Genomic DNA, 112,723 nt, shown 5'->3' with positions numbered 1-112,723 from the left:
GGCCGTCAGGTGAAATCGCCCCCTGGACGTGGGCGTAAACCCGGTGCGGACCGGGTGATCAACGGGAGCCTGGCGCGATCAGTACCGGTCGTCTTCCCCCGGGTAGCGCGGGGCGTAGTCGTCCTCGGCGAGATCGGGCAGTTCCTGCAAGCTGTGGTCGGTGTCGAATTCGCGGATGTGGCCGAACTCGGTGCGTAGTAGGCCCTCGGCGCTGTCCAGATATTTGTCGACCCGACCGATCACGTCGGCGACATCGATTCCCTCCGGCGCGATCAGCCGGTCATCGGCGATCAGCTGCCATAGCTCGATGCGTAGGGACTGAATACGCTGGGACACATCCGTTTGCGACTTTCGGCTGATAGCGCGCGTTTCGGGCATGGGGACGAACGGTACGGGCGGGGGCGGGATTCGACCGGGATCGACACGTCGGGTGACCTGAATTCGCAGGTTTCGGGACTTCGCTTGTCAGGACTCCACTTTTCAGGACTTCGCTGGCTCAAGAGATCGACATGGCGTAGAGGGTGGCGATGGCCAAAGCGGTCGACACCACCGCGCCGACCGCCAACGCCACGGCAGTCACGGCGGGACCACCGAAGTCCCAGTTGCCTTTTCGATGCGAGTGCAGGACCTGACTGCGGCGCACGGCGACCATCGTGACGACCGCCAAACCGGCGACCGCGACGAAGGCGAGCACGGTCACCGGGCGGAAGTCGCTGGAAAAGGCCGCATGCACGAAGAGCACCAGATTCGCCATGGACGCAATGGCCGTACGACGCCAGGCCAGCGAGGTGCGCTCGGCAGCCAGACCCGCCTCCGGGCTCGTCATGACTGCAGCAGGCCGATGCCCGCCAGCACCGCGATGACCGCGATACCGAACGCCAGGATCGGGACCATGACGGTGCGCGGCATCGGCGCGCCGCGCTCCATGGCCGCCTGCACATGCCGCCAGCGGCCATACGCGCCCACCGCGATGACGGCGGCCAACACGAGGCAGGCCATGGCGATGGCGGTGCGGACGCCGTGATGACGGAACGGGCGGACCAGTTCGTGCACGGCGACGCCACCGGCCAGCAGGCCGAGCGCGGTACGCATCCAGGCCAGGAAGGTGCGTTCATTGGCGAGGGTGAAGCGGTAATCGAGTTCGGGCTCTTCGGTTTTCGGATCGGCGGGTGAATCGGCGGAGCCCATGAACGGTGTCCTCCTGCGCTGGTCCGGAGCATGCGGTATTCACATGCACCTCAACTATCCACACTCGCCGAAGACGGTAACCCGCGACACGATGCGAGGGCGCAAGCTGGGGCGATGCGCCTGATCATGTCGATAGCGTTCGGCTGGTTGCTCCTCGTGTTCGCCACGCTCTGTGCACCCACGGGTGCGGCCGCACCCAGCCGGGATTTCGACTGGCCGCTACAGCCTCGGCCCGTGGTGGTGCGAGGCTTCGACAAACCCGAACACGATTGGCTGCCCGGCCATCGGGGCGTGGATCTCGCCGGTAGTCCCGGGCAATCGGTCCTGGCCGCCGGGGACGGAATCATCGCGTTCGCCGGAACGGTGGCGGGCAAGCCGGTGGTATCCATCGACCATCCGGGCGGCCTGCGCACCACCTACGAACCGGTCAAGGACCCGATCCCCCTGGGCCGCAAGATAACCCGCGGAACCTCCATCGGCACCCTGGAGTCCGGCCACCCCGGCTGCCCCTCCCCCGCCTGCCTGCACTGGGGCGCGCGCCGCGACCACGACTACCTCGACCCCCTCGGCCTGCTACACCGGACACCCCTCCGCCTGAAACCGGTGCCACCCTCATGAGCTGCGATGACCTTCACAGTCCCACCCCCTATCCCCCAACCCCCACCAAGGTGAGGATGTGAATATGCCGAACGAGCCCGCCACCCCCTTCACCTACGCCGACCCCGGTGCCACCAAGGGCGAATTCCCCCCGGGCTACGACCATTTCCGCCTGCGACATCGCATCGGCTCGGGCCGCAAACTGTTCGAAGACGCGGGCGCACAAATCCTGGCCTACCGAATGCAGAAGGCCACCGGCATCTTCCGCCAAGCCACCACCCCCACAGCCGAACCCGGCACCGAAATAACGGTCTTCCTAGGCCTGGGCCCACTCGGCTTCACCGCCCCCTGCCGAGTCGTCTACACCGTCGACGAACCCAACCGCCGAGGCTTCGCCTACGGCACCCTCCCCGGCCACCCCGAATCCGGCGAAGAACTCTTCGCCGTCGAATATGACCCCACCGACGAATCCGTCTACGGCATAGTCGCCGCCTTCTCCAACCCCGGCACCTGGTACACCCGCCTAGGCGGCCCGATCGTCCGCCTGATCCAACGCTGGTTCGCCGCCCGCTACATCAACACCCTCCGCCCCAACTGACCCCCGCCCCGACGGGCCGGACAACCCGAACAGCGTTCGCACCCTTTCTGTTCGGTACACACCCCTTGCCGATCACCCGGAGCGGGTGCGTACCGAACAGAGCAGGTGTGAACCCGATCAGTTGCCGTTGAGGTGAACGGCCAGAGCGGCGGCCTCGGCGCGCAGGGACTCGGCGCGATCGGCTCCGCCATTGAGGGTGGCGTATTCGGTTGCGGCCCTGAGGCGCTCATCGATCTCGGTGCGGACGACGGCCTCGATATCGGATTCGGTCAGCTCGCGGCGGCTCAGTTCGGCCGCGCCCAGACCGACAGGGCTGGCTTCGATCGCACCGGCGCGCACGTCCGAGGCGTCAACGGCTTCGGCATTGTCGATGGCCCCCAGGGCGGATCGGAGGGCGGCGGTGGCGCTGCGATCGCGGGCCTTCATGGCCACGGGCAATGCGGCGCGCAAGCGGTCGCGCAGGGGTCGGACTCCGGTCGGGTGTTCGGTCGTCATGATCATCGACGGTACGGCCGAAGTACGGGCGCGTCGAACATATTCCGGGGCAGTCGCGCGCATGCCGGGTAATTGGCGTCGGAGGGGCCGGTGACTGTGGTGGCCCCGCCCGCGTCGACATGGCGCCAGACAGGAGTTCCTCCAGCCGCGTACCGAATTCGGTGCAGAAAAACGCGACCTCGCCAGGCTCGGCGATGCTGCTCAGGCCCCGTCTGAATCGTCCGGACGGGGCCTGGCATCGGCCTTCGAAGGCGGCGTGGCAGTTGCCCGCTGCCTGTGGGCGAACCTATGCCGCGGTTAGACGGCTGCGGGAGTTGCCCTCTCGGTTTCGGCGAGTTCGGACTTCCAGCGGCGGAAGCCTTCCTCGGTGCGGCCTCGACGCCAGTAGCCGGAGATTGAGGAGGCCCATTCGGCGGAGATGCCGCGTTCCTTGCGGATGTATGGGCGCAGGTCGTGCATGACGGCCTGGGCCTCACCGTGGATGAAGACCTGCACCTGGCCGTCGAGCCATGGCTGGGCGCGTACGGCTGCCGCGAGCTTCTCGCCCGGTTGGGCGTCGCCGCGGTAGACCCAGGTGAGTTCGATGCCCTCCGGGTAGGGAAAGGCGAGTTTGTCTGCGGGGCCGTCGATTTCGATGACTACGTGACCGACCGCGTCGGAGGGGAGGGCCGCGCAGGCCGCCGCGATGGCGGGGAGTGCGGATTCGTCGCCCGCGAGCAGGTGCCAGTCCGCGTCGGCGCGCGGGGCGTATGCGCCGCCGGGGCCTTGGACATCGATGGTGTCGCCGGGCTCCGCGTTCACGGCCCACGGACCGGCTACGCCCTCGTCGCCGTGATAGACGAAGTCGATCACGATCTCGCGGGCGGCGGGGTCGACCGCGCGCACGGTGTAGGTGCGCATGACCTCGCCGTCGGCGCCCGGGAAGGCCAGTTTTACGTAGGCATCGGTGAAATCGTTCGGCTGGAAGGCGTCGAAGCCGGGGCCACCGAGGTGGACGCGGACCAGGTGATCCGTCAGCCGGATTGTGTGCTGAACCACTAGCGTCGTGCGTGAGCGGGCCAAGAAATTCACCTCCATATTAGGGTTACCTAAGTGAAGGTAGCAGAATCCCGATAGCTCGTCGATAATTTTCCGATAATGCGTCAGACTCTCCCCACGAGTTGCGCCAACGCCGCAGCGAGGCGAGATAGTCCCGCACCCGGCGGGCCTCCCGGCTCGGTCATGTAGGTATCGCGGCGGATCTCCACCATCAGGGCGCTCACACGCGGGTCGCTGCCATAGAAATCCAGCGGCACATAGGTTCCCGCGAACGGGCTGTCGAGGCCGATACCACCGAAATCCGCGAGGGCCGCCGTGGCGAGGGCGGTCAGCTCGGCGGGCGTGTGGAAAGCATCCGTACCCAGGCAGATCGGCGGGCGCGGGCCGTCGCCGTGCAATTCATAGGGCAGGCGATCGGTCGGATAAGAGTGGACGTCGATGATGACCGCCCGGCCGGTGGCCTCGAGACGGTTCGCGACAAGCTCGGTCATGGCCCGGGCGTACGGGTGGAAGTAGCGGTCGATGAGTGCGGCCGAGTCGAAATCCGCGGGCCGCAGCGGGGTGCGGTGCGTCGTCCGCGTGTAGACCGCGCCCATGCCGACAGCCAGCATCTCCTCCCGGTCATCCGGGAATCGTTCCGGGTCGATGACCAAGCGGGAGAGGCGATTGACGAATTGCCATGGCGCGACCGGGGATAACTGGGCGGCAGCGGCGGCAAGGTGGGCGGTGTGCGCGTCGGTGATGTGGTCGAGTTCGCGTTCGAGCCCGTCGTCATCGAGCAGGATTCCGGCCCGCACCGCAGCGGGAATGGTTCGCGCGGAATGCGGTACGTGCAGGATCACGGGCGAGTCGACGGCTCCGGGAATCAGGTCGACGGATTCGGGAGGTTGCATCAGGCGCGCGGATGGGCTTGATCGTGGACCTTCTTGAGCCGGTCTATGGAGACATGTGTGTACAGCTGAGTGGTCGCCAAGCTGGCGTGACCGAGAATCTCTTGCACCACACGCAGATCCGCACCGCCCTCGAGCAGGTGTGTGGCCGCGGTATGCCGGAATCCGTGCGGCCCCATATCGGGTGCGCCGGGAATAGCGGAAACCACCTCGTGCACAACAGTTCTGGCCTGACGCGGGTCGAGCCGCCGCCCCCGCCGACCCAAGAGCAACGCCCGCCCCGACTCCGCGATGGCGAAGGCGGACCGCCCCTGCCGCAACCATTTGTCCAGCGCCTCATCCGCAGGCCCGCCGAACGGCACCGACCGCTCCTTGTTCCCCTTACCCAGCACCCGCACCAACCGCCGCTCCCGATCCACATCCTCGATGTCGAGCCCGCACAACTCACTCACGCGAATCCCGGTGGCATACAACATCTCCACGATCAGCCGATCCCGCAATGCCATCGGATCATTCTGCGCCGCACCGGATTCCGCCGCCTCCATGGCCGCCTGCGCCTGCCCCGCCCCCAATACCGAAGGCAACACCCGATGCGCTCGCGCCGACCCCAGCCGCGGCCCCGGATCCACCGTCAACCGCCCGGTATAGGTCAGCCAAGCAGTAAATGTCCGCCCCGAAGAGGCCCTCCGCGCCATGGTGGTCCGAGCCGCCCCGCCCGCCGCCTGCTGCGCCAGCCAAGACCGCAACAACGCCAAATCCACCTCCCCCACACCGGAATCCGCAGCCCGCCCCACCAAATGCTCCAACAACGACCGAGCATCCCCCACATAAGCCCGAACCGTATGCTCCGACCGATTCCGCCCAAGCCGCAAATGCCGCCCATACTCCGTCAGCAGCGCCTCGAGATCCTCAGGCAGTTCACGCATCACCCCACTCTCACCACAGAACCCGCCCAAGGCAAGCGCCCGCGCCGACCCCCACCCTCGAATCAACCGCCCACGCCGCGCTACTCAATTGGATTGGATGTGTCGCCTGCCGCGACGACCGGGTATGGAGGTGGGAATGTGGGGACCCGGTCGTCTGCGGTAGTCGCGGCCCATAGGCCGACGATTTGTCGGGGGGATCCTTAGGCACCACCTCCCTTCGGTTGCGCTGTTCGGTACCAGCCGTTTTCGTCGCATGCGACCAAACCGGCGAGTTCGAGGGCGCACAGGGTGGCGCGGGTGGCTGGAAGCGGTAAGCCGGAGCCGTCGGCGATGGAGCGGGGCAGTCGGGAGCCGACCGTTGGGAGAGCGGCGTAGATACGGGCCTCATCGCCGCTGAGGTTGTCCTCCGGATTCGGTGGCACCACGCCGGGCAGCGACAAACGCAATGGACCGGCCTCATCCAGCACTTCGTCCGCGCTGGTCACGAGAAAGGCCTCGCCTTCACGGATCATGCGGTGGCAGCCCACCGAGGCCGCGGAGGTCACCGGTCCCGGCACGGCCAAGGCCGGACGGCCAAGGCGGCGAGACCATTTCACGGTGTTTCGCGCCCCGCTCCGTGCCCCGGCCTCGACGACGACGACGCCATCGGCGAGGGCGGCTATGAGGCGATTCCGCGCCAAGAAGTAGTGCTTGCGGGCGGACGTACCAGGCGGGTATTCGGTGACCACCGCGCCCGTATCGGCGATCTCGGCCAGCAACCGGTCATGCTGCACCGGATAGGGCCGATCCGGCCCGCAAGCCAGCACCGCGACAGTGGTTCCGCCGACGGCCAGCGCCGCCCGATGTGCCATCCCATCGATCCCGAATGCCGCCCCCGACACGACGGTCCACCCCCGCACCGCCAGCTCCCCCGCGATCTCCCCCGTCACGTGATTCCCGTACCCGGTGCTACACCGAGCCCCCACCACCGCCACCGCCTTCTCCGTGCACTCCCGCAATGACCGAGGCCCCCGCACCCACAACACCAAAGGCACCGCCGCAGCCTCATCCTGCGACGGATCGAGCTGCCGCAACCCGAGCATCCGCCAGGCAGGCCACTCATCATCATCCGGAGTCACAACCCGCCCACCGAGCCGGTCGATATGCGCCAAATCCTGTTCCGCCCGGTCGATTCCGCGCCGCAACTCCGTAGGCCCCCGCAACGCCTCCGGCAACACACACTCCCGCACCGCCCGAGCCGCCTCCACCACCCCCACCGACTCGATCAACGACGACAGCGCCGCACAAGGCCCCTCCACCACCCGGGACAAATAAACCCAAGCCAACCGCCGCTCATCCCCACCGCCCGCACTACCCGAGGCGACGCCGTTGCCGTACACACCCATGGGCGTGCCAAGGTCGTCGGTCATACCGCACCTCGCTGACGGAAGCTCAAGGCCTGCAACACATCTTGGGGTGTCGGGACGTCGCCGCCACGCAAATCACAGACAGTCCAGGCGACTCTTATGGCTCGGTCTGCGCCTCGGGCGGACATGCGGCCGTGGCGGAGGGCGTTTTCTACGGGGGCCAGGGCCTCTCGGGAGAGGCGGAATTGTTGGCGGAGGACGTGGCCGGGGACTTCGGCGTTGGTGGACATCCCGAGTGTGGCCCAGCGGGTTTGGGCTGCGGAGCGGGCGGCGGTTACGCGGGCTCGGACTGATTCGCTGCCTTCCACCTCCTCGCTGTTGAAGGCTCCGGCGGCTTGGGCGTGCATTTGGACTGCGAGGTCTATGCGGTCCATGAGGGGGCCGGAGAGTTTGCCGAGGTAGCGGCGGCGGGCCAAGGGGGCGCAGATGCAGTCGATGTCTCGGGCGGGGGCGCAGGGGCATGGGTTGGCGGCCAGGACGAGTTGGAAGCGAGCCGGGTAGCGGGCCACGCCGTCGCGGCGGGCTATGCGAACTTCGCCCTCCTCCAAGGGAGTTCGCAAGGCCTCCAGGACTTTGGCGGAGATTTCGGCGCACTCGTCGAGGAACAGGACGCCTCTGTGGGCGCAGCTGACCGCGCCGGGGCGGGCCGAGCCGGAGCCGCCGCCGATCATGGAGGCGACCGAGGCGGAGTGGTGGGGCGCGACGAAGGGTGGGGCGGTGATGAGGGGGTGGTCGTCCGAGAGGGTGCCCGCTACCGAGTGGATTGCGGTGACCTCCAGGGAGTCTCGTTGGCGCAGGGGTGGGAGGAGGCTGGGGAGGCGTTGGGCCAGCATGGTTTTGCCGATTCCGGGTGGGCCGGTGAGGAGCAGGTGATGGCCTCCGGCAGCAGCTACCTCGAGAGCCCAGCGGGCCTCGTCCTGGCCCACCACCTCGCTCAGGTCTCCGGCGCAAGGGCCGGGGACGGCTTCCATCGGTTCGGGCAGGGCGAGCTCGCCGCCGCCGCGCAGCCAATCCACCAGCTCTATCAGCGTCGACGCGCCGAGAACCCGGACGCCGTCCACCAGACCGGCCTCGGCCAGGGCGGCGTGCGGAACCACCACGGTGGCATGCCCGGCATTGCGGGCCGCGATCACGGCCGGGAGGATGCCCCGGACCCGGCGTATCCGCCCATCGAGGGCGAGCTCGCCGAGCAGGACCGTGTGCTCGAGCCGCTGCGAGGGGATGAGGCCCGCCGCGTCGAGTACGGCGGCCGCCAAGGCCAGGTCGTACACGCTGCCGATCTTGGGCAGGGTGGCCGGGGACAAGGCCAGGATCACGCGCCCATCGGGCCATTTCTCGCCCGAATTGGTGACCGCCGCGCGCACCCGGTCCCGGGATTCCTGCAAGGTGGTGTCCGGCCGCCCGACCAGGTGCACCGACGGCAGCCCCTGGCCGATATCGGCCTCGATCTCGACGAGCTGGCCATCCACCCCGGTGACGGCCACGGAGTACGCCCTCCCCAGCGGCATCTCAGAACACCGCCTTCAGATGCTGGATCTCCGGATCCTTGCCCGGGCGCAGCAGCACCGACATCACGTCGAAACGGATGTGGAGCCACGGCCCGGCCTGTTCGTGCAGCCACAGCACCGCCAGGCGTCTTATTCGCTGCTGTTTGAGAAAGGTCACCGCTTCAGCAGGCGGACCGAAGGTCAGGGCGCGCCGGGTCTTCACCTCCACGAACGCGGTGACCTCACCCTCGCGCGCGATCAGATCCAGCTCGCCATAGCGGCACCGCCAGTTGCGGGCGACTATCTCCAGTCCGGCCTCACACAGAAACCGTGCGGCCAGCTCCTCCCCGTGCGCACCGAGCGCGAGATTGTGTCCCATGAAAGCCAGCATGGCCGGGCCCTTGACGGACCCGGCCATGCCGACCTGGGAAAACAGAAAGCCTGTGGATAACGGGGAGCCTGTGGATTACTCCGGAAGCCGCAGGTCGGGCTTCTCCAACTCCTCGATATTCACGTCCTTGAAGGTGATGACGCGAACGTGCTTCACGAAGCGTGCGGGCCGGTACATGTCCCACACCCATGCATCGGACATGCGCACCTCGAAGTACACCTCGCCATCGGCGTTCTGCGGTCGCAGTTCGACGGTATTGGCCAGGTAGAAGCGGCGCTCGGTCTCCACCACATACGAGAACTGGCCGACGATGTCCTTGTACTCGCGGTACAGGGATAGTTCCATCTCGGTTTCGTACTTCTCGAGGTCCTCGGCGCTCATCGGGTGGAACGTCCTCCTTATCGCCACACTCTGTGTAGAGACATCATCCCGCATACGCGGTGTCGGTAGCCACTCGGCCGGTCTCCCGCACGTTTCGCCAGGACCGCCGGTGTTCGGGTGTGACGCCCAATCGGTGCAGCGCCTCGGTGTGCTCGGGGGTGTTGTACCCCTTGTGCCCGGCGAATCCATAGCCGGGGAATTGCTGATCAAGTTCTACCATCATGCGATCCCGGGTCACCTTGGCCAGCACGCTGGCCGCGGCGATACAGGCCGCGGTGGCGTCGCCACCGATCACCGGCAGCGACGGCACCGGAATGCCCGGCACCCGGAAACCATCGGTGAGCACGTACCCCGGCACCGGATCCAGCCCGGCCACCGCGCGGCGCATGCCCTCGATATTGGCGACGTGAATGCCGATGGCGTCGATCTCCCAGGCCGGGATCACCACCACGCTGTAGGCGAGTGCCAGCCGTTTGATGATCGGGAACAATTCCTCGCGCACCGGCTCGGTGAGCTTCTTGGAATCGTCCAGTCCGGCCAGCGCCGCATGCGGTTTCGGCGCCAGCAGGCAGGCCGCCACCACCAGCGGACCCGCCGACGGGCCGCGCCCCGCCTCGTCCACCCCCGCAACGGGACCCAGCCCGCTGCGGATCAGCGCCGATTCCAGGGTGCGTAGCCCGCCCGCGCGGCGCATGACCACGCGCGGCGGCCACTCGCCGCGTTCGATCGGCTGGATCTTCTTGCCGCCCTGTTGCTTCCGGCTCGCGCCGGGCTGGGTGCGGGCGGCACCGCTCGCCATCTTCACCACCGGTCGATTATCCCGCAGCTCTCAGTTGGTCTGTGGGTCCTCTGACTTCACCGAACCGATTCGGCTCAGTGGCCAGATCTTGAAAACGGCCTTACCGCGCACGTCCTTGACCGGAACGGTGCCCTGCAACTCGTCCTTCATGTGATAGCGCGAGTCGGCGGATTCGGCGCGATTGTCGCCCATCACCCACAGATTGCCGTCCGGCACCTTCACCGGGCCGAACGCGCGGCCGCTCGGACCGAACGGAATATCCGGGTGGGCCGGATCGAACGGATTGTTGTTCTTCACGTACGGCTCGTCGAGTGGCTTGCCGTCCACCAGGATCCGGCCCTGCGCATCGCAGCATTGCACGGTCTGCCCGCCGGTCGCGATCACTCGCTTGACCAGGTCGTTCTCATCCGGCGGCACCAGGCCGAAGAAGGACAGGAAGTTCTGCAGGCCGCGGGCCACGGTGTTCTGCGAGCGAATCGACTTGTAGTGGCGATTCCAGTCGTCGGTCGGGCCGACGAAGACCACCACATCGCCCGGCTGCGGATCACCGAAGTAGTAGCTCAGCTTCTCCACGTAGATGCGGTCGCCGGTGCAACCCGCGCACCCGTGCAGGGTGGGCTCCATGGATTGGGAGGGAATGACATAGGGCCTACCGATGAAGGTCACGACCAGTGCGGTGATGACCGCGGCGATACCGATCAGCATCGGCAGTTCCTGCCAGAACGGCCGTTGCTTCTTCTTCTTTTTCGGCGTGGCCTGTGTGCCCGCCGCCTGCTCGTTCGCGCCCGCTGCGCGATCGTCGTCGTCCGCGCCGGACACCGTCACCGACTCGCTCTCGTCTGCCACCGGAACAGAGTAGCCCGGCACCGCGAAGAACCATGCGGTGCCGGGCTACTCGGCGTTCAGCGTGCTGCGGACTTCCTAGGAAAGGAAGTACGGAATCAGCGCTTTTCCTTGATCTTGGCGGCCTTGCCGCGCAGATCGCGCAGGTAGTACAGCTTGGCGCGACGCACGTCACCGCGGGTGACGACCTCGATCTTGTCGAGGTTGGGGCTGTGCACCGGGAAGGTGCGCTCCACGCCGACACCGAAGGACACCTTGCGGACCGTGAAGGTCTCGCGGATGCCACCGTTCTGGCGACGGATGACGACGCCCTTGAAGACCTGGACGCGCTCCTTGTTGCCTTCGATAACCTTCACGTGCACGTTGACCGTGTCACCCGGGCGGAAGTCCGGGATGTCGTTGCGCAGCGACTTTTCGTCGACGAAGTCGAGGGTGTTCATTTCCGTCCTTATTGGATTCGCAAGAACAGAGGAACCTGGCGGCAGCGCTGAGGCGCTCGACCGGTTCGTGCTCCGGATATTGGGCGGTGCCTCGGCAGAGCTTCGCGACGCAGCCGCGACTCGCACAAGGCAACCTGAGCATTGTGCCAGATGACGGGCACTCCCCAGTAATCCGGGGTAGCCCAACTCTCGGGACTCTCAGGGGCTTCGCCCCCGAACCTCAGGCACCCAGTCTATGACCGGGCGTTCGTGTGGGTTATTCGCCCAGCCTGTCACTTCGCCCATGAGTCAGCAGCCGCTCGGCTACCGAGCCGGGTGGGGGTAGCGGCGCGGGCGGGGCGGGCAGCACGGTACGGGCCAATTCCTCTTCCGCGGCCCTGCGGATGTGCGCCACATCGGGTTTTCCGGCCACCAGATCTTGTACGAAGATCTTGGCGCGGATCATCGGCCGCCGATACCGCCGCTCGCGTACGACGGCACGCCGCATGCGATTGCGCGAGCCGTAGCGCCAGCGCGCCCAGGGCGCTCCCGGCCTGCTCAAGCGCAGCGCGCCGATCACCAGCAGCGGCGGGAAGAACATGCCGAACAGGCCGGTCCAGATCTTGCCCTTGGCGATCACAATGGCCGCCAGCAGCAGATTGACCACCGCGAATACGGCGATGACGGTCCGCTCCGCGTCATTGGGATCGCTGCGGAAGTCATTGATGTCGAGCAGCCACAGCGGATGGAATCCGAGCAGCAGCAGTCCAGTGACGGCGACCGCCACGAACACCGCGTCGACAGAGGTCCGCCCCTGCTCCTCCCAATACACATCCCGCAGGTAATAGATCAGCGCGAATTCATCCAGCACCAGCGCAGCGCCCACCCCGAATGCCGCCGCCAGCAGGCAGATGACCCCGATGCTCGCGTCATACAGCGTGACCAGTCCCGCGCCGGAGCTGAGTACCAGCACCACCCCGAACACCATGTGGTGAATGTGCACGTCTCCCGCCCGCACATTCCCCGGCCACCACCGCACCTTCTTCCGGATGAGCCGCACGCTGATTCGAATCAATAGGAACCCGACGATGAACCCGAGCAGCAGACAGGCCAGGGGCAGCCGCCCATTGGCAATCACGTCTTCGTCCATCCACCGTCGAAAGCCCGCCATACCGCCTGTCTCCAAGATCGGCCCGCAGTCCCCTGCCCCAGCCACGCTACCGGCATCGGCCGAACACGCCCCCGATCCCGCCCCGGCCGAGCGCACCACTGACGCAAACGGTTCGCACCTCTCCTGTTCGGCTCGCATCCCGATTCGGGTCTTCCCCAGGGGTGCAAGCCGAACGGAGGAGGTGCGAACCGTTGCGGCTGTCGCTGCGGGTGAGTCCGCTGGTGTCGCGGTGCTCGCCCGGCAGCGTTCGAGCTACTTGCCGAATCCGGCGCGACGGAGGGCGTCGGCCATGGAGCCGGTCGCGGCGGGCTGGTTGCGGCGGTCCTGTTGACGGCCACCACCCTGATTGCCTCCGCCCTGGCCTTGTCCACCCTGGCGCGGGCGGCCCGCGGTGTCGGAGCGGCCGCGTTGCTGGCCACCCTGGCCACCACGCGGCTGGCCGCCCTGGTTGCCTTGGCCGCCACGCGGGCGGCCTTCGCCGCGTTCGGGTTTGGCGGCGCCCGGCTCGTCGTCCAGACGCAGGGACAGACCGATGCGCTGGCGTTGGACGTCGACCTCGAGCACCTTGACCTTGACCACGTCGCCGGTGTTCACGACTTCGCGGGGGTCCTTGATGAAGTTGTGGGACATGGCGGAGACGTGGACCAGGCCGTCCTGGTGCACGCCGATATCGATGAAGGCTCCGAAGGCGGCGACATTGGTGACCACGCCCTCGAGGACCATGCCGGGCTTCAGGTCGCCGACTTTTTCGATGCCCGCGGCGAATTCGGCGGTCTTGAATTCGGGGCGGGGGTCGCGGCCGGGCTTCTCGAGTTCGGTGATGATGTCGGTGACGGTGGGGACACCGAAGCGCTCATCGGTGAAGTCGGCGGGGCGCAGGGCGCGCAGGGCCGTGGTGTTGCCGATGAGTTCGGCCATGCCGCGGCCGCTGGCATCGAGGATGCGGCGGACGACCGGGTAGGCCTCGGGGTGCACGGAGGAGCTGTCGAGCGGGTCGGTGCCGCCGCGGATGCGCAGGAAGCCCGCGCACTGTTCGAAGGCCTTGGGGCCCAGGCGCGGGACGTCCTTGAGGCCGGTGCGGCTGTGGAACGGGCCGTTCGCATCGCGGTGGGCCACAATGCTTTCCGCGACCGAACCGGTGATGCCGGAGACGCGGGACAGCAGCGGCACCGACGCGGTGTTGACGTCCACGCCGACCGCGTTCACGGCGTCTTCGACGACCGCGCCGAGGGAGCGGGCCAGCAGGGTTTCCGAAACGTCGTGCTGGTACTGGCCGACGCCGATGGACTTCGGGTCGATCTTGACCAGCTCGGCGAGGGGGTCCTGCAACCGTCGCGCGATGGAGACCGCGCCACGCAGCGATACGTCCATATCGGGCAGTTCCTGGGTGGCGTACGCCGAGGCGGAGTACACCGACGCGCCCGCTTCGGAGACCACGATCTTGGTGGGCTTGTTCTCCGGAATGCGCGAGATGAGTTCGGCGGCAAGGGCATCGGTCTCGCGCGAGGCGGTGCCATTGCCGATGGCGATCAGCTCGACATTGAACCGGGCGACCAGTGCGCCCAGCACGGCGAGGGACTTCTCGGTCTGGCCCTGCGGCTTATGCGGGTAGATGACCTCGGTGGCCACGGCCTTACCGGTGGAGTCGACGACCGCCACCTTCACGCCGGTCCGGTAGCCCGGGTCCAGGCCCATGGTGGTGCGGGTCCCGGCGGGCGCGGCCAGCAGCAGATCCTTCAGATTGGCGGCGAACACGTCGACGGCGTCGCGTTCGGCGGACTGCCGCAACCGCATCCGGGTGTCGATGCCCATGCTCACCTGCAACTTGGTCCGCCACGCCCAGCGCACGGTGTCCAGCAGCCAGGTGTCGGCGGCGCGACCCTGTGCGGCGATACCGAACTTCAGGGCGATGCGGCCTTCGTAGATGCTGCGCTCACCGGGTTCGAGCTCTTCGGTTTCCGGCTCGAGGTGCAGGGTCAGCACCTCTTCCTTCTCACCGCGCAGCAGCGCCAGGATGCGGTGCGAGGGCAGCTTGGAGAACGGCTCGTTGAATTCGAAGTAGTCGGCGAACTTCGCGCCCGCCTCTTCCTTGCCCGCGCGCACGGTCGAGGTGATCTGCCCGCGATTCCACATGAGCTCACGCAGTTCACCGACCAGGTCGGCATCCTCGGCGAAGGTCTCCACGAGAATCGAGCGTGCGCCGTCGAGCTGTTCGGCGGTGTACTGGGCGGGATCGGTGGTCGGATCGTTCAGCAGCGCGTCGGCCACCGGCTGATGTCCGGCCTCACGCGCGATCTGCGCCTTGGTGCGCCGCTTCGGCTTGTACGGCAGGTAGATGTCTTCCAGGCGGGCCTTGGTGTCGGCGAGCATGAGCTGCGCGTGCAGCTGCTGATCCAATTTGCCTTGGCTGCGAATGGATTCGATGATCGATCCGCGACGTTCGTCCAGTTCGCGCAGGTAGTGCAGCCGCTCGTCGAGCGTGCGTAGCTGCGCGTCGTCGAGCCCGCCGGTGACCTCCTTGCGGTAGCGGGCGACGAACGGCACTGTCGATCCACCATCCAGTAGCTCGACGGCGGCGCGCACTTGTTCGTCGCGCACCCCCAGCTCATCGGCGATGCGCCGATTCACACTGGCGATGCTGACGGTGCTCTCGGCACCAGCGGATTCTGCGTTGACGGTTTCGGAGGCTGTCGTCACGCCCGCAGACCTTACCGGCGCGGGGTGACGGTTCGACGACGGACTCGGCATCCCAGCGAAATAGCCGTCAGGGCTGGAGGATCAGATTCCGGACGCTCGAGACTTTTCTCGCTCATCGGGCGGCAGCAGGTCGGGACGGCGCGCACGGGTGCGTTCCAGGGACTGCTCGTGCCGCCACGCGTCGATCTTGGCGTGATTGCCGGACAGCAGGATGTCCGGAACATCCAGGCCGCGCCAGGAGACCGGGCGGGTGTAGGACGGCCCCTCGAGGAGGCCGTCGGAGAACGAATCCTGTTCGTGGGACTGCTGATTGCCCAGCACGCCGGGGATCAAGCGGACAAAGGCCTCGGTCATGACCAGCACCGCCGCCTCACCGCCGATCAAGACGTAGTCGCCGATCGAAACTTCCTCCACGCGAACACGTGTGGAGGCATCGTCGAACACACGCTGGTCGATACCTTCATAGCGACCGCACGCGAACACGACATGCTTTTCGGCGGACCAGCGTTCGGCGGTGGCCTGGGTGAAGGGGACGCCCGCGGGCGTGGGGACGACGAGCAGGGCGTCGTCGGGACACACCTCGTCCAGCGCGTCGCCCCACACGGTCGGTTTCATGACCATGCCGGGCCCGCCGCCATAGGGTGTGTCGTCCACCGACTTGTGCACGTCGTGCGTCCAGCGGCGCAGATCGTGCACGTCGACCTCGAGTAGCCCCTTGTCGATTGCCTTGCCCAGCAAGGCCGTTCGCAGTGGCTCGAGGTATTCGGGGAAGATCGTGATCACGTCGATGCGCATCGCGTATTTACTCCGGATCCAGCAGACCTTCGGGCGGATCGATGACGATCAGGCCGTCGGCGATGGACACCGTGGGGACCATGGCATTCACGAAGGGCACCAGGATCTCCCGGCCCGCGGGCGGGAACGCTTCGCCGCCCTTGATCGAAAGCAGTTCTCCCGCAGCGGAATGCAGGACTTCGCGAACGATTCCGACCACGGTGCCGTCACCGAGCTTCACGGTGAGGCCTTCGAGTTCGTGATCGTAGTACTCGTCCGAATCCTGCGACGGCGGCAGATCCTTGGTATCGACGACGAAAAGCATGCCGCGCAACCCATCCGCGATGGTGCGATCGGTGAGGCCTTCCAGACGTACGAGAAGCCGGCCCGAGTGCTCCCGGGCCGACTCCACTACGTACTGCTGGGTCTGCTTCGCGCGCGGCAGCCGACCCGTGAGGGTGCTGCCGGGCGCGAACCGCAGATCCGGCTCGTCGGTACGGACATCTACGACGAGTTCGCCACGCACACCGTGCGATTTGGCGACCCGACCGACGACGAGTTCCATCTATTGATCCGTGTCGACCACGTCGACGCGAATGCCCTTACCACCGATCCCGGCGACGAGAGTGCGCAGCGCGGTCGCCGTGCGACCACCGCGACCGATCACCTTGCCCAGATCGTCCGGGTGCACATGCACCTCGACCGTGCGGCCGCGCCGGCTGGTGATCAGCTCGACGGACACGTCCTCGGGATTGGCGACGATGCCACGAACCAAATGTTCGACGGCATCGGCGACGACGGCGGACATTACTCGGCGGCTTCGGTGGCGGCCTCGGCCTCGACGGCCTCTTCCTTCTTGGCGGCCTTCTTCTTCGGGGTGGTGGCCTCGGCGACCGGCTCATTGGTGGCGGCGGCGAGCGCGGCGTTGAACAGGTCCAGCTTGGACGGCTTGGGAGCCTTCACCTTGAGGGTGCCCTCGGCGCCCGGCAGGCCCTTGAACTTCTGCCAGTCACCGGTGATCTCCAGCAGGCGCTGCACCGGCTCGGTCGGCTGCGCGCCGACGGACAGCCAGTACTGGGCGCGCTCGGAATCGATCTGGATGAGCGACGGCTCTTCCTTCGGCTGGTAGATGCCGATGGACTCGATGGCGCGACCGTCACGACGGGTGCGGGCGTCGGCGATGACGACGCGGTACTGCGCATTGCGGATCTTGCCGATACGGGTCAGCTTGATACGAACAGCCATTAGCTGTGCCTTTCGATGGTAGCCACCCCGCAAGGGGCAGCCAGAGTGGTCACGGCCGCAATTCAGCAGCCCACAACTGTCATGGGCCCGGTTTTGCGTTGAGTGTGTGACCGCCGCGCGGTACGTAACCGGAGACGGGCTGCACTGTCCGATGAGGACGATCGTCCATTCTGCCAGACCCGCTCCGGCGGGAGAAATCGCCCCATCGTGGCGCGGGCATCACACAGCCCACCGAATCGCGGAAGGACCCGATGGGCTGCGGATTGTGCGAACGTGCCTGAAGGCTAGAGGCCGCTGCCGGAGGTCAGCAGCTTCACAATCAGACCGACCAGGACGCTCAGGGCCAGCGTTTCGATCGAACCCACGGTCATCTCCTCATCGAGTGCGAATTACAAACATGTGAAGCATGGCCGATTCACTTCACTCACGGGCAGGAATCGCCAGACCGGACCGGGTCATTCCGAGGCCGGGATCGGGGCGGTGGCAGTAATGACGCGAGGGGCGCGCCTTGAAGGTATCGGCGATGACCAGGCGGCCACCGGGACACAGCACCCTTATGGCCGACTGTCGTTGGGGGACAATCAGATCAATGTGGATGTATCGACGGTCAGGGGAACGGGACCTGGCACCTCGACCGTCTCCCCCGCCGCGACGAACACCTCTTGCCGGTAGCCCTGTACACCGAACCGGTAACCCCAGAGCTGTGCCGGTTTCCCCTTGGGCAGCTCCACAATCCACAGATACGGCACACGCGCGGCGGCATAGCCGGCAACCTTCGTATCGCGTTCTTTCTGGGTGTTGCCCGGCGACCACACTTCGACCGCGAGAATCAGTTCATCCGGTTCGTAGCTGGTCCGATCGATACCCGCCGCGACAATGGCGACATCGGGGATCACTCCGGTGCGGAAGGCGGTACTGATTCTCACCGCGACGCCCGGCAGAACGTGCAAATCGCTTCGACCAGCAGCTTTTACTGCCTCACGGAGCGCGACAAACAACTCGCCGGCTGCATACTGATGCGACCCGGTGGGCGCTGGTGTCATGTAGAGGTACCCCAGAATGAGCTCGAGACGAGATCCATCGGACGGCTGCTCTTCGGCTAGCCAGTCTTCCACGGTGGTGGGCCCCAAGGGGTGGATCGTCGAAACCTCGGCGGTCATCGTCATCCCGGTCCGATCTGGTCTGTGGCTTCCTTGATTTCGTACGGGTGTGGCTACACCATATCCCGCGGCGCGCTACGCGTGGGATGGTCGGTTCGACTCTGACCAGGAAGAATCGCCGGTCGGCGTGGGATATGAAACGCTTTCGAGCCCGTGCGTGATGTGATGGTTCTTACTCAGCGGTGGGAGGTGACCGGATCGCGGCGGTCGTAGACGCGGCCGCGCAGGACTACCCAGGCGGGGGTGGTGATGGCGGATAGGTCGGCACGCGGGTCTTGCTGGTAGACAACGAAATCCGCGGGAGCACCGTGGGCGATGCCGGGGTGGCCGAGCCATTCGCGGGCGTTCCAGGAGGATGCGCCGAGGGCGTCGTGGGCGGAGAATCCAGCTCCGGCCAGGGCGGCGATCTCGTCGGCGATCAGGCCGTGGCGGATGGAGCCGCCCGCGTCGGTGCCCGTGTAGATGGGGACACCGGCTTCGTGGGCGCGGGCGACGGTGTCGCGGGAGCGGCGGTGCAGGTCGCGCATGTGGGCGGCGTAGGCGGGGAATTTGCCTGCGCTGTCGGCGATTTCGGGGAAGGTGTCGATATTGATGAGGGTGGGGACCAGGGCGGTGCCTTGGCGGACCATCATCTCGATGGTTTCGTCGGTGAGGCCGGTGCCGTGTTCGATGCAGTCGATACCGGCATTGATCAGGCCGGGCAGGGCGTCCTCGCCGAAGACGTGAGTGGTGACGCGTGCGCCTTCGCGGTGGGCGGCGTCGATGGCTTCCTTGAGGATGGCGTCGCTCCAGAGTGGGGCCAGATCGCCCACCGAACGGTCGATCCAATCGCCGACGATCTTGACCCAGCCGTCGCCCAGCCGGGCCTGCTCGGCGACGATCTCCGGCAGATCGCGCTCATCGTCCAGCTCGATGCCCAATTCGCGGATATAGCGGCGCGGGCGGGCGATGTGGCGACCGGCTCGAATGATCTTGGGCAGGTCCTCGCGCTCATCGATGAAGCGGGTGTCGATGGGCGAGCCCGCATCGCGCAGCAGCAGCGCCCCGGCATCACGTTCGACCTCGGCCTGCGCGACCGCGCCATCCGAATCCTCGTGTCCGCCACCGTATTTGATGCCGACATGGCAGTGCGCGTCGACCAGGCCGGGCACGATCCACCCCGACGCGTGCACGGTGTCGGCGTCCGCGATCGGCTCGAACGAGATCACCCCGTCATGCACCCAGAGATCGCGCAAGTCCTCACCGGGCAGCACCACCCCGCGAAAATGCAGACGCATCTCGGCCTCCTCGCACGTCATAGGACGACACCAACCGGGCTCCACTACAAACTACTGCGCCCGATCCCGCAAGATCACTCCCGCTATCGGTTTCGCCGCCGCTACCGCCCGAGCACCGTGACGTCGGTCCGCTCCAGGCACACCGCGCGAATCGCGGCAACCCCCGCCGAGATCAGCGCATGCTCGATGCTGCCCTGCCGCACCACGATCAGATGTCGCCGGATCGGCACCTGGTCACCGTGCAGCGGAACCCGCAGCACGTCCAGATCGGGTGGCACATACGCCAGCCGCGAAATCAGGCTGACCCCGAACCCGTGCGCCACCAGGGCGGCCACCCCGAGGAAATCGACTGCGCGCCCGGTGATCCGGGGTGTGAACCCGGCGGCGGCGCAGGCCGCGGTCACCACCTTGTGGTGCGTGATCCGCTCCGGCCCGCTGATCCACGCCTCCGCGGCGGTCTCGGCCAGTTCGACACCCACTCGCCCCGCCAGCCGGTGACCGGCCGGAACCAGCAGATCCTGCGGCTCATCCAACAGCGGCCGCTGATCGAAGCGCGGATCATCGGCGGGCGGGCTGCCCGGCGCGGGCAGCACCACCGCGATATCACTGTCCCCCGCGAGCAGCAGATCGAAACAGTGACTGCTCTCGTCCTGGGTCAGCTCAACAGTCACCAGCGGATTCGCGTCGCGCAGCCGGGCAGCGGCCGAAACCACCAGGGACACAAGCGCGGTCGGCATGGCACTGACCCGCAGCAGCCCGGCCATACCCTCCCGATGCGCGGCCAGCTCAGCCCGCGCCCGCTCGGCCTCCGCGGCCATGACATCGGCATGCCGCAACAGCGCATACGCCGCCGCCGTCAACCGAACCCGCCGCCCGACCTGATCCAGCAGCCGCACATCCAATTCCCGCGCCAGCCCACGCAACTGCTGCGACACCGTCGAAGGCGTCAAGTGCAGCGCAGCCGCGGTAGCCGTCACGGTCCCCTGCTCACGCAAAACCCGCAAGGTCTGCAACCGAGGATCAATCATGTGGAAATTCCGAACGATTCACTACGAAAGTATTCGATGGACCGAGCGTACGCCGCCCCGGAAAACTTAGGCGCATGACCGGATCACCCCCTCAATGCCCCCAATGCGGCTGGCCCACAACCCAACCCTTCCAAACCCTCTCGACCCACCGCACCTCCGAAGGCACCGTCACCTACACCCGCTGCGTGTGCGGCGCGGTCCGCATGTGGCTCACGCCCACAGCCCAACACCTGCCGCTTCGCTGAAACCCCGGGCCACGAACGGGATTCGGGGCTGGTGGCGGAGAGTCACCGGACGCTGACCGAAGCACCGGGCCAGGAAACGCGAAGAGCGGACGCGAGATCGCGTCCGCTCTCGGCGAATCGGCTTACTTCTTGGGGAAGTTCAGCTTGGAGAGGTCGAAACCTTCCAAGCCCGGGGGGAGTTCGTTGAGGCCGGGGGGGAGGTTGCCGAGGTCCGGCATTCCGGCGGGCATGCCGCCGGGGAGGCCGGGCATGCCGGGGAAGCCGCCGCGCACCTTGGGCGGGGTGGGGCCGCGGCCGCCCTTTTTGCCCTTCTTGCCTTTGCCTTTGCCCTTGTTGGCGCGGGCGCCGGGGAGGCCGAATTGGCGGCTCATGGCGCCCATCATCTTCTTGGCCTCGAAGAAGCGGTCGACGAGTTGGTTGACGTCGGTGACCGTGACGCCGGAGCCATTGGCGATGCGGAGGCGGCGGGAAGCGTTGATGATCTTCGGGTTGTCGCGCTCGGCGGGGGTCATGCCGCGGATGATGGCCTGGACTCGGTCGAGTTGTTTGTCGTCGACCTGGGCGAGGACGTCTTTCATCTGGCCCGCGCCGGGCAGCATGCCGAGCAGGTTGCCGATCGGGCCCATCTTGCGGATGGCCAGCATCTGCTCGAGGAAGTCCTCGAGGGTGAGCTCGCCGGAGCCGATCTTGCGGGCGGCTTCCTCGGCCTGCTTGGCGTCGTAGACCGATTCGGCCTGTTCGATCAGGGTGAGTAGGTCGCCCATGCCGAGGATGCGGCTGGCCATGCGGTCGGGGTGGAAGACGTCGAAGTCTTCGAGCTTCTCACCGGTGGAGGCGAAAAGGATGGGCTGGCCGGTGATTTCACGCACCGACAGGGCCGCGCCACCGCGGGCGTCGCCGTCCAGCTTGGTGAGCACGACACCGGTGAAGCCGACACCGTCGCGGAAGGCCTCGGCGGTGGCGACCGCGTCCTGGCCGATCATGGCGTCGAGCACGAACAGGATCTCGTCCGGCTTGACGGCATCGCGAATGCCGGAGGCCTGCGCCATCAGTTCGGCGTCGATACCGAGGCGGCCCGCGGTATCGACGATGACGATGTCGTACTGCTTCTGCTTGGCCTCGTCGATACCGGCCTGCGCGACCTGCACCGGATCGGCCGCGGTGATGCCGAGCGGATTGTCGCCGCCGCCGATGGAGGTGCCCGGATGCGGTGCGAAGACCGGCACACCGGCGCGCTCGCCGACGACCTGGAGCTGGGTGACCGCGCCGGGGCGCTGCAGGTCACACGCCACCAGCAGCGGCTGATGTCCTTGCCCCTTCAGCCATTTGGCGAGCTTGCCCGCGAGGGTGGTCTTACCCGCACCCTGCAGACCGGCCAGCATGATGACGGTGGGCGGGTTCTTGGCGTACTGCAGGCGCCGGGTCTCGCCGCCGAGGATGCCGATGAGCTCCTCATTGACGATCTTGACGATTTGCTGGGCCGGGTTCAGCGCCGCGGAGACCTCGGCGCTCTTGGCGCGCTCCTTGATGCGGGCGATGAAGCCGCGCACCACGGGCAGCGCCACATCGGCCTCGAGCAGGGCGAGCCGGATTTCACGCGCGGTCGCGTCGATATCGCCGGGTGACAGGCGCCCCTTCCCGCGAAGGTCCTTGAGGGCACCGGCCAGCCGGTCGGAAAGGGATTCGAACACCGATCGCGCTCCTGGTTTCTCGACGGACGTCACTCGGGATACCAGGGTAGTGGGATCTGCGCCGAGCTGTTAAACGGGTAGTGGGCACAGCCAGGGAGTTCCGGGGTGCCGCACGCTTACCCGCCAGGTTACTCGAGCGAGCGGGGGCGCGGTCCGGAGCGTCGCAGCTCGTGATTCTCGGTGGCCACCATGCCGACCGCTTCGCGCGCGGTGAGCCCCAGGGCCAGCGCCAGTCCGTCGAGAAATGCCCATTCGGATTCGGAGGGGGTGTGATCGGTGACGGTGGAGGCGATGGTCATGGCGGTCACCGCCTGCTGACCGGAGAGGGTGCGCCCTGGCAACCAGGACACGACCCAGCGGTCTCCGCCGACGCAGCGGGCAATGTGCGGGGTCATATCGCTCGTCATCATCGACGCGGAAACGACTTCGATTGCCACCGACCTGCTCCCCTCATGCTCGCGTGCACGAAACTGGCGCTGTGCACGAAACTGGCGCTGTCTTGACGCTGTACGCAATGCACGCTGTGGCCCGAGGCGAATATTAAGGTGTGGCGCCGATCACTCGACCGGTATTTCAGCAAATTACTCGCAACGATCTAGTTAACTGGCAAACCCAAGGTTTGCCAGTTAATCCCGCATCCTGGCGATCAGTCAGAAAACACAGGTCTATCCGTTTTCCATGTCCGATTCGGGCGATTTCTTCGGTTGTTGCGGCGGGACCACGGCCAGCACCGCCGCCGAGATCTCGGCGCGCCGCTGCGGCGTGTCGGCAGCGCCCAGATCCAGGCAGAACGAGTCGATGACCGCCGAGCCCATGGTCACCACCTTCGCCCAGCACACATTCACCCCCGCCTCGGCCAAGGCCGCCGCCAAACGGCTCAGCAAACCGATCCGGTCCTCGGCCCGCAATTCCAGCAGCACCCGCCCCGGCTCGGCCGTCTCGAACCAGAGCACCCGCGGCGCGGCCTGCGCGTACGGGTTCGGCTGGGTGCCGCCCGCCTCGCGCTCCTTGCGCGCCAGCACCGACACCAGGTCCAGATCGCCGTTTATGGCCCTGATCAGTTCCTGGCGCAGCAGGCCCGGGTCCGGCGGATCACCGAAGCGCGGCGCGACCACGAAGGTGTCGATGGCCGATTTGCCCACGCCCGCAAGGTTTGCCGAGAGCACCCGTAGCGAATGCAGCGCGAGCACGCCGGCGGCGTCCGAGAGCAGACCGGGATTGTCGGGGGCGACCACGGTGACAATGTGGTGGTAGCGGCCCTCCCCCGGCTTCAATTCCACGTGCACACCACCGGATTCGGCGCGCTCGCGCAGTTCGTCCGGGATCGGCTCGGGTTCGGGCAGTTCCTCCCCCGCCATGGACATCCGGCAGCGGCGCACCAATTCGCCGATGAGCGAGGACTTCCAGTCGTTCCACACGCCCGGCCCGGTGGCCAGCGAATCCGCCTCCGCCAGCGCGTGCAGCAATTCCAGCAGGTGCGCGTCGCCGTCGAGGGCCTCGACCACCGTCTTCACCGTGGCCGGATCGTCGAGGTCGCGGCGGGTCGCGGTGTCCGGCAGGAGCAGATGGTGCCGCACCATGGCCGACAAGGTCTTCACATCCGACGGCCACAGCCCGAGCCGCCGCCCGATGGAGGTGGCCAGTTCCGCACCGACCAGGCTGTGATCCTCGGCGCGCCCCTTGCCGATATCGTGCAGCAGCGCGCCGAGCAGCAGCAGGTCCGGACGGGATACCCGGGTGGACAGCGCACCGGCCTGCGCGACCGCCTCCATGAGGTGCCGGTCCACGGTCCAGGTGTGCATGGCATCGCGCGGCGGCAGATCGCGCACCACGCCCCATTCCGGAAAGAGCCTGCCCCACAGCCCGGTTCGGTCCAGGGCTTCGACGGCGTCGATGGTGCCGCGGCCCGCGCCCAGCAGGACCAGCAGGTCATTGAGCGCTTCCTTGGGCCACGGCTCGCGTAGCTCGGGCGCGTCCTCGCCGAGCCGGTTGAGCGTGGTGGCCGACATGGGCAGCCCGGTCTGCGCCGAGGCCGCCGCGACCCGCAGGATCAGGCCGGGATCGCGTTGCGGGCGCGCGTCACGCGCCAGCACCACCTCACCGGAATGCTCGACCACCCCCTCATCGAGTGGTCGGCGCACCGGTACCCGGCGCAGGCGCGCGAGTCCGCGGCGCGGCAGGGCATTCGCCGCGGTGCGCAACCCGACATCGGCGGAGTAGCTGACCGTTCGCGCCGCATCGCTGAGCGTGCGGGCGAGGTCGAAGCGGTCGCCGATGCGCAGGGCCGCGCCGATTTCATCGGCATCCTGGGCGCGCAATTGGTCCCGCGCGCGCCCGGCGACCCGATGCAGTTCGGTGCGCACATCCAGCAGGCGGCGGTGCGCCTGCTTCAGCCCTCCGCCGGGCACATCCGGACCGAGCCCCGGCATGGCGTCGGTCAGTTGTGCGATGGCGAGGGCGTCCAGCAGTTGGATATCGCGCAGTCCGCCGTGCCCGTTCTTGAGGTCGGGTTCGGCGCGGTGCGCGATCTCTCCGCTGCGCCGCCAACGGCTTTCGGCCTGCGCGATGAGTGCGTCGAAGCGCGAGCGGATTCCGGTGCGCCAGTCCCGCCGCACGCCGCTGATCAGCAGATTGCTCAGGCCCTCGTCGCCGACGATGTGCCGGGCCTCCAGCATGCCCAGCGCGGCGGTGAGGTCGTCCGAGGCCACCCGCAAGGCCTGCGGCACCGTCCGCACGCTGTGGTCGAGCTTGATGTGGGCGTCCCACAGGGGATACCAGAGCTGATCGGCCACCTCGGCCACCCGCTCCGGATCGATATCGTCGTAGAGCAGGACCAGATCCAGGTCCGAATACGGCAGCATCTCCCGCCGCCCCAGTCCACCGACCGCGACGATGGCGAGTCCGCTGTCTGCGGTGATGCCGACCTCATGTCCCTTGGTGGTCAGCCACAGTTCGTAGAGATCCACCAGCGCCATGCGCAGCGCTTCGGGCTCGAGCCGGGAGCCGCGGCCATTGCCACTGTGGTCGGCGAGCAGTTGGTCGCGGGCCCGGACCAGGTCCGATGCACCTCCGCCGACCTTCTCGTCGCGTGCCTGCTGGAAACCCACAAACCCACCGCCCATCTCATTCAGTTCTGTACCGATCACTTCCACGAGCACGGTCGGTTCCGCACCCGGCACGGCTGCGGCCCCGGTCTCCATCGGTCCGACACCGACGGAGGCCGGGGCCGCCATTTACTTAGTGCTGCTTACAGTGCTTCCGACCCGCGCTCACCGGTGCGAACCCGGATGATGCTCTCCACCGGAGTGATCCAGACCTTGCCGTCACCGATCTTGCCGGTGCGGGCGGCCTCGACGATGACCTCGACGACCTTGTCGACGGAGGCGTCGTCCACCACTACCTCGACCCGGACCTTCGGGACGAAGTCGACCGAGTACTCGGCACCGCGGTAAACCTCGGTGTGGCCCTTCTGGCGTCCGTAACCCTGCACCTCGCTGACGGTCATGCCGAGCACGCCCGCCTGCTCCAGGCCGGTCTTCACATCCTCCAGCGTGAACGGTTTGACGATTGCGGTGATCAGTTTCATGCGTCATGCCTCCTTGACGGCGGTGGTACGTGCCGTGCCACCCACAGCAGCGAAATCGTATGCCGATTCAGCGTGCTCGGACTCGTCCAAGCCCACGAACTCGGCTTCTTCGTCCGCACGGAGGCCGATGGTGAACTTGATCGCGAGCGCGATGATCAGCGTGGCAATGCCCGAGAAGGCCAGCACCGCACCCGCTCCGACCGCCTGCTTGATCAGCTGATCGAAGCCGCCACCGTAGAAGAGGCCCTTGACGGCAGCCGGGGCTTCCGGAGCCGCGACCAGACCGACCATCAGGGTGCCGGCGATACCGCCGACCAGGTGCACGCCGACCACATCGAGCGAATCGTCGAAACCGAAGCGGTACTTCAGGCCCACGGCCAGGGCGCACAGCACACCCGCGACCGCACCGATGGCCAGCGCGCCGATGACATTCACCGACGAGCAGGACGGGGTGATCGCGACCAGGCCGGCCACGATGCCCGAGGCGGCGCCCAGCGAGGTGGGCTTGCCGTCGCGGATCTTCTCCACCAGCAGCCAGCCGAGCATCGCGGTGCCGGTGGCGACGGTGGTGGCGACGAAGGTGGTACCGGCAATACCGTTGGAGCCCACGGCCGAACCGGCGTTGAAGCCGTACCAGCCGAACCACAGCAGACCGGCGCCGAGCATGACGAACGGCAGGTTGTGCGGACGCATCGGGGTCTTCGGCCAGCCCTTGCGCTTGCCGAGGACGATGGCCAGCACCAGACCGGCGATACCGGCATTGATGTGGACCGCGGTACCACCCGCGAAGTCGATGGCCTTGAGCTTGTTGGCGATCCAGCCGCCGTGCTCACCGGTGACGCCGTCGAAGGCGAAGACCCAGTGCGCGATCGGGAAGTAGACCACGGTGACCCAGACCGCCGAGAACAGCATCCAGGCGCCGAACTTCAGGCGGTCGGCGACCGCACCCGAGATGAGCGCGACCGTGATGATCGCGAACATGAGCTGGAAGGCGACGAAGACCGTCGCCGGGATGGTGCCGGCCAACGGGACGGCGACCTTCACCGAGGCGTCGGTGGCGCTGGCCAGGTACTGGCCGCCGAACAGGGTCTTGAGGCCGAAGTACTGGGCGGGGTCACCGAATAGGTTTCCCTTGTCTTCGCCGAAGGCCATGGAGAAGCCGTACAGCGACCACAGGACGGTGACGATGCCCATGGAGCTGACGCTCATCATGATCATGTTCAGCACGTTCTTCGAGCGGACCATGCCGCCGTAGAAGAACGCGAGTCCTGGTGTCATCAAAAGCACGAGTGCTGAGCTAGCCAGCATCCATGCGGTGTCGCCGGTGTCCGGGGCACCTATTACAGGAAACGCCACCTTGCAGTCCTCCTCATCTCGGGCCCGGCCAATAAAGCGGCGAACGAGCCTGCAATGAGGTTCCTCAGTCGGTGTTTCATCCGTGAGCCTGCGGCGTTTCACCTAGGTGAACGGATGAGATTGCACTGTTGCAGTCACGTTTCCGGGCACTCACCGTTGTTACGACCGTGTTGAGAGGGTGATGTTGTTCTCCTGGATTCAACCAGTTCAGGGGCTATTACCCGAGTAGGGCGTCCACGAACGCGCCGGGCTCGAAGGGAGCGAGGTCATCCTGCCCCTCGCCCAAACCGACCAGTTTCACTGGGACGCCCAGCTCATGCTGTACCTGGAAGACGATGCCGCCCTTGGCGGTACCGTCCAGCTTCGTCAGGGCAACACCGGTGATATCGACGACATCGGCGAAGACGCGGGCCTGCATCAGACCGTTCTGGCCGACCGTCGCGTCGAGCACCAGAAGCACCTCGTCGACTTCGGCCTTCTTCTCCACCACGCGCTTGACCTTGCCCAGCTCGTCCATGAGGCCGGTCTTGGTGTGCAGGCGGCCCGCGGTATCGATGAGGACGACATCCACGCCGCGCTCGATGCCCGCGCTGACCGCGTCGAAGGCGACGGCGGCCGGATCGGCGGCCTCCTTGCCGCGCACGGTCTCCGCGCCGACCCGCTCACCCCAGGTCTGGAGCTGATCGGCGGCGGCGGCGCGGAAGGTGTCGGCCGCGCCGAGCAGGACGCGGCGGCCGTCGGCCACCAGAACGCGGGCCAATTTGCCGGTGGTGGTGGTCTTTCCGGTGCCGTTCACGCCGACGACCAGCAGGACCGACGGGTGATTGTCGTGCGGCAGGGCGCGAATCGAACGGTTCAGCTCGGGGCGCAGGGCCTCGATCAGCACCTCGCGGAGCACGGCGCGGGCATCGTCGGCGGTGCGGACGGTGCGGGACGCCATTTCCTCGCGCAGGCGGGTGACGATCTGGGCGGTGATGGCGGTGCCCAGGTCGGCCATGACCAGGGTGTCCTCGATCTCCTCCCAGGAGTCCTCGTCCAGGTCACCGCCGCCGAGCAGGCCCAACAGGGATTTGCCCATGGCGTTCTGGGAGCGGGAGAGGCGGCCGCGCAGCTTGGTGAGGCGACCCGCCGTGGGCTCGATATCGGGGAGGACGGCGAGGTCTTCGGGAGCCGCGGGGGTGGCGGAAACATCGGCGGGCGCGGCGGTTTCGACCGGTGCGGTGGGGGCGGTCGGGGCAACGGCCTCGGTGGCGGGCGCATCAGGCGTCACGACCTCGGCGGGTGCCGAAGTCTCGACGGGGGCGGCAGTCTCGCTCGGCTCGGTGGTTCCAGCGGCTTCGACGGTCTGAGCAGGCGTGACGGCCTCGACCGGAGCTTCGGTCTCGACCGCGGTCTCGGCGGGAGCGGTCTCGGCGGGAGCGGTCTCGGCGGGAGCGGTCTCGGCGGGAGCCGCCTGGTCCTCGGGCGCGAGCTCCGGGCCCTGCACCGGCTCGGGCAGCCGAACGTCGTGGATGCCGCGCTTGCCGGAATCGCGCGGGACGGCCGCGTCGTCGCCTACGTGCGGCTGGCCCTCGTCGTCGGTGCGCTCGATGCGGACCGGTTCGGGTTCCGGCTTGGGCTTGGGCAGTGTCGCGGTGCCGCCGCCCTCGCTGAAGCTGAATCCTCCTGACGCCGCGTATCCGCCCGACTTGTCGGCCAGCTCCTTCGTGTCCGGAGCAGCCGGGGTCAGGGTGATGCGGCGGCGCTTGTACAGGACGAATCCGGATACGAACGCGACCAGCAGCACCGCGGCGATAGCGGCAATGAGGATCCAAGCTTGTGCAGTCACGACCCCATCCTTTCAGAGGGCTCGCGATTGCCCGATTCACACACCTACCGACGAGTTCCGGCGCAGTGTCATGTAGCACACATCAATGCGAACAGGCTATGGACACGCCGGTGCGCGTGCCCAGAACCTCGGTTACAACCGACCAGTCTGCTCAACAACGCACCACAGTGCGGAAGGAGCGGCGAATGAGACACCGAGACAATAGGATCGGCGACGTGACCGATCGAAATGTGCTTGGGGGAACGCTGGAAGAGTGTGGCGCCGATCCTCTCACCGGCTTTTACCGGGATGGCTGCTGTAGCACCGGCCCGGAAGATCTTGGTAGCCACACCGTGTGCACCGTGGTGACCGCGGAATTCCTGGAGCACCAGAAGTCGATCGGCAATGACCTCGTCACGCCGCGGCCGGAGAACAACTTCCCCGGCCTGCAACCGGGTGACCGCTGGTGCGTGGTGGCCGTCCGCTGGCTGCACGCCCACGAGGACGGCGTGGCGGCTCCGGTCGTGCTCGCCGCCACCCATGAGAACGCCCTCGAAGTGGTCCCGATGGACACTTTGCGCAAATACGCCGTCGACGTCCCGGACGACGTCAGCGATCTGCTCTGACCTGCCGATCGAGTCGCGGTGGGGCGATTTCGATGCGGGGGGCGGTTCATACGCCCGGCATGAGCCGGACGGCGGTGTCGCGCAGCCGGATTCCCAGCCTGCTGCCGGGCACGATCAAGGCCGCGGCGGGGCGGAACATACGCTGTTTCGGGGTGGTCAGTGTGCGGTGCCGCTGTTCGTAGCGGCGTAGTGCGGTGTCCGGATCGTCGGGATTACTGGACAATTCGGCGGCCAGCGTGTGTGCGCCCGCGATGGCGAGGCTCGAACCGTCGCCGAACAGCGAGAGGCTGGAACCGGCGTCACCCAGTAGCGCGACGCGGCCCTTGGACCAACGCGGCAGGCGCACCCGGCTCACGGCATCGAAGTAGATGTCCTCGGCGGCGCGGACTTGGTCGAGCACCTCGCCGAAGCTGCCGGTGCGGCCCTCGAATGCCTCGAGTACCAAGCGCTTGTGCTGGTCGAGGGCGCGGTAGTCGTAGCCGGGGACGGCGGGGCTGCGGAACATCAAGGCGGCGAGCGGCTTTCCACCCGCGGGATGCACGGAAATGGATCGACCAGGAGTGTTGTACATGACCACTTCGTCCGGATCGCCGTAAGCGCGTTGCACGGGCAGGGTGGCGACATACATTCCGATGTGCCGCACGAATTCCCGCTCTTCGCCGAAGACCAGTCGGCGGACATTGGAGTGCAGGCCGTCCGCGCCGATCACGTAGTCGAAGGTCTGGGGCGCACTGTTCCGGAAGGTCACCGCCACATTCGACGCGCCGGGGGTGATGCCGGAAATGCTTTCGCCCCAGCGGATATCGGCGTGGTCCCGGGCCGCACCGAGCAGGATCCGTGCGAGTTCGGTACGTGAGAGCTCGAATTCGGCTCCGGGAGCATCGCCGGATGAGTCACTGGTGGCCACGGAGGCCTTTCGCCGCCCGGCCGCGTCAACGAAGGTGAGCCGTCCGACACCCGTTGCCGCCTTGCGTAATTCGGGCAGGATGCCCATTTCCTCCACCACTCCAAGCGCTGGTCCGCGTACGTCGATGGGATTTCCGCTGGACCGCTGCCCGGTGGCGCGTTCCACGACGGTCACCTCGAATCCATTGCGGCCCAGCCAGTAGGCCAGGGTCGAACCGCCGATGCCTGCGCCGGAGATCAGGACGGATCTGCTCATGGAAATCACCTCGAATCGATAAGCGGATGAATTTCGTCCGCTTACCAGAAGCTACACTAAGCGGAAGATATTCGTCCACTTCTTTCGAAGACCGACTTGGAGGTGAGTTCCGTGGCCGACCGGTTGCGCGCCGATGCCCGCAGTAATCGAGACCAGATCCTCAGCGCCGCACTGGCCGTATTCCGCGAACGCGGCACCGAGGTCCCCATGAAGGAGATCGCCGACCGCGCCGGTGTCGGCGTCGGCACACTCTATCGCCGCTTCCCCGACCGGGACGCGCTCATCACCGCGACCGCCCGCGCTCATCTGGAACGCCTCGCCGATATGGCCGCCACCTCCTCCCGTGAGGAGAGTTCGGCATGGCTCGCGCTGACCCGATTCCTGCGCGAATGCGCCGAAATGCGCCTCGGCGCAATGTTTTCCGCCATCGAACCGGCGGCCCACCTGGCCGTCCAGTCCGACCCTCGCCTCACCGAGACTCGCACCTCAGTCACCGACCTCATCACCCAGATGACGAGGCAGGCCCAAGACGACGGCGACCTCCGCACCGACCTCACCCCCGAGGACATCGGCCACCTGATGACCCTCCAGATCTACACCCGGGCAGCCGAATCCCACTCCTCCGCGATCAACCGAGTCCTGGCAATAGTCCTGGACGGCCTGCGCCCCCAAGCCAATTCACGCCGCCTCTGACCGAGGTACGCACAGCGCTATGCCGCCCGGCGGGGAGCCGGGCGGCATCGGGATCGCGGGGATCAGCGGGAGGCGCGAAGGGTGTAGCCCTGGAGGGCGGCCATGGCTGCGGTGAAGGCGGCGATGAAGACGACGCCCGCCGCACCCAAGGTGGTGGGGCTGATCCATCCGGCGGCCAGAGTGATGAGGCTGTCGACCGTCCAGACCGCGTTCAGGGCGACGATCAGTGCGGCTGGGCGGCGCGGGATTTCGCGGCGGGTGGCGACCACCAGGACTCCGGCGGCGTACGCCATGAAGAAGAGGCCGACGCCGAGGAGGAGTTCGGTGGAAAGGCCGAGTGCGGTATCGAGAACCCCGGAAAGAGCGGCCAGCATGATTCCGGAGGCCATCGTCATAACGCCGTCGGCCTCGTAAGCCAGGCGCAGCGGAGTCATGCCGAGGATGGTGCGGGTACCGGTAGCGGTGGTGGCAGTCATGGGAATCATTCCTTCGGTTGGGCTTTCGGTGACACCACAAACCGTCGCCGGACACGCACTGCCGAAACCATCCCAAGTCCTGCCGTTTACTGCCATCCGCAGGTCAGAGCAGGTTTATCGATTCACCTCGAAACGCTGCCGAGCCCCGAACGCAGTTGTGCCGCAATGATTCGCGCTGCCGCGTTCTGCCAGTTGTGCAGCGTCCGTTCGGGAACCTGGTCCGCGAACCACGACAGCGCCTTGCGCGATACCGGATCCAGATCGGTCCGCTTGGTGCGCACGCTGTACGGCCGGATCCCCGCGACGTAGTAGAAGTACACCGAGTTGTAGTGCCGCCACTCCTCGCTGGTCCCGAATTCCTCCCCCGTGCGCGGCTTCAGCCCCGAAATGCTCTCCCCCAGCAGCGCCTTGAGCTCGGTAGCCCGATCCAACGGCCCCGCCGACTCCCGCCCCGCCAACCGCACATCAATGGCGGGCAGATCGATCAGGGGACTCGACACCAACTTCCCCAGATCCGAGTAATGACTCAAGGCCCGCCGCGTAAGCCGCGCAAACTCGTCCTCCCCGAGCGTCGCCAGCCCGGTGTCGGTCTCCTTACGCGGCAACGCCTCCACGGCCGTCCGCAGCTCAGTTCGCGCCTCCCGCAACTCCGGTGCGGACGCGAAAGCCAGCCGATCCACACTCGCCTGCAACGGCCCATTCAGCACCTGCATCGCAATAGCGGCGGCAATGGCTCCGAACAGCAACGCCACCAACGCGGTCCGCTCCCCCGCCAGCACGATCGCGATCGCCGCCTGCCCGCCGAACACCGCCGCGGTCCCCACCGAAACCAGGAGCGACCGCATCATCTCCGCCCGCAGCGCCTCCCCCTCGTCGAAGGCATCCAATGCCGCGATCCCCACCCCGAGCAACACCAGATCCACCGCCACCGCGGACAACATTGCCGTGCGCGGCACCACATTCAGCCCGACCAGAATCAACGTCGCACTCAGCCCGAACATCAGTCCGCCGACAATGAGCAGACCGGTAGCCGAACGCCGCGCGCCGCTTCCCCATCCGCGCTGCTGCCCGAGCGCCAGCATTGCCCCGACCAGCGCCAGGATCACCACCGCGCCGAGCACATACCCCGCAGGCTTCACTCCGGCCGCAGCGAGCAATGCCACCACCGCGCACACGGGTACGAGTCCCCACCGCCACCACTGATCGGCGCGAGTAGTGCGCTCATCCCCGCCCGCACCGCCCGTCTCCCCGGCACCGCCGGTGGAACTTTCGGCCCGCAGCCGCACGAACACTCCAGTCCACGCAATGGCGGGCAGGCACACCAGCACGACCCGAACGCCGTCGAACCACGCGTCCCCCGGCCCGACTCGATCCACGATCACCGCCACGGCATACGCCAGCAACCCAGCTCCGGCCCTGCGCAACACCGGCTTCCGCGCATCCCGCACCAGCAAATACAGCCCAAGCCACCAGGCAACCCCGAACGCAACGGCCGACACCCACACCACCGCCCGAGTTTATCCCGCCCGCACCCCACCGCCAGGCCGCCGAATCCGGTGGTACCTACCCCTTTTGTGAGGCACGCACCCGCTACGGGCGCCCACAGCCGGTGTGTACCGAACCGAAAGGGTGCGAACCACCGAGTCTGTGCGGCGGCACCAGGCATTCAGTCGGCCCGGAGGTGGTGAGGGAGCGCTGGTGGCGGCAAAAACGCGATATCCACGCCACCAGTGCTCCCTCAGCAATTCGGGGGGTTGGCGGAGTTGGGTGTGGTTCAGGTGTTTACGGCGGTTCGGCGGCGGCGGTGGGCTTTTTGGCGGCAGGCGGGGGAGCAGTAGCGGGCGGGGCGGCCGGTGCCGGTGGGGTGGATGGGGGTGGCGCAGATCGGGCAGGGGGTGGAGGGGGTTTCGTTACGGCCCGGGGTTTCGTTATGGGCAGTGGGGGAAGTTTCGGGTTTCGTTGCTCGCGGATTCGCGGGGTGGGTTCGCATGGCGTCGAGGACCAGGGCGGCCGGGCGGGCCAAGGGAACGGGGTGGCGGGTTGTGTTGTGTCCGGCCATGTCCAGGCGTTGGATGGCGACGCAGCCGGTAAAGAGGGCGAGGACGTCCGCGAGGGTGAGGTCCGCGCGCACCGCGCCCTGTCGCTGGGCGGCGGTGAGCAGGTCTTGCAGGGCGGCGTGGAATCGCGCTCCGGCGTCGCGCAGGAGATCCTTTGGCCAGCCGTCGGTTTCGACCAGGTCGCACAGGGCCTGGTTGCCGGGGGTGGAGATGATCACCTCGGTGCAGAAGGCGAAGAAGGCGATTCCGGCGTCGGGGGCATTGCGGTAGCCGATGGCCAGGGCGGTGAGGCGGTCCATGCGTTGTTGCATGACCGCTTCCAAGAGTGCGGTTTTGGTGGGGAAATGGCGGTGCACGGTGCCTGCGCCGACTCCGGCGCGGCGGGCTATCTCCGAGAGGGAGACGGCGGTGCCGACTTCGGCGAAGGCGCGCTGGGCTGCCGCGAGGACGAGGGCGCGATTGCGGCGGGCATCGACGCGTGCGTTCGGTGCGGTGCGGGTTGATGGCGCGGACATTTCGTTACACGGTTCCTTTCCGGCGCTGGCGAACCCGGTACCTGCGCTCGTAGCGTCCGAATACGGGTCGACCGACCCGAATACTACCGATGACAGGGTGAACATGTCTGCTCACAATGACCTCGTTCTGGTCACCGGCGCTACCGGCAAGCAGGGTGGCGCTACCGCACGGCAGTTGCTGGCCACCGGACGTGGGGTGCGGGCGCTGGTCCGCGACCCGAAATCTGCTGCGGCGCAGGAGCTTGCCGCCGCGGGGGCCGAGCTCGCCGTCGGGGATTTCGATGCCCCGGAGTCCGTCGTCCCGGCGCTGTCCGGCGTTCGCGCGGTTTTCCTGGTGCCACCGGCCACGTATGAAAATGGCGGCTGGGACGTCGATCTGGAGGCTCGCCGCGGGGAGGAACTGGTTGCGGCGGCCAAGGCTGCCGGAATCGAACAGATCGTCTTCACGGGTATCGCGTCCTTCGAGGGCGAAAACCGTTGGGGTGCGGCCGGTAAGCGGCGCATCGAGGAGGCGGTGCAGACCAGCGGCTTGCGCTGGACGATTCTGCGGCCGGTCCGCTTCATGGAGAACTATTTGATGCAGGGCTTTCCGGTGGACGGCATCAATGGTGGCGTGCACCGGCATCTGTTCCCGGCGGACAAGCCGTTGCAGATGATCGCGGTCGATGATGTCGCGGCGTTCGCGGTGCTGGCCCTGACCGATCCGGAGCGCTTCCACGGCCACGTCGTGGAGTTGGCCGGTGAGGCCCTCACTCCCCCGGCGGCCGCCGCCATCATCAGCGAAATCACCGGCCACCCGGTGCGATACGAGGAGATCGGGGAAGCGGAGGCGGCCGCCCTGGGTTCCGAGATCGCCGGTGTCTGGCACGTCACGCGGGAGGGGCGGGGCTGGCATGCCGATATCCCCGCCCTCCGCGAAATCCACCCATCCATGCGGACTCTCGCCACCTGGCTCACCGAATCCGGTGCGGCGCGGTTGAAGCCGCTGCTGGCGGGCTAGGCCGCAACGCTCGACGCCTCGGACCGGGCTGCCGCCGATTCGGCCAGGGTGGGGTAATCGTTGTACCCGTTCTCGCCGCCGACGTACATGAGTGGCTCATCCCGCAGCCGATTGAGCGGCGCGCCGGTCCGGAGGCGTTCGACCAGGTCCGGATTGGCGATGAAGGCCCGGCCGAGCGAGATCAGATCCGCACCGGCGGCGAGCAGGTCCAGGGCGGCCTGCCTGCCGCCGTCCTCGGGCAGCGGCATGCCCCAGCCGAGGTTCGGGTTGGCGATGAGCTTGCCGGGCCAGATGCGCCGAATCTGCTGGAAGATGGGGCTTTTCGGGTCGGCATTGACCAGGTGCAGGTAGGCGAGGTGCTCCGCGGCCAGCGCGGTAACCAGCGCCGAGTAGAGGGCTTCGGTATCGGTTTCCACGATGCTGTTGACGGTCCCGCCGGGGTAGAACCGCACGCCGACTCGTTCGGCACCGATGGCGTCGGCGACGGCCGTCACCACTTCGACGGTGAAGCGGATGCGATTCTCGATCGAGCCGCCGTAGCGGTCGCTGCGCTGATTGGTGTTCCCGGCCAGGAACTGGTGCGGCAGCATGCCATTGGCGCTGTGGATTTCCACGCCCGCGAATCCGGCGTCGATGGCATTGCGGGCGGCGGCCACGTAATCCGAGATGGTGTCGGCGATTTCGGCCAGGGTGAGTGCGTGCGGGACGACGGCGTCCTGCAGTCCGTTCGCGGTGTGCACGGTTTCCGGCTGCGCGACCGCCGAGGCCGAGACCGGGGTCCGGCCGCTATTGTCCGGGTGGCTGACGCGCCCGCCGTGCTGAATCTGCACGAACATCCGCCCGCCCTCGGCGCGCACCGCGTCGGTGACGCGACGCCAGCCCGCCACCTGCGAATCGGTGTACAGGCCCGGAATATTGGGGTAGGTCTGGCCGACCTGATTGGGAGTGGTGCCCTCCGCGATGAGCAGTCCGGCACCGGCGCGCTGCGCGTAGTGGGTGGCCATGAGTTCGGTCGGAGTGCCGTCCGCCGCGGCGCGATTGCGAGTCAGCGGGGCCATTACCAAACGGTGCGAAAGCTCCAGGTCACCGAGCCGGACGGGGCTGAAGATGTCTGCTGTGTTCGTCATGCCGGTACCGTAAAACCTGACATTGATGTGAGAGGCAAGCCCTGATCTGAAAGGCCAGGTGGCGGATGCGAATTGGGGAGCTGGCGAAGCGTACCGGGGTCAGTGAGCGGTCGTTGCGCTACTACGAGGAGCAGGGCTTGCTGGTGTCGGAGCGCACGCCGGGCGGACAGCGGGATTTCGCGGAGCGCGCGGTGGATCGGGTGATTCACATTCAGGAGTTGTTCGCGGCGGGCCTGCCCAGCAAGAAGATCTACGAAATCCTGCCATGCATGCGGGACACCGATGGCGGGGCGAATGAGCGGGCGACGCCGAAGCTGGTCACCGAATTGCGTTCGGAGCGGGACCGGATCGATCGGACGATCGCCGACCTGCTGCGTTCACGCGAGGTGCTCGACGATGTGATCGGCCGCGCGGGAGAACGATTCGCCGCCGCGCCGTAGCACGGCGGCGAGAGATCAGTTCAGCGCGCCGCCGTAGTCCGGCAGCTTGAACGTGCGCTGGGCGTGCCCGCCCGAGAGTGAGGACGAGCCGGAGCCGCCGCCCGAAAGCGACTAGGTTGCCGTCGCCCCCACCAGGTTCTCCCCGCGCATGCGCTGCGAGATCACCTGCGTAATGCCGTCCCCGCGCATGCTGACGCCGTAGAGCGCATCGGCGATCTCCATGGTCGGCTTCTGGTGGGTGATGACGATCAGCTGGCTCTTCTCCCGCAGCTGCTCGAACAGGCCGATGAGGCGGCGCAGGTTGGTGTCGTCCAGCGCGGCCTCGACCTCGTCCATGACATAGAACGGTGAAGGCCGGGCGCGGAAGATGGCCACCAGCAAGGCAACCGCCGTCAGCGACTTCTCGCCACCGGAGAGCAGCGAGAGCCGCTTGACCTTCTTGCCCGGCGGGCGCGCCTCGACTTCCACACCGGTGGTGAGCATGTCGCTGGGATCGGTGAGCAGCAAACGGCCTTCGCCGCCGGGGAACAGCTTGGCGAAGACGCCCTCAAATTCGCGCTCCACGTCCTCCCATGCCTCGGTGAAGACCTGCAGGATGCGGGCATCCACCTCGGCGACCACATCCAGGAGGTCCTGGCGGGCCTTCTTGACGTCCTCGAGCTGGGTGGCAAGGAAGTTGTAGCGCTCCTCCAGGGCCGCGAACTCTTCCAGCGCAAGCGGATTCACCTTGCCGAGCGTGGTGAGATCCTTCTCGGCGCGTTTGGCGCGGCGTTCCTGGGTGGCGCGGTCATACGGCATGGGCTGCGGTTCGCGAACCGATTCGCCGCGCTCCTTGGCCTGCTCGTACTCCATCATTTCGAGCGCGGTCGGCGGCATGAGCACATCGGGGCCGTACTCGTTGATGAGATCGTCCAGGGCCAGGCCGAACTGTTCGGAGATGGTGGTTTCCAGCTGTTCGATGCGCAGCGCGGCCTGCGCGCGGGCCACCTCGTCGCGGTGCACGGCATCGGTGAGCTGAGCGAGTGAGGTATTGAGCGCGCGGGCGCGTTCCTTGGTCTGCTCCACCTGGGCGGCGAATTCGGTGCGGCGGCGCACCAATTCGTCGCGGCGAATGGCGGCCTCGCCGACCACCTTCTCGAGTTGCGCGGCGACCTTGTCCGCCGAGTCGGCGACGGCGGCGGCGACCTCGGCGGCCTGGCGGCGCGCGGCCTGGGCGCGTTCCGCGCGGGCGCGGTTCTCGCGTTCCGCGCGGGCGGCGCGGCGCAGCCCGTCGGCCTTGCCGCGCACGGATTCGGCGCGTTCCTCGGCGGTGCGCACGGTGAGCCGCGCCTCGACCTCCATGGACCGGGCCTCGGCGAGTGCGGCGGCGGCCTCTTCCCGGGCGTGTCCGGCGGCCTCGGTGCCCGCCGATTCATGCCCGTCCTCGGACTGTTCGGATTCGGCGTGCCGCAAACGGTCTTCGAGTTCGGCGAGTTTGGCGAGGGTGTCCTCGCGGCCGGTTTCGGCATCGGCGCGCTGGGTGAGCAGGCGGTCGCATTCGCGCTGGGCGGCGCGGGCGGTCTGGCCGAGACGGCCGAGCCGGTCGTAGATGGCGACCAGGGCCTGATCGGATTCGTGCAGGGCGAGCAGGGCGTGGTCGACGGCGTCCTTGCGGTCGGTCTGCTCGGCGAGCGCGCCCGCGAGAGCGGCCTCGAGTTCCTCGGCCTGCCGCTGCCAGGAAGTGAGTTCGTCCTTGGCGGAGTCGATCTCGGCCTGCACCTCGAGCTGACTGGGTGCGCGGTCGGAGCCACCCAGCAGCCAGCCGGAGCCGGTGAGGTCGCCGTCGCGGGTGACCACGCGCAGTTCCGGGCGGGCGGCAATGACCTGGGCAGCGGCGGGCAGATCCTCGGCGACCGCGATTCCGGCGGTCAGCGCGGCAATGGCACCGCGCATGTGATCCGGGCAGTCCACGATGTCGGCGAGCCAGCGCGCCGAGCCGGGTAGCTCACCGGCGGGCCGGGTATTCGACTGTGCGGCACCGGCGTAGACGAGGGCGGCACGACCACCGTCGGCGTCCTTGAGGGCGCGCACGGCGGCGTGGGCGGAGGGCCCGGTGTCGGCGGCGACGGCATCGGCGAGCGGGCCGAGCGCGGCGGCGACGGCGGCTTCGAACCCGCCCTGGACGCGAATCAGTCCGGACAGCGGTCCCAGCAGTCCGTCGGCGCGATGCTCGAGCAGCCAGGCCGCACCGTCGCGGCGGGCCAGGCCCATGGTGAGAGCTTCGATGCGCGCGCCCAGCGAGGCGACGCGCTTTCCGGCCTCCCGGTCCTTCCCGCGCAGTTCGGCGACCCGCTCGTCGGCATGCTTCAGGGCTTCCGCGGCGTGTTCGTATTGCGCGTCGAGCCCGGCCTCGCCCGCGTCGAGCTCGCTCAATTCACTCTGGACCGACTCGAATTCGGTGTCGGCGTCGGCGCCGCGCTGGCGGGCATCGGAAATCTGGGTGGAGATGCGCGCGATCTCGCCGTCCACGGATTGGGCGCGGGTGCGCAGATTGTCGACCTGCCCGGAGAGCCGGACGAATCCCTCGCGGCGATCGGCAATGGCGCGCACGGCGGCGAGATGCGCCTGTTCGGCGGCCTTGGCGGCTTGTTCGCGCTCGTAGAGCTGATCGCGTGCGGCTTCGAGGGTGCCCGCGGCGATTTCGACCGATTCGAGGAGTTCGGCCTCTTCGGCTTCGACGCGCTCGGCCTCGCTTTCCAGTTGTTCCGGGTCGCGTCCCATGCCGGTCGGCTGGTCGATAGTCAGATTCCGTGCCCGGTCCCGCGCGATTCGAATAGTGGCATTGACGCGTTCGGTCAAAGCGGACAGCTGGAACCAGGTTTGCGCCGCCGCCTCCGCGCTCGGCGTCAGCTTGGACAGCTCGAATTCCTGCTGGGCCAGCGCCGCATTGGCGGCATCCAGCTCGGCGTGCACATTCACCTGCTGTTCGCGGGCGTAGGACTCCTTGCTCTGCTGGCTCTCCAGTTCGCGTCGCCGCGCCACCAGATCATCGGCGGCCAGCCGCAGTTTGGAATCCCGCAATTCGGACTGCACGGTGGCGGCGCGGCGCGCCACCTCGGCCTGTCGTCCGAGCGGTTTGAGCTGTCGGTGCAGTTCGGTGGTGAGGTCGGTGAGGCGGGCCAGATTGGCCTGCATGGCATCCAGTTTGCGGACGGCTTTTTCCTTGCGCCGCCGATGCTTGAGCACGCCCGCGGCCTCTTCGATGAAGGCGCGGCGGTCCTCGGGCCGCGATTCCAGAATGGCCGAGAGCTGGCCCTGCCCGACGATGACGTGCATTTCGCGGCCGATGCCGGAGTCGCTGAGCAGCTCCTGCACATCCATGAGGCGGCACGAATTGCCATTGATCTCGTATTCGCCCGCGCCGTCGCGGAACATGCGCCGGGTGATCGACACCTCGTTGTACTCGATGGGCAGTACCCCATCGGAGTTGTCGATGGTCAGCGTCACTTCGGCGCGACCGAGCGGGGCGCGGCCCGCGGTGCCGGCGAAGATGACGTCCTGCATCTTCCCGCCACGCAGTGCTTTCGCGCCCTGCTCACCCATCACCCAGGTGAGCGCGTCGACAACATTCGACTTGCCCGATCCATTCGGCCCCACCACGCAGGTGATGCCCGGTTCGAACCGCAGTGTTGTCGCGGACGCGAAGGACTTGAACCCCTTCAGCGTCAGACTCTTCAGGTGCACAGCAGGCCAGGCTACCCGCTCCCCCGCGATTGCCCCGAGTATGCCGGAGAACGAGTCCCGTTCCCCGGCTCTTCTCTACCTAGACGACGGTGACCGTCAGATCGAATTCCCCGCCCTGCGTCGACCCGATAATGATCTGCCAGGTCCCCGCAGTGACATCGGCGGTGTACGGCGACGACACATTCGCCGCCGACTTCGCGCCGCTCGGATCGAAGACCGCGAAGCTCACCGGCCCGCTGGTCTCCACGGTCATCTTCTGATTCCCCGCAACCTCCACCACATACGTGGTGCTGCTTCCCTTGACCACGGTGTCATGCACGGTGGCCGTATTCGTCCCCTGCGCGAACACCAGGGGTGTATGCGACAGAACATCGGCGGACGAGTTCCCAGCCATGGCGAACCCGATAACGGCAACCAGCACGGCCAGCACGACGGCGGCCCGGCCCTTGCTACGGAAGAATCGAACGATCATGCACCACTAGTACTCCGTCCGCCTCCCAACCCCTAATCCAAAGCCCTTCCCCCCACGAGGGATTCGGATTCATCGAGGGGCTACTGGCCGAGTGGCTCCAACTGGAGGGGGACGCCGAGGCGGTTCCACAGGTTGATTTGGGCCGTGATGGCCACCAGGCCGCCGCGTTCGCCCTCGTCGAAGTGCTTCTCGACATCCGCCCAGGCGGCGTCGGTGACGCCGTGGGGGCCCAGTGCCGTTGCCTGCTCGGCGTATTCCAGTGCGGCCTTCTCGACCTCGCTGAACAGCTTGGACTCCCGCCACGCGTTCAGGTGGTAGATCCGCTGCTCGGTTTCACCCTCCTTGCGGGCTTCGGTGGTGTGCATATCGATGCAGAACAGGCATCCATTGATCTGTGAGACCCGGATCTTCACCAGTTCGCGCACGGTCGCATCGAGCGGTCCCCGGCGAATGGCTACCTCCGCGGCCATCCACGCCTTGTAGACCTCAGGTGCGACTTCGCCCAGATTCAATCGCGACATGTTCTCGTCCCTTCATGATGTGGCATTCGGATTCGGTACATCCATTGGACGAGACCGCGGTTGCCGACGTGACGGGTCCACGACTGTGTGCTCGGTCACACCATTGCCGTGGGAGGGCCGGACGGCGGAGTTTGCGGCCACGCAGGGTTGCTGCGATTGTGCGAAAGTCGGCAAACCGGACCATAATTCGGGCGTGGTTGCAGTCGTTCTCATTGCGCTCGCGGAGCTGATCTTCGTTTTCGGTCCCGCATTGGCGCTGGTTATCGCGTTCGCCGTACGCGGGTCCGCCCGGAACGCCATGGCGGCGACAGCGGCCGGGCGCGCAAGTGCCGCGCGGATACCGGTGCCCCGCGGCGCTCACCGGCGGTGACCGAAGTCCTCGCACGACACCGAGCCCCGGCGAACCGGTGATCGGTTCGCCGGGGCCCGGCTCTTTTCACCGGTCCACCCCTGGAACGGTGCGTCCATGTACTACGCGCGCGTGAGGGCGGCGTAACGGGCGATGTGCTGGTCGGTGGTGCCGAACTCGTACTGAACAGCGGTCAGGCGCTTGAAGAAATGGCCGATGGCCAGTTCCTCGGTCATGCCCATGGCGCCGTGCAGCTGCACGGATTCCTGGCCGATCAGACGGGCCGCGCGGCCGATGGTGGCCTTGGCCGCCGAGGCAGCCTTGGCGCGGTCGACGGGGTCGGAGTTCAGCTTCAGGGTGATCAGATACGTTGCGGCGATGGCCTGTTCGAGCTCGAGGTGCATGTTCACCATGCGGTGCTGCAGTGCCTGGAAGCTGGCGATGGGGACGCCGAACTGGTGGCGTTGCTTGGTGTATTCGACGGTGTCGGCCACGACTTTCCGCATGGCGCCGACGGTTTCGGCGCATACCGCGGCAATGGCCTCGTCGAGGGTGGCGGCAATGGCCCCGCCCGCCTGCTCGAGCAGCAGGGAATCGCCGGGCAGACGCAGGTTTTCGAACGTCAGGTCGGCGGCGCGGCGCTCATCGATGGTCGGGTAGGACTGCACGGTGAGCCCGGCGGGCGGGTTGGCGGCATCGAAATCGACCACGAACAAGGCGATTTCGCCGTCGACCGAGGCGGTCACCAGCAGGTGGGTGGCCAGGGGCGCGGAGGTCACGACGGTCTTCACGCCGTCGAGCACCCAGTCGTCGCCGTCCCTGCGGGCGGTGGTGGCGACATTGGTGTAGTCGTAGCCGGATCGCGGTTCCAGCGCGGCGAATCCGGTGATCACCTCACCGGCGGCAATGCCGGAGAGCAGATCCTCGGCGCGCTTGCCGGAGGCGCGGCGGAGCAGCCCGCCGCCCACGACGACCGTGTCCACATACGGTTCCAGCACGAGCGCGCCGCCCAGTGTCTCGGCAATGATCATCGTCTCGATCGGGCCGCCGCCGATGCCGCCGACCGATTCCGGCAGGCTGGCACCGAGAATGCCGACCTCCTCGGCCAGGCTGTGCCACAGTTCCGGCTGCCACCCGGCCCCGGTTCGGGCTGCGGCGCGGCTGTTTTCGAGGTCATAGCGGGCCGCGAGGAACTCCGTGACGGTGTCGCGGAGGAGTTCTTGTTCGGCGGTGAAGGTGAAGTCCATGGCTAGAGTCCCAGGGTCGCTTTGGCGATGATGTTTCGCTGAATCTCATTGCTACCGGCGTAGATCGAGCCGGCGCGGTCATTGAAGTACCGCAGCGGGGCGACCGCCTGCCATTCGTCGCCGCTGACGAAACCGTCCGCGGGCGGGGTGAAGTCGGCGATCGGGCCGCCGGGCATGGTGCCGTGCGGCTGATAGGCGCGACCGCGCGGGCCCGCGGCCTCCAGGGCGAGTTCGGTGAGCGCCTGGCTCAATTCGGTGCCGAGGATCTTGATGGTCGAGGCGGCCGGGCCCGGATCCTTACCGCTGGAGACCAGCGCCAGGGTGCGGTACTCCAGAATCTCCAGCACGTCCGCGCGAATGCGGGCATCCGCCAGCTTGGCCGCGAAGGCCGGATCATCCAGCAGCACACCGCCATTCGGGCCGGGCTGGGTGGCGGCCGCCTGCGCCAGCTCCTCGGCCAGCACCTGCAGGGCGGGTGCGGCCGCGCCGCCGCCGCGCTCGAAGTTGAGCAGGAATTTGGCGACGGTCCAGCCGTCGTCGATGCGGCCCAGCACATTCGCCTTGGGCACCCGGACCTGATCGAAGAAGACCTGGTTCTGGATCTGCTCACCGGAAGTCATGACCAGCGGCCGGATTTCGATGCCCGGGGTGCGCATGTCCATGAGCAGGAAGGTGATGCCCTGCTGCTTCTTGGCCTGCTTGGAGGTGCGCACCAGGGCGAAGATCCAATTGGCTTCGGTGGCGTGCGTGGTCCAGATCTTGGAGCCGGTGACCACCAGGTCGTCACCGTCGTCGACCGCGGCCATGGACAGCGAAGCCAGATCCGATCCGGCCTCGGGCTCGGAATAGCCCTGGCAGAAGAAGACCTCGCCGGTGAGGATGCCGGGCAGGAAGAAGTCCTTCTGCTCCGGGGTGCCGAATGCCATGATGGCGTGCGAGACCATCCGGATGCCCATGGGCGACAGGTTCGGCGCGCCCGCGAGGGTGCATTCGCGCCCGAAGATGTAGTGCTGGGTGAGGCTCCACTCGCAGCCGCCGTACTTGGCGGGCCACGCGGGGGCGGCCCAGCCGCGCTCATGGAGGATGTGCTGCCACTCCATGCTGGCTTCGTGGTCGGGGTAGACGCTCGTCGACAATCGACCGGCACGCCGGAGATCGTCGGTTAACTTTTCGTCGAGGAAGTTGCGTACTTCGTCGCGAAACGCCAGATCGGCGGGGGACCAGTCCAGATCCACGATGACTCCTTGTATGAGAACTGGTGCTAACTCTCTCACCGTATCCCACCCGCTGGCAAATGTGCTGTCACCCGCCTTCACTTTCCCTTGCTTGACATTCCATTGTGGAGGTTTACCATGAGATTTACACGTTCCATAGTGGAACATCTCCTGGAGGATCGACATGGACATCACCACCGGCACCCGCGCCTCCGACGCCGAGCGCGCCCAGGTAGCGGAACTGCTCGGCCGTCACATGTCCGACGGCCGCCTCGACGCCATCGAATACAACGAACGCCTCGCCCAGGTCTACGGCACCGCCACCCGCGAAGACCTGCAACAGGTATTGCAAGACCTGCCCAACCTGACCAAACCGGCTGCCACCAAAAGCACTTCCCGCACCCGCTTCCCCATCTGGCAGCGCATAGAAGGCAGCGCCTGGCTGGGCGTAGGCCTCCTCTGCCTCTTCATCTGGGCCGTGATCTCCATGGCCGCAGGCGAATTCACCTACCCCTGGCCGATCTGGGTAATCGGCCCCTGGGGCGCAGTCCTGGCCTTCCGAGCCCTCATGGGCTGGGAATCCAAGGCATGCACCCCCCACCGCACCCGCTGAGTGTTCAACCATGCAGGGGTCTACTCGACGTTTACCTGCATGATCGAACACTCGTCGACTGACTACCGGAGTAGGCCATGACTGGGTATGCAGTGCTGGTTGGCGCACACATAGTTGTCGGAACCGCGGGGCTGCTCTTGGGGCCGGTGGTTGGCTGGGCCGATACGCGCCGCCATACGTGGGCGCGCACTCTTGGCTATTGGTACCTGGGAATCACTGCCGCCGTGTGTATTACAGCCACCTGGATGGTCCTGGTGCGGCGCACCGACCTGTGGTGGCTGATCCCCGTTTCGGCCCTGACCTTCGCCTTGGCAGTTCTCGGCCGCTACGCCCTCTTCCGCCCCGAGGCCTGGACTCATGCCTATGTGCACGGCTTGGGTGGCTCCTACATAGCCCTGATCACCGCCACGGTCGTGGTCAGCTTCGCGCTCGACGGCCCGCTCTACGGCGCATCCGAACTCATCGCCTGGCTGGGCCCCACCGCCATAGGCGCACCCCTACTGGAGCTCTGGCGAAAAACACTCATCCCCCGCCTCCACGACACCCCACCGGTCCACCTACAAACCTGATCGACTTCACCCACGTTTCCACGTCTTCACCCATGCAATTGCGTGAGCAAAGACCAGGAAAAGTAGGTGAAGTCAGCGAATTCGCCATTGGGGCGGCGGGGCTTTGGTGGCTCGGGTTATGGCGGTGCGCCAGCGGTTCGCTGCCGCGGTGAAGTCGGTGAGGTCTGGCCAGGTCCAGCGGACGACTTGGGTGCCGAGGGCGCGGAGGGCATCTTCGCGGAGCTTTTCGTTGTAGACGGCGTCTGCGGTGGAATCGCCGGGCTTCAGGAGGCGGCCGTATTTGGATCGGCCGTCGAATTCGCCGATTACGCCGAGGGTGGGGAGGCAGAAGTCGACTCGGGCGATGAAGACGCAGGTCCGGTTCAGGACCGTTGTTTGCAGCTCCGGTATGGGGAGGCCGAATTCGTGCATGCGGACTCGGCTGAGTGATTCGCCGGGGCTCTCGCTGCGGGGATCCATGAAGTGGATGGCGCGGCGAGCGCGGCCGGTGCCGGGGCGGCGGGGCCAAAGGAATTGACAGTGGGTGTGGGGTGTGGCTGGCTGACGGGGTGAGCGGCAGGTTCGAGGGGAACTCCGGGGTGGTGCGGATTGCGGCGGTGGGCGATCTGCATATGAGTGATCGGATCCGGGGGCGGTTTCGGGAGGCGCTGCTCGGGGTTGGGGAGCACGCCGACATGCTTTTGCTGGCTGGGGATTTGACCGACGGCGGGTCTTTGCGGGATGCGGACGCGCTGTGTGCGGAGATTGTGGACGTGCCGGTGCCGATGGTGGGAGTGCTGGGGAATCACGATCATGATCGGCGGTTGGGGTATCGGATTGCGACCATGCTCAAAGGCGTGGGGGTGCACATGCTGGATGGGGATTCGATCACCCTCGGGGTCAAGGGGATACGGGTCGGGATCGCCGGGGTGATGGGCGGGAGTGGCGGGTTTCCCGGGTACCCCGGAAATCCGGATGAGGGGAGTCTCGAGCATCGGGAGCGATATAGGCGGGGGCCTGCCGACGCGATTCGGTTGCGGGCGGCGCTGGAGACCCTCGCGTGCGATATTCGGGTGGCGCTCATGCACTTCGCCCCCGTTGTCGACACCCTCGTCGGCGAACCACCCAAGATCTTCCCGGGATTGGGGTGCCATGACCTGGGTGAGGCAGTCGATGGCGGTGGGGCCCAACTCGCGGTGCACGGGCACGCACACGGCGGAACGGAATGCGGGCGGACGGCGGGAGGCGTTGCGGTCCGGAATGTTTCGTACCCCGTGATCCGGAGCCCGTATCGGGTGTACGAGCTCAGCTGCTGAGGCTGTGCAGGGTCAGCTCCACCAGCGGGACATCGTCGATGCTGCCGCCGATCGCCGCTTCGATGACGCCGCTCAGTTCGCGGTAGGCGGCGGGGTGGGTCCGTTTGTATTCGGCCAGAACGAGTTCGGACTCGTCGAGGGCGAGCGTGCGGGCGGTTGCCGGGACGCGGTGGCGCAGGCCGATGCTGACCCGGCAGGCGGGATTCGCGGTGAGGTTGCGGTACCACTGGGCCTTGGTGCCGAAGCCGGAGGCGATGACGATCGTGTCGGGGGTTGGGCGGGACACGGTTTCGAGGGCCACGTAGCGGGACTCGCCGGTTTTGCGGCCGGTGTGTTCGAGCAGGAGCAGGCGGTGGCCGAAGACGAAACCCAGTCGGGCTCGGAACAATCCGATGGGGGCTCGGACAAACCAGCGGGTGCGCAACAGTTTTGCGCCCAGGTCGGCTCTGCTCACGATTTCGATGGTAGGCCGGGACGGGGATATCCTTACGGCCTTACCTCTTGTGGTGTGCCGGGAAGTCTGGTCGGCCGATCCGAAAACTCGGATCGTAGGGTCCGACCTGGGAGTTTCGGTGACGTTGCGGTATTCGATCTTGACGTATTCTGCTCGCGTGAATCTACGGCGCAGCGTCGTATCCTGCACATATGCATGCCGCTCAGATGGCCGAGGAATACCCGGTGATCGATATGGACTCCGACGCTATCGACGCGGCGAGACTGCTGGCCGAGCATCGGCTTCCCGGGATTCTGGTGGTCAGCGCCGATGGCTGTCCGCAGGCGGTGCTACCCGCCTCGCAGGTGGTGCTGTTCATCGTGCCGAAGTATGTGCAGGACGATCCGTCGCTGGCGGGGGTGCTGCCGGAGACCATGTGCGGTCAGGTGGTGAGCCGGTTGCTCGGCAAGAAGGTCCGGGATGTGATTCCGGAGCGGCTCAGCCAGATTCCGGCCGCGAAGGCGGACGACAATATCGTCGAGGTGGCGGCGCTCATGGCCAAGTTCAAGACGCCGCTGGTGGCGGTGCTGGACGGCAAGAAGCTGCTCGGTGTGATCACCTCCTCGCGTTTGCTGGAAGTGGCGTTGAACAATTGAGCCCGCCGGGGCGGTCGGCATGACCGTCCTGGCCATCGGCGTCTTCGCGGTCGCCTATCTGCTGATCGCGTCGGAACGCGTGCACAAGACCACGGCCGCGCTGGCGGGCGCGGGCGTGGTGATCGCGCTCGGCATCATGAGCTCGGACGATGTCTTCTTCTCCCATGAGACCGGCATCGACTGGAATGTCGTGTTCCTGCTGCTCGGCATGATGATCATTGTCGGCGTGCTGCGCCAGACCGGCGTCTTCGAGTACACGGCGATCTGGGCGGCCAAGCGCGCCAAGGGTTCCGCGCTGCGGGTCATGATCCTGCTGACACTCATCACCGCCACGGCCTCGGGCTTCCTCGACAATGTGACCACCGTGCTGCTCATCGCCCCGGTCACCATGTTGGTGTGCGAGCGCCTGGACGTCCCGCCCGTCCCCTTCCTGATCGCCGAGGTGCTGGCCTCGAATTTCGGCGGCGCGTCGACCCTGATCGGCGATCCGCCCAATATCATCATCGGCAGCCGGGCGGGCTTGTCGTTCAATGACTTCGTGGTCAATATGACCCCGATCGTGCTGATCGAACTGGCCGTGTTCACGCTCATCCTGCCGCGTCTGTTCCGCGGTTCGTTCACCGTCGATCCCGCACGCGCCGCCGACATCATGCAACTCGATGAGCGCGAGGCCATTCGCGATCCGAAACTGCTGATCAAGTGCGGAATAGTCTTGGCCGCGGTCTTCGCCGGATTCTTCGGCCACCCGATCTTCGGGCTCGAACCCGCCCTGGTGGCGCTGCTCGGCGCGGGCGTGCTGGTGCTGGTTTCCGGTCTGCCGCAACGGGATTACCTGGCGGCGGTGGAATGGGAGACGCTGCTGTTCTTCGCGGGCCTGTTCGTGATGATCGGCGCATTGGTGAAAACCGGTGTGATAGAACGACTCGCGAAATCCGCCACCGAACTCACCGGCGGCAATGCCCTGGTCGCCACCATGCTGATCCTGGTGGTGTCGGCGCTGCTGTCCGGCATCATCGACAACATCCCCTATGTCGCCACCATGAGCCCGCTGGTGGCGGAACTGGTGGATTCCCTCGGCCATGACGCGCAGTCGCAGACGCTGTGGTGGGCGCTGGCGCTGGGCGCGGATTTCGGCGGCAATCTGACCGCGGTGGGCGCGAGCGCGAATGTGGTGATGCTGGGGATCGCGCGGCGTTCGGACCATCCCATCTCGTTCTGGGAATTCACCCGCAAGGGCATCGTGGTGACCGCGATCACCGTCGCGGTGGCCGCGCCGTACCTCTGGCTACGGTATTTCGCCTTCGCCTGAACCGGGCGGAAGGCCCTGCTGACCGCGACGAAGGCCACATTACGGTCAAGATCTGGGTGGCGATTGGGAAATTTCGAGCAACCACTACGAGAATGGTCGCCGCCATGTCCTTATCCCACACCGATCGGCCCGCGCACACCGCGCCGGACAGCGACCCTCAGGCCGCACCGGTGCGAAACCCCGGTCCCGGGGCCTATCGCACCGATCTGGACGGGCTACGCGGCATAGCCATCGCCCTCGTGGTCGCCTTCCACATCTGGGCCGGACGCGTCTCCGGCGGCGTGGACGTGTTCCTGGTGCTGTCCGGTTTCTTCTTCACCGGCATGCTGGTGCGCCGCTCCGATTCCGGCCCGGTGGGTGTACCCGCCACCATTCGCCGCACGCTGCGGCGGCTGCTGCCCGCCATGGTGGTGGTGCTGGCCGCCGTGGTGGTCGCGACCGTGGTGCTGCTCCCCCACACCCGCTGGTCCGATATCGCGGCCCAGACCGTGGCATCGCTGTTCTACTACCAGAATTGGTATCTGGCGCTGTCCTGGTCGGACTACCTGGCCGCCGACCCGTCGGTGAGCCCGCTGCAACACCTGTGGTCCATGTCGGTGCAGGGCCAGATGTATCTGGTGCTGCTGCTCCTGATCGCGACGGTCACCTGGATCACCCGGCACTCCGCCCGCGCCCTCGCCCTGCGATTGGGCCCTTCCCATCCGGTGCTGCGCAGGATCGGACCGGCGGGATTGCCGCGGCTCGCGCTGGGCGTGGTGTTCCTCGCGCTCGCGCTGGCCTCGTTCTGGCATGCCGCGCACGGCGTTTCGACGCAGCAGGGCTGGAACTACTACGACACCGTCGCCCGCGCCTGGGAGCCCCTGGCGGGCGGGCTGCTGGCCTTGGCGGCTCCCTACATCAATTTGCCCCGCCCGGTGCGGGAGGCGTTCGCCTGGGCGGGTATCGCGGCCATTGTGGCGTGCGGGTGGCTGGTACACGGTTCGGCGGTCTTCCCCGGCCCGGCCGCACTGATCCCGGTGACCGCCACGGTCGCGCTCATTCTGGCCGGAGCCGGTCGCGATACCGTCGGGCAGCCCGCAGTCAATCGCCTGCTGGCCAGCGGCCCGATCGTCACGCTCGGTTCCTTCGCCTACGCGCTCTACCTGTGGCATTGGCCGATTCTCATCTTCTACCTGGGCGAACGGCATCAACGCGACGCCGGTGCGCTCGGCGGCCTGGTCATCATCCTGGTTTCGCTGGTGCTGGCCTACGGCACACACCGTTTCGTGGAGGAACCGCTGCGCCTGCGCGCGACGCCCACCACCCCGGCGCGCACCCGCATGCTGGCCGGTGTCGCGGTCAGCACCGTCGGCGTGCTGCTGCTCGGCTCGACGCTGGCCTGGCAGTGGAGCAATAGCGCGAAGGCGCATGCGGTGGGCGAGCTGGATCCGGCCAAATATCCGGGTGCGCTGGCCCTGACCGAGGGTGCGCTGGTGCCGCGCGCGCCCATGCGGCCGACGGTCGAGGAGGCTCCCGCCGATATCGCGTATCCGACCCGCGACGGCTGCATCTCCGACTTCGACACCCGCGCGGTGGTCACCTGCGTCTACGGCGACGTGGACGCGCACCGCACCATTGCCGTGGTCGGCAATTCCCATGCCGAGCATTGGATTCCGGCCTTGCAGATCCTCGGCGAGCAGTACCGCTTCCGCATTGTCGTGTACTTGAAGATGGGCTGCCCGCTGACCGTGGCGGAGGAGCCCATGTACAAGGGCCAGAACAATCCGGACTGCAAGGACTGGTCGGCCGACGTGATCGACCGGCTCGGCGCCGAACGCCCGGACTGGGTGTTCACCACCGGCACCCGCCCGTCCGACAATGGCGGCGACGAGACCCCGCAGGACTATGTGGATGTCTGGTCGGCGCTCTCGGATCGCGGCCTGAACGTGCTCGCCATGCGCGATACACCGTGGTTGCGCCGCAATGGCATTCGCTACCGCGCCATCGATTGCCTGGCCAGTGGCGGCAATCGGGTCAGCTGTGGTTTGAAGCGCACCGATGCGCTGTCCGCGGTGAATCCGGCCGCCGAGCCCGCCGCCGCCAACCCGAATGTCCATCTGCTGGACCTGAACAATGCCGTCTGCGAACCCGACGAGTGCGCGGTGGTGGAGGGCAATATTCTCGTCTATCACGACGAACACCATTTGACCGCAAGCTATTCGCGCTCCCTGGCCACCGAGCTGGGACGGCAGTTGCAGCCATTGCTGGGCTGGTGGTGAGCTAGAGGTCGCGGACGGAATCGTGATTGTGGAGCGATTCCCAGACCGCGAAACTGGCCAGCAATTCAACTGTGCGCCAGCCATTTTCGGTCAGCTCGATCGGGCCGGTGATATCGCAGGGTTCATCCCAGCTGCCGGTGAACTCGGCCCGCACCAGTCCGCGCGCGGCGAGCACCTGCAATGCCCGCGACACCCCCAGCCTGCGCATGCCCAGGGTGGCGTGCAATTCGCGCACCGTATCCGGCCCCTCGGCGAGCAGGTCGAGCAGCTCGACCACGCCCCGATGATTCACCAACTCACGTAATGCGGCCAACTCGTCCGCCCGCTCGTCCATAATCCGACGCTATGCCCGAATCGGCGGGGTGACGATGGGTGTTGACGGCGTACGGACGCAATGGCCCGGCATCTTTACCGAATCCATACGACCTGGCCGGACGGTTAACTCTTGCCCAACAACTTGCGCCGTCGCCACCCCGTCCTGAATGGTAAACCGACAATGTAGGCAGACAAGGGAATTCGGGGTTTCGGTGAAGGATTTTCCCATCGAGATCGTGCTCGCGATCATCGGTATCGCGGTGCCGGTCTTGGCATTCGTCTGGGAATTCGTCCTGGTGGGGCGCAAGAGACTCGGCTATCGGGTGCAGATGGACACTCCGGTCACCGGTGAGATCGAATCGGTGTTCCCGGGCGTCCTCCCCCAATTGCGGCCCGACGGTTCGGGATCCGCGCCGGAACTGCAGGACCTGTCGGTGGTCCTCATGCGCATCGAGAACAATGGCGCGACCGATATCGACTCCAGCGATTACGCCGTGCCCGACTCCGAGCCGGTCGGACTGCACATCACCTTCCCGCACAGGCGGGTCATCGGCATGGCCGTGACCGAGCTCAGCGATGACGGCATGGGCGATTCGCTGCGCCCCGGCACCGGCATCGCGGCCCGCGAGGACACCGGGCACCGGGTCGGCTTCATCGACCTGCCGAAGGTGCCGATGAATCGCGGCGACCATTACAAGATTCTGGCGATCCTGCAACGCACGGCGGGCGCGGGCGAATACCCGACGCCGACGGTGCGCGGGAAGATCAAGGGCGGGCGGCTCGCCGAGACCCGCAGCCGGGTCGGGAACTCCCCGAGACTCATTGCCCTGGTGGGCTTTCTGGTCGCGGTGGTCGCGGTGCAGTACATAGTCGGGCTGAACACCGACGATGCGCCGATCGCCTCGGATTGTGCGAGTGGAAAACTCACCCTGGTCGGGTCCACCGCCTTCGAACCCGCGATGCGGGATGCCGCCGCCGCGTACCGCAAGCGTTGTCCCGGAGCCGATTTCGTCTTCGAATTCGATGGCAGCGAGCGCGGCCTGAATCGCGTCGACGAAGAGGGTGTCAATCCGGACCTGCTCGCCGTCTCCGACGGCCCCAAGGGCGTCGGCTACCAGAAGCTGATCCCCCGCACCCTGGCCCTGTCCGTGTTCACCATGATCGCGAACCAGGACGTGAACCTGCGCGACCTCAATACCCAGCAGATCCGCGATATATTCGCAGGCCGGGTGGACAATTGGCAGTTGGTCGGCGGCCCGGATCTGCCGGTGCGCGTGATCAATCGGACCCTGGGTTCCGGCACCCGGGAAACCTTCCGCCGCCTGCTGGGTGACGAGCAGCCCCCTGCGCCGCCCGCCACCAGTTGTAAGTCCATCGAGGTGAACAAGCCGCCCGGCCCCGCCTTCTGCGAGGCCCCGGTCACCAAGGACATGCTCAAGACCGTCGCCGCCCTGCCGGGATCGATCGGCTACAGCGAATACTCCGATGCGGCAAAGGCTTCCGACATCCACACGGTGAGCATCGAGGGCAAGTCCGCCACCCGCGAACAGGTCCTCGATCACTCCTACCCGTTCTGGAGCGTCGAATACGCCTACAGCAATGGCGAACTCCCCGCCGACTCCCTCGCCGCGGCCTTCCTGCGCTACCTCACCGATGACACCGGCAAGGATGTCCTGCGCTCCTACGGCAACACACCCTGCACCGAACTTCCCAACCCCACCCTCTGCACCCCATAGCTATGAAATGCCGAGGGCCACAGGCGCTCTCGTGAGCGAAGCGACTGTGGCCCCGGCGCACCGAGCAAGCTCGGGCGTTTGTTGTGATCAGGCCTTGAACGGGTATTTGCCGTCCAGGTCCAGGTTGAGTTCGACCACGTTCACGCGCGGCTCACCCATGAAGCCGAGAGTGCGGCCGTCGGTGTGCGCATCCACCAGCGCGCGGACCTGATCCACGGAAACCCCGCGCGCCTTGGCGATTCGCGCCTCCTGGATGGCCGCGTACTCCGGGGAGATGTGCGGGTCCAGGCCACTGCCGCTGGCGGTGACGGCATCGGCGGGCACCGCGGACTCGGCCGGTGCGTCACCGCGAATCGGCACGATGCGGCCGATCGAGTAGTCCTCGCCGTCGACGGCGCATTCCACCTTCACGCCCTCGTACTCGGCCAGGAACGGATTCTTGGTCACCGAGCAGAACTCATTGACGCTGACCACCTTGGTCGGGTGCTCGACCTCGCCATTGGCTTCGCGCGGCCCGATCACGGACAGCACCGCGCCGACCCCGCCCGGCGTGCAGAACGGCCGGATGCCGTTCACGCCGTCCAGGTCGCCGATGGTCTTGCTGCGGGTGCACACCGTGGTCAGCAGGCCGGTCTTGTCAGGCGCACTGTCCACGATGTTCTCCGGGCCCAGATTGCTGGCCGAGGAGGAGGTCGGGTCGTAGCCGCTCGCACCCGCCGCGGAGGGACGGCTCTGGAAGTACTGCACCAGCGCATTGCCCTTGTCGTCGGTGAAGGACTGCCCGATCAGGCTGGAGCCCACCGTGTTTCCGCCGGATTCGATGAGCGAACCCTCCGCCTTGTCCTTCAGGCCGGGAATCTGCGCCACCGCGAAAACCGCCAGTGGATAGGCGATTCCGGTGATCACCGTGAGAACCAGTAGCGCGCGCAGTGCGGCCACATGTTGCCGGATCCAAGTTGACATGCGCATTTCAGGACATCCCGGGGAGGAATTGGACGATGAGGTCGATCAGCTTGATGCCGATGAACGGGGCGATGATGCCGCCCACGCCATAGACGGACAGGTTGCGGCTCAACAACTTCGAGGCCGCGGCCGGCGTGTACTTCACGCCGCGCAATGCCAGCGGAATCAATGCCACGATGACGATCGCATTGAAGATGACCGCCGACAGGATCGCCGACTGCGGACTGTGCAGCCGCATGATGTTCAAGGTGTCCAGGCCGGGGAACAGGGCCACGAACAGCGCGGGAATGATCGCGAAGTACTTGGCTATGTCATTGGCGATGGAGAACGTGGTCAGCGCACCGCGAGTGATGAGCAACTGCTTGCCGATCTCGACGATCTCGATGAGCTTGGTCGGGTCGGAGTCCAGATCCACCATATTGCCCGCCTCTTTGGCGGCGGAGGTTCCGGTGTTCATGGCGACACCCACGTCGGCCTGCGCGAGCGCGGGCGCGTCATTGGTGCCGTCACCGGTCATGGCGACCAGGCGGCCACCGGCCTGCTCCTTCTTGATCAGCGCGAGCTTGTCCTCGGGAGTCGCCTCCGCGAGGAAGTCGTCCACGCCCGCCTCATCGGCGATCGCCTTGGCGGTCAATGGATTATCGCCGGTGATCATGACGGTGCGGATGCCCATCTTGCGCATCTCGTCGAAGCGCTCCCGCATGCCCTGCTTCACCACATCCTTGAGATGGATGACGCCGATCAACCGGGCCTTGCCGTCCTTGATCTCCGCGACCACCAGCGGCGTGCCGCCCGACGCCGAGATGCCGTCCACGGCCTGACCGACCGCCTCCGGAACATCGCCGTGGTGCAGGCGCACCCATTCGGTGACGGCGCTGGCCGCACCCTTGCGCAGCTGATGTCCATCGGACAGGTCCACACCCGACATGCGGGTCTGGGCGGTGAATTCCACCCAGGTGGCACCGGTCAGCTCGCCCGGCGTGCGCTCGCGCTTGTTGTACGCGGTCTTGGCGTACACCACGATGGAGCGACCCTCGGGGGTCTCGTCCGCGAGGCTGGAAAGCTGTGCGGCATCGGCCATCTCATCCTCGGTGACGCCCGGCATCGGCACGAACTCCGACGCCTGACGGTTACCCAGGGTGATGGTGCCGGTCTTGTCCAGCAGCAGCGTGTTCACGTCACCGGCGGCCTCGACCGCACGACCGGACATGGCCAGCACATTGCGCTGCACGAGCCGGTCCATACCGGCGATGCCGATGGCCGAGAGCAGCGCGCCGATGGTGGTCGGAATCAGGCAGACCAGCAGCGAGACCATGACGATGCCGCTGATGCCGTCACCATTGAGCGAGATGCTGTCCGGCACGCCCGGCAGGCTGATCTTGGAGTAGATGGCCAGGGGCTGGAGCGTCACCACCGCGAACACGAAAATGATGGTGAGCGCGGCGAGCAGGATGTTCAGCGCGATCTCGTTCGGCGTCTTCTGCCGCGACGCGCCCTCGACGAGCGCGATCATCTTGTCGATGAAGCTGCCGCCCGGCTCCTGAGTGATCTTGACGACGACCCGGTCCGACAGCACGGTGGTGCCGCCGGTGACCGCGGAACGGTCGCCGCCGGACTCGCGAATGACGGGCGCGGATTCACCGGTAATGGCCGATTCGTCCACCGACGCAATGCCTTCGACGACATCGCCGTCACCCGGAATGACCTGTCCGGCCTCGACGACCACGAAGTCACCGCGCTGGAGATCGGCCGCGGCGACCTTCTCCTCGACCACGGGGGCACCCGGCGACCAATCCACCAGGCGACGAGCGACGGTGTCGGTCTTGGCCTTTCGCAGCGTATCGGCCTGCGCCTTGCCGCGCCCCTCGGCGACGGCCTCGGCCAGGTTGGCGAAAAGCACGGTGGCCCAGAGCCATACGACGATCGCCCAGCCGAAGAACGACGGGTCGGCAATCGCCAGGATGGTCGACCACGCGGCGCCGAGCTCGACGATCAGCATGACGGGATTGCGCCACAGCGAGCGCGGGTCCAGCTTGCGGAAGGCGTCCGGCAACGACTTCACCAGCATCTGCGGATCGAACAGACCGCTGGACACCCGCCCCTGGTGCGACGAAGCCTCTTCGGCTGTCACGTTTTCGATGGTGGGAGCAGACATTTCAGTGGATTCCTTCGGCGAGCGGCCCGAGCGCCAGCGCGGGCAGGAAGGTCAGGGCGACCAGGATGATGGTCACGCCGACGACCATGCCGACGAACTGCGGCCGATGCGTCGGGAGCGTGCCTATCGATTCCGGTGTCGTGCCCTGCTGGGCCAGTGAACCGGCCAGTGCGAGAACGAAAATGATCGGCAGGAACCGGCCGAACACCATGGCAAGCCCGAGCGCGGTGTTGTACCACTCGGTATTGCCGGACAGACCGGCGAAGGCGGAACCGTTGTTATTGGCCGCGGAAGTGAAGGCGTACAACACTTCCGACAACCCGTGCGGCCCCGAGTTCGCCATTGCGGCGCGCTGCCCGGGCATGGCCATGGCCGTCGCGGTGCCGACCAGCACGATCAGCGGACTGATCAGGAAGTACGACGCCGCCAGCTTGATCTCGCGCGGCGTGATCTTCTTGCCCAGGTATTCCGGTGTGCGGCCGACCATCAGGCCCGCGATGAATACCGTGATGACCGCCAGGATCAGCATGCCGTAGAGACCGGAGCCGGTACCACCGGGCGCGACCTCACCGAGCTGCATATTGAACATGGTCATCATGCCGCCGAGGCTGGTGTACGAGTCGTGGAACGAGTCCACCGCACCGGTCGAGGTCAGCGTGGTCGCGGTGGCGAAGGTCGCCGAATCGCTCACGCCGAAGCGGGTTTCCACGCCCTCGAGCGAGGCGCCGATGGCCGTGGGCACGGTGCCGTGATGCTGCAACTGGAAGACGTTCATGAGCGTCAGGCTCAGGATGGCCAGGGTCGACATGACCGCGGCAATGGCGTATCCCTGCTTCTTGCTGCCGACCATGCGCCCGAAGGTGCGCGGCAGCGAGAAGCTGATCACCAGTAGCAGGAAGATCTCGATCCAGTTCGTCCACGCGGTCGCGTTCTCGAACGGATGCGCCGAGTTGGCGTTGTAGAAGCCGCCACCATTGGTGCCGAGCTCCTTGATCACTTCCTGGCTCGCGACCGGACCACCCGGAAGCGTCTGTGTGCCACCGGTGACCGTCTGCGTCACCTGATCATTGAGATGGAAGTTCTGGATCACGCCACCGGCGACCAGCACGATGGCGAACACGAAGGCGAGCGGCAGCAGAATCCGGATGGTTCCCCTCACCAGATCCACCCAGAAGTTGCCCAGATCGCCGGTGTGCCGCCGGGCGAAGCCGCGCACCAGCGCGACCGCCACCGCGATGCCCACCGCGGAGGACACGAAGTTCTGCACCGCGAGCCCGGCCATCTGCACCAGGTGACCCTGTGTCGATTCACCGGCGTAGTTCTGCCAGTTCGTATTGGTCACGAAGCTGACGGCGGTATTCCAGGCCAGCGCCGGGGTCATCTCGGTGCCCGGATCGTTCAGGTGCAACGGCAGTTTGCCCTGAATCAGCTGGAGGAAGAACAGGAACAGAATGCTCACGGCGGAGAAGGCCAGCACGCTGCGCGCGTACACGGCCCAGGTCATCTCGACGCCGGGCTTCACCCCGATCACGCGGTAGATGCCGCGTTCGAGCTTGGAATGCTTGTCGCCGCTGTACACCCGGTACATGTAGTCGCCGAGCGGCACATGGACCACAGCCAGCGCGAGTATCAGGGATCCGGCGAAAAGGATCCCTGCGGTAGTCGTGCTCACTTAGAACCTTTCCGGGAACAGCAGCGCTGCCACTAGAAACACGGCAATGCCGGCAGCCAGAATCAGACCGATCACGTTCTGAGTCACAGCCGCTCGACCCCGCGCTGGATCAGGCCGAGCAGGGCGAAGATCGCCACTGTCAGCACCGTGAACACCACGACGGACATGTTTGAAAAACCTCTCTTCTGCGGTGACGCATCTCAGATGCGCCGGGAGCGAGTCAAGCGTCCGATCAGCACGAAATAGAGGTTGTTTACGACTTCTTAGCGTGCCAAAGCTCCGCCTTGACGCTCCACTTACAGGTCCGCCCGGTGTGTCGCAAGCACTGTCGCGAGAGGATCTTGCTAGTTGACAGTCTCTGTCATGTACGGAGATACTCGCTCTTGTGTCACTACGTGAGCGGCAACGACGTCAGATCCGGGCCGATATTCAGCGAGCCGCCTTCGAGCTGTTCTCCAGCACGGGCTTCGACGGGGTGACGACCGAGCAGATCGCCGCCGCCGCCGGGATCTCGCCGAGTACGTATTTCCGGCATGTCCGCAGTAAGGAGGACCTGCTGCTGGATCCGGTCCGCGAGGGTGGTGCGGGCATTGCCGCGCTCCTGGAGGAGCGGCCGGGCACCGAGCCCGCCGATGTGGCGCTCTCGCAAGCGATCCTGACTCGATCCACCACCCAGCCCGCCGAGGATCTCGAAGCCTGGCGGGCCGCATTCCGCACCGCGCCGCATCTGCTCGATCGCGTCGCATTGATCACGCCGGAGCATCGCAGCAGGCTGGTCGAGCTTGTCGCACAACGTATGTCGCGCGACCCCGAGGCCGACAACAGTCCCGGGCTGCTGGTGCACCTCATGCTCGCGGCCGCCGAATTCGGCTATCTGCAATGGCTGCGCAGCCCACACCACCGGGGGGCGTCACTGGCGGTGTGCGTCGAAGGGGCGCTCAGCGCGGTTCTCGACACGCGCTGGCGCTGAACATCGTGCGTCACAACTGAATTCACCACAGAAGAACACAGGTAGAGATATGCAGAACGACACTGAGCCCGACACCTACGATCTGATCGTGGTCGGATCCGGCGCGGCGGGCATGGCCGCCGCCCTCACCGCCGCACACCATGGCCTGAGCGCGGTCATCGTCGAGAAGTCCGAGCATTGGGGCGGATCCACCGCCCTGTCCGGCGGCGGCGTCTGGATTCCCGGCAATTCCGTTCTGCGGCAACAGGCTCCGGCCGATGACACCGAGGCCGCCCGCACCTATCTGACCGACATTATCGGCGAGTACGCCGATGCCGAACGCGTCGACACCTATATCGATCGCGGGCCGGAGGCGCTCGAGTTCCTGATCCAGAACTCGCCGCTGCGCATGCAGTGGGTGCCCGGCTACTCCGATTACTACCCGGAGGCACCGGGCGGTCGCGCGCACGGCCGGTCGATCGAGCCCACGCCGTACAACGCCAAGGCGCTCGGCGCGGAACTGGCCACCCTCGCACCGGATTACGCCAAGGCTCCCAAGAACTTCATCCTGACCCAGGCCGACTTCCGGCAGGTGCACCTGGGCCTGCGCAATCCGCGCGCACCGTTCCGTGCGATCCGCATAGGCGCGCGCTGGCTGAAGGGCAACCTGCTGCGTCAGCATCTGCTGGCGCGCGGTCAGGCGCTCAGCGCCATGCTGCGGGTGGGCCTGCAACAGGCGAATGTCCCACTGCTGCTGAATACTCCGCTCGTCGGACTGCGCACGGAGAACGACCGGGTGACCGGCGTCATCGTCGAACACGAGGGCGTCGACCGGGTGCTCACCGCGCGTCGCGGCGTGGTGATCGCGGCCGGTGGGTTCGAACACAATGGCGCCATGCGCAAGCAGTACCAGCGCGAGCCGATCGGCACCGAATGGACGGTCGGGGCCAAGTCCAATACCGGCGACGGCATTCGCGCCGCCCAATCGCTCGGCGCGGCAATCGATTTCATGGATGATGCCTGGTGGGGACCATCCATCCCGCTGCACCGCAAGCCCTGGTTCTGCCTGGCCGAACGCAATCTGCCCGGCAGCATCATCGTCAATGATCGCGCCGAACGCTTCATGAACGAATCGCTGCCGTATGTGGAAGCCACCCACCGCATGTACGGCGGCGAGAACGGGCAGGGCGAGGGCCCCGGCGAAAACATCCCCGCCTGGCTGGTTTTCGACCAGCGCTATCGCAACCGCTACCTGTTCGCGGGCCTGCCCCCGCGCCAGCCACTGCCCGGCCGCTGGTTCAAATCGGGCGTGCTGACTCGCGCGGACTCCATTGCCGAGCTGGCCGACAAACTCGGCATCCCCGCCGACAAGCTCCAGGCCACCGTCACCCGCTTCAATATCTTTGCCCACCAGGGCAAGGACGAGGACTTCGCGCGCGGCGAGAGCGCCTACGACCGCTACTACGGCGACCCCCGCCAGCACCCCAACCCGAATCTCGGTGCGCTGGAAACCGGCCCGTTCTACGCGGCCAAACTGGTCCCGGGCGACCTCGGCACCAAGGGCGGCCTGGTCACCGACACCGTCGGCCGCGTTCTCCGCGAAGACGGCACCCTGATCGAAGGCCTGTACGCCGCAGGCAATGCCAGCTCCCCCGTCATGGGTCACACCTATGCGGGCCCAGGCGCGACCATCGGCCCCGCCATCGTCTTCGGATACTTGGCGGCCCTGCACGCGGTGGAACACGCCCCGGAATCCCGCTGACGCACCGCCGGTCCGAAATCGGCGGAAACCCCTGGCCATCGCCGCCACGATGCTCGTAATGGGGGCGCACCGCCGAAACCATTGCGGGCAGCGGGATTCAGGCCGAGGCGCGGACTCGATGCTGAGCCACGTGCACCCGGGTCGAGCATCGGGTGGAGCAGAAGCGCCGCCTGCCATTGCGGGAGGTGTCGACGAAGACGATGCCGCAGCCGTCCCGGGCGCAGCGGCCGATGCGGGCCGGGTCCTCGCAGAAGAGTTCGGCGAGACCGGCCGCGGTGTAGGCCTTCACGCGCTCATCGGTGGGGGCCGACTCGTCGGAATAGTGCATATGCGGTTTGCGGCCGTCGTGGGTGGAAATGTAAGGGCGGCTGGTCGTTTCGCTCAGCAGGGCATTGAGAAGGTCGACGCTCGGCGCGGTGAAGACCTCGTCGAGCCTGGCGATCCAGCGGCGTAGTTCGGCGATCTGCCCGGCGTTCAGGCTGCGGAGCGGCTTGTAGCCGGACTCGTCGAGCAGCTGGAGCAGATCCGCATCGGGGTCCGCATTGACCAGCCGGACCGCCAGTTCGGCCGCCGCGCCTCCGTAAGGGTTGAAATGCACTGACCCATTACATCAGGCTGAGTGCATGAACGCCACCTGCCCCGCCTGCGCCTGGCCCACACCGACTCTCGTCTCCGCCCACGGACCCATCCGCTACCTCCGCTGCGTCTGCGGGCAGTGGCTGATCAGTGATCATGATGCCGTCATCGCGATCGCGGGGACCAGCGCTTTTTCCGACGCTACGGAGACTGCGGACGACCGGCCGCGATCCAGCGGCCGGTGGATGGGACGGCCGCGCAGATCGACATGGCCAGCATGATCGAGTCGATGGTGACCTCGGTTCCGACTTTCGGACCATGCATATCAGTCGCCGACGGTTTCGGTGATCATGAATAGATGGACGACGTGAGCAAGGGAGAAAACGGCGAGCTCGCGACAGCACTCGTTGTCGTTGACATGCAACAGGGTTTCCTCGAAGGAGCCGCCGCAGTACCCGAGGCCGATCGACTCGTCGCGGCCGTGAGCGGCCTGCTTCGCGAGGCGCGGGAGGCCGGTGCGCTGGTGATTCACCTGCAGAATGACGGGCCGGTCGGGGAAGCGGACGAGCCGGGGCAGCCCGGATGGGAACTGCCGCTGGCGATTCCGGGCGAGGCGATCGTCCGCAAGTCCTCCGATGACGGGTTCGAGGAGCCGGAACTCGGCGGGCTACTCGAAAAGCACAATGTGCGGCGACTGGTGATCGGCGGACTGCTGTCGGAGATGTGCGTCAGCGCGACCGCGCGCACGGCACTCGAACGCGGGCTGTGCGTGGTGCTGCCGCGAGACGCGCACGCCACCTACGACCTGGAGGACATCCCGGCCGCGGTGGTCTCACGCGTCGCGGAGCACACGCTGGGGGATGAAATCGAATTGGCCGCCTCGGGCAGCCTCATCGAATTCGGCGGCGCTGCCTGAACTCCGACCGCCCGATGCGGCGGCCACGGAAGAAGGCGAAGAACAGCAGCGGGAAAATGAAGAGCGGGAACACGTGCGTCACCGCCATGATCACGATCCCCAGCACCAGCGCGGCGATCACGGCCACCGGCAGCACCGGCCAGGGGCGCTGCCGATTCGGCATCGGACCGGCAGCCATGGGCGCACTCGGTGGGGGTGCGGGCTGGGGTAGGTCGGTGAACAGCTCCACGAGCTCGCCGACCGTTTTGGCGCTATAGGCGCGGCCCACACGCTCGTCGTACTCGCCGACGTCCAGCCGTCCGTCCGCGAAGTGTTTGCTGAGCGCTGCCGCCGCCTGCTCACGTTCCGCGGTCCCGGCGCGCACGGTGGGCGGGCCGTACAGCGCGGGCTGGAAATCGGTCATGGCAACTGTCCCATCAGGGGGAGGGAATCACGTTGTCCCCCAGAGTAGGCCGACTCCCCCTGCCCGCGCCTGCGCCGACCGCCGTATTCCGCACTACGCCCCCGGACGTACGCCCCCACCCGCGCCTCCGGATTTACCCCGATCAAGACCGGAATTCCAGCCCCCGCATAGCCACCCGCCCACCGCACGCCCACCGCGCCGGACCCCTTCTCACACGGCACCGCAGGGCCGCCGCACCCGGACGGCTGGCGCTGAGGGAGCGATGATGGCGGGGAAATCGGACATAATCCGCCACCATCGCTCCCTCGGCCGTTCGGGGGACCGCTGCGATGGACCGGCGGGGCGTGTTGGACCGCACAGTCTTCGCGCCGGATGGGACGGCCGTCACGGGCTCGCATTACTTCCCGCGACGGCCGCGAATTCACTTGCCGCGCTTGGGTGCTGGCTTCTTCTTGGCGGCACCGCCCTGGCCGACATACGACGCGAGGTGTTCGCCGGTGAGGGTGGAGCGGGCGGCGATCAGGTCGGCGGGGGTGCCCTCGAAGACGATCTTGCCGCCGTCGTGGCCCGCGCCGGGGCCGAGGTCGATGATCCAGTCGGCGTGGGCCATCACGGCCTGATGGTGCTCGACCACGATGACCGACTTGCCGGAATCCACCAGGCGGTCGAGCAGGCCCAGCAGCTGTTCGACATCGGCGAGGTGCAGGCCGGTGGTCGGCTCGTCGAGGATGTAGATGCCGCCTTTCTCTCCCATATGGGTGGCCAGCTTGAGCCGCTGGCGTTCGCCGCCGGACAGCGTGGTGAGCGGCTGCCCGATGGTGAGATAGCCGAGCCCGACATCGGCGAGCCGCTCGAGGATGGCGTGCGCGGCCGGTATGCGTGCCTCGCCCGCACCGAAGAATTCCTCGGCCTCGGCCACCGGCATGGCCAGGACCTCGCTGATATCGCGGCCGCCGAGCTTGTAGTCCAGGACCGCGGCCTGGAAGCGCTTGCCCTCACACACCTCGCAGGTGGTGGCCACGCCCGCCATGATGGCCAGATCGCTGTAGATGACGCCCGCGCCATTGCAATTGGGGCATGCGCCTTCGGAATTGGAGCTGAACAGCGCGGGTTTCACGCCATTGGCCTTGGCGAAGGCCTTGCGGATCGGCTCCAGGAGTCCGGTGTAGGTGGCCGGGTTGCTGCGGCGCGAGCCCTTGATCGCGCCCTGGTCGATCGACACCACGCCATCACCGGTCGGGATCGACCCGTGCACGAGGGAGCTCTTGCCGGAACCGGCGACACCGGTGACCACGGCCAGCACCCCGAGCGGGATATCGACGTCGACGGCCCGCAGGTTATTCGCGTTCGCACCGCGAATCTTCAACGCGCCATTGGATTTCCGCACCGCATCCTTGACAGCCGAGCGATCGTCGAAGTGGCGGCCGGTAATGGTGTCGCTGCTCCGCAATCCCTCGATATCGCCCTCGAAACAGACGGTGCCACCGCCGGATCCCGCGCCCGGGCCGAGATCGACGACGTGGTCGGCGATCACGATCGTCTCCGGCTTGTGCTCGACGACCAGCACGGTGTTTCCCTTGTCCCGCAACCGAAGCAGTAGTTCGTTCATCCGCTGAATGTCATGCGGATGCAGGCCCGCGGTGGGCTCGTCGAAGACATAGGTGACATCGGTGAGCGAGGATCCCAGGTGCCGAATCATCTTGGTGCGCTGCGCTTCACCGCCGGAGAGCGTGCCCGAGGGCCGGTTCAGCGAGAGATAGCCGAGCCCGATCTCCACGAACGAGTCGAGGGTGTGCTTCAGCGAATCGAGCAGCGGCGCGACGGTCGGCTCATGTAGTCCGCCAACCCATTCCGCGAGATCGCTGATCTGCATGGCGCAGGCATCGGCGATGCTGATCCCCTCGATCTTGGAGGATCGGGCTTCCTTGCTGAGCCGGGTGCCTTCACACTCGGGGCAGATCTGGAAGGTGACCGCCCGCTCCACGAAGGCCCGAATATGCGGCTGCAAGGCGTCGACATCCTTGGACAGCATGGACTTACGGATCTTCGGGATGATGCCTTCATAGGTGAGGTTGATGCCCTCGACCTTGATCTTGGTCGGTTCTTTGTAGAGCAGATCGTTCAACTCACGCTTGGTGAACTTCTTGATCGGCTTATCCGGATCGAAAAATCCACAGCCACTGAAGATCCGGCCGAACCAGCCGTCCATGCTGTAGCCGGGAATGGTGAGCGCGCCGTCATTGAGCGATTTGGTCTCGTCATACAGCTGCGTCAGATCGATGTCATTGACCGACCCCCGCCCCTCACAGCGCGGGCACATGCCGCCGGTAATGCTGAAGCTGCGCCGCTCCCGCACGGTCGCGCCGTTCTTCTTCACCTCGACCGCGCCCGCACCGCTGATCGAGGCGACATTGAACGAAAAAGCCTGCGCCGAACCGATATACGGCTTCCCGAGCCGACTGAATAGAATGCGCAGCATGGCATTGGCGTCGGTGGCGGTGCCGACCGTGGAGCGCGGATCGGACCCCATTCGCTCCTGGTCGACAATGATCGCGGTGGTCAGCCCGTCGAGCACATCCACATCGGGCCGCGCCAGCGTCGGCATGAAGCCCTGGACGAAGGTGCTGTAGGTCTCATTGATCAGTCGCTGCGATTCCGCGGCGATGGTGCTGAACACCAGCGAGCTCTTGCCCGAACCGGAGACGCCGGTGAACACCGTCAACCGGCGCTTCGGGATCTCGATGCTGATGTCCTTGAGATTGTTCACTCGCGCGCCCAGCACGCGGATCAGGTCATGGCTGTCGGCGTCGTGCGGGGCAGCCGTGGTCTTCTTCGCGGCTGGGCTCATCGTGGCTCCATCTGTCGAGGTAGAGGTGGTGGCTCAGCTCAGCTGCTTGATTCGCACCATATTGCCCGCGGGGTCGCGGAAGGCGCAGTCCCGAATCCCGTAGGGCTGGTCGGTCGGTTCCTGCACGACCTCGGCGGCGTCGCTGGCCTGCAACTTCTCGAAGACGCCATCCAGATCATGGGTAGCCAGATTGATGCTGGCGTAGGTGCCCTTCGCCATCATCTCGGTGATGGTGCGGCGCTCCTCGTCGGTGATGCCCGGATCGGCGGCGGGCGGATGCAGCACGATCGACGTACCACCCCCCACCGGGGCGACCGTGATCCAGCGCAGCCCGTTGTAGCCGACGTCCTGGATCACCTCGAAGCCGAGCGTGTCGCGGTAGAAGGCCAGCGCGGCCTCCGGATCGTCCTGCGGAAGATATGCCTGATGAATGGTGAGGTCCATGCGGTTCACGATAATTTCCGCGAGGCCGCTGGCGCTTCTCGATTCCTGATCGGTCGGGTCACCTGTTTCGCCACGCAGGCGGGCATGCCCGCGGTCTCCTCCTCCGCCTCCCGCTTATAGGCGCTGGGCGGCATGCCGACCAGTTCGGTGAAACGGGTGCTGAAGGTGCCCAGCGACGAACAGCCCACCGCGAAACACACCTCGGTGACACTGAGCTCCCCGATCCGCAGCAGCGCCATGGCACGCTCGATGCGCCGCGTCATCAAATAGCTGTACACCGATTCGCCGTACGCGAGCCGGAACTGCCGACTCAGATGCCCGGCCGAAATATGCGCGTCGCGGGCGAGCGCCTCCACATCCAGCGGCTGCGCGTACTCCCGGTCGATCCGGTCGCGCACGCGACGCAACCGCCTGAGATCACTCATGCGCTGCGCCGCGTCGGGTTTGCTGGTCACCCGCTCGATCGTTGTGGCCGCGCACGGATGTTGTCAACGTCCACCGGTCGCGTCGTAAAGAAACCGTTAGGAACCAGAACTTCGGCAATCCCGCCCGTACAAAGGGAAACACCTGGCCGAGCCTGCCCAATCGCTCTGCCGGGCCACCGCCCAGTAATGAGTAAGGAGCAGAACGTGCCGGATCTCGCTGTCACCCTGATGGTGATCCTCGGCTTCCTCGGGGCCGTCTTGTGCCTGCGGGCGCTGGCCACCGCCGAGAGGAATCAGGTGACCGTGCGCGCGGCCCGTCCGGGCTCGAGCGCACCCCGCGCGATGATGGACAAGTGAAACGCGGACAACTTCGGATCTACCTCGGCGCTGCCCCCGGCGTGGGCAAGACCTTCTCGATGCTGTCCGAAGCGCATCGGCGGATCGAGCGTGGCCGCGATGTGGTCGCGGCGGTGGTCGAGACGCACGGGCGGTCCAAGACGGCCGAGATGCTGGCCGGGATCGAACGAATTCCGCCGCGCATGATCGAGTACCGCGGCACCACCATGCCGGAACTGGATGTGGACGCGGTGCTGCGACGCGCGCCCGCGGTGGTGCTGGTCGACGAGCTGGCGCACACCAATGTGCCCGGCAGCAAGCACGAGAAGCGCTGGCAGGACGTGCAGGAGCTGCTCGATGCCGGGGTCGATGTGGTCTCGACGGTCAATGTGCAGCACCTGGAATCCCTGAACGACGTGGTCGAGCAGATCACGGGCGTGGTGCAGCGGGAAACCGTGCCGGACTGGGTGGTTCGCTCCGCCGACCAGGTCGAGCTGGTCGACATCACCCCGGAGGCCTTGCGGCGCAGGCTCTCCCACGGAAACGTCTATGCCGCCACCAAAGTGGATGCGGCCCTGCGCAATTACTTCCGGCCCGGCAATCTGACCGCGCTGCGCGAGCTGGCGCTGCTGTGGCTGGCCGACCAGGTGGACGCCGCCCTGGCCAAGTATCGGGAAGACCACAAGATCACCGACACCTGGGAGGCCCGCGAACGCCTGGTGGTCGCGGTGACCGGCGGCCCGGAGTCGGAGACCATCGTGCGGCGCGCCAGCCGCATCGCCGCCAAATCGAGTGCCGAGCTGATCGTGGTGCACGTCGTGCGCGGTGACGGCCTGGCCGGGGTGTCCACGCAGCGGCTCACCCGCCTGCGCGACCTGGCCAACGGTCTGGGCGCGAGCCTGCACACCGTCACCGGCGAGGATGTGCCTTCGGCGCTACTGGATTTCGCGAGACAAGTGAACGCCACCCAGCTGGTGCTGGGCACGTCACGACGCTCACGCTGGGCCCGCATGCTGGACGAGGGCATCGGCGCGAGGGTGGTGCAGGAGTCGGGGAAGATCGACGTGCACATGGTCACCCATGAAGAGTCCAATAAGGGCTTCCGCTGGTCCTCGCTCACGCGCAAGGAGCGCCAACTCGGGTCCTGGTCCGCGGCGTTCATCGTGCCGTCGCTGATCTGCCTGATCACCGGTCTATGGCTGGACAGGTGGCTGGACCTCGGCGGTGAGAGCGCGCTCTTCTTCATCGGCGTCATCGTGGTGTCGCTGTTCGGCGGTGTGGCCCCGGCGGCCTTGTCGGCGCTGCTGTCGGGCGTGCTGCTGAACTGGTTCTTCACCGAACCTCGCTACAGCCTGACCATCGACCAGCTGGACAACTTCCTCACCATTGTGGTGCTGCTCATGGTGGCGGTCGCGGTGGCGGCGCTGGTGGATGTGGCGGCCAAGCGAACCCGGGAGGCGCGCAAGGCATCCCGGCAGGCCGAACTGCTGACGCTGTTCGCGGGTGCGGTGCTGCACGGCGCGGATTTGCAGGACCTGCTGGAGCGGGCGCGCGAAACCTACAACCAGGACTCGGTCAGCCTGATCGCCGAGGACGCCGTGATCGCCTCGGTGGGCGAGAATCCGCCGTGCAAGGTGGCGGACGCCGAGACCGCCGTCGAGGCCGGGGACGATATGCACTGGCTGCTGCTGTGCGGCAAGCCCTTGCCCTCCGGTGATCGCATGGTGCTCGGCGCGGTCGCCAATCAGGCCGCCGGACTGGTGCAGCAGACTCAATTGCAGGCCGAAGCCAGTGCGGCGCAAGCGGTCATGGAGGCCGACAAGCTGCGGCGGGCGCTGCTCTCGGCGGTCAGCCACGACCTGCGCACCCCCCTCGCCGCGGCCAAGGCGGCGGCGTCGAGCCTGCGCAGCGACGATGTGGAGTTCTCGCCCGAGGACACCTCCGAATTGCTCGAGACCATCGAGGAATCGGTGGATCAGCTGACCGCGCTGGTCGGCAATCTGCTCGACTCCTCCCGGCTCGCCGTCGGCGTCATCACACCGCAGATGCGGCGTGTCTACCTCGATGAGGCGGTGCATCATGCGCTCATGGCCATGGGTACGCGCGGTTTGCGGCGCGAGGCCATGAACCGGGTGAAGGTGGAGGTCGATTCGGTGTCGGTGCGCGCCGATATCGGACTGCTGGAACGGGTGCTGGCCAATCTGATCGACAATGCGGTGCGGTACTCCCCCGGCGAATCGACCGTGCGGGTGACCGCGGAGAACACCGGTGCGCGGGTGGCGATTACCGTGGTGGATTCCGGCCGGGGCGTACCGTCCGGCATGGAAGATCAGCTGTTCGAACCGTTCCAGCGTTTGGGTGATCGGGACAACTCCACCGGTGTCGGACTGGGGTTGTCGGTGGTACGGGGTTTTGTGGATGCGATGGGCGGCACCGTGCACGCGGAGCCGACCCCGGGTGGAGGGTTGACCATGGTCATCGACCTGGCAGCCGCGGATGAAGAGGAGAACCCGTGACCGACGCGGCGCCCGCGCCGACCAAAGTCCTGGTGGTCGACGACGAACCACAGATCCTGCGCGCCCTGCGCATCAATCTGTCGGTGCGCGGCTACGAGGTGACCACCGCCGCCAATGGCGCGGCGGCCCTGCGCGCGGCCGCGGAGAAACATCCCGACGTGGTGGTCCTGGACCTCGGCCTGCCCGATATGGACGGCATCCAGGTCCTGGAAGGCCTGCGCGGCTGGTCCACCACACCGGTCATCGTGCTCTCGGCCCGCACCGACTCCTCCGACAAGGTCGAGGCCCTGGACGCGGGCGCGGACGACTACGTGACCAAACCCTTCGGCATGGACGAACTCCTGGCCCGCCTGCGCGCCGCCGTCCGCCGCTCGGCCGGCACCGCCGACACCTCCGAACCGGTGGTCGAAACCTCTTCCTTCACAGTCGATCTCTCCGCCAAACAGGTCACCCGCCACGGCCGCACCGTCCACCTGACCCCCACCGAATGGGGCGTCCTGGAAATGCTGGTCCGCAATCGCGGCAAACTGGTCGGCCGCCGCGAACTCCTCCGCGAGGTCTGGGGCCCCTCCTACGCCACCGAAACCCACTACCTCCGCGTCTATCTCGCCCAACTCCGCCGCAAACTCGAGGACGACCCCTCCCAGCCCAAACACCTCCTCACCGAGGCGGGCATGGGCTACCGCTTCCAGGCCTGACACCAAGATCAGGGAGCTCTCACGGCGTGAAATCGACTCCGATTCCGCCAGGAGAGCTCCCTGATCTTGATCGGGGGAGGACGCTATGAGCTGTGGAGGGCACCAGCTTCGGGCAGTACCGGCTGCGCGCGCTGATCGGCGAGGGCGGCATGGGGCAGGTTTACGAGGCCTATGACACCGATACCGATCGGGTCGTGGCGCTCAAGGTGCTGCCGCCGCACTCGGCGGCGGACCCTACCTTTCGGGAACGATTCCGGCGCGAATCACGGGCTGCCGCAGCGCTGAACGAGCCGCACGTGATCCCGATCCACCGCTACGGGGAGATCGATGGGCGGCTCTATCTGGATATGCGGCTGGTGCGGGGCAGCGGGCTGGACGCGGTGATTCGGCGGCACGGTCCGATGGCACCCGGGACCGCGGTGTCGATCATCGGGCAGGTCGCCTCGGCCTTGACCGCGGCCCACACCCACGGGCTCGTGCATCGCGATGTCAAACCCTCGAACATGCTGGTGTGCGCGGACGATTTCGTCTATCTGATCGACTTCGGTATCGCCCGCTCGATCTCCGACAGCGGACTGACCAGCGCGGGCGCGACCGTCGGCACCTTCGCCTACCTCTCTCCCGAACGCCTGGGCGACGGCCGCGCCGATGCCCGATCCGATGTGTACGCGCTCACCTGTGTGCTACACGAATGCCTCACCGGCACACAGCCTTATCCGAGCACCAGCCTGGAACAGCAGATCACCGCCCATCTCACCAGTCCCCCGCCACGCCCGAGCACGGTCCGGCCGGGCGTCCCGGCCGCCTTCGACGACGTCATCGCACACGGTATGGCGAAGGACCCGGAGCAGCGGTACCAAAGCGCGGCGGACCTCGCCGCCGCCGCCCGGCGCGCCCTGACCGGCGAGATCCCTACCGTCCGTGCCGAACTCGCAGGGGCCGAGCAGGTCGCCGATGACTCCGCGCCCACGATCGTCAATACGATGCCCGCGCCCGGCGAGCCGGACCCCGAACCGCTCACTGTGCGCGCCACCGTGAGCGAGCCCGTGCCGGACCGGGAAACCGTGCGCAGCGACTACCTCCCGAACCCGGTGTCACCGGGCAATGCCGCGGGAGCGACCGCCGGACCCGGCCCCGGCGCGACGCGGTTCCGCCGCGCATACCTGGTGATAGCCGCCCTGGCCATGGTGATCGCGCTGGTCGCAGCGGGCATCTGGTACGCGACGACGCGGCCGAAGCCACTCGCGGATCCGAAGGTCACCGCGACCATCGAGATCGGGTTGCGGCCCAAGGCGATCGCGGTGGACCCGGACAATCACATCGCCTATGCCACCAATAGTGGCGACGGGACGGTGTCGATCATCGATACCACTGCCAACACCCTGTATTCCAATCTCGACGTCGGTAAGGGGCCACAGGGCGTGGCCATCGACCCCACCACCCAGACCGCGTACGTCGTCAATGGCGACGAGCTGTCGGTGTCGGTCATCGAGACCCGGTCGAACACCGTCACCTCCACCTTGCCCCTCGGCTTTCCGCTGGAAGGGTCCAAGAATTCGCAGGCGCTGGCGGTGGATCCGGTCACTCACACCGCCTACGTCGTCAATACCGGGGACGGAACGGTGTCGGTGCTCGACACCTCCGCCCGCAGCGTCATCACCACTGTGAAGGTCGGCGTCTCGCCGCAGGGCGTGGCCGTCGACTCCGCCACCCACACCGCGTATGTCACCAATGGCGATCGGTCGATTACGGTGATAGACACGGCATCTCGCAAAGTCACGACGACATTCCCGATCGACAATCTGCCGCGCGGGATCGTGGTGGACTCGGCCGCCAGGATCGCCTACGTCACCCATGCGGAGGATCGGCTGGTATCGATCATCGATCTCGACTCCAACAGCGTGGTCACCACCATCGAGGTCGGGAACGGACCGCAAGGGATCGCGCTGGACCCGGTCATCGACCGGGTCTACGTCGCCAATAACGACGACGGAACGGTCTCGGTGATCAACACCGAATCCCGCACCGTCACTGCCACAGTGGCAGTCGGTAACGGACCACAGGGCGTGGCGGTGGACGACCGGAACCATATCGCCTACGTGACGAACAGCATCGACGGATCGGTCTCCGTGATCGAACCTTAGCGGGCCGCGAACCCCTCAGCGCGACAGTCGAATCGGCAGAGACTTCAGGCCGTTATTGAGGTTGGAGCGGATGCGGCGGGGCGCGCCGGTCTGCTCGATATCCGGGAAGCGGGCCAGGAGTTCCTCGAAGAAGACCCGGCCCTCGAGCCGCGCCAGGTGTACGCCGAGGCAGAAGTGCTGGGCCAGTCCGAAGGACAAGTGCGGGTTGGGGTTTCGGCGGATATCGAACTGCTGGGAATCGGCGAAGACATCCTCGTCGCGATTGGCCGAGGTGTACCACATGGCGACCTTGTCCCCGGATTTGATGGGGACGCCGCGGATTTCGGTATCGGCGGTGGCGGTGCGGCGGAAGTAGTGCAGCGGGTTGCCGTAGCGCAGGATCTCCTCCACCGCGCCGGGGATCAGGCTCGGGTCCTCGCGCAGCGCCTTCAGCTGATCGGGATGCTCCAGCAGCAGCTGCAAGCCGGAGGACAGCATGGTCTTGGTGGTGTCATTGCCCGCCGTCACCAACTGCGTGAAGAAGCTGCCGAACTCGATGTCCGACATGGCTTTTCCGCCGAAATTCCCGGCCAGGATGAGCGAGGTCAGATCGGCGTGCGGGGCTTCGGTGCGGCGCTGCATGGCGAATTGAATGGCGTAGATGGCCATATTGGTGAGCTCGGCGGTCACGTCGAAATCGCCGAGCAGCTCCGGATCCTGCTGACTGGTGGACTGTTCGGCCCAGCGGCGAATATCGGGCCAGTCCTGCGGCGGAATCCCGAACAGCCCGCCGACCACCTGGCTGGGCAGCACCCCGGCCACGTCGTGCACGAATTCCAATTCGCCGTCGACGTTTTCGAGTAGGGCGCGGGTCAATTCCCGGACCCGATTCTCCATATCGCCGACCACCCGCGCCTTGAAATGCTCGGCGAGCGGCTTCCGGTAGCCGGTGTGCCGCGGCGGATCCATCATGAGCAGCATGTTCTTGGTCATCTCCAGCCGCTCCGGCGGCTGATTCTCCAAGACCACACCGCCGATCTCGGCGGAGAACAGCGTCGGATTGCGCGCCACATGCGCCACGTCGGCGTGCTTGAGAATCGCCCAGTAGCCGGGCTCATCGGGCATGTCCTGCCAATACACCGGCTGAGCGCGCCGCAGTCCGGCGAGAGTCTCGTGGATCGGCCCGTCGACATAGAGTTGCGGATCGTAGATGTCCATGACCGTGCTCACGGCCCACCTCGGTATTCATTTGCGCGTGTTCGGCTTTCGATCCGACGATAATCCGGATCGGCCGCCCGCAGGCGCATTCGCTTCGACCGTCCCGATGAGTGGACGGAGCCGGATCAGCTCAGGTAAGGGCCGAGCTGCGGTGCGGCCTCGACCGGATGCCGGGCATTGATGGCGGCGTTGATCTCCCGGAATTGCCAGGCCCCTTGCGGTCTGGTGATCTCGCCCATCAACAGCCCGGTGTGCTGCACCCCGCTGAGGTCGTAGCGCACCAGTTCCGTACCGGATACGCCATCCACCATGCGGCAGAAGGCATTCAGGATCTCCGAAAACGGCTGTCCCGTATAGCAGGTGACGAGAAACAGCACGGTGGTCACCGGCGACGCGATCCGGGTCAGATCGACGGTGATGAGCTCATTGTCGCCGCGGCCCTCACCGGTCATGCTGTCGCCGTGGTGACGGATCGAACCGTCCGCGGAATTCAACTGCTCGTGATAGACGACATCGACCAGCTGGTCGCCACTGAACATCAGGGCGGCCACATTCAGATCGATCTCATGACCGACGCCTTCCCAGGTGTCCAGCGCCGGATCCCAGCCCAAGCCCACCGAGATCAGTTCCAGCCTCGCACCGGCTTCGTCGCGCAGTTCGATGAACACCGCTGGCCCCTTCCACATTCGCCGGCCGGATCGCCCTTGCCGGATCCCGCCGTAGAACAGACATTCCCAGCCCGCCTCGCCGTAAAGATGCCGTATGAACCGGGCGCCCGGCAAACCGGAATCCGCATGGACGCTTACGCGATTCACGAAGCATGTCACCCCGGCGGCACCCGCCGCCGACCGGACCCGGACGATAGGACGCATGTCTGTTGCGGCCCTGGTTTTCGATATGGACGGCGTACTGATCGACACCGAGCCGATCTGGGAGGAGGTGCGCCGCGAGTACATCGATGAGCTGAACGGCCGCTGGCTGCCCGATACCCAGGACCGGTTCATGGGGATGAGCACGGCCGAATGGTCGGAGTACACCAGCGCGGATCTGCTGGATGGGCGGCGCACGCCGGAGCAGGTGGCCGAGGATGTCATCTCGCGCATGGCCGCCCGCTATAGCGAGCATCTGCCGCTCATGCCGGGCGCGGTCGACACGGTTCGCACCCTGGCGCGGGGTTACACGCTCGGGCTGGCGAGTTCCTCGCCGCGGCGGTTGATCGATGTGGTCCTCGAGCACATGGGCGTCACCGACCTGTTCTCCGCGACCGTCTCCACCGAGGAGGTCGAGCGCGGCAAGCCCGCGCCCGACGGCTATCTGGAGGCCGCGGCCCTGCTGGGCGTCGCACCCGAGCGGTGCATCGCCATCGAGGACTCCAGCAATGGCCTGCGTTCGGCCGCTGCCGCGGGCATGACGGTGATCGCCGTCCCGCATCCGAAGTACCCACCGGCCGCGGACGCCATCGCCCTGGCCGCGTTCGTGGCCGACAGCTTGAAGGCCGTCACCCCGGCGCTGGTCGCGGGCCTGGCTCCCACGGCGGAATTCCGCTGACGATCCCGGCGTTTCGAACCGATCGGCAGGGAAAACATCGCCAATGGGAGGATCTTGATATGTCCGAGCAGACCACCGCACCGCAGACCGCCACCGCACCCGCACCCTCCGAACCGGTGGAACTGTGGGCAGAGCGCACCGGAGTTCGCGCGTACACCGGGCGCAATAATCGCGGTGGCGAGGTGCTCATCGCCTCGGCAGGCGTGCCGGGCGCGTTCACTCCGGGTGAGCTGCTGAAGATCGCGCTGGCCGGATGCACCGGATTGAGCGCCGATTTCACCCTGTCCCGCAAGCTCGGCGAGACCTTCGACGCCACCGTGCGCGTCTCCGGCGACGCGGACCGCGAGAACGAGGTCTACCCGGAGCTGAACGAGTCGTTCGAACTCGACCTCAGCGAACTCGACGACGCCACCCGCGAGCGCCTGCTGGTCGCCGCCCAGCGCAGCATCGACCGGGTGTGCACCGTCGGCCGCACCCTCAAGGCCGGGACCAAGATCACCCTGTCCTTCAGCACCGAAGACTGATGCCCGAACCGGTCCGGCTCAGCGCCTGGGTGCACGGCTACGTCCAAGGCGTCGGCTTCCGCTGGTGGACACGCTCGCGCGCACTGGAACTGGGCCTGTCCGGCTACGCCCGCAATCATCGCGACGGCCGGGTGCATGTCGTCGCCGAAGGTGCGCGCGAACAATGCGAGACTCTCCTGACCCTGCTGCGCGGCGGCGATACTCCTGGCCGCGTGGATCTGGTTGTGGAAGACTGGGGCGCCCCACAAGGGGGCATGTCCGGATTCGAGGAGCGTTAGTGCGCGGAGAGTTCGAGGAGTCGATCGTTGGCCATTGAACGCTTCGGCGGCAAACCCGGCGACCCCGACCGTCAGCCCGACTCGAACGAGTCCCCGCCCGATCCGGCCCCCGGCGGCCATTTCCACGAATCCACCCCCGACCCCGCACCCGGCGGCCATTTCCACGCGTCCCCCGCGCAGCACGAATCCGGCACGCCCGCCGCGGCTTCCGCTGAACCGCCCATCCCGGCGGCTTCCACGGAACAGCCGAGCCCGGAGACTCCCTCCGGTGCACCCGCAACGGAGCCCGCACCGCGCGAGATGACTCCGCCCCCGGCAAGTCCGCCCGTGGCGACGCCGCCCGCGTTCGAACTTCCGATGCCTCCGATCGAGCCCACGGCCGCTCCCGTCCCCGCGCCGATCGAACCGCCCGCACAGCGGCGTGGCCGGATGCAGGTGCAGGAAGCCGGAGTCACGCAGCCGCGCCCGCCCACCGTGGCCGAGGCGCGCGCTCGCGAGAAGGCTCGCAAGCGCGCCGAGGAGCAGGAGCAGGCCGAGGCGGAGGCTGCCGAGAACAAGCGCAAGTCCCGCAAGAAGGTGCTGATCGGCGGCGCGGCCGTGGTCGGTGTCGCTGCCCTGGTCGGCGGCGGCTACCTGGCCTACAGCGCGCTGACCGCACCCGAGGTGACCGCGTACTGCACCGTCGTCGCCAATAAGGGCCAGACGGTCGCCGTCGGCAATGGCCAGACCGTGGTCGCCGACCATGACGGCCAGGAGATCGTCATTCCCGACGACAGTTGCGAGAAGGCCACCGCGGCAGGCAATTACAGCACCGGCGGCTACGGCGGCATCTATATCTTCAATGGCGGCCAGTACCGCTACTACTACGGCGGCAACAACACCATCGGCAGGGCGCCGTCCGGTGGCACAACGGTCACCCCCAAGGGTGCGACCGTGAAAACCAAGAGCGGCAGCACGATTCAGCGAGGCGGGCTCGGCGCGAAGATCGGCGGAGGTTCGTAATGCGGCGAGTGCGCAGCACTCCACGCCCGGGTTGGCAGCAGATCATCGAGAGTCAGGGACTGGTGTACGGGTCGCCGGGACGCGACGCGAACGGCCAGCCCCGGCCCTACTGGGACGAATCCGTGCATTACGAGTTCGATATGCCCGAGATCCTGGCCCTGGAAGCGCAGGTCGAAGTCCTGCACTCCATGTGCCTGCACGCCGTCGAGCAGATCATCCTCACCGAACGATTCGCCGATTTCGGTCTGCCGCAATGGAGTTGGGAGCATATCGCCAATTCCTGGAAGCGCTCCGACCCGCACGTCTACGGCCGCTTCGACCTGCGCTACGACGGGCGCGGACCGGCAAAACTGTTGGAGTACAACGCCGATACGCCCACCTCCCTGCTGGAGGCGGCAATCGTGCAGTGGCACTGGCTCACCGACACCCACCCGGACGACGATCAGTGGAATTCCCTGCACGAGAAGCTGGTCGAGCGCTGGGGCGAACTGCGCGACCTGCTGCCCAGCCCGGAACTGCACTTCAGCTGGTCCGGCTCGGACGCCTCCGGTGAGGACAATGTCACCACCGCGTACATGCAGGAGACCGCCGCCGAGGCCGGTTTCGACACCATCGCGCTCCCCATCGAGGAAATCGGATTCGACACGGAGCTGGCACGTTTCGTGGATCTCGCCGAGGCCCCCATCGACTCCATCTTCAAGCTCTACCCCTGGGAATGGGTGCTCGACGACGAGTTCGGCAAGCGCGTCACCCAATCACTGCCGCAAACCATGTGGCTGGAGCCGCTGTGGAAGACCATGCTCTCCAACAAGGCCATGCTGGCCGTGCTCTGGGAGATGTACCCCGGCCACCCCAACCTGCTGCCCACCTACCTCGATGACCCGCACGAGCTCACCGAATACATTCGCAAGCCCAAGCTGGGCCGCGAGGGCGCGAATATGACCATTGTCGGCGCGGGCATGGAAACCGCCACCGGCGGCGTCTACGGCGAAGAGGGCTACGTCTACCAATTGCTGGACCCGCTACCGGAATTCGACGGCATGCGCCCGGTCCTGGGCGCATGGATCGTCGGCGACACCTCCGCCGGACTCGGCATTCGCGAAACCGCGGGCCTGATCACCGACGACGGCGCGGCATTCATCCCCCACCGCATCCCCCAGTCCTGACACACTGCGCCAGACCGACCACCCCCGACCCCATCTCCCGGAGGATCCCTCGATGACCACCACTCTCGCCCTCGAATCCGGGTACTGGAGTTCGCTCGGCCGTGGCGTAGGCGCGATCATCCTCTACGCCCTGGTCGGCCTGGCCCTCATGCTCATCGGCTTCTTCGCCGTGGACCTCACCACTCCCGGCAGCCTGCGCGGCATGGTAGCCCGCGGCCTCCCCAACGCCGTGATCGTCTCCGCCGCGGGCATGATCTCGATGGCCTTCATCGTCGTGCTCGCCATCTACGCCTCGGCGGGCAAACTCTCCGAAGGCCTGATCGCCGCCGCCATCTACGGCCTGGTTGGCATTCTCGCCCAGGTCATCTCGGTCCGGGTCATCGAGTTCGTCTTCGGCATCGATATCGGCGCGGTCCTCAAGAACCCCGAATTCAGCACCGAGGCCCTCATGGTCGCCGCCGCCCACTTCGCCCTCGGCCTGGTCGTCGCCGTCGCCATTCTCTGACCCGCCGCGGGCTACGGCCACCCGACGTGCGGGGCGGGGGCGTCGACGGTGAGGACCCGACCGGTCCTCCCGCCGAAGGGATCCTGCGGATTCCACACGGCCGCCATGATGAACAACGTTCGCCCCTCGGGCCCGCCGAGCATGCAGGCGAACGGCGACCGGTCCAGCTCCACCCGGTCCAGAATCTCGCCGCCTTCGGCGACGCGCACGCATTGGTCGGGGTTCTGCGAGGTCCAGATCGCACCCTCGGCGTCCATGCAGATTCCATCGGGCGCAATCCCTTCGGCGAATACCCGGCGGTTCGACAGACTGCCGTCGTCGTCGATGTCGAAGGCGGTGAGCGTGCCGGTGAAGGACTCGGAGATCACAAGCGTGCGATTGTCGGGCGTCACCACCATGCCATTGGCGAAGGCGATGTCGGTCGCCACCTGCCGGGCCTTGCCGTCCGGGGTGATCAGCGCGATGAAGCCCGGCACGAAGTCCGGGCGCAGGTGCAGCGGGGTCTGATCGCCCGCCGCCATATCCGCCATGGCACGGCGGATGAAGACCAGGAATTCGAAATCCGCGCCATTGACGTAGATATTGCCCCGCCCGTCGACGGTGATCTCATTGAAGCCCTTGGGCAGGTCGTCCAGCTCTCCGTGCGGAGTCAGCGAGCCGTCGGCTTCCTGCCGCAGCAATCGCTGCTCGCCGACGGCGCGGCGCGGCACGATCAGCAGCCTGCCGTCCGGCAGCCAGTCGATGGAATGTGGTGAGGCCGCGGCGTTTTCGAGCATGATCTCGCTCTTGCCGTCCATATCGACCGCCACGATCTGGTTGGTCCCCCAATTGCAGAACCACAATCGGCCGTCATGCCAGCGCGGGCTCTCCCCGATCCCCAGCCCGTCCAGCAGCATCCGCGTGGTCAGTATCCGTGCCGTCATGACCGCTCCTTAGAACTCAATACTTCCGACGAAACACCGGCCCAGGCCGAACTCGACCGCTACGCCGACCAAGCCGTGCGCACCTTCCTGGCCGCCTACCGGGCGAGCTGATCGGCCCGCTCACCGCACCCGGCTGTACTTGATGAACGCCACCCCATCCTCGAAGATCCGGCTGGTGAGCACCCGGAACTTCGACGCCTCGGGCAGTCGTGCGCCCGCCCCGAACAGCGGACGCCCCTGCCCCAGCACGATCGGGTAGAGCTTCAAAAAGATCTGATCGATCTCCGGCAGCAATGTCTGCGCCAGCTCCCCACCACCGCAGAGCCAGATCCCAAGCCCCTTCTCCCGCTTCAATTTCCGCACCCGCCCCAGCGGGTCGGACGAGATGAGCTCCACATCCGGCGCGGGAGGCTCCGGCAGCGTGGTGGAGACCACGAACTGCCGTAGATGCGAATACGGGCTGGAGGTGCCGGTGCGGACGCCGAAGTCGTGGGTCTTGCGGCCCATGATCACGGTGTCGAAGGTGGTGCTGGGCTTGTCCACGCACAAGGCCTCCCGCACCTTGGTGGGCAGCGTCTCGGGATACTGTGCGATGATCGCCGGACCGTGGTCACCCCCGACCGGGAAGAAGTCGACCGATCCGTTTTCGGAAGCGATGAACCCGTCGATCGTTGCCGCGACGTAATAGGTCAGTTTGCGCATTGGTCCCTCCAGCCGGCACCACACATGCCGCTGTGAAAAAGGTAGCGCTTCAAGGCCTTCGGTGGGGAGGCTAGAACCCGATCAGTGGCGCTTGGTCAGGAGCGCGGGCGCGGCTGACAACGCGGGCACGAGAACGACGAGCGGTTCATGAACTTCTCGCGGATCATGGGGGCTCCGCAGCGGCGGCAGGGTTCGTGTTCGCGGCCGTAGGCGTTGAGCGAGCGCTCGAAGTAGCCGGATTGGCCGTTCACGTTCACGTAGAGCGCGTCGAAGGAGGTGCCTCCGGCCAGCAGCGCTTCGCTCATGACGGTGTGGGTTTCGGCGAGGAGTTTGTGCAGGACCGGGCGGGTCAGCTTGGCGGCGACCCGCTCACCGTGAATCCCGGCACGCCAGAGGGCTTCGTCAGCGTAGATATTGCCGATACCCGAGACGACCGTCTGGTCCAGGAGTACGCGCTTGATCTCGGACTGCTTGGTGCGCAGGGCCTTCACGACCTTGTCGGCGTCGAACAGCGGATCCAGCGGATCGCGGGCGATATGCGCCGCGGAGTCCGGGACGAAAGTGCCGTCCACCTCGACCAAGTCGGCCAGCTGCCAGCCGCCGAAGGTGCGTTGGTCGATGAAGCGCAGCTGCTGCCCGGAATCCAGGGCGGCGATGATGTGCGCGTGCTTCTCCAGGGGCGCGTCGGCAGGCTGAACCAGCATCTGCCCACTCATGCCCAGGTGCACGACGAGAGAGGTATCCGGCTCATCGAAAGTGAGCCAGAGGAATTTGCCGCGGCGCTCGGCGGATTCGACGCGGAGTCCGGTGAGGCGGGCGGCGAGATCGGCCGGGCCGGCCAGGTGGCGGCGCACGGACCTCGGATGATGGACCGTCACCGATGCGACGGCGCGGCCCACCACATGTTCGGTGAGACCGCGCCGTACAACTTCGACTTCGGGGAGTTCGGGCATCAGGCCCTAACTCTTGGATTCGGAACCATCGGCCTCGGCGGCGGCAGCACTCTCGGCCTGCAAGGCCTTGTACGCCGCGCCGGCGGCCTTCTGCTCCGCTTCCTTCTTGGAGCGGCCCACCCCCGAACCGTAGGACTGACCACCGATCACCGCGGTGGCGGTGAATTCCTTGTCGTGGTCGGGCCCGGTGGAGGTGATCTCGTAGCTGGGCACGCCGATGCCGCGCTCCGCGGTCAGCTCTTGCAGACTGGTCTTCCAGTCCAGCCCGGCCCCCATGCGGGGACCACGCTCGAGCAGAGCCGCGAAAAGCCGCAGCACCACTTCGCGTGCCGTGTCGATGCCGTGCTCGAGATGCACGGCGCCGAGCAGCGACTCCATGCCATCGGCGAGAATGCTCGGCTTGTCCCGGCCGCCGGTGAGCTCTTCGCCCTTACCGAGCAGCAGGTGACGGCCCAGGCCGCCCTCGCCGAGCACGCGTGCCACCTCGGCCAGCGCGTGCATGTTGACCACGCTCGCGCGCAGCTTCGCCAACTCGCCCTCGGACTTGTCCGGGTGCTCCAAGTAGAGGCGTTCGGTAATGCTCAGGCCGAGCACCGAGTCGCCCAGAAACTCCAGGCGCTCATTGGTCGGCAGGCCACCGTTCTCGTAGGCGTACGACCGGTGCGTCAGCGCTAGGCGCAGAAGCTCCGGTTGTAGGCCTACGCCGAGTGCCTCGAGCAGGCTGGCATGATCGGCTGCGTCACCCACGGCGGGAATGTCCGCCGCGTCCTTGCTGGCGGTCACTGTCGGCTGGATCGAGAGAGTCAGACCGCAGCCGTGACCTGGCGGCCCTTGTACGTACCGCAGGACGGGCAGGCGATGTGCGGCAGAGTCTGCTGACCACAGGCCCGGTTCGGGCAGGTGATCAGGGCAGGCGCGGTGGCCTTCCACTGGCTGCGTCGCGCGTGGGTGTTGGCACGGGACATCCGGCGCTTCGGAACGGCCACGACTACTTCTCCTCTGTCTGCTGACTCGCGGCGCCATTGTGGCCCGCAAGGGTGGATTCTGATGGGGCGGAATCACCGACGGAATCACCATCGGTGGCTGCGAAATTCGCGAGCCCGGCCCAGCGAGGGTCAAGTATCTCATGACCATGGCCGGATTCCGCAATCGCCATCCGTACGCCACATTCCGGGCACAGGCCCGCACAGTCGGGTTCGCACAGCGGCTGCATCGGCAGTTCCAGGCCGACGGCGTCGATGACCACCGGTTCCAGATCGACCGTATCGTCGACCAGGCGGTGGACTTCGTCTTCCTCGGTGGTCTGCTCGGTAGCGCTGTCCGGGTAGGCGAAAAGCTCGGTGATCTGCAATTCGATCGCGTCGGTGAACGATTCGAGGCAGCGCGAGCATTCGCCTTCGATGGGCGCGGTCACCGAACCGATGACCAGCACGCCCTCGGAGACCGATTGCAGGGTGAGTTCCATCTCTACCTGCGCACCGACGGGGATACCGACCATTTCGAGGCCGATCTTCGCGTCAGTGGTGACGGTGCGATGCATGTTCTTCATCGAACCGGGCTTGCGTCCCAGACTGTGCACGTCCAGCACGAAACCCACGTCCTGCGGCGTCGGCTGACGACGAGGGCGCGAAGACGAACCGGAATCGGCGGGCATCTATAGGACTCACTCACGCTCGGTGTGGAATGGGCAACCACTCAACAATACCGAACAGGAGCTTTCAGCCCAAAACGCATGGATGCCGGGAGCTGCCGAGCCTCAGCGCCGGAACTCCGAGGCGTAATCCGGGACGCTCGTACCCGAACGCACCTGGTTGCGGCCGCGGCCGATGATTCGCAGCGTGCTGTGCAGCGTCTCCTCGAAGTCGGCCAGCTTGCCGTCGACGTAGTCGTCGCATTCGGTGCGCAGGCGGTCGGACTCGGCCTGCGCGGTGTCGATGAGGCGAGCCGATTCGGTGTGCGCGGCCCGGACCACCTCGGTCTGCGAGACCAGGCGTTCCTGTTCGGCCTTGCCGTCGGCGACCGAGCGGTCGTAGGAGGCTTGACCGGCGGCGGCCATGCGATCGGCCTCGCTGCGGGCGCGGCCGGTGACGGTCTCGTATTCCGTATTACCGTCGGCGACCACGCGTTCGGCCTCGGCCTCGGCGGAAGCGACCAGGTGTTCGGCGTGCGCGCGGGCCTCGGCGACCATGCGGTCGGCGTGCGCCTTGGCGTCGGCCAGAATGCGGTCGGCCTCGTCGCGCGCGGTGGTGACGGTCTCGTGGGCTTGTTCGTTCGCGCCGGTGACCGCGGTCTCGGCGGCATTGCGGGCGTCGGTGACGATCTTGTCCCGGATATCGAGCACGTCCTGGGCGTCGTCGAGCTCGCCGGGCAGGGCTTCGCGCACGTCGTCGAGGAGTTCGAGCACCTCACCGCGCGGGACGATGCAGTTGCGAGTCGGCGGAATCCCCCGCGCCTCCTCGATGATGGCCACGAGTTCGTCGAGCGCTTCGAATACCCGGTACATGCTCTTACCCCACTCTCCTGCCAAGGCTCACGGGGAGACGTCTCTCACCGCTTGTTCGCCAGTGTGCCCGCCCGGACGCCGTCGCCGAGGTTCGAGCGCGGCGTGTCGAGGAAGGATTCCCGGACTGTTCCGAAGGCCACAAAAACAAGTGGAGGAAACCACTCCAGTTAGTGTTAAATTCTTGTAGCAGGAAAATGTTGAGCCGAGGGCAGCGGAGTCGCCAAGGGTTGACAGTTCAGTTCGTTCAATCAGCGCTGAACATAACAAAAGGAAGTGGAACGCCGGGCCGAGCCTGACGTGTTCGATGGGAAAAGACGATGGCTGTCCTGGATATGCCGCAGCGGGTCACGATGCCCGTACTGGTCGAGACTTATGCGTATGGCGCCGAGGCCATGCGCACCACCGGGGCACGCTGGACCGGACAGCTCGGGGTGTGGCTGCGCAGTGAGCACGCCCTCGCGCAGCTGATTCGCTTCGCCCTCGTCGGCGGTCTGAGCAATATCGGCTACCTCATGCTCTTCCTCGCCTTCTACGGCGGCGGGCCGCAGCTGGCCAACCTGGCCGGATCCATTGTGAGCACGGCCGTGGCCAATGAACTGCACCGGCGACTGACCTTCCACGCGGCCGGGCGGGTGCGCTGGTTCACCGCGCAGATCGAGGGCGGCGGGCTGGCGCTGGCGGGTCTGGCCATCACCTCGGCCGGACTGGCCATCCTGGAGACCACCGCGCCCGGACTGGGCGATATCGCCGAAGCCGCTGCGGTACTGGGGATCACCGCGGCCGTGGGGACCGTCCGATTCCTGACCCTGCGGCTCTGGGTCTTCTGACCTTTCACTCTCTTCGAGACCTCGCACTCACACCGGGTTGAAACCCGGGAAGGGTGCGAGGTTTCGTCGTTTTCGGAGAAAGGGGAACCGATCTCGGCGGGGCTGCGTCGAAACCAGCATCGAGCGATGAAGGGAGTTCCGTAATGGAACGAGGACGCGGATGCCTTGGGGGACGGCGGGATACGGCCGGACCGAGGCCGCAGCGACCGGCGGGGCGGGCGAGCGGATCATGTGTGCGGCACCGCCGGGGATGGGGACGCCCACGGCGGGAGGGCGAATGAGTTCGACGGGAGGACGAATGCATTCGGCGGCCGGGCAAACGAGTTCGGGCGCGCCGCGGGCCATGGCGCGGCGGCTGCTCAGCGGGTGTGGCGCGGTGGCCGTTGCCGCGCAGGAGCCGACCCGGCGGGAGCAGCATCGACTGCTGATCGAAGCGGTGCTATCGGATATGTCGGGGCAGACCGTGGTGAGCCATCAGTCGGCGGCGGTGCTGTATGGCACCACGCTGTGGCGGACTCCGCTGGATCAGGTGTGCCTGACGCGGAATCGGCGCGGCGGTGGGCGGACCCGGCCGTTCACCAGAATCCATGGGTCCCCGGTGGATTCGGCCATGGAGATCGACGGGCTGCGGGTCACGACGCCCGCGCGCACGGTGGTGGATCTGGCGCTCACGCTGCCGCTCGAAGAGGCGGTGGTGGCGGGTGACTCGCTGGTCGGCGCGTTCGGGCTGACCGGTGAGGAACTGCATGCGGAAGTCGCGCGGGCGAGGTGCCGACACGGCATCACCCAGGCGAAACAGGTCATCGGGCTGCTCGATGGGCGCAGTCAGGGCGTGGGTGAATCCTTGAGCCGGGTCATGATCCACCGGCTGCGGCTACCGCTCCCCCGGTCCCAGGGCAATGTGCTCACCCCGGACGGGCGGTTCGTCGGCCAGGTCGACTTCTACTACGAAAAGGCTGGCGTGCTCTGCGAATTCGACGGTCAGGCCCGCTACGGGCGGGTGCTGCGGCCCGGCCAGGATCTCGCCGTGGCCATGCAGCGGGAGCGGACGCGCGAAGACTATCTGCGCGCCTTGGGTTTCCAGGTGGTCCGCTGGACTTGGAGTGACCTGTGCACCGGCGTGGCGGGCCGTCGCCTGCGCGCCGCCCTGGCCCGCGAACGCCGAGCCCGGCCGGATGGCCGCATCGAACCGGCCCCGGCCACCGAACCGCGCCGGATGCCCGTGCACCCGCTATGAACCACTCGCGCGGGCGCACTCGAGGAGTGCGCCCGCGCAAGTGGTCGGCCCGAATCAGCCGCGCCGCTCCGCGATTCGAGCGAGCAGCCGCTTGTGTACGGCCGGTGGCAGCAGGTCGGTGATATCGCCCCCGTAGGAGGCGACTTCCTTCACCAGCGAGCTGGATACGAAGCCGTACAGCGGATTGGTGGCGATGAAGAAGGTATCGACCCCGGTGAGCTTGCGATTCATCTGCGCCATCTGCAGCTCGTAGCCGAAGTCGGTGGCGTCGCGCAGGCCCTTCACGATCGCGGTGATGCCCTCCTGCTTGGCGAAATCCACCGTCAGCCCCCGCCAGGAGTCCACCCGCACATTCGGCAGATGCGAGGTGACCTCCCGGATCATCTCCATTCGCTCCTCGACGGAGAACATCCCCTGCTTGTTCGGGTTCACCGACACCGTCACGACGACTTCATCGAACTGCGCCGCCGCCCGCGCGATCACATCGACATGTCCAAGGGTCACCGGGTCGAAAGAGCCCGGGCACAGTGCTCCTGCCATGGCCCGACGCTAGCAGCAGTCAGTCCCCCGCCTCATACTCGGCCAGGTCAATCCGGGTTTCCCCATAGGTCCGCGACTTGAGCGGCGAAAACCCTTCCGGCCAGGCAAGTTCAGGCGACCGCGTGGACCGCTCGACGACGACGATGGCCCCATCATGCAACCACCCGCCCTCGACCAGCGCCCGCAGATCGGCAAGGACCTCGGCAATATCCAGTGCGTAGGGCGGATCGGAGAAGACCAGGTCATACGCACCGCCCGCAGGCGAAGCCGCCCCGGCGATCACCGAGTCCGCCGCGCCCGCCGAGGATGCGGCCCGCCCCTTGCCCGCGCCGGTGCTCACCGCGGCCCGGCCGAGCACCGAGGCAACGGAGTTCATCCGCAACTCCGCCCCCGGTAGCCCGAGATCCCCGATATTGCCGCGAATAATGTTCGCCGCCTTACGATCCTGCTCGACCAGCACCGCACGCGAAGCACCCCGAGACAGCGCTTCCAACCCGAGCGCACCGGATCCCGCATACAGATCGAGCACCCGCGCGCCGTCGAAATCCATCCGCGCCGCCAACAGGTTGAACAACGCCTCGCGGACCCGATCGGACGTCGGCCGAGTCCCGGCAGGTGGCACCCGCAGCCGCCGCCCACCGGCCGTCCCCGCGACAATGCGCGTCATCGGCCGACCACCCATCCTCGCGGGAAAGCATCCGGCAGCACTGAATCCACGACCGCACCGCGGTGGATGATCGCGCATCCGGCCGCAGCCATCGGGCGAGAACTGCCGATCCACATCCGGGAGAGCTCATCGGCGGGGGGCGTGGCCGCCACGACGGTCAGCGGCTGGTGCGCCGCCGAACAACCACTGCTGGTATGCATTCCGCGCGGGGTCTGCCGCTCGGCATTCTTCCTTCCCGCGGCGAGCTGCGCGGCCTCCCAGGCAGGCGACCGCTGAGGAGGCATTGAGCGAGCGAGGCTCGGGGTCATTCGGCCGCGGCCTCCGTGAGGCGAACCTCTACCAGGAGGTCGCCGCCTTCGACCTGTTGGACCTTGCTGATGGCTACGCGCTTTACGGTGCCTGCGCGGGGGGCGGTGATGGCGGCTTCCATCTTCATGGCTTCGATGGTGCCGATGGTGTCGCCTGCCGCGACGGTGTCGCCCTCGGAGACAGCCAGGGTCACCACACCCGCGAACGGGGCCGCGATGTGTCCTGCGTTGGTCTTGTCGGCCTTTTCGGCTGTCGGGACTTCGCTGGCGATGGAGCGGTCGCGGACGGTGATGGGGCGGAGTTGGCCGTTGAGGATGCACATGACCGTGCGCATGCCGCGTTCGTCGGGCTCGGAGATGGCTTCGAGGCCGATGAGGAGGATTACGCCCTTTTCGAGTTGGACTCGGTGTTCCTCGTCGTGGCGGAGGCCGTAGAAGAACTGATTGGCGGACAAGCCCATGGTGTCGCCGAACTTTTCGCGGTGGGCGAGGAATTCGGCGGTGGGGCCGGGGAACAGGAGACGGTTGAGGGTGGCGCGGCGTTCTGCCGAGGTGCCGTTCAGGCCCTTCTCGTCTTCGGCGGTGAGCTGGGTTTCGGGCTTGGCGGGGCCGCGTCCGGCGAGGGCGCGGCTGCGGAAGGGCTCGGGCCAGCCACCGGCGGGGGTGCCGAGTTCGCCACGGAGGAAGCCGATTACGGAGTCGGGGATGTCGTAGCGGCCGGGATCGGTCGCGAAGTCCTCGACGTCCACGCCGGAGCCGACCAGGGACAGGGCCAGGTCGCCTACCACCTTGGAGGAGGGTGTGACCTTGACCAGGCGGCCCAGGAGGCGGTCTGCCGCAGCGTATTTGGCTTCGACCTCTTCGAACTGGTCACCGAGGCCGAGGGCGATGGCCTGCTGGCGCAGGTTGGAGAGCTGGCCGCCCGGAATCTCGTGGTGGTAGACGCGGCCCGTCGGGCCCGGCAGGCCGGATTCGAAGGGCGCGTAGACCTTTCGCAAAGCCTCCCAGTACGGCTCGAGGTCGCAGACGGCCTGCAGGTCCAGTCCGGTGTCATACGGCGAATTCGCCGCCGCCGCAACGATTGCCGAGAGCGCGGGCTGACTGGTGGTGCCCGCCATGGGTGCCGACGCACCGTCCACGGCATCGGCTCCGGCCATCCACGCGGACAGGTAGGTGGCGAGCTGACCGCCGGGGGTGTCGTGCGTGTGTACATGCACCGGCAGATCGAAATTGCTGCGCAGCGCGGTCACCAGCGTGTGCGCGGCGGGTGCGCGCAGCAGGCCCGCCATATCCTTGATGCCGATGACGTGCGCCCCGGCCTCGACGATCTGCTCGGCGAGCTTGAGGTAGTAGTCGAGGGTGTAGAGGTTCTCGTTCGGGTCGGACAGGTCGCCGGTGTAGCTCATGGCGACTTCGGCCAGGGCCGTACCGGTTTCGCGCACGGCGTCGATGGCCGGGCGCATCTGATCGACATTATTGAGCGCGTCGAAGATGCGGAAGATGTCGATACCGGTCGCGGTGGCCTCGGAAACGAATGCGCGCGTGACCTTTTCGGGGTACGGCGTGTAACCGACGGTATTGCGGCCGCGCAGCAGCATCTGCAGGTTGATGTTCGGCACCGCCTCGCGCAGTGCGGCCAGGCGCTCCCACGGGTCCTCGAACAGGAAACGCAGCGCCACGTCATAGGTTGCGCCGCCCCAGCATTCGATGGACAGCAGTTCCGGCGTCGTGCGCGCCACATGCCCGGCCACATCGAGCAGGCCATTGGTGCGCACCCGGGTGGCGAGCAGCGACTGGTGCGCGTCACGGAAGGTGGTGTCGGTGACCGCCACACCCTTCTGCTCGCGCAGCGCCTTGGCGAATCCCTCGGGTCCCAGCGCCAGCAGGCGCTGCCGGGAGCCGGGCGGCGGCGGCACGCTCAGGTCCAGGGCGGGCAGCTTGTCGTGCGGGTACAGCTTGGTGGGCCGGGTGCCGTGCGGCTTGTTCACGGTGACGTCGGCCAGATAGTTGAGGATCTTGGTGCCGCGGTCGGCGGAGCTCTTCAGCGTGAGCAGCTGCGGGCGCTCATCGATGAAGGACGTGGTGATGCGCCCGGCCCGGAAGTCGGGATCATCCAGCACCGCCAGCAGGAACGGAATATTGGTCGTGACGCCACGAATACGGAATTCGGCCACACCGCGGCGGGCCCGCGCGATCGCGGTGGACAGGTCCCGCCCGCGGCAGGTGAGCTTCACCAGCATCGAGTCGAAGTAGGCCCCGACCTCCGCGCCGACATTCGCGCCACCGTCCAGGCGCACGCCCGCGCCGCCCGGCGAACGGTAGCCGGTAATGCGGCCGGTGTCGGGCCGGAAGCCATTGGCCGGGTCCTCGGTGGTGATCCGGCATTGCAGGGCCGCACCCCGGATGTGGATCGAATCCTGGCTCAGGCCAAGGTCTTCCAGGCTCTCCCCGGCGGCAATGCGCATCTGCGACTGCACCAGGTCGACATCGGTGATCTCCTCGGTCACCGTGTGCTCCACCTGGATTCGCGGATTCATCTCGATGAACACGTGCTGGCCACGCTCATCCAGCAGGAACTCCACCGTGCCCGCGCAGCTGTAGCCGATCTGCTTGGCGAAGGCCACGGCGTCGGCGCAAATGCGGTCGCGCAGTGCGGGATCCAGGTTCGGCGCGGGGGCCAGCTCGATGACCTTCTGATGCCGCCGCTGCAGCGAGCAGTCGCGCTCGAACAGGTGGATCACATTGCCATGTTGATCGGCGAGGATCTGCACCTCGATGTGGCGGGGGTTGATGACCGCCTGCTCCAGGAACACGGTCGGATCGCCGAAGGCCGATTCCGCCTCGCGCGCCGCGGCTTCGATAGATTCGCGCAGCTGCGCGCGATCGGCGACGCGGCGCATGCCGCGGCCACCGCCACCGGCGACGGCCTTGACGAAGATCGGGAACTGCATGCTCGTAGAGGCCGCCACCAACTCGTCCACATCCGAGGACGGCTCGCTCGACGCCAGCACCGGCAGTCCGGCCGCCCTGGCCGCGGCAATGGCGCGCGCCTTGTTACCGGTCAGCTCCAGCACCTGCGAGGTGGGGCCGATGAACGTAATGCCTTCCGCCGCACAGGCCGCCGCCAGATCCGGGTTCTCGGAAAGAAAACCGTAACCGGGGTAGACAGCGTCCGCGCCCGCGGATTTGGCCGCCTCGATGATCCCCTCAATGGACAGGTACGCCCGTACCGGATGTCCGGGTTCGCCGATCTGGTACGCCTCGTCGGCCTTCAACCGGTGAACGGAGTTGCGGTCCTCGTAAGGAAACACCGCGACCGTGCCGATGCCGAGTTCGTAGGCCGCGCGGAATGCGCGAATGGCGATCTCGCCGCGGTTGGCGACCAGGACTTTGGAGAACATTTGCCTAAGGTACCTGCCCCCGGATACAGAACGGGCATCGAAGTCGGGTTCGCAGCAATCTTCACAGTCACACCCCCGCTCCTTGCGAATTTGTGTTCATCACCTGGTCACATGTGCTTCGGTGAGGAGGGCCGCGACCTGGGCATCGCATTCGCCGACTTGCTAAGCGGTCATATCGACCACTCCCGCGCGGGCGGACCGGATCCGGTATGCCGATATGCTCACCCATGCAGTCGGTTCGCCCGGCGTGATGCCCGTCCTGGATTTCGCGCCGTGCGTCGAAGCCGGTCCACGCAGTGATGCGCGCTCCGGTGAGAGGGAATCCGGTGGAAATCCGGAACTGTCCCGCAGCGGTAAGCAGGAACGACCGCCGTCATCAGCACTGGGCATGAGCCTGGGAAGCGACGGCCAGTAGGTCGGCCGATCAGGCCGGAGCCCGCGAGTCCGAATACCTGCCGAATGCGCCGGGTACGCCGTATCCGGCGGTCTCCGCCTCGTGGATTGGGTGGACGGGACCAGAGGCGTGTTCCTGCGTACCGTGGATGCGGTGAGCCCGGGCTGCCCTGTCTCCGTTCACCGGTGGGCGGCGGCCAGTGGAGTTCGGAAAACTGGAGCACAGCCGTGACAAACCTTTCCCCCTTCACCGCAACCGTGCTGGGCATTCCCCGCATCGGCCCGAAGCGCGAACTCAAGCGCGCCATCGAGTCCTACTGGGCGGGCCGCATCGGCGCCGATGAGCTGCATGCCATCGGCCGGGATCTGCGCATCGCACACCTGACCGCGCTCGCGGCGGCCGGATTGGATTCGGTGCCCGTCGGCACCTTCTCCCATTACGACCAGATGCTCGATACCGCGGCCATGTTCGGCGCGCTGCCGTCCCGGGTGGCCGGAATCGCCGATCCGCTGGACCGCTATTTCGCGGCCGCCCGCGGCACGGACACCGTCGAACCGCTGGAAATGACGAAGTGGTTCGACACCAACTATCACTATCTGGTGCCGGAGCTGGGTCCGGACACCGAGTTCACGCTGGACTCCTCGAAACTGCTCGGCGAACTGCGTGAGGCGATCAGTCTCGGGGTGCCCGCGCGTCCCGTGGTCATCGGCCCGCTCACCTTCCTGAAGCTGGCCAAGGATGCCGCCGAGCGCAATCCGCTGCGCCGCCTGAACGAACTGCTGCCGCTGTATCGGGAACTGTTGCGGCAGTTGGCCGAAGCGGGCGCGCAGTGGGTGCAGATCGATGAGCCGGTGCTGGTCACCGATCTCACCGAGGTCGAGTTGACGCTGGCCGAGCAGGTGTACGGCGAACTGTCGGCGGCCACGGACCGACCCGCCATTCTGGTCGCCACCTACTTCGGGCGGCCGGGGGCGGCGCTGCCGGTGCTGGCTTCCACCGCGATCGAGGGTGTGGCGCTGGACTTCACGGCCGGAACGACGGTCGATGAGGTCGCCGCGGTCCCCGCGCTGGCGAACAAGCTCGTCGTGGCGGGCGTGGTGGACGGCCGCAATGTGTGGCGGACCGACCTCGATCACGCGCTGAGCACCCTGGGCACGCTGCTCGGGGGCACCGGCGCGCTCGCGGTGTCGACCTCCAGTTCGCTGCTGCACGTGCCGTATTCGCTCGATGCCGAGGCCGCGGTGGAGCCGACGTTGCGGTCCTGGCTCGCCTTCGGGGTCGAGAAGGTGGTCGAGGTGCGGGTGCTCGCCACCGCGCTGAACGAGGGCACCGACGCGGTCGCCGACGAATTGGCCACCGCCCGTGCGGCACTCGCGACCCGGGCCACCGATGCCCGGCTGCGCAATGACACCGTGCACGCCCGCCTGGCCGCGCTGGGCGAGGACGCCACCCACCGCCTGCCCGCCGCGGAACGCCGTGTGCTGCAACAGGAACGACTGCCGCTGCCGCTGCTGCCGACCACCACCATCGGCTCCTATCCGCAGACTCCCGCCATTCGCAGGGATCGCGCGGCACTGGTCAAGGGCGATATCACGGCCGCGCAATACGACGACCGGATGCGCGCCGAGATCGCCGAAGTGATTGCGCTGCAGGAGAAGCTGGGCCTCGATGTGCTGGTGCACGGCGAGCCGGAACGCAATGACATGGTGCAGTACTTCGCCGAACAACTGGACGGCTTCTTCGCCACCGCCAATGGCTGGGTGCAGTCCTACGGCACCCGCTGCGTCCGCCCGCCGATCCTGTACGGCGATGTGGCGCGGCCGAATCCGATGACGGTGGAGTGGGTCGGCTACGCCCAGTCGCTGACCGATAAGCCGGTCAAGGCCATGCTCACCGGTCCCGTCACCATCCTCGCCTGGTCCTTCGTCCGCGACGACCAGCCGATCGAGGACACCGCCCGCCAGGTCGCCCTCGCCATCCGGGACGAGACGGTGGATCTGCAGGCCGCGGGCATCCGCATCATCCAGGTGGACGAGCCCGCCCTGCGCGAACTCCTCCCCCTGCGCGCGGAAGCCAAACAGCCGTACCTGGATTGGGCTGTCGGCTCCTTCCGCCTCGCCACCAGCGGGGTCTCCGATGCCACCCAGATCCACACCCACCTGTGCTATTCGGAGTTCGGCGAAGTGATCGGCGCGATCGCCGACCTCGACGCCGACGTCACCTCCATCGAGGCGGCCCGCTCGCATATGGAGGTCCTCGACGACCTCAATGCGGCGGGCTTCGCACTGGGCGTGGGCCCGGGCGTCTACGACATCCACTCCCCCCGCGTCCCAGGCGTAGACGAGATCACCACCTCCCTGCGCGAGGCCCTGAAAGCGGTTCCCGCCGAACGCCTCTGGGTCAACCCCGACTGCGGCCTGAAAACCCGCGGCCCCGCCGAAGTCGAGGCGTCACTACGCAATATGGTCGCCGCCGCCCAAGCCGTCCGCTGACCTGAACCGGTGAGGGAGCTGTGGTGGCGGGAAATTGTCCGAATCTCCGCCACCACAGCTCCCTCGACGATCAGGCGGACATGCGGCGAAGGATTTCGAGTCCGGCGCGTTCCATGGCGGAGTCGAAGACATCGCGGAGGAAGACGAGCGCGAGTTGTGTTGCCGGTCGAGCAGGATCAGTCCGCTGAAGCCGCCGGTGCCCCTGAATCCGCCCGCTCCCCAGCCGATCCCGGAACGCCAGCGCTTCTCCCCGCCGCAGAACCGAGGCATGAGCCCGCTCGCCGCGCCCACCGCCCTACGCTGGACGCATGACCGACGAGCAGCCGCTGCGCTATCGCCTCATCACGGGCCCTGACGACGCCACCTTCTGCGAACGCATCAGCGGCCTGCTCGATCAGGGATACCAGCTCTACGGTTCACCGTCTGTGACGTTCAACGGCTCGACCGTAATCGCCGCGCAAGCCCTGGTCTGGGGGCCAGGCTCAGGCGAGTAGGTGGCTGCCGTCGAGGCCCTCGCTGATGCGGCGGGCTGCGGTGGTCAGCTCCGTTAGGTAGGAACGGCGTTCGGATCGGGTGACGTCGGGGCGGAGGGGGCCGATCTGGAGTTCGAGGACGGCGTGGCCGTCGGCGTCGAAGACCGGGGTGCTCATATAGCTGAGCGGGAGTGGGATGTCTTTTTCCAGGGTTGTCTGGTCGTAGGCGATGCCGATGACGGTGGCCAGTTGGGCCAGGACGCGGCCGCGTAGTTCCTTGCTGGCGGGGTGTTCGGCCAGGTGTTCGGCGACCTCGGAGAAGACGCGCATGGTGGGGAGGCTGTCAGGTTCCAGGCGCCAGGCGCAGTAGCCGGTATCGCGCAGGGTGGTGAGGACGGCGCGGAATTCGTCACGCCGTTCGGGGCCGCGGGTGTTCAGCCAATCCTGTTGGCGGGCAGTGCCTGAGTGGGCGATGAGCGCCGCCCCGGCGGGGGCGAGCAGGGGGATGCGGGCTCCGGCTTCCATGCCCGCGGTGAGCTGATCGCGGGTGACGGCGACGAATTCCAGGTACTCGCCGCTGAGGGCGGTGAGCGCGGCACCGCAGTCGACGCGGGCGGCGAGCAGCTCCAATTCGTCGCCCAGCCAGGCTCGATCACCGTGTGTGCCCGCGACGCGCGCACCGATGACGCCGAGGGCCGGGCCGAGTTCGTAGCTGAGATCGGGCAGTCGCAGCACCCAGCCGCGTTCGGTGAGCGCCGCCAGGATGGCCCCGGCGGTGGAGCGGTTCAGCTCCAGGCTGTCGGCGATCTCGGCGGCGGTGAGCGCGGTGTCATGCGCCGCGAGCAGTTCGACAATGGAGATCACCCGCTGGGTGGGCGGTGAGCTGTCGGTGGTCCGGGTCTTGCCAGCCGGCACGCCTGTCTCCTAGCCTGAGCCTTCAATGCGAATAGCCGGATTATTCGATACGAATAATCGCACCGAGGACCCGGGCGGGGCAACCGGCCACGGCGTTCATCGGGTCGGTCGGCGAACTCCAAGTTCATCGATTGCCCAGCCACCGAGACCTATTTCGGCAAACTTTCCGAACTCGGTTCGGCCGCGGTCCCGGCCATGCCCGCGTACGATGAGCCCGTCCCGCCGAACCGCCCGAAGCGCCGAATTCGCATGCTACGCAGCGAGACCGAAACGGCCAACACGCTCATAGATTGCACTAAATCCGGCGAGTCCCACGAATATTGCGATGTTTGCGAAGCCAGATCGGTACCATCACGCACTGTGCGCAAGATGTATGCGGGTGCCCGACTACGGCGGTTGCGCGAGGAACGGCGGATGACCCAGGCGGCCTTGGCCAAATCCCTGGACTTGTCCCCCAGCTACCTCAACCAGCTGGAGCGAGATCAGCGGCCGCTGACGATTCCCGTGCTGCTCAAACTGAACTCGACGTTCGACCTCGATGTCCAGTTCTTCGCGGCCGACTCCGATGCCCGCCTGGTGTCCGACCTCCACGAGATCCTGGTGGAAGCCGCGGGCGGCAATGCCGCGCCGGTCGCGGAGGTCGAAGACCTGGCCACCCGAATGCCGGAGGTCGCGAAAATCGTTGTGGCCATGCACCGCCGACTACGCGCGGCGACCGACCAGTTGGATCTGCTGTCCTCCAAGGTGGCCACCCCGACCGGTGCGCCCGGGGTGCCGATGCCGTACGAGGATGTGCGCGACTTCTTCTACGACCATCACAATCACATCGCCCAACTGGATCTCGCGGCGGAACGATTGTTCGAGGACAGCGGCCTCACCATCGGCTCACTCGATCGCCAGCTGGCGCGTGTCGCCGAGGAACGCGCCGGAGTCACCGTCCTGGTGCGCGGCGACGGGGCCGACCCGAATATCCCCAAGCGCCACTACGAACCGGAAACCCGCACCCTCACCCTGGCCAGACGGTTACGGCCCGGACAGCGCGCCTTCCAGATCGCCACCACCCTCGCCTTCCTGCTGCACGGCAACCTACTCGACGAGGTGCTGGACGAAACCCCCTCGCTAGGCGGCGAATCCCGCACCCTGGCCCGCATCGGCCTGGCCAACTATTTCGCCGGGGCGCTGATCCTCCCGTACAGCAAGTTCCTGCGCTCCGCGGAAGAGCTACGCTACGACATCGACCTGCTCAGCCTACGTTTCGAGGTCGGCTTCGAAACCGTCTGCCACCGCCTGAGCACCCTGCAACGCCAAGGCCAACGCGGCGTCCCCTTCTTCCTCATCCGCACCGACCGCGCGGGCAATATCTCGAAACGCCAGTCCGCCACGGCGTTCCACTTCTCCCGAGTAGGCGGCAGCTGCCCCCTGTGGGTAGTCCATGAGGCCTTCGCCCATCCGGGCCGCATGCTCACCCAGATAGCGTCGATGCCCGACGGCCGCCGCTATCTGTGGATCTCCCGGACCACCACCCCCACCACCACCGGATTCGGCACGGCGGGCAAGGAATTCGCCATCGGGCTGGGGTGCGATATCGAATACGCGGACCGGCTTGTGTACTCCAAGGGGCTCCACCTGGACGACCCGACTGCCGCGATTCCGATCGGCGCGGGGTGCAAGGTGTGTGAGCGGCCCAATTGTGCGCAACGGGCGTTTCCGCAGATCGGGCGGCCGTTGGCGATCACGGAGAACACTAGTACGGACTTGCCGTATCCGCGTGTGCCGCGGTGATTGTGTTGTAGGGCAAGAGATTAAAGACAAGAGACAAAGACGCCTGGACAAGCAAGAACAAAGAAGAAGAGAAGAAAGAACAAGCCTCGAGACGTCCCGGGCCCGGCACGCCCGAGCGCGGGTCGGCGCAGCGGCAGATTTTCGCCGAGGGGGACATGAGCCGGGGATTTGTCCGAATCGACCAGCCTCATGTCCCCCTGAACGTGTTTCACCGGCCTGCCGGGTGGGCCAGCGGCTTTGCGGCGTTAGGACTTGGCCAAGTACTCCAAGCGTTCGCCATCTACTGCGGCGTGCATCATGCTGGCCAGGCCGGGGTGGTTTTCGAGGCCGGGGTCGGACTCCACTACCTCGCGCGCCAATTGCTGGGCGGCGGTGATGACATCGAGATCGTCCAGTAGTGAGAGGAGGCGGAGGCTTCGGGCCGTTCCGGATTGAGCCGAGCCCAGGACGTCGCCCTCGCGGCGTTGGCGGAGGTCCAGGACGGCCAGTTCGAAGCCGTCGGTGGTGCCTGAGACTGCTTCCAGGCGGGCCATGGCGGTGCCCACCGGGTTGGTTTCGGTGATCAGGAGGCAGAGGCCTGCGTGTTTGCCTCGGCCTACGCGGCCTCGGAGTTGGTGGAGTTGGCTGACGCCGAAGCGGTCGGCGTCGACTATGGCCATGACGGTGGCGTTGGGGACGTCTACGCCTACCTCGACGACCGTGGTGCAGACCAGGACGTCGATCTCCGCATCGTTGAAAGCCCGCATGACGCGGTCCTTTTCATCCGACGGGAGGCGGCCGTGCAGGAGGCCCACGCGGAGGTCTTTCAGGGGGCCGGTGCTCAGCATTTCGAAGATGTCCACCGCCGAGTGTGTGGTGGGGCCTTCCTTCTCCTCTTCGGGTTTCGCCTTCTTGCCCTTGCCTTTTCCCTTGCCGTTCTCGTCCTCGTCGCCGATGCGGGAGCACACGACGTAGGCCTGGCGGCCCGCTTCGACTTCCTCGTGGATGCGTTCCCAGGCGCGCTCCACCCAGGAGGGTTTCACCTTGGCGGGCACCACCTTCGAGGTGATCGGGGAGCGGCCGCGCGGGAGTTGGGTGAGGACCGAGGTTTCCAGGTCGCCGAGGGTGGTCATGGCGATGGTGCGGGGGATGGGGGTGGCGGTCATGACGAGTAGGTGGGGGCTGATGCCATTGGTTGCCTTGGCGCGCAGGGCATCTCGTTGTTCTACGCCGAAGCGGTGTTGTTCGTCGACTACGACCATGCCGAGGTCGAAGAAGTCGACATTGTCTTGAATGAGGGCGTGGGTGCCGATCACGAGGCCTGCCTCGCCGGTGACCGCGTCCAGGAGGGCGGCCTTCTTCTGGCCCGCCGACATGGAGCCGGTTACCAGGACCACCTTGGTGGCATTGTCGGCGGCACCGAGTTCACCGGCGGATCCGAGATCGCCGAGCATGTTCCTGAGTGACCGGAAGTGCTGGGCGGCAAGGACTTCCGTGGGGGCCAGCAGGGCGCACTGCTGGCCATTGTCGATCACCTGGAGCATGGCGTGCAGGGCCACGATGGTTTTGCCGGAGCCGACCTCGCCTTGCAGGAGGCGGTGCATGGGGTGGCTGCGGGACAGGTCCGCGCTGATCTCGTCGATGACGGTGCGCTGGCCTTCGGTCAATTCGAAGGGGAGGCGTTTGTCGAAGGCGGCGGCAATGCCATCGGGGCGCGGCGGGGAAGGTTTGGCGGTGCGTCCCTCGGTCTGGTGGCGCCGTTCGGCCAGCACCAGTTGCAGGGCCAGGGCCTCGTCGAAACGCAGGCGGCCCCTGGCCTCTTCGATATCGGCCTTGTGTTCGGGTAGGTGGATCAGGCGCAGGGCGTCGGAGATGGGGACCAGGGCGTGTTCGGCGCGCAGGTCTTCGGGGAGCGGGTCATCGATGGGGTCCAGTTGGTCGAGTACCTGGCGCACGCAGCGCAGCAGGTCCCAGCTCTGCACCTTCGCGGTGGCGGGGTAGACCGGGATGAATTCGCGTTCGAAGAACGAGACATCCACGCCGCCTGCGCCTTTGGCGCTGTTCGCGAGGCCGCGCAGTGCGCCGCCGCCGCGCACCGAGGTGAGGTTCTCGATCGAGCCGTCCTCTTTGTCCGGCAGGATCAGGTAATCCGGGTGCGAGAGATTCCAGCGGTCCGGACGCCACCAATGCACGGTGCCCGACATCATGGCCCGCACGCCCTCCTTCACCAGATAGCGCACCTTGTCGCCATTGAAGAAGGTGATCTCGATCGGCTTGGCGGAGCCGGTGTCCAGGTTCACCTTCAACAGGCTGCCGCGCCGGTTCTTCATGGGCCGCAGTTCGGTTTTGGTGACCCGGCCCATCACGGTGATGTGCTGGCCTTCCTCCGGAGCCTCCTCGGTGAGGGGCTGCCCCTGGGTGGCGTAGCGCAGCGGGTAATGCCGCAGCAGGTCCTCGACCGTATTCATATCGAAGGCCTCGGCCAGTGGTTCGGCCGCCTTCACCCCGAGTACGTGATCGAGCCGATCACCCAGTGTCGCCATCTATTCCACCCCGATCTGCACCAGGTCCCGGGCTTGCCCGCCGGGATAGGTCACCACCTCCACGCCGGGGAAGGCGGCGGCAATATGTTCGGTCAATTCCGTCGAAAGTCCTTCCGGCGCATCCGCACCGATAAGCATGGTCACCAATTCCCCACCGAGCCCGAGCATTCGGTCCAGCAGCGTCCGCCCCGCGGCCCGCACATCCGAATCGATCACCACCACATCGTGCCCCACCAGGCCCAGCCCATCCCCCGCCTCACACATACCGACTATGGTCAATGCCCGCTCCGGCGCGACTCGCAAAGCCCCCCAACGAGTTCCGGCCGCCGCCTCGGACATGGCGAACGCATCGTCCACCGCGATCCGCCCCTCATCATGCATGGACAATGCCGCCAGCCCCTGCACCATCGACCCGCTCGGCAACATGAGCACCTCCCGATGCCCATCGCGCGCAGCCACACTCACCGCGACCAACTCATGCGCGGGCAATGCGCCATTCGGCAGCACCAGCACCTCCCGCTGCGGCATCCGCTGAATCCCCGACAGCAACGACTCCGCCGTCACTTCCCCTTCGAGCACGGCCGCCCCCGAGTCCTCGAACAACCGCACCGCACCCGCGCCCGACGCCACCGCCAGAATCCCGCGATCCACCGGACCGTCCTGCGCATGCGCCGAAACAGCCAGCGTCTCGATCCGAATCCCGCTCAGCGCCCCCGCCGCGATACCGGCCTCGACCGCCGCCCCGGCATCCGCGCAATGCACGTGCGCCGACCACATCCCTTCCCCGTTCCCCACGACGACGACCGAATCGCCCAGCTCGCCGAGCCGATCCCGCAACTCCCCCACCCGCGGATCGTCCGCACCGGACAACAGGAACATCACCTCATATTGCGGTGAGAACGCGGAGACATCACCCGCATGCGAATCCGCCCCGGCCGCAGCCGCACCCAAGGCGGCGGACAACCCCGACCCGCCGCGTGCCACACCGGCGGGACGAAGGCGCTCGCTCGCGCCCGGAGCGCCGCGCACATAGGGCGGCCGCGTCAACGCCTCGCCGCCGGTGACGACAACCAGCTCATCCAAGAGCACCAGCAACCCGCGCGCGCCCGCATCCACTACTCCCGCTTCACGCAGCACACCCAATTGCGCAGGAGTCTCACCCAAAGCCTTCGCCGCCCCATCGGCAGCCGCGAGCGCCACAGCGCTCAACGAGCGTTCCGGGCAATCGGCAGCCCGCTCGGCAGCCCGATCCAGCACCGTGAGCATGGTCCCTTCGACCGGAGAGCTGAGCGCCTCCCGCACCAACTGCGCGGCCCGCCGCAGCGCCTCCCGCAGCGATTCCTCGGTGAGTGGCCCATCCCACACCGCCTCGGCCACCCCGCGCAGCACCTGCGACAGGATGATCCCCGAATTCCCGCGCGCCCCGACGGTCGCCGCCCGCGCCATCGCACCCGCGATCGTCCGCGCCGACAGCCCCGCACCCGCCAGCTGCGCTTCCGCAGCCCGAGTTATGGCCGAATCGGCAGCGTGCACCGATGTGTTCCGGCGGGGTGAGGAAGGCCGCCCACCCATCTCAACCGAATCCGCCTCAGCGAGATCGCGCTCGCCCGCAGCACTGGCCGCGCGATCACTGGTTGCGACGTCGCGGTCGGCCCCGGTTCCGCCCGCGGGCTGCCGGGAAGTCGCCGGATCGGCGGCCTGCACCGGCAAAGTCTCGGCCGTAGCGGGCCGATCAGCCGGTGGCCGGGCAGCCTCCACCTGGGCGGCCTGTATGGCGGCGCGCATAGTGGCGAGGAGGTTGGTGCCGGTGTCCGAGTCGGGGACCGGGAAGACGTTGAGGGCGTTGATCTCGTCACGGTGGCGGTCCAGGGCGGCCAGGGTCAGGTGGCCCCAGCGCAGCAGGGCAGTACCGTCGAGCGCGTCCCGTTCCGCGGGCACCGTCACCGTCCTTCCACCACACGTCGTTCATGCCACTTCACAGCCAGTAAATCCCCGGCCGCCAGCCTAGTCGGGATTACCGACACTCCGCCGTCACCTGCCGTTCGCACTCGGGCCGGACGGCGGCGAACAGGGGGGCAATTGGACACGTCCCGCGTGGGTTGGCTACTCTGGTCCGGTTGCCTCACGCGGGCATCGGTCCTGTCCACTCAGGAAATCCGCTCGCGTTCGCTGGTGCTTCTCCGGCGGGCACATCCCAGACATTAGATTTCCGGACATGCTGCATGTTGCAGCGCGTCCCTACATGACATGAAGGAGCTCGCGACTATGGCTGCCGTCTGCGACGTTTGCGCCAAGGGCCCCGGCTTCGGTAAGTCGGTTTCGCACTCGCACCGGCGCACCAACCGTCGCTGGAACCCGAACATCCAGACCGTGCGCGCACAGGTTGCCCCCGGCAACACTCGCCGCATGAACGTGTGCACCTCCTGCCTCAAGGCCGGCAAGGTCGCCCGCGGCTGATTTTCAGCTTTCGAACAAGAACCCCGGCACCCACAATGGGTGGCCGGGGTTCTTGTTGTATCCGGGAGCGTAAGGGGCGGGAATGAGTGAATGGTCGGTGGTTCCGCTCGGGGCGGAGCACACCCGGAGTCTGGCCGAATGCCATATCGAATGCTGGCGTGAGGCGTATCGGGATCTGGTGCCCGCGCATGTGCTCGAGGCGTTCGACGTCGACCGTCGAGCCGAGCAGTGGGAACGCAATCGCGTCCGGTATCCGGGCCGGACGGTGGTCGCCGTCAGCGAGGGTGTCGTGATCGGATTCGCCAGCGGCGGCACGCCCCTGGACGAATCACCGGTGGCCGCGTACGAACTCAACGCCCTGTATGTGCGGTCCGCCTGGTACGGCACCGGCGTCGCCCACGATCTGATGAAAACGGTGCTGCCCGAGAACGCGGACACCTCGCTGTGGGTATTCGAGGAGAATCCGCGCGCCCGGGCCTTCTACACCAAATACGGCTTCGAACTCGACGGTGAACGCCGAGTCGAAGCCTTCACTCCGGCAATCGAAGTGCGAATGGTGCGCCGTCTGAACAGCGCGCCGTAATTACCGGTCGCCGGTGAAGCAGTCCAGGTTCTGGCTGATCGTCATCGGCAGGCAGGCAATGCGCGAGGTCACCTGGGACGACATGGTGGTCGCGCTATTGGTGTCGAACAAGCTCGCCACGGGAGTGGCCTCGTCGGTCGACGTCGCGGCGTTGGTGAAGGGCTCCAGCGTCAGCGGCTCGGCGTTCGCGACGGGTGCGGCGGCGAACGCCGCTCCCACCGCGAGAGCGACGAAAACACCACGGGCAGTCTTGTTCTGCATTCACATGCTCCTGAATCGGATCAACGGATTCGCGCTTAGGGCAGACGCCAGTCCACCGGCGCGGCACCCAATGTAACCAACAATTCGTTGACGCGTGAGAACGGGCGAGATCCGAAGAACCCGCGCGACGCCGACAATGGTGAGGGATGGGCGGATTCGATGTACGGGGTGGACCCCAGCATCGGCTTGAGCGAGGCCGCGTCACGCCCCCACAGCACGGCAACCATTGGCTGGTCACGGGCCACGAGAGCGCGAATCGCCTGCTCGGTCACCGCTTCCCAGCCCTTACCGCGATGCGAGGCCGCCTGGCCCGGCTGCACGGTGAGGACTCGGTTCAGCATGAGCACACCCTGATCCGACCAAGGCGACAAATCGCCACAGGACGGCGTCGGGAACTCCAGATCCTTGGTGTACTCCGAGAAGATATTGCCCAGGCTGCGCGGCACCGGCGAAACATCCGGCTCGACCGAGAAACTCAGCCCCATGGCATGCCCCGGCGTCGGATACGGATCCTGGCCGACGATCAGCACCCGCACCTTGTCGAACGGGCGTTGGAAGGCGCGCAGCACATTCTCCCCCTTGGGGAGATAGCCACGCCCGGCATTGTTTTCGTCTCGGAGGAATTCACCCATCTCCGCGATGCGGTCGGCCACCGGCTCGAGCGCCTCGGCCCAGCCTGTATCGATGACTTCCGACAGTGGTTTGGTGCCCATGTCGGGAAAAGATATCGTGGCCAGTTTCACCGCGGAAGGCCGCCTACCCTATGCGAAGGATTCCCAACCGGTAGGTCCGGTTCGGGGCAGGCCGTCCACGGTCACGCCCGACCCGGTGACAACCCGTCCGATGGGTACCCAACCCTGCGGCAAATCACCCGAATCGGCGAAAGTGGCCGCGAAGGCATGGTCCTCGCCGCCGGAAAGAATCCAGTCGAGAGGGCTTGCATCGAGGGCCTTCGCGACCGGTTCGAGGGCCGGATCATGCAGTGCCGCGGAGTCGAGATCGATGGCGACACCGGAAGATTGGGCGATATGTCCGAGATCGGCGAGAAGCCCGTCGGACACATCGGTGAGCGCGGTGATCTCCGCCGTATCCGGCAGCTCCAGCACCGCCGCGTATGGCGGCTGCGGAACCTTGTGCGCGGCAACCACCTCCGCGAACAGCCCGGCATCAGGCCCGGCGAATTGCCCGAGATCAGCCCCGGTCGACGGCCCAGTATCTTCCCCAGCGAGCGGCCCGGTACCCGCTCCAGCGGAGAGCACTGCCAGGCCCGCACCGGACCAGCCCAGCCGCCCGGCCACCGCCACCACATCACCGGCCCGCGCACCCGAGCGCGTGATCAACATCCGGCGCGGATCCCCGAACGCCGTCACCGAGATCACCAGGAAGGGGCTACGCACCATATCCCCACCCGCGATCGAAGCCCCCGCACGCTCCGCCTCGGCCCACATGCCGTCCGCGAGCGCCTGCACGAATTCGACCGACGTCTCCGAAGGACACCCCAGCGACACCACGAACGCACTCGGCGTCGCCCCCATGGCCACCACATCCGCGGCATTCTGCGCGATCGCCTTGCGCCCGATGTCCTGCGCACTCGACCAGTCGAGCCGGAAATGCCGATCCTGCACCAGCATGTCGGTCGTCACCACGAACCGCCCCTCGGGCGCGGCCACCACCGCGGCATCGTCGCCCGGTCCGAGCAGCACGCCCGGCGCTTGCTTACGCCCGGCATTGATGCGCTCGATCAGCGCGAACTCGCCCAGCTCGCGCACAGTGACGACGTGCTGAACCTGAGACGGGCCCGAACCCCGGCTGGCGGTGATGACGATCTCCTAGGCGGTGAGTGTGATGCGGACGGCGGACCCGAGAACGGTACCCTCGAATCCGCAATCGACGACCACCAGCCGGGCAGTGCACAACAAGGACGTGCGTGCCCGGCCCGGCACGATCGGGGACCCACGACCGGATGAGCAACGACACCCGCGACAGCGAATCGAACGCTCCGCAGCGCGATGACGAGCAGGCCGACCCGGCGAAGATCCCGGAAGCCGCCGACGATGCGAGCCCGGAAGCCGACACCGCGAAGGCCGACGAGGAGAAGGCCGATGCGGCCGAGGCCTCGGAATCCGCTGCCGACGATGACGAGGATTACTCCCCGCGCCGCTCCCCCGCGCTCATCGCAACCGCTGTCGCGCTGCCGATCGCGCTCGTGGTCGGCGTGCTCGTCATGGGTGTGATGGCGAACCGGAATCCGGCGCGTGAGGCACTCACGCTCGGCGCGGTGCAGGCTCCGGCGGCGAAGGGTCCGGAGTGCACTGCCCTGCTGCCCGAACTGCCCGCGAAGCTCGGCGACTACACGAATTCCGAACTGCGCCAGCCCGCCCCGGACGGGGCCAAGGCCTGGCAGCTGCCCGACGGCGGCGACGCCATCGTGCTGCGCTGTGGCCTGGACCGTCCGATGGAGTTCAACCGCGCCTCACCCTTGCAGGTCGTGAACGGCGTCAGCTGGTTCGATGTGCGCGATACGACCAGCGGTGCGGCCTCCGGCACCTGGTGGGCCGTGGACCGCGGCACGTATATCGCCCTCACCATGCCCGACAATGCGGGACCGACCCCGCTGCAAGAGGTTTCGGACGCCATCAAGAAGGCGATGCCGGAGAAGGCACTCGACCCGAACCCGCTGCCCAACTGACGTAGGCGCGCAGGGCCCTCGGCGCATCCCGCTAGTTGCAGGGCTTGTCGGCAGCTGCAGGCCTTACAACCCCTGCAGCTGTCGACAAGCCCTGCAGCTGTCGATCGGCCGTGCGGAGGATCAGCGCAGGCCGGTGCCCCGGGCCAGCGCGGTCTCGATGAGCGTGGAGACCAGCGCAGCATTGTCGATGCCGGTGGCCTCCCACATGCGCGGGTACATGGAGATGGAGGTGAATCCGGGCATGGTGTTGACCTCGTTGATGACCGGGCCGTCCGCCGTCACGAAGAAGTCGACGCGGGCCAGGCCCTGGCAGTCGAGCGCGCGGAAGGCCTCGACCGCCATCTCCCGAACCTGCTGCGACACAGCGTCGTCCAGCTTGGCGGGCACGTCGAACTCGCACACATCGTCGAGGTATTTGGTGTCGAAGTCGTAGAACTCGGGTCCTTCGGGCGTCTCCTCCGGCATCCGGATCTCCGCCACCACACTGGCTTCCACCCGCCCGTCCGGGAATTCCAGTACGCCACATTCGACTTCGCGGCCCACGATCCCGGCCTCGATGATCACCTTCGGATCATGCAGGCGCGCAGTGACAATGGCGGCGTCCAGGTCTTCCCACTTGTCGACCTTGGTGATGCCGATGGAGGATCCGCCGCGGGCGGGCTTCACGAACACCGGCAGTCCGAGGCGGTCACGGTCCGCGTCGCCGAGGGTCGCGACGCCGGGCCGCAACACCACCTGGAATCCGATCGGAAGTCCTTCGGCGGCAAGGAGTTTCTTGGTGAACTCCTTGTCCATTCCGGCGGCGCTGGCCAGCACGCCCGGACCGACGTACGGCACACCGGCGAGTTCGAGGAGCCCCTGCAGGGTGCCGTCCTCGCCGAAGGGACCGTGCAGCACCGGGAACACCACGTCGACGCTGCCGAGCAAGGCGTCCGCACTGTCGAGCGGCACCAGGCTGCCCGCCCGCGAGGGGTCGGCGGCAAGGACCAGCTCGGTGCCGGTGCCGACGACCACCGACGGTAGTTCCCGGGCGTCACGGGCGAGTTCGCGTGGATCTCCGCTGAGCACCCAGGTGCCGTCGCGGGTGATTCCGATCGGAACCGCCTCGTACCGTTCGGGATCGAGGCTGCCGAGCACAGTGCGCGCAGAAACACACGAAACGCCGTGCTCATTGCTGCGCCCGCCGAACACCACCGCCACCCGGATCCTGTTGGTCATGCCCGGAACCATATCGGGCGGGCATGGCGATCCGGTTACGCGGTCACTCCGACTTGAGCCGCCGCCCCAGCAACCAACCGACCGCCTCGTCCGCGGACAGTCCTTCATGGCAGACCTGGTGCACCACATTGGTCAGTGGCATCTCCACTCCGTGCCGCTCGGCCAGCGCCCGCACCGAAGTGCAGGACTTCACACCCTCGACGACCTGGCCATTGGTGGCCTGCTGCGCGGATTCCATGGTCCCGCCCGCGCCCAGCGCATATCCGAAGGACCGATTGCGCGAATTCGGAGACGTGCAGGTGGCGACCAGATCGCCGACCCCCGCCAGCCCCGCGAAGGTGACCGGTTCCGCGCCCACCGCGACCCCGAGCCGGATGATCTCGGCCAGCCCGCGTGTGATCAGGCTGGCAACCGAGTTGTCGCCCAACCCCATTCCGGAGGCGATGCCGCAGGCGAGCGCGATGACGTTCTTGCAGGCCCCGCCGATTTCCGCGCCGATCACATCGCTATTGGTGTACGGCCGGAAATAGCCGGTGGCACAGGCCTGCTGCACCGCCTCGGCGCGCGCGGTATCGGCGCAGGCCACCACGGTCGCGGCGGGCTGCTGGGCGACGATCTCGTGCGCCAGGTTCGGACCGGACAGCACCGCGACCCGGTTCGGATCCGCCCCGCTGACCTCCGTGATCACCTGGCTCATCCGCAGCAGAGTGCCGGTCTCGATGCCCTTGGCCAGGCTCAGCAGCGTCGCATCGCCGGGAATGATGTCCTTCCAGTCCGCGAGATTCACCCGCAGCGACTGCGACGGCACCGCCAGCACCACAATCTCGGCCCCCGCCAAGGCGATCGCCGGATCGTGGGTCGCATTGATCGGCGGTAGATCCACATCCGGCAGATACCAGGGATTCCGATGCTCGGTGGCCAGCACCTTCGCCACCTCCGGTCGCCGGGCCCACATGGTGACCTCGGTTCCGGCCTCCGCCAACACCTTCGCGAACGCGGTCCCCCAGGACCCCGCTCCCAGTACTGCAACCCTTGCCATCTGATCAATATATGCGGACTCCGAAGACACCACGCCGAGCACTGCGTGCCTGGTACCGAACGCGGACCTACCCACATCGCCCGCGCTCCCCCGGCGCGTCTCCCCTACCTGACTCGACGCCGCACACACGCCCGTCACTTCGGAGTGGGAGGATTCGGGCATGCGCTCGCCCGTGCACGCCGTGTTCGCGGTGAAGAGCCTCGCGCTCGCCAAGAGCCGGCTCTCCGACCGATTGCCCTCCCCCGACCGGCCGCGACTGGTGCTGGCCATGCTCTCCGACACGGTGGCGGTCACGGTCGCCACCGAGGGCATCGCCTCGGTGACGGTGGTGACGCCCGATCCGATGGTCAGCGAGCGGGTCCGGGAACTGGGCGCGTTCGTGCATCCCGAACCCCCGCCGCAGGCCGCCGTCCATCGCCTCGGCGGCCTGAATGCCGCGCTGGCGGCGGGCGCGGAGGCGGTGCGCCGCCTGCACGGCCCCGTCGGTCTGCTTGCCCTGCAAGCCGATCTTCCCGCCTTGCGCCCACAGGAATTGGGCGAGTTGCTGTCCGCCGCGACGCATCCGCGTTCGGTGGTGGCCGATCACGAGGGCAGCGGCACCGTCGCCCTGCTGGTCCGTGACGGCGAGCTGAACCCCATGTTCGGCCCGGATTCGGCCCGCCGCCATATCGGGGCGGGCGCGGTGGAACTGCTCGGCGAGTGGCCGGGCCTGCGCCAGGACGTCGATACCGCCGCCGATCTCGACCGCGCCTGCCTGCTCGGGGTCGGCACAGCAACCGCCACGCTGCTCGGTGAAATCGGCGTGTCGCGGGCGTGTCAGGCAACGAAACAAGTGCACCGCAGCGAGTCATCGAGGTGTTGACGTGGCGTGATATGCGCTGCAATGGACGGTGTCAGAAGGGCACCCCACCCGCGACATAAGGAATGATCGTGAGAGTGAGCGATACGGATACCGTCAAGCAACCGCCGCTACTACCGGCGGCTCCGCCCGCGGCAACCCCACCGCCCACCACGGCGACACCGCTGCCCCGGGACCGCTATGTCAACCGGGAACTGAGCTGGCTGGATTTCAATGCGCGCGTTCTCGCGCTCGCCGAGGACACTTCACAGCCACTTCTCGAGCGGGCGAAATTCCTCGCCATTTTCGCGTCGAATCTCGATGAGTTCTATATGGTCCGCGTCGCCGGATTGAAGCGCCGCGCCGAAACCGGATTGTCGGTGCGCTCCTCCGACGGACTCTCTCCTACCGAGCAGCTGGAGATGATCGCCGCCCGCACCCAGGAGATCGCCGAACGGCACGCGCGCGTCTTCCTCGACCAGGTGCTGCCCGCGCTCACCGATGAGGCCATCGCGATCACGCGCTGGAACGAACTCGACGACGGCGAGAAGCAGCGCATGTCCGGGTACTTCCAGGACCAGGTCTTCCCGGTGCTGACCCCGCTGGCCGTGGACCCCGCGCACCCGTTCCCCTATATCAGCGGCCTGAGCCTGAATCTGGCCGTGACAGTGAAGGATTCGGTCACCGGCGGCGAGCATTTCGCCCGCGTCAAGGTGCCCGACAATGTGGACCGCTTCGTGCGCGTGCGCCGCACCCCCACCGCCCGCGAGCAGGCCGCCGCCAATCGCGAATCGGCCGCCGCCGGGCGGGAAAACACTGTGGCACAAAGCTCCAGCCTGGCCGCCTTCCTGCCGATGGAAGAATTGATCGCCGCTCACCTCGATCAACTCTTCCCGGGAATGGAAGTGGTGGAACACCATTCGTTCCGCATCACCCGCAATGCCGACCTCGAGGTCGAGGAGGATCGCGACGAGGACCTGCTGCAGGCCCTCGAGCGCGAACTCGCCCGCCGCCGCTTCGGATCCCCGGTGCGCCTGGAAGTCTCCGACGATATGACCGAGCACATGCTCGATCTGCTGCTGCGCGAACTGGATGTGGATCCGGGCGACGTGATCCAGGTGCCCGGCCTGCTCGACCTGTCCTGCCTGTGGCAGGTGTACGGCGTGGACCGGCCCAATCTCAAGGACGCCCCCTACGTGCCCGCCACCCCGCCCGCCTTCGGCGAACGGGAAACGCCCCGAAACGTTTTCGCCGCTCTGCGCGAGGGCGACGTGCTGGTGCATCACCCGTACGACTCGTTCTCCACCAGCGTGCAGCGCTTCATCGAACAGGCCGCCGCCGACCCGCAGGTGCTGGCCATCAAGCAGACCCTGTACCGCACCTCCGGCGATTCCCCCATCGTGAACGCGCTCATCGACGCCGCGGAGGCCGGTAAGCAGGTCGTCGCACTGGTCGAGATCAAGGCCCGCTTCGACGAGCAGGCCAACATCAAATGGGCACGCGCACTGGAACAGGCGGGCGTGCACGTGGTCTACGGCCTGGTCGGGCTGAAGACGCATTGCAAGACCTGCCTGGTGGTGCGCCGCGAGGGAGCCACCATCCGTCGCTACTGCCACATCGGCACCGGTAATTACAATCCGAAGACCGCGCGACTGTACGAGGACGTCGGATTGCTCACCGCCGCACCGGAGATCGGCGCGGACCTGACCGACCTGTTCAACTCGCTGACCGGGTATTCGCGAAAGGCCAACTACCGCAACCTGCTGGTCGCCCCGACCGGCGTGCGCGCGGGAATCGTCGAACGCATCCAGCGCGAGATCGAACTGGCCGCCGAGGGCGTACCGGCCCGAATCCGGCTCAAGGCCAACGCCATCGTGGACGAACAGGTCATCGACGCGCTCTACCGCGCCTCACAGGCGGGCGTGCCGGTGGAGATCGTGGTCCGCGGCATCTGCGGCCTGCGCCCCGGAGTACCGGGCATGAGCGAGAACATCACGGTGCGTTCGATTCTCGGCCGCTATCTGGAGCATTCGCGGGTGCTGCACTTCCAGGCGCAGGACCAGTACTGGATCGGCAGCGCCGATATGATGCACCGCAATCTTGATCGGCGCGTGGAAGTGCTGGCGCAAGTCAAGGATCCGAAGCTGTCCGGTCAGCTCGGGCAGATGCTCGACTCCGCCCTCAACCCCACCACCCGCTGCTGGGTGCTGCGGCCCGACGGCGGCTGGCAGGCTCAGCCGGATCCCGAGGTCGCGGGCGAAGAGATTCGCGACCACCAGGAATACCTGATGCGACTGCGACGACCGGACCGCCCGTGAGCAGAACGAATTCCGACCCCGCCGCCTGGTACGCCGATCCACCGGTGAAAGCCAATATCCTTGCCGCGGGGGCCGTGCTGTGGCGTCAGACGGCCGCCGGGGCCGTCGAGATGGCTCTGGTGCACCGCCCCAAATACGACGACTGGTCCCTACCCAAGGGCAAATTGGATGCCGGTGAGACGCCGGTGCTCGCGGCCCTGCGCGAGGTGACCGAGGAAACCGGCCTGAATTCGCGCCTGGGGCGTTATCTCGGCCGGGTCACCTATCCGATCCCGGGGCACCGCAAGCTCAAGCGGGTGGACTACTGGGCCGCCAAGGTGGTCGACGGGGACTTCGAATCCAATTCCGAGGTCGACGTGCTGCACTGGCATCGCGCCGAGGACATCATGGATGCGCTGTCCTACCCCATGGACCGGCACATCATCCGGAATTTCCTTCGCCTACCGGCCGATACGGCCACCCTGCTGCTGGTGCGGCACGCCAAGGCGGGCCGCCGGGACCGATTCACCGGCGAGGACGACGAGCGGCCGCTCGAAAAGGCCGGTCGCGCACAGGCTCGCCTGCTCGCACCGAATCTGGCGGCCTTCGGCGCGGCCGAAATCGTCTCGGCCCCACCGCTGCGCTGTGTCCAAACCGTTACTCCGCTGGCGGAAATCCTCGGCGTGGATATCGAATTGGAGCCGTTGTTCTCCGAATCCGGTTACGCCACAGCGCCCGACGCGGCCGCCGAACGCGCCCGCGACCTGGTCTCCGAACACTCGGTGCGGGTGATTTGCAGCCAGGGCAAGGTGATTCCGGACCTGGTCGGCGCCTGGGCGGCCGAGGACGGCGTGGCCTTACCGGCGGCTCGCAATCGCAAGGGCAGCGTGTGGTCGCTGTCTTTCCATAAAGGGCGCTTGATCGCCGCGGACCATCTCGACCGGGCACTGAACCCGACCGACGTCCAGCACTAGCGATTTCGGCGGCCCACAAGGCCGCTGGGGCGACATCCGGCCGGTCGTAGGGGGATTCCCCGCCCGGACGCGGGTTCTACCGGCGCGTAGGGTTTTTCGGGCCATTGCGGGGATTCGGCCGGTCGCAGGGCGGATTCGGCCGGGGCGCGGGATCTACCGGCGCGTAGGGTTTTTCGGGCCATTCCGGCGGATTCCCCGGTCGCAAAGGCATTTCCGGCCCCGCGGCATAACTTGCACGGCTGTAACTTTGCGCGACAGTGGCTTACCCGCCGCGTCTTTGAGAGCAATCTCGTACACAGAAATGCGAAACGGCCCGGCGATGCCGGGCCGTCTCACATGTCGTCCTGCGTCGAAAACCCGTCGCTGACGGGCTTATCGAGCCCGTCAGCGACGGGCAGTA

At 66.9% G+C, this 112,723-nt stretch carries 112 protein-coding genes and 1 riboswitch; of the genes, 39 read left to right on the top strand and 73 right to left on the bottom strand.

The window, feature by feature from the left end; all coding sequences use genetic code 11:
- Nucleotides 1-78 precede the first annotated feature (78 nt).
- From AB0N05_RS05830 to AB0N05_RS05820, 3 genes are all read right to left on the bottom strand, one after another.
- Nucleotides 79-378 (bottom strand): hypothetical protein, encoded by a 300-nt coding sequence (locus tag AB0N05_RS05830; RefSeq protein ID WP_364688030.1) that lies wholly within the window; start codon nucleotides 376-378, stop codon nucleotides 79-81.
- Between the two features lie 118 nt (nucleotides 379-496).
- Nucleotides 497-826, bottom strand: a complete 330-nt coding sequence (locus AB0N05_RS05825; protein ID WP_364688028.1) for a DUF202 domain-containing protein — start codon at nucleotides 824-826, stop codon at nucleotides 497-499.
- On the bottom strand, nucleotides 823-1,188 hold the full coding sequence (locus AB0N05_RS05820) for a DUF202 domain-containing protein (RefSeq protein WP_364688027.1): 366 nt from the start codon (nucleotides 1,186-1,188) through the stop codon (nucleotides 823-825). Before AB0N05_RS05820 ends, AB0N05_RS05825 begins: the two co-directional genes overlap by 4 nt.
- 114 nt (nucleotides 1,189-1,302) lie before the next feature.
- Between AB0N05_RS05820 and AB0N05_RS05815 the strand changes: the two genes are divergently transcribed.
- Entirely contained in the window at nucleotides 1,303-1,806 is a 504-nt protein-coding gene (locus AB0N05_RS05815; protein ID WP_364688026.1) for a peptidoglycan DD-metalloendopeptidase family protein, read from the top strand.
- A 64-nt stretch (nucleotides 1,807-1,870) separates the two neighbouring features.
- Nucleotides 1,871-2,383 (top strand): DUF1990 domain-containing protein, encoded by a 513-nt coding sequence (locus tag AB0N05_RS05810; RefSeq protein WP_364688024.1) that lies wholly within the window; start codon nucleotides 1,871-1,873, stop codon nucleotides 2,381-2,383.
- Nucleotides 2,384-2,500: 117 nt separating this feature from the next.
- Here AB0N05_RS05810 and AB0N05_RS05805 read toward each other — a convergent pair whose 3' ends face one another.
- The 20 genes from AB0N05_RS05805 to AB0N05_RS05710 form a co-directional block, all read right to left on the bottom strand.
- On the bottom strand, nucleotides 2,501-2,878 hold the full coding sequence (locus AB0N05_RS05805; RefSeq protein ID WP_364688022.1) for a hypothetical protein: 378 nt from the start codon (nucleotides 2,876-2,878) through the stop codon (nucleotides 2,501-2,503).
- 297 nt (nucleotides 2,879-3,175) lie between these two features.
- Entirely contained in the window at nucleotides 3,176-3,955 is a 780-nt protein-coding gene (locus AB0N05_RS05800; protein WP_364688020.1) for a siderophore-interacting protein, read from the bottom strand.
- Between the two features lie 65 nt (nucleotides 3,956-4,020).
- Entirely contained in the window at nucleotides 4,021-4,809 is a 789-nt protein-coding gene (locus AB0N05_RS05795; RefSeq protein WP_364688018.1) for an N-formylglutamate amidohydrolase, read from the bottom strand.
- A complete protein-coding gene (locus tag AB0N05_RS05790) occupies nucleotides 4,809-5,732 on the bottom strand; it encodes a tyrosine recombinase XerC (RefSeq protein ID WP_364688016.1) in 924 nt (307 codons plus the stop codon). Before AB0N05_RS05790 ends, AB0N05_RS05795 begins: the two co-directional genes overlap by 1 nt.
- 200 nt (nucleotides 5,733-5,932) lie before the next feature.
- Nucleotides 5,933-7,117 (bottom strand): DNA-processing protein DprA, encoded by a 1,185-nt coding sequence (gene dprA, locus AB0N05_RS05785; protein ID WP_364689521.1) that lies wholly within the window; start codon nucleotides 7,115-7,117, stop codon nucleotides 5,933-5,935.
- Between the two features lie 20 nt (nucleotides 7,118-7,137).
- A complete protein-coding gene (locus AB0N05_RS05780; RefSeq protein ID WP_364688014.1) occupies nucleotides 7,138-8,646 on the bottom strand; it encodes a YifB family Mg chelatase-like AAA ATPase in 1,509 nt (502 codons plus the stop codon).
- A 1-nt stretch (nucleotide 8,647) separates the two neighbouring features.
- Entirely contained in the window at nucleotides 8,648-9,004 is a 357-nt protein-coding gene (locus tag AB0N05_RS05775; protein ID WP_364689518.1) for a YraN family protein, read from the bottom strand.
- 87 nt (nucleotides 9,005-9,091) lie between these two features.
- A complete protein-coding gene (locus tag AB0N05_RS05770) occupies nucleotides 9,092-9,397 on the bottom strand; it encodes a DUF2469 domain-containing protein (RefSeq protein WP_067514125.1) in 306 nt (101 codons plus the stop codon).
- Between the two features lie 43 nt (nucleotides 9,398-9,440).
- Nucleotides 9,441-10,124, bottom strand: coding sequence for a ribonuclease HII (locus tag AB0N05_RS05765; RefSeq protein ID WP_364689515.1), 684 nt, complete (start codon nucleotides 10,122-10,124; stop codon nucleotides 9,441-9,443).
- A 102-nt stretch (nucleotides 10,125-10,226) separates the two neighbouring features.
- Nucleotides 10,227-10,901, bottom strand: coding sequence for a signal peptidase I (gene lepB, locus AB0N05_RS05760; RefSeq protein ID WP_364689513.1), 675 nt, complete (start codon nucleotides 10,899-10,901; stop codon nucleotides 10,227-10,229).
- A 236-nt stretch (nucleotides 10,902-11,137) separates the two neighbouring features.
- Nucleotides 11,138-11,479 carry a 50S ribosomal protein L19 gene (rplS, locus tag AB0N05_RS05755; protein WP_364688012.1) on the bottom strand — a complete coding sequence of 114 codons (342 nt, stop codon included), beginning with the start codon at nucleotides 11,477-11,479 and terminating at the stop codon, nucleotides 11,138-11,140.
- 256 nt (nucleotides 11,480-11,735) lie between these two features.
- Nucleotides 11,736-12,608 (bottom strand): hypothetical protein, encoded by an 873-nt coding sequence (locus AB0N05_RS05750; RefSeq protein WP_364688010.1) that lies wholly within the window; start codon nucleotides 12,606-12,608, stop codon nucleotides 11,736-11,738.
- A gap of 273 nt (nucleotides 12,609-12,881) precedes the next feature.
- A complete protein-coding gene (locus AB0N05_RS05745; protein ID WP_364688008.1) occupies nucleotides 12,882-15,326 on the bottom strand; it encodes a Tex family protein in 2,445 nt (814 codons plus the stop codon).
- 81 nt (nucleotides 15,327-15,407) lie between these two features.
- On the bottom strand, nucleotides 15,408-16,121 hold the full coding sequence (gene trmD / locus AB0N05_RS05740; protein ID WP_364688006.1) for a tRNA (guanosine(37)-N1)-methyltransferase TrmD: 714 nt from the start codon (nucleotides 16,119-16,121) through the stop codon (nucleotides 15,408-15,410).
- Between the two features lie 7 nt (nucleotides 16,122-16,128).
- On the bottom strand, nucleotides 16,129-16,665 hold the full coding sequence (rimM, locus tag AB0N05_RS05735; protein WP_364688004.1) for a ribosome maturation factor RimM: 537 nt from the start codon (nucleotides 16,663-16,665) through the stop codon (nucleotides 16,129-16,131).
- Nucleotides 16,666-16,908, bottom strand: coding sequence for an RNA-binding protein (locus tag AB0N05_RS05730; RefSeq protein WP_364688002.1), 243 nt, complete (start codon nucleotides 16,906-16,908; stop codon nucleotides 16,666-16,668).
- Complete coding sequence (gene rpsP, locus AB0N05_RS05725; RefSeq protein ID WP_364688000.1) at nucleotides 16,908-17,345, bottom strand: 30S ribosomal protein S16; 438 nt, start codon at nucleotides 17,343-17,345, stop codon at nucleotides 16,908-16,910. The genes AB0N05_RS05730 and rpsP overlap by 1 nt, the downstream gene beginning before the upstream one ends.
- A 581-nt stretch (nucleotides 17,346-17,926) precedes the next feature.
- Nucleotides 17,927-18,505 carry a Uma2 family endonuclease gene (locus AB0N05_RS05720; protein WP_364687998.1) on the bottom strand — a complete coding sequence of 193 codons (579 nt, stop codon included), beginning with the start codon at nucleotides 18,503-18,505 and terminating at the stop codon, nucleotides 17,927-17,929.
- Nucleotides 18,506-18,681: 176 nt separating this feature from the next.
- Nucleotides 18,682-19,782 (bottom strand): amidohydrolase family protein, encoded by a 1,101-nt coding sequence (locus AB0N05_RS05715; RefSeq protein WP_364687996.1) that lies wholly within the window; start codon nucleotides 19,780-19,782, stop codon nucleotides 18,682-18,684.
- A gap of 101 nt (nucleotides 19,783-19,883) precedes the next feature.
- Complete coding sequence (locus tag AB0N05_RS05710; protein ID WP_364687994.1) at nucleotides 19,884-20,810, bottom strand: LysR family transcriptional regulator; 927 nt, start codon at nucleotides 20,808-20,810, stop codon at nucleotides 19,884-19,886.
- Between the two features lie 74 nt (nucleotides 20,811-20,884).
- On the opposite strand from AB0N05_RS05710, the gene AB0N05_RS05705 reads away from it, so the two are divergent.
- The gene (locus AB0N05_RS05705; protein ID WP_364687992.1) at nucleotides 20,885-21,055 is read left to right on the top strand and encodes a hypothetical protein; all 171 of its coding nucleotides are present in this window, start codon (nucleotides 20,885-20,887) and stop codon (nucleotides 21,053-21,055) included.
- Nucleotides 21,056-21,177: 122 nt separating this feature from the next.
- Here the strand turns inward: AB0N05_RS05705 and ffh are convergent, their stop codons facing one another.
- The 6 genes from ffh to ftsY all read right to left on the bottom strand — a co-directional run bounded on the left by ffh (nucleotide 21,178) and on the right by ftsY (nucleotide 29,516).
- Nucleotides 21,178-22,746 (bottom strand): signal recognition particle protein, encoded by a 1,569-nt coding sequence (ffh, locus tag AB0N05_RS05700; protein ID WP_364687990.1) that lies wholly within the window; start codon nucleotides 22,744-22,746, stop codon nucleotides 21,178-21,180.
- A gap of 128 nt (nucleotides 22,747-22,874) precedes the next feature.
- On the bottom strand, nucleotides 22,875-23,183 hold the full coding sequence (locus tag AB0N05_RS05695) for a hypothetical protein (RefSeq protein ID WP_364687988.1): 309 nt from the start codon (nucleotides 23,181-23,183) through the stop codon (nucleotides 22,875-22,877).
- A 228-nt stretch (nucleotides 23,184-23,411) separates the two neighbouring features.
- Entirely contained in the window at nucleotides 23,412-25,868 is a 2,457-nt protein-coding gene (locus tag AB0N05_RS05690; protein WP_364689510.1) for a [protein-PII] uridylyltransferase, read from the bottom strand.
- Nucleotides 25,869-25,993: 125 nt separating this feature from the next.
- On the bottom strand, nucleotides 25,994-26,332 hold the full coding sequence (locus tag AB0N05_RS05685; protein WP_364687986.1) for a P-II family nitrogen regulator: 339 nt from the start codon (nucleotides 26,330-26,332) through the stop codon (nucleotides 25,994-25,996).
- Between the two features lie 3 nt (nucleotides 26,333-26,335).
- Nucleotides 26,336-27,688, bottom strand: a complete 1,353-nt coding sequence (locus tag AB0N05_RS05680; protein WP_364687984.1) for an ammonium transporter — start codon at nucleotides 27,686-27,688, stop codon at nucleotides 26,336-26,338.
- A gap of 217 nt (nucleotides 27,689-27,905) precedes the next feature.
- Complete coding sequence (gene ftsY / locus AB0N05_RS05675) at nucleotides 27,906-29,516, bottom strand: signal recognition particle-docking protein FtsY (protein WP_364687982.1); 1,611 nt, start codon at nucleotides 29,514-29,516, stop codon at nucleotides 27,906-27,908.
- 215 nt (nucleotides 29,517-29,731) lie between these two features.
- Between ftsY and AB0N05_RS05670 the strand changes: the two genes are divergently transcribed.
- Nucleotides 29,732-30,121 (top strand): DUF2237 domain-containing protein, encoded by a 390-nt coding sequence (locus AB0N05_RS05670; protein WP_364687980.1) that lies wholly within the window; start codon nucleotides 29,732-29,734, stop codon nucleotides 30,119-30,121.
- A 46-nt stretch (nucleotides 30,122-30,167) separates the two neighbouring features.
- Here AB0N05_RS05670 and AB0N05_RS05665 read toward each other — a convergent pair whose 3' ends face one another.
- The gene (locus AB0N05_RS05665) at nucleotides 30,168-31,283 is read right to left on the bottom strand and encodes an FAD-dependent monooxygenase (RefSeq protein ID WP_364687978.1); all 1,116 of its coding nucleotides are present in this window, start codon (nucleotides 31,281-31,283) and stop codon (nucleotides 30,168-30,170) included.
- Nucleotides 31,284-31,394: 111 nt separating this feature from the next.
- Between AB0N05_RS05665 and AB0N05_RS05660 the strand changes: the two genes are divergently transcribed.
- Entirely contained in the window at nucleotides 31,395-31,976 is a 582-nt protein-coding gene (locus AB0N05_RS05660; protein ID WP_364687976.1) for a helix-turn-helix domain-containing protein, read from the top strand.
- 62 nt (nucleotides 31,977-32,038) lie between these two features.
- On the opposite strand, the gene AB0N05_RS05655 is transcribed toward AB0N05_RS05660, so the two are convergent.
- The 3 genes from AB0N05_RS05655 to AB0N05_RS05645 form a co-directional block, all read right to left on the bottom strand.
- Nucleotides 32,039-32,452, bottom strand: a complete 414-nt coding sequence (locus AB0N05_RS05655; protein ID WP_364687974.1) for a hypothetical protein — start codon at nucleotides 32,450-32,452, stop codon at nucleotides 32,039-32,041.
- 122 nt (nucleotides 32,453-32,574) lie between these two features.
- On the bottom strand, nucleotides 32,575-33,960 hold the full coding sequence (locus AB0N05_RS05650; protein WP_364687972.1) for a hypothetical protein: 1,386 nt from the start codon (nucleotides 33,958-33,960) through the stop codon (nucleotides 32,575-32,577).
- Nucleotides 33,961-34,226: 266 nt separating this feature from the next.
- Nucleotides 34,227-35,024, bottom strand: coding sequence for a helix-turn-helix domain-containing protein (locus AB0N05_RS05645; RefSeq protein WP_364687970.1), 798 nt, complete (start codon nucleotides 35,022-35,024; stop codon nucleotides 34,227-34,229).
- Nucleotides 35,025-35,127: 103 nt separating this feature from the next.
- Between AB0N05_RS05645 and AB0N05_RS05640 the strand changes: the two genes are divergently transcribed.
- Entirely contained in the window at nucleotides 35,128-36,024 is an 897-nt protein-coding gene (locus AB0N05_RS05640) for an NmrA family NAD(P)-binding protein (RefSeq protein ID WP_364689507.1), read from the top strand.
- Here AB0N05_RS05640 and AB0N05_RS05635 read toward each other — a convergent pair.
- A complete protein-coding gene (locus tag AB0N05_RS05635) occupies nucleotides 36,021-37,151 on the bottom strand; it encodes an alkene reductase (RefSeq protein ID WP_364687968.1) in 1,131 nt (376 codons plus the stop codon). The genes AB0N05_RS05640 and AB0N05_RS05635 overlap by 4 nt on opposite strands.
- 65 nt (nucleotides 37,152-37,216) lie before the next feature.
- Between AB0N05_RS05635 and AB0N05_RS05630 the strand changes: the two genes are divergently transcribed.
- Nucleotides 37,217-37,591, top strand: coding sequence for a MerR family transcriptional regulator (locus AB0N05_RS05630; protein WP_364687966.1), 375 nt, complete (start codon nucleotides 37,217-37,219; stop codon nucleotides 37,589-37,591).
- 111 nt (nucleotides 37,592-37,702) lie between these two features.
- Here AB0N05_RS05630 and smc read toward each other — a convergent pair whose 3' ends face one another.
- From smc to AB0N05_RS05615, 3 genes are all read right to left on the bottom strand, one after another.
- Complete coding sequence (smc, locus tag AB0N05_RS05625) at nucleotides 37,703-41,314, bottom strand: chromosome segregation protein SMC (protein WP_364687964.1); 3,612 nt, start codon at nucleotides 41,312-41,314, stop codon at nucleotides 37,703-37,705.
- A gap of 79 nt (nucleotides 41,315-41,393) precedes the next feature.
- The gene (locus tag AB0N05_RS05620) at nucleotides 41,394-41,786 is read right to left on the bottom strand and encodes a hypothetical protein (protein ID WP_364687961.1); all 393 of its coding nucleotides are present in this window, start codon (nucleotides 41,784-41,786) and stop codon (nucleotides 41,394-41,396) included.
- 80 nt (nucleotides 41,787-41,866) lie between these two features.
- Complete coding sequence (locus AB0N05_RS05615) at nucleotides 41,867-42,307, bottom strand: carboxymuconolactone decarboxylase family protein (protein WP_364687959.1); 441 nt, start codon at nucleotides 42,305-42,307, stop codon at nucleotides 41,867-41,869.
- A gap of 193 nt (nucleotides 42,308-42,500) precedes the next feature.
- Between AB0N05_RS05615 and AB0N05_RS05610 the strand changes: the two genes are divergently transcribed.
- On the top strand, nucleotides 42,501-42,677 hold the full coding sequence (locus AB0N05_RS05610) for a hypothetical protein (RefSeq protein WP_364687957.1): 177 nt from the start codon (nucleotides 42,501-42,503) through the stop codon (nucleotides 42,675-42,677).
- A gap of 101 nt (nucleotides 42,678-42,778) precedes the next feature.
- On the opposite strand, the gene AB0N05_RS05605 is transcribed toward AB0N05_RS05610, so the two are convergent.
- Nucleotides 42,779-43,903, bottom strand: coding sequence for an acyl-CoA dehydrogenase family protein (locus AB0N05_RS05605; protein ID WP_364687955.1), 1,125 nt, complete (start codon nucleotides 43,901-43,903; stop codon nucleotides 42,779-42,781).
- A gap of 2 nt (nucleotides 43,904-43,905) precedes the next feature.
- A complete protein-coding gene (locus AB0N05_RS05600; RefSeq protein ID WP_364687953.1) occupies nucleotides 43,906-45,138 on the bottom strand; it encodes an acyl-CoA dehydrogenase family protein in 1,233 nt (410 codons plus the stop codon).
- A 163-nt stretch (nucleotides 45,139-45,301) separates the two neighbouring features.
- Here AB0N05_RS05600 and AB0N05_RS05595 point away from each other — a divergent pair, with 163 nt between their 5' ends.
- On the top strand, nucleotides 45,302-45,730 hold the full coding sequence (locus tag AB0N05_RS05595) for a DUF1707 domain-containing protein (protein ID WP_364687951.1): 429 nt from the start codon (nucleotides 45,302-45,304) through the stop codon (nucleotides 45,728-45,730).
- Nucleotides 45,731-45,807: 77 nt separating this feature from the next.
- The gene (locus AB0N05_RS05590; RefSeq protein WP_364687949.1) at nucleotides 45,808-46,299 is read left to right on the top strand and encodes a hypothetical protein; all 492 of its coding nucleotides are present in this window, start codon (nucleotides 45,808-45,810) and stop codon (nucleotides 46,297-46,299) included.
- 72 nt (nucleotides 46,300-46,371) lie between these two features.
- Here the strand turns inward: AB0N05_RS05590 and AB0N05_RS05585 are convergent, their stop codons facing one another.
- Nucleotides 46,372-46,758, bottom strand: coding sequence for a hypothetical protein (locus AB0N05_RS05585; RefSeq protein WP_364687947.1), 387 nt, complete (start codon nucleotides 46,756-46,758; stop codon nucleotides 46,372-46,374).
- Nucleotides 46,759-46,847: 89 nt separating this feature from the next.
- Here AB0N05_RS05585 and AB0N05_RS05580 point away from each other — a divergent pair, with 89 nt between their 5' ends.
- A complete protein-coding gene (locus tag AB0N05_RS05580; protein WP_364687945.1) occupies nucleotides 46,848-47,594 on the top strand; it encodes a metallophosphoesterase in 747 nt (248 codons plus the stop codon).
- Here AB0N05_RS05580 and AB0N05_RS05575 read toward each other — a convergent pair.
- A complete protein-coding gene (locus tag AB0N05_RS05575; RefSeq protein ID WP_364687943.1) occupies nucleotides 47,584-48,048 on the bottom strand; it encodes a nitroreductase family deazaflavin-dependent oxidoreductase in 465 nt (154 codons plus the stop codon). The genes AB0N05_RS05580 and AB0N05_RS05575 overlap by 11 nt on opposite strands.
- 191 nt (nucleotides 48,049-48,239) lie before the next feature.
- On the opposite strand from AB0N05_RS05575, the gene AB0N05_RS05570 reads away from it, so the two are divergent.
- The 3 genes from AB0N05_RS05570 (at nucleotide 48,240) to AB0N05_RS05560 (ending at nucleotide 52,250) form a co-directional block, all read left to right on the top strand.
- A complete protein-coding gene (locus AB0N05_RS05570) occupies nucleotides 48,240-48,683 on the top strand; it encodes a CBS domain-containing protein (protein WP_364687941.1) in 444 nt (147 codons plus the stop codon).
- A 19-nt stretch (nucleotides 48,684-48,702) separates the two neighbouring features.
- Nucleotides 48,703-49,992 (top strand): ArsB/NhaD family transporter, encoded by a 1,290-nt coding sequence (locus AB0N05_RS05565; RefSeq protein ID WP_364687939.1) that lies wholly within the window; start codon nucleotides 48,703-48,705, stop codon nucleotides 49,990-49,992.
- A 104-nt stretch (nucleotides 49,993-50,096) separates the two neighbouring features.
- Complete coding sequence (locus AB0N05_RS05560) at nucleotides 50,097-52,250, top strand: acyltransferase family protein (RefSeq protein WP_364687937.1); 2,154 nt, start codon at nucleotides 50,097-50,099, stop codon at nucleotides 52,248-52,250.
- A 1-nt stretch (nucleotide 52,251) separates the two neighbouring features.
- Here AB0N05_RS05560 and AB0N05_RS05555 read toward each other — a convergent pair whose 3' ends face one another.
- The gene (locus tag AB0N05_RS05555; RefSeq protein ID WP_364687935.1) at nucleotides 52,252-52,584 is read right to left on the bottom strand and encodes a helix-turn-helix domain-containing protein; all 333 of its coding nucleotides are present in this window, start codon (nucleotides 52,582-52,584) and stop codon (nucleotides 52,252-52,254) included.
- Between the two features lie 193 nt (nucleotides 52,585-52,777).
- On the opposite strand from AB0N05_RS05555, the gene AB0N05_RS05550 reads away from it, so the two are divergent.
- On the top strand, nucleotides 52,778-54,301 hold the full coding sequence (locus AB0N05_RS05550) for a substrate-binding domain-containing protein (RefSeq protein ID WP_364687933.1): 1,524 nt from the start codon (nucleotides 52,778-52,780) through the stop codon (nucleotides 54,299-54,301).
- A gap of 87 nt (nucleotides 54,302-54,388) precedes the next feature.
- On the opposite strand, the gene AB0N05_RS05545 is transcribed toward AB0N05_RS05550, so the two are convergent.
- The 4 genes from AB0N05_RS05545 to kdpF are packed head-to-tail and all read right to left on the bottom strand — an operon-like array spanning nucleotide 54,389 to nucleotide 59,166.
- The gene (locus AB0N05_RS05545; RefSeq protein ID WP_364687931.1) at nucleotides 54,389-55,270 is read right to left on the bottom strand and encodes a potassium-transporting ATPase subunit C; all 882 of its coding nucleotides are present in this window, start codon (nucleotides 55,268-55,270) and stop codon (nucleotides 54,389-54,391) included.
- Nucleotide 55,271: 1 nt separating this feature from the next.
- Nucleotides 55,272-57,419, bottom strand: a complete 2,148-nt coding sequence (kdpB, locus tag AB0N05_RS05540) for a potassium-transporting ATPase subunit KdpB (protein ID WP_364687929.1) — start codon at nucleotides 57,417-57,419, stop codon at nucleotides 55,272-55,274.
- 1 nt (nucleotide 57,420) lies between these two features.
- Nucleotides 57,421-59,091, bottom strand: coding sequence for a potassium-transporting ATPase subunit KdpA (kdpA, locus tag AB0N05_RS05535; protein WP_364687927.1), 1,671 nt, complete (start codon nucleotides 59,089-59,091; stop codon nucleotides 57,421-57,423).
- Nucleotides 59,092-59,166, bottom strand: a complete 75-nt coding sequence (gene kdpF, locus AB0N05_RS05530; RefSeq protein WP_364689504.1) for a K(+)-transporting ATPase subunit F — start codon at nucleotides 59,164-59,166, stop codon at nucleotides 59,092-59,094.
- 310 nt (nucleotides 59,167-59,476) lie between these two features.
- Here kdpF and AB0N05_RS05525 point away from each other — a divergent pair, with 310 nt between their 5' ends.
- Together AB0N05_RS05525 and kstD are read left to right on the top strand one after the other, a co-directional pair.
- Nucleotides 59,477-60,061 carry a TetR/AcrR family transcriptional regulator gene (locus AB0N05_RS05525; protein ID WP_364687925.1) on the top strand — a complete coding sequence of 195 codons (585 nt, stop codon included), beginning with the start codon at nucleotides 59,477-59,479 and terminating at the stop codon, nucleotides 60,059-60,061.
- A 49-nt stretch (nucleotides 60,062-60,110) separates the two neighbouring features.
- Entirely contained in the window at nucleotides 60,111-61,802 is a 1,692-nt protein-coding gene (gene kstD, locus AB0N05_RS05520) for a 3-oxosteroid 1-dehydrogenase (RefSeq protein ID WP_364687923.1), read from the top strand.
- A 97-nt stretch (nucleotides 61,803-61,899) separates the two neighbouring features.
- Here the strand turns inward: kstD and AB0N05_RS05515 are convergent, their stop codons facing one another.
- Complete coding sequence (locus AB0N05_RS05515) at nucleotides 61,900-62,400, bottom strand: CGNR zinc finger domain-containing protein (RefSeq protein WP_364687920.1); 501 nt, start codon at nucleotides 62,398-62,400, stop codon at nucleotides 61,900-61,902.
- Nucleotides 62,401-62,579: 179 nt separating this feature from the next.
- Nucleotides 62,580-62,702, bottom strand: a complete 123-nt coding sequence (locus AB0N05_RS05510; RefSeq protein ID WP_364687918.1) for a hypothetical protein — start codon at nucleotides 62,700-62,702, stop codon at nucleotides 62,580-62,582.
- Nucleotides 62,703-62,736: 34 nt separating this feature from the next.
- Here AB0N05_RS05510 and AB0N05_RS05505 point away from each other — a divergent pair, with 34 nt between their 5' ends.
- Nucleotides 62,737-63,294 (top strand): isochorismatase family protein, encoded by a 558-nt coding sequence (locus AB0N05_RS05505; RefSeq protein ID WP_364687916.1) that lies wholly within the window; start codon nucleotides 62,737-62,739, stop codon nucleotides 63,292-63,294.
- Here the strand turns inward: AB0N05_RS05505 and AB0N05_RS05500 are convergent.
- The 4 genes from AB0N05_RS05500 to AB0N05_RS05485 all read right to left on the bottom strand — a co-directional run bounded on the left by AB0N05_RS05500 (nucleotide 63,269) and on the right by AB0N05_RS05485 (nucleotide 67,444).
- Nucleotides 63,269-63,697 carry a DUF1707 domain-containing protein gene (locus AB0N05_RS05500; protein WP_364687914.1) on the bottom strand — a complete coding sequence of 143 codons (429 nt, stop codon included), beginning with the start codon at nucleotides 63,695-63,697 and terminating at the stop codon, nucleotides 63,269-63,271. The genes AB0N05_RS05505 and AB0N05_RS05500 overlap by 26 nt on opposite strands.
- A gap of 421 nt (nucleotides 63,698-64,118) precedes the next feature.
- Nucleotides 64,119-66,545 (bottom strand): excinuclease ABC subunit UvrA, encoded by a 2,427-nt coding sequence (locus tag AB0N05_RS05495; RefSeq protein ID WP_364687912.1) that lies wholly within the window; start codon nucleotides 66,543-66,545, stop codon nucleotides 64,119-64,121.
- 33 nt (nucleotides 66,546-66,578) lie between these two features.
- Nucleotides 66,579-66,989: a VOC family protein gene (locus AB0N05_RS05490; RefSeq protein WP_364687910.1), complete on the bottom strand. Its 411-nt coding sequence runs from the start codon at nucleotides 66,987-66,989 to the stop codon at nucleotides 66,579-66,581.
- Nucleotides 66,990-66,994: 5 nt separating this feature from the next.
- Complete coding sequence (locus tag AB0N05_RS05485) at nucleotides 66,995-67,444, bottom strand: helix-turn-helix transcriptional regulator (protein WP_364687908.1); 450 nt, start codon at nucleotides 67,442-67,444, stop codon at nucleotides 66,995-66,997.
- A 174-nt stretch (nucleotides 67,445-67,618) separates the two neighbouring features.
- Between AB0N05_RS05485 and AB0N05_RS05480 the strand changes: the two genes are divergently transcribed.
- The 4 genes from AB0N05_RS05480 to AB0N05_RS05465 all read left to right on the top strand — a co-directional run bounded on the left by AB0N05_RS05480 (nucleotide 67,619) and on the right by AB0N05_RS05465 (nucleotide 73,108).
- Nucleotides 67,619-67,771 (top strand): hypothetical protein, encoded by a 153-nt coding sequence (locus AB0N05_RS05480; protein WP_364687905.1) that lies wholly within the window; start codon nucleotides 67,619-67,621, stop codon nucleotides 67,769-67,771.
- Entirely contained in the window at nucleotides 67,768-70,266 is a 2,499-nt protein-coding gene (locus AB0N05_RS05475; protein WP_364687903.1) for a sensor histidine kinase KdpD, read from the top strand. The genes AB0N05_RS05480 and AB0N05_RS05475 overlap by 4 nt, the downstream gene beginning before the upstream one ends.
- Complete coding sequence (locus AB0N05_RS05470; protein WP_364687901.1) at nucleotides 70,263-70,964, top strand: response regulator; 702 nt, start codon at nucleotides 70,263-70,265, stop codon at nucleotides 70,962-70,964. The genes AB0N05_RS05475 and AB0N05_RS05470 overlap by 4 nt, the downstream gene beginning before the upstream one ends.
- A 92-nt stretch (nucleotides 70,965-71,056) precedes the next feature.
- Complete coding sequence (locus AB0N05_RS05465; protein WP_364687899.1) at nucleotides 71,057-73,108, top strand: protein kinase; 2,052 nt, start codon at nucleotides 71,057-71,059, stop codon at nucleotides 73,106-73,108.
- A gap of 15 nt (nucleotides 73,109-73,123) precedes the next feature.
- Here AB0N05_RS05465 and AB0N05_RS05460 read toward each other — a convergent pair whose 3' ends face one another.
- A complete protein-coding gene (locus AB0N05_RS05460; RefSeq protein WP_364687897.1) occupies nucleotides 73,124-74,317 on the bottom strand; it encodes a cytochrome P450 in 1,194 nt (397 codons plus the stop codon).
- Between the two features lie 113 nt (nucleotides 74,318-74,430).
- On the bottom strand, nucleotides 74,431-74,973 hold the full coding sequence (locus AB0N05_RS05455) for a TerD family protein (RefSeq protein ID WP_364687895.1): 543 nt from the start codon (nucleotides 74,971-74,973) through the stop codon (nucleotides 74,431-74,433).
- 202 nt (nucleotides 74,974-75,175) lie between these two features.
- Between AB0N05_RS05455 and AB0N05_RS05450 the strand changes: the two genes are divergently transcribed.
- From AB0N05_RS05450 to AB0N05_RS05425, 6 genes are read left to right on the top strand one after another with little or no spacing between them, the layout of a single operon-like run.
- Nucleotides 75,176-75,853, top strand: a complete 678-nt coding sequence (locus AB0N05_RS05450) for an HAD family phosphatase (protein ID WP_364687893.1) — start codon at nucleotides 75,176-75,178, stop codon at nucleotides 75,851-75,853.
- A gap of 59 nt (nucleotides 75,854-75,912) precedes the next feature.
- Nucleotides 75,913-76,377: an OsmC family protein gene (locus tag AB0N05_RS05445; protein ID WP_364687891.1), complete on the top strand. Its 465-nt coding sequence runs from the start codon at nucleotides 75,913-75,915 to the stop codon at nucleotides 76,375-76,377.
- Nucleotides 76,377-76,655, top strand: coding sequence for an acylphosphatase (locus AB0N05_RS05440; protein WP_364687889.1), 279 nt, complete (start codon nucleotides 76,377-76,379; stop codon nucleotides 76,653-76,655). Before AB0N05_RS05445 ends, AB0N05_RS05440 begins: the two co-directional genes overlap by 1 nt.
- A gap of 27 nt (nucleotides 76,656-76,682) precedes the next feature.
- Nucleotides 76,683-77,657: a hypothetical protein gene (locus tag AB0N05_RS05435; protein WP_364687887.1), complete on the top strand. Its 975-nt coding sequence runs from the start codon at nucleotides 76,683-76,685 to the stop codon at nucleotides 77,655-77,657.
- Nucleotides 77,657-78,823 carry a glutathionylspermidine synthase family protein gene (locus AB0N05_RS05430; protein WP_364687885.1) on the top strand — a complete coding sequence of 389 codons (1,167 nt, stop codon included), beginning with the start codon at nucleotides 77,657-77,659 and terminating at the stop codon, nucleotides 78,821-78,823. The genes AB0N05_RS05435 and AB0N05_RS05430 overlap by 1 nt, the downstream gene beginning before the upstream one ends.
- 52 nt (nucleotides 78,824-78,875) lie before the next feature.
- A complete protein-coding gene (locus AB0N05_RS05425) occupies nucleotides 78,876-79,328 on the top strand; it encodes a DUF350 domain-containing protein (protein WP_364687883.1) in 453 nt (150 codons plus the stop codon).
- 11 nt (nucleotides 79,329-79,339) lie between these two features.
- On the opposite strand, the gene AB0N05_RS05420 is transcribed toward AB0N05_RS05425, so the two are convergent.
- The 7 genes from AB0N05_RS05420 to AB0N05_RS05390 all read right to left on the bottom strand — a co-directional run bounded on the left by AB0N05_RS05420 (nucleotide 79,340) and on the right by AB0N05_RS05390 (nucleotide 84,409).
- A complete protein-coding gene (locus AB0N05_RS05420; protein ID WP_364687881.1) occupies nucleotides 79,340-80,251 on the bottom strand; it encodes an SMP-30/gluconolactonase/LRE family protein in 912 nt (303 codons plus the stop codon).
- A 120-nt stretch (nucleotides 80,252-80,371) separates the two neighbouring features.
- The gene (locus AB0N05_RS05415) at nucleotides 80,372-80,953 is read right to left on the bottom strand and encodes a dihydrofolate reductase family protein (protein WP_364687879.1); all 582 of its coding nucleotides are present in this window, start codon (nucleotides 80,951-80,953) and stop codon (nucleotides 80,372-80,374) included.
- Nucleotides 80,954-81,048: 95 nt separating this feature from the next.
- Entirely contained in the window at nucleotides 81,049-81,906 is an 858-nt protein-coding gene (mutM, locus tag AB0N05_RS05410; RefSeq protein WP_364687877.1) for a bifunctional DNA-formamidopyrimidine glycosylase/DNA-(apurinic or apyrimidinic site) lyase, read from the bottom strand.
- Between the two features lie 6 nt (nucleotides 81,907-81,912).
- Nucleotides 81,913-82,689: a ribonuclease III gene (rnc, locus tag AB0N05_RS05405; RefSeq protein WP_364687875.1), complete on the bottom strand. Its 777-nt coding sequence runs from the start codon at nucleotides 82,687-82,689 to the stop codon at nucleotides 81,913-81,915.
- A 20-nt stretch (nucleotides 82,690-82,709) separates the two neighbouring features.
- Nucleotides 82,710-82,892, bottom strand: a complete 183-nt coding sequence (rpmF, locus tag AB0N05_RS05400; protein ID WP_364687873.1) for a 50S ribosomal protein L32 — start codon at nucleotides 82,890-82,892, stop codon at nucleotides 82,710-82,712.
- A gap of 2 nt (nucleotides 82,893-82,894) precedes the next feature.
- Nucleotides 82,895-83,560 carry a DUF177 domain-containing protein gene (locus AB0N05_RS05395; RefSeq protein WP_364687871.1) on the bottom strand — a complete coding sequence of 222 codons (666 nt, stop codon included), beginning with the start codon at nucleotides 83,558-83,560 and terminating at the stop codon, nucleotides 82,895-82,897.
- Nucleotides 83,561-83,662: 102 nt separating this feature from the next.
- Nucleotides 83,663-84,409 (bottom strand): DivIVA domain-containing protein, encoded by a 747-nt coding sequence (locus AB0N05_RS05390; protein WP_364687869.1) that lies wholly within the window; start codon nucleotides 84,407-84,409, stop codon nucleotides 83,663-83,665.
- Nucleotides 84,410-84,726: 317 nt separating this feature from the next.
- Between AB0N05_RS05390 and AB0N05_RS05385 the strand changes: the two genes are divergently transcribed.
- On the top strand, nucleotides 84,727-85,236 hold the full coding sequence (locus tag AB0N05_RS05385) for a GtrA family protein (protein ID WP_364687867.1): 510 nt from the start codon (nucleotides 84,727-84,729) through the stop codon (nucleotides 85,234-85,236).
- 277 nt (nucleotides 85,237-85,513) lie between these two features.
- Entirely contained in the window at nucleotides 85,514-86,473 is a 960-nt protein-coding gene (locus tag AB0N05_RS05380) for a hypothetical protein (protein ID WP_364687865.1), read from the top strand.
- 54 nt (nucleotides 86,474-86,527) lie between these two features.
- On the opposite strand, the gene coaD is transcribed toward AB0N05_RS05380, so the two are convergent.
- The 4 genes from coaD to AB0N05_RS05360 are packed head-to-tail and all read right to left on the bottom strand — an operon-like array spanning nucleotide 86,528 to nucleotide 91,389.
- A complete protein-coding gene (gene coaD / locus AB0N05_RS05375) occupies nucleotides 86,528-87,013 on the bottom strand; it encodes a pantetheine-phosphate adenylyltransferase (RefSeq protein ID WP_364687863.1) in 486 nt (161 codons plus the stop codon).
- Between the two features lie 19 nt (nucleotides 87,014-87,032).
- On the bottom strand, nucleotides 87,033-87,680 hold the full coding sequence (locus AB0N05_RS05370) for an RsmD family RNA methyltransferase (RefSeq protein ID WP_364687861.1): 648 nt from the start codon (nucleotides 87,678-87,680) through the stop codon (nucleotides 87,033-87,035).
- A complete protein-coding gene (locus AB0N05_RS05365) occupies nucleotides 87,677-87,964 on the bottom strand; it encodes a hypothetical protein (protein WP_364687859.1) in 288 nt (95 codons plus the stop codon). Before AB0N05_RS05365 ends, AB0N05_RS05370 begins: the two co-directional genes overlap by 4 nt.
- A 20-nt stretch (nucleotides 87,965-87,984) precedes the next feature.
- Complete coding sequence (locus AB0N05_RS05360; RefSeq protein ID WP_364687857.1) at nucleotides 87,985-91,389, bottom strand: pyruvate carboxylase; 3,405 nt, start codon at nucleotides 91,387-91,389, stop codon at nucleotides 87,985-87,987.
- A 292-nt stretch (nucleotides 91,390-91,681) separates the two neighbouring features.
- A riboswitch (cobalamin riboswitch) is annotated at nucleotides 91,682-91,864 on the top strand.
- Nucleotides 91,865-92,010: 146 nt separating this feature from the next.
- Here AB0N05_RS05360 and metE point away from each other — a divergent pair.
- Both metE and AB0N05_RS05350 read left to right on the top strand, forming a co-directional pair.
- Entirely contained in the window at nucleotides 92,011-94,275 is a 2,265-nt protein-coding gene (gene metE / locus AB0N05_RS05355; protein ID WP_364687855.1) for a 5-methyltetrahydropteroyltriglutamate--homocysteine S-methyltransferase, read from the top strand.
- 308 nt (nucleotides 94,276-94,583) lie between these two features.
- Nucleotides 94,584-94,769 (top strand): DUF1737 domain-containing protein, encoded by a 186-nt coding sequence (locus AB0N05_RS05350; RefSeq protein ID WP_364687853.1) that lies wholly within the window; start codon nucleotides 94,584-94,586, stop codon nucleotides 94,767-94,769.
- On the opposite strand, the gene AB0N05_RS05345 is transcribed toward AB0N05_RS05350, so the two are convergent.
- The gene (locus AB0N05_RS05345; RefSeq protein ID WP_364687851.1) at nucleotides 94,758-95,663 is read right to left on the bottom strand and encodes a helix-turn-helix domain-containing protein; all 906 of its coding nucleotides are present in this window, start codon (nucleotides 95,661-95,663) and stop codon (nucleotides 94,758-94,760) included. The genes AB0N05_RS05350 and AB0N05_RS05345 overlap by 12 nt on opposite strands.
- Nucleotides 95,664-96,023: 360 nt before the next feature.
- Between AB0N05_RS05345 and AB0N05_RS05340 the strand changes: the two genes are divergently transcribed.
- Nucleotides 96,024-97,445: a short-chain fatty acyl-CoA regulator family protein gene (locus AB0N05_RS05340; protein ID WP_364687849.1), complete on the top strand. Its 1,422-nt coding sequence runs from the start codon at nucleotides 96,024-96,026 to the stop codon at nucleotides 97,443-97,445.
- A 245-nt stretch (nucleotides 97,446-97,690) separates the two neighbouring features.
- Here AB0N05_RS05340 and recG read toward each other — a convergent pair whose 3' ends face one another.
- Nucleotides 97,691-99,967 (bottom strand): ATP-dependent DNA helicase RecG, encoded by a 2,277-nt coding sequence (gene recG, locus AB0N05_RS05335; protein WP_364687847.1) that lies wholly within the window; start codon nucleotides 99,965-99,967, stop codon nucleotides 97,691-97,693.
- Nucleotides 99,968-101,905, bottom strand: coding sequence for a DAK2 domain-containing protein (locus tag AB0N05_RS05330; RefSeq protein WP_364687845.1), 1,938 nt, complete (start codon nucleotides 101,903-101,905; stop codon nucleotides 99,968-99,970).
- 327 nt (nucleotides 101,906-102,232) lie between these two features.
- Here AB0N05_RS05330 and rpmB point away from each other — a divergent pair, with 327 nt between their 5' ends.
- Complete coding sequence (gene rpmB / locus AB0N05_RS05325; protein WP_039799620.1) at nucleotides 102,233-102,424, top strand: 50S ribosomal protein L28; 192 nt, start codon at nucleotides 102,233-102,235, stop codon at nucleotides 102,422-102,424.
- Between the two features lie 82 nt (nucleotides 102,425-102,506).
- On the top strand, nucleotides 102,507-103,007 hold the full coding sequence (locus AB0N05_RS05320) for a GNAT family N-acetyltransferase (RefSeq protein WP_364687843.1): 501 nt from the start codon (nucleotides 102,507-102,509) through the stop codon (nucleotides 103,005-103,007).
- Here the strand turns inward: AB0N05_RS05320 and AB0N05_RS05315 are convergent, their stop codons facing one another.
- Genes AB0N05_RS05315 through AB0N05_RS05305 form a run of 3 tightly spaced genes read right to left on the bottom strand, consistent with a single transcriptional unit; the run spans nucleotide 103,008 to nucleotide 105,088 of the window.
- Entirely contained in the window at nucleotides 103,008-103,268 is a 261-nt protein-coding gene (locus tag AB0N05_RS05315) for a hypothetical protein (RefSeq protein WP_364687841.1), read from the bottom strand.
- A 35-nt stretch (nucleotides 103,269-103,303) separates the two neighbouring features.
- Complete coding sequence (locus AB0N05_RS05310) at nucleotides 103,304-103,981, bottom strand: uracil-DNA glycosylase (protein WP_364687839.1); 678 nt, start codon at nucleotides 103,979-103,981, stop codon at nucleotides 103,304-103,306.
- A 48-nt stretch (nucleotides 103,982-104,029) separates the two neighbouring features.
- On the bottom strand, nucleotides 104,030-105,088 hold the full coding sequence (locus AB0N05_RS05305) for a thiamine-phosphate kinase (RefSeq protein WP_364689500.1): 1,059 nt from the start codon (nucleotides 105,086-105,088) through the stop codon (nucleotides 104,030-104,032).
- A gap of 143 nt (nucleotides 105,089-105,231) precedes the next feature.
- Between AB0N05_RS05305 and AB0N05_RS05300 the strand changes: the two genes are divergently transcribed.
- The gene (locus AB0N05_RS05300) at nucleotides 105,232-105,957 is read left to right on the top strand and encodes a DUF3515 domain-containing protein (RefSeq protein ID WP_364687836.1); all 726 of its coding nucleotides are present in this window, start codon (nucleotides 105,232-105,234) and stop codon (nucleotides 105,955-105,957) included.
- A 120-nt stretch (nucleotides 105,958-106,077) separates the two neighbouring features.
- Here AB0N05_RS05300 and AB0N05_RS05295 read toward each other — a convergent pair whose 3' ends face one another.
- Entirely contained in the window at nucleotides 106,078-107,175 is a 1,098-nt protein-coding gene (locus AB0N05_RS05295) for a D-alanine--D-alanine ligase family protein (protein ID WP_364687834.1), read from the bottom strand.
- A gap of 43 nt (nucleotides 107,176-107,218) precedes the next feature.
- Nucleotides 107,219-108,214 (bottom strand): NAD(P)H-dependent glycerol-3-phosphate dehydrogenase, encoded by a 996-nt coding sequence (locus AB0N05_RS05290; RefSeq protein WP_364687832.1) that lies wholly within the window; start codon nucleotides 108,212-108,214, stop codon nucleotides 107,219-107,221.
- A 160-nt stretch (nucleotides 108,215-108,374) separates the two neighbouring features.
- On the opposite strand from AB0N05_RS05290, the gene cofC reads away from it, so the two are divergent.
- The 3 genes from cofC (at nucleotide 108,375) to AB0N05_RS05275 (ending at nucleotide 112,323) form a co-directional block, all read left to right on the top strand.
- On the top strand, nucleotides 108,375-109,076 hold the full coding sequence (cofC, locus tag AB0N05_RS05285) for a 2-phospho-L-lactate guanylyltransferase (RefSeq protein ID WP_364687830.1): 702 nt from the start codon (nucleotides 108,375-108,377) through the stop codon (nucleotides 109,074-109,076).
- Nucleotides 109,077-109,138: 62 nt separating this feature from the next.
- The gene (locus tag AB0N05_RS05280; protein ID WP_364687828.1) at nucleotides 109,139-111,370 is read left to right on the top strand and encodes an RNA degradosome polyphosphate kinase; all 2,232 of its coding nucleotides are present in this window, start codon (nucleotides 109,139-109,141) and stop codon (nucleotides 111,368-111,370) included.
- Entirely contained in the window at nucleotides 111,367-112,323 is a 957-nt protein-coding gene (locus AB0N05_RS05275) for a bifunctional NUDIX hydrolase/histidine phosphatase family protein (RefSeq protein ID WP_364687826.1), read from the top strand. The genes AB0N05_RS05280 and AB0N05_RS05275 overlap by 4 nt, the downstream gene beginning before the upstream one ends.
- Nucleotides 112,324-112,723: the final 400 nt, after the last annotated feature.

Source organism: Nocardia sp. NPDC051030 (genome assembly GCF_040683015.1).
In the GTDB taxonomy this organism is placed as follows: Bacteria; Actinomycetota; Actinomycetes; order Mycobacteriales; family Mycobacteriaceae; genus Nocardia.
Note: the sequence above shows the minus strand (reverse complement) of the source record. Positions and strands in the feature narration are given on the sequence as shown.

Bases quoted from the DNA above. Each gene is read 5' to 3' on its own strand.
- AB0N05_RS05310 (WP_364687839.1), bottom strand. From the start codon at position 103,981: ATGGGCACCAAACCACTGTCGGAAGTCATCGATACAGGCTGGGCCGAG.
- AB0N05_RS05315 (WP_364687841.1), bottom strand. From the start codon at position 103,268: ATGCAGAACAAGACTGCCCGTGGTGTTTTCGTCGCTCTCGCGGTGGGA.
- AB0N05_RS05510 (WP_364687918.1), bottom strand. From the start codon at position 62,702: ATGCATGGTCCGAAAGTCGGAACCGAGGTCACCATCGACTCGATCATG.
- AB0N05_RS05420 (WP_364687881.1), bottom strand. From the start codon at position 80,251: ATGACGGCACGGATACTGACCACGCGGATGCTGCTGGACGGGCTGGGG.
- AB0N05_RS05495 (WP_364687912.1), bottom strand. From the start codon at position 66,545: ATGAGCCCAGCCGCGAAGAAGACCACGGCTGCCCCGCACGACGCCGAC.
- trmD (WP_364688006.1), bottom strand. From the start codon at position 16,121: ATGCGCATCGACGTGATCACGATCTTCCCCGAATACCTCGAGCCACTG.
- AB0N05_RS05820 (WP_364688027.1), bottom strand. From the start codon at position 1,188: ATGGGCTCCGCCGATTCACCCGCCGATCCGAAAACCGAAGAGCCCGAA.
- dprA (WP_364689521.1), bottom strand. From the start codon at position 7,117: ATGGGTGTGTACGGCAACGGCGTCGCCTCGGGTAGTGCGGGCGGTGGG.
- AB0N05_RS05620 (WP_364687961.1), bottom strand. From the start codon at position 41,786: ATGATCGTTCGATTCTTCCGTAGCAAGGGCCGGGCCGCCGTCGTGCTG.
- AB0N05_RS05425 (WP_364687883.1), top strand. From the start codon at position 78,876: ATGACCACCACTCTCGCCCTCGAATCCGGGTACTGGAGTTCGCTCGGC.
- rimM (WP_364688004.1), bottom strand. From the start codon at position 16,665: ATGGAACTCGTCGTCGGTCGGGTCGCCAAATCGCACGGTGTGCGTGGC.
- AB0N05_RS05430 (WP_364687885.1), top strand. From the start codon at position 77,657: ATGCGGCGAGTGCGCAGCACTCCACGCCCGGGTTGGCAGCAGATCATC.
- AB0N05_RS05555 (WP_364687935.1), bottom strand. From the start codon at position 52,584: ATGGACGAGCGGGCGGACGAGTTGGCCGCATTACGTGAGTTGGTGAAT.
- AB0N05_RS05825 (WP_364688028.1), bottom strand. From the start codon at position 826: ATGACGAGCCCGGAGGCGGGTCTGGCTGCCGAGCGCACCTCGCTGGCC.
- AB0N05_RS05710 (WP_364687994.1), bottom strand. From the start codon at position 20,810: ATGATTGATCCTCGGTTGCAGACCTTGCGGGTTTTGCGTGAGCAGGGG.
- AB0N05_RS05300 (WP_364687836.1), top strand. From the start codon at position 105,232: ATGAGCAACGACACCCGCGACAGCGAATCGAACGCTCCGCAGCGCGAT.
- AB0N05_RS05370 (WP_364687861.1), bottom strand. From the start codon at position 87,680: ATGACGCGCATTGTCGCGGGGACGGCCGGTGGGCGGCGGCTGCGGGTG.
- AB0N05_RS05365 (WP_364687859.1), bottom strand. From the start codon at position 87,964: ATGCCTCCTCAGCGGTCGCCTGCCTGGGAGGCCGCGCAGCTCGCCGCG.
- AB0N05_RS05450 (WP_364687893.1), top strand. From the start codon at position 75,176: ATGTCTGTTGCGGCCCTGGTTTTCGATATGGACGGCGTACTGATCGAC.
- AB0N05_RS05565 (WP_364687939.1), top strand. From the start codon at position 48,703: ATGACCGTCCTGGCCATCGGCGTCTTCGCGGTCGCCTATCTGCTGATC.
- AB0N05_RS05705 (WP_364687992.1), top strand. From the start codon at position 20,885: ATGACCGGATCACCCCCTCAATGCCCCCAATGCGGCTGGCCCACAACC.
- AB0N05_RS05360 (WP_364687857.1), bottom strand. From the start codon at position 91,389: ATGTTCTCCAAAGTCCTGGTCGCCAACCGCGGCGAGATCGCCATTCGC.
- AB0N05_RS05795 (WP_364688018.1), bottom strand. From the start codon at position 4,809: ATGCAACCTCCCGAATCCGTCGACCTGATTCCCGGAGCCGTCGACTCG.
- AB0N05_RS05605 (WP_364687955.1), bottom strand. From the start codon at position 43,903: ATGGACTTCACCTTCACCGCCGAACAAGAACTCCTCCGCGACACCGTC.
- AB0N05_RS05690 (WP_364689510.1), bottom strand. From the start codon at position 25,868: ATGGGCGGTGGGTTTGTGGGTTTCCAGCAGGCACGCGACGAGAAGGTC.
- AB0N05_RS05295 (WP_364687834.1), bottom strand. From the start codon at position 107,175: ATGACCAACAGGATCCGGGTGGCGGTGGTGTTCGGCGGGCGCAGCAAT.
- AB0N05_RS05780 (WP_364688014.1), bottom strand. From the start codon at position 8,646: ATGCCGCTGGGGAGGGCGTACTCCGTGGCCGTCACCGGGGTGGATGGC.
- AB0N05_RS05280 (WP_364687828.1), top strand. From the start codon at position 109,139: ATGATCGTGAGAGTGAGCGATACGGATACCGTCAAGCAACCGCCGCTA.
- cofC (WP_364687830.1), top strand. From the start codon at position 108,375: ATGCGCTCGCCCGTGCACGCCGTGTTCGCGGTGAAGAGCCTCGCGCTC.
- AB0N05_RS05615 (WP_364687959.1), bottom strand. From the start codon at position 42,307: ATGTCGCGATTGAATCTGGGCGAAGTCGCACCTGAGGTCTACAAGGCG.
- AB0N05_RS05730 (WP_364688002.1), bottom strand. From the start codon at position 16,908: ATGTCCGCCGTCGTCGCCGATGCCGTCGAACATTTGGTTCGTGGCATC.
- AB0N05_RS05630 (WP_364687966.1), top strand. From the start codon at position 37,217: ATGCGAATTGGGGAGCTGGCGAAGCGTACCGGGGTCAGTGAGCGGTCG.
- AB0N05_RS05665 (WP_364687978.1), bottom strand. From the start codon at position 31,283: ATGAGCAGATCCGTCCTGATCTCCGGCGCAGGCATCGGCGGTTCGACC.
- AB0N05_RS05655 (WP_364687974.1), bottom strand. From the start codon at position 32,452: ATGACTGCCACCACCGCTACCGGTACCCGCACCATCCTCGGCATGACT.
- AB0N05_RS05560 (WP_364687937.1), top strand. From the start codon at position 50,097: ATGTCCTTATCCCACACCGATCGGCCCGCGCACACCGCGCCGGACAGC.
- AB0N05_RS05595 (WP_364687951.1), top strand. From the start codon at position 45,302: ATGGACATCACCACCGGCACCCGCGCCTCCGACGCCGAGCGCGCCCAG.
- AB0N05_RS05720 (WP_364687998.1), bottom strand. From the start codon at position 18,505: ATGACCGCCGAGGTTTCGACGATCCACCCCTTGGGGCCCACCACCGTG.
- rpmB (WP_039799620.1), top strand. From the start codon at position 102,233: ATGGCTGCCGTCTGCGACGTTTGCGCCAAGGGCCCCGGCTTCGGTAAG.
- rplS (WP_364688012.1), bottom strand. From the start codon at position 11,479: ATGAACACCCTCGACTTCGTCGACGAAAAGTCGCTGCGCAACGACATC.
- kdpB (WP_364687929.1), bottom strand. From the start codon at position 57,419: ATGTCTGCTCCCACCATCGAAAACGTGACAGCCGAAGAGGCTTCGTCG.
- AB0N05_RS05585 (WP_364687947.1), bottom strand. From the start codon at position 46,758: ATGGATCCCCGCAGCGAGAGCCCCGGCGAATCACTCAGCCGAGTCCGC.
- AB0N05_RS05800 (WP_364688020.1), bottom strand. From the start codon at position 3,955: ATGGAGGTGAATTTCTTGGCCCGCTCACGCACGACGCTAGTGGTTCAG.
- AB0N05_RS05380 (WP_364687865.1), top strand. From the start codon at position 85,514: ATGAGTTCGACGGGAGGACGAATGCATTCGGCGGCCGGGCAAACGAGT.
- mutM (WP_364687877.1), bottom strand. From the start codon at position 81,906: ATGCCCGAACTCCCCGAAGTCGAAGTTGTACGGCGCGGTCTCACCGAA.
- AB0N05_RS05810 (WP_364688024.1), top strand. From the start codon at position 1,871: ATGCCGAACGAGCCCGCCACCCCCTTCACCTACGCCGACCCCGGTGCC.
- AB0N05_RS05645 (WP_364687970.1), bottom strand. From the start codon at position 35,024: ATGTCCGCGCCATCAACCCGCACCGCACCGAACGCACGCGTCGATGCC.
- AB0N05_RS05815 (WP_364688026.1), top strand. From the start codon at position 1,303: ATGCGCCTGATCATGTCGATAGCGTTCGGCTGGTTGCTCCTCGTGTTC.
- AB0N05_RS05500 (WP_364687914.1), bottom strand. From the start codon at position 63,697: ATGACCGATTTCCAGCCCGCGCTGTACGGCCCGCCCACCGTGCGCGCC.
- AB0N05_RS05570 (WP_364687941.1), top strand. From the start codon at position 48,240: ATGCATGCCGCTCAGATGGCCGAGGAATACCCGGTGATCGATATGGAC.
- AB0N05_RS05685 (WP_364687986.1), bottom strand. From the start codon at position 26,332: ATGAAACTGATCACCGCAATCGTCAAACCGTTCACGCTGGAGGATGTG.
- AB0N05_RS05790 (WP_364688016.1), bottom strand. From the start codon at position 5,732: ATGCGTGAACTGCCTGAGGATCTCGAGGCGCTGCTGACGGAGTATGGG.
- AB0N05_RS05770 (WP_067514125.1), bottom strand. From the start codon at position 9,397: ATGAGCGCCGAGGACCTCGAGAAGTACGAAACCGAGATGGAACTATCC.
- AB0N05_RS05545 (WP_364687931.1), bottom strand. From the start codon at position 55,270: ATGCGCATGTCAACTTGGATCCGGCAACATGTGGCCGCACTGCGCGCG.
- AB0N05_RS05590 (WP_364687949.1), top strand. From the start codon at position 45,808: ATGACTGGGTATGCAGTGCTGGTTGGCGCACACATAGTTGTCGGAACC.
- AB0N05_RS05805 (WP_364688022.1), bottom strand. From the start codon at position 2,878: ATGACGACCGAACACCCGACCGGAGTCCGACCCCTGCGCGACCGCTTG.
- AB0N05_RS05440 (WP_364687889.1), top strand. From the start codon at position 76,377: ATGCCCGAACCGGTCCGGCTCAGCGCCTGGGTGCACGGCTACGTCCAA.
- lepB (WP_364689513.1), bottom strand. From the start codon at position 10,901: ATGCTGATCGGTATCGCCGCGGTCATCACCGCACTGGTCGTGACCTTC.
- AB0N05_RS05750 (WP_364688010.1), bottom strand. From the start codon at position 12,608: ATGGACGAAGACGTGATTGCCAATGGGCGGCTGCCCCTGGCCTGTCTG.
- AB0N05_RS05505 (WP_364687916.1), top strand. From the start codon at position 62,737: ATGGACGACGTGAGCAAGGGAGAAAACGGCGAGCTCGCGACAGCACTC.
- AB0N05_RS05395 (WP_364687871.1), bottom strand. From the start codon at position 83,560: ATGCCCGCCGATTCCGGTTCGTCTTCGCGCCCTCGTCGTCAGCCGACG.
- AB0N05_RS05490 (WP_364687910.1), bottom strand. From the start codon at position 66,989: ATGGACCTCACCATTCATCAGGCATATCTTCCGCAGGACGATCCGGAG.
- AB0N05_RS05830 (WP_364688030.1), bottom strand. From the start codon at position 378: ATGCCCGAAACGCGCGCTATCAGCCGAAAGTCGCAAACGGATGTGTCC.
- rpsP (WP_364688000.1), bottom strand. From the start codon at position 17,345: ATGGCTGTTCGTATCAAGCTGACCCGTATCGGCAAGATCCGCAATGCG.
- AB0N05_RS05640 (WP_364689507.1), top strand. From the start codon at position 35,128: ATGTCTGCTCACAATGACCTCGTTCTGGTCACCGGCGCTACCGGCAAG.
- AB0N05_RS05415 (WP_364687879.1), bottom strand. From the start codon at position 80,953: ATGCGCAAACTGACCTATTACGTCGCGGCAACGATCGACGGGTTCATC.
- coaD (WP_364687863.1), bottom strand. From the start codon at position 87,013: ATGGCAGGAGCACTGTGCCCGGGCTCTTTCGACCCGGTGACCCTTGGA.
- AB0N05_RS05320 (WP_364687843.1), top strand. From the start codon at position 102,507: ATGAGTGAATGGTCGGTGGTTCCGCTCGGGGCGGAGCACACCCGGAGT.
- AB0N05_RS05290 (WP_364687832.1), bottom strand. From the start codon at position 108,214: ATGGCAAGGGTTGCAGTACTGGGAGCGGGGTCCTGGGGGACCGCGTTC.
- AB0N05_RS05390 (WP_364687869.1), bottom strand. From the start codon at position 84,409: ATGTACCGGGTATTCGAAGCGCTCGACGAACTCGTGGCCATCATCGAG.
- AB0N05_RS05445 (WP_364687891.1), top strand. From the start codon at position 75,913: ATGTCCGAGCAGACCACCGCACCGCAGACCGCCACCGCACCCGCACCC.
- kstD (WP_364687923.1), top strand. From the start codon at position 60,111: ATGCAGAACGACACTGAGCCCGACACCTACGATCTGATCGTGGTCGGA.
- AB0N05_RS05775 (WP_364689518.1), bottom strand. From the start codon at position 9,004: ATGGGACACAATCTCGCGCTCGGTGCGCACGGGGAGGAGCTGGCCGCA.
- AB0N05_RS05350 (WP_364687853.1), top strand. From the start codon at position 94,584: ATGACCGACGAGCAGCCGCTGCGCTATCGCCTCATCACGGGCCCTGAC.
- AB0N05_RS05385 (WP_364687867.1), top strand. From the start codon at position 84,727: ATGGCTGTCCTGGATATGCCGCAGCGGGTCACGATGCCCGTACTGGTC.
- AB0N05_RS05715 (WP_364687996.1), bottom strand. From the start codon at position 19,782: ATGCGTCTGCATTTTCGCGGGGTGGTGCTGCCCGGTGAGGACTTGCGC.
- AB0N05_RS05635 (WP_364687968.1), bottom strand. From the start codon at position 37,151: ATGACGAACACAGCAGACATCTTCAGCCCCGTCCGGCTCGGTGACCTG.
- recG (WP_364687847.1), bottom strand. From the start codon at position 99,967: ATGGCGACACTGGGTGATCGGCTCGATCACGTACTCGGGGTGAAGGCG.